At 64.9% G+C, this 115,343-nt stretch carries 93 protein-coding genes and 1 pseudogene (2 of these 94 running past the window's edge); 61 read left to right on the top strand and 33 right to left on the bottom strand.

Going from position 1 to position 115,343, the window contains the following annotated elements; all coding sequences use genetic code 11:
* Both CA260_RS15725 and CA260_RS15720 read right to left on the bottom strand, forming a co-directional pair.
* Window positions 1–4 carry the beginning of a lamin tail domain-containing protein gene (locus CA260_RS15725; RefSeq protein ID WP_111983978.1) on the bottom strand. The gene continues 2,813 nt to the left of window position 1, outside the view, so only the first 4 of its 2,817 coding nucleotides appear in the window; it begins with the start codon at window positions 2–4; its stop codon lies off the left edge, out of view.
* Between the two features lie 247 nt (window positions 5–251).
* Window positions 252–1,748, bottom strand: coding sequence for an aminotransferase class III-fold pyridoxal phosphate-dependent enzyme (locus CA260_RS15720; protein WP_111983977.1), 1,497 nt, complete (start codon window positions 1,746–1,748; stop codon window positions 252–254).
* Between the two features lie 283 nt (window positions 1,749–2,031).
* Here CA260_RS15720 and CA260_RS15715 point away from each other — a divergent pair, with 283 nt between their 5' ends.
* The 14 genes from CA260_RS15715 (at window position 2,032) to CA260_RS15650 (ending at window position 24,649) form a co-directional block, all read left to right on the top strand.
* Entirely contained in the window at window positions 2,032–2,946 is a 915-nt protein-coding gene (locus CA260_RS15715) for an ABC transporter ATP-binding protein (protein ID WP_111983976.1), read from the top strand.
* Window positions 2,946–3,740: an ABC transporter permease gene (locus tag CA260_RS15710; protein ID WP_238149786.1), complete on the top strand. Its 795-nt coding sequence runs from the start codon at window positions 2,946–2,948 to the stop codon at window positions 3,738–3,740. The genes CA260_RS15715 and CA260_RS15710 overlap by 1 nt, the downstream gene beginning before the upstream one ends.
* 44 nt (window positions 3,741–3,784) lie before the next feature.
* Window positions 3,785–4,987, top strand: coding sequence for a sensor histidine kinase (locus CA260_RS15705; protein WP_111983975.1), 1,203 nt, complete (start codon window positions 3,785–3,787; stop codon window positions 4,985–4,987).
* Window positions 4,984–6,162, top strand: coding sequence for a sensor histidine kinase (locus tag CA260_RS15700; protein ID WP_111983974.1), 1,179 nt, complete (start codon window positions 4,984–4,986; stop codon window positions 6,160–6,162). Before CA260_RS15705 ends, CA260_RS15700 begins: the two co-directional genes overlap by 4 nt.
* A complete protein-coding gene (locus CA260_RS15695) occupies window positions 6,159–6,761 on the top strand; it encodes a response regulator transcription factor (RefSeq protein ID WP_111983973.1) in 603 nt (200 codons plus the stop codon). The genes CA260_RS15700 and CA260_RS15695 overlap by 4 nt, the downstream gene beginning before the upstream one ends.
* A gap of 70 nt (window positions 6,762–6,831) precedes the next feature.
* Window positions 6,832–8,058 (top strand): DUF3142 domain-containing protein, encoded by a 1,227-nt coding sequence (locus tag CA260_RS15690; protein WP_238149785.1) that lies wholly within the window; start codon window positions 6,832–6,834, stop codon window positions 8,056–8,058.
* A gap of 101 nt (window positions 8,059–8,159) precedes the next feature.
* Window positions 8,160–10,535 carry a hypothetical protein gene (locus CA260_RS15685; protein WP_111983971.1) on the top strand — a complete coding sequence of 792 codons (2,376 nt, stop codon included), beginning with the start codon at window positions 8,160–8,162 and terminating at the stop codon, window positions 10,533–10,535.
* A gap of 129 nt (window positions 10,536–10,664) precedes the next feature.
* Window positions 10,665–11,693 (top strand): tRNA preQ1(34) S-adenosylmethionine ribosyltransferase-isomerase QueA, encoded by a 1,029-nt coding sequence (queA, locus tag CA260_RS15680; RefSeq protein ID WP_111984421.1) that lies wholly within the window; start codon window positions 10,665–10,667, stop codon window positions 11,691–11,693.
* 751 nt (window positions 11,694–12,444) lie between these two features.
* Window positions 12,445–13,572 carry a tRNA guanosine(34) transglycosylase Tgt gene (gene tgt, locus CA260_RS15675; RefSeq protein WP_111983970.1) on the top strand — a complete coding sequence of 376 codons (1,128 nt, stop codon included), beginning with the start codon at window positions 12,445–12,447 and terminating at the stop codon, window positions 13,570–13,572.
* A 792-nt stretch (window positions 13,573–14,364) separates the two neighbouring features.
* Window positions 14,365–14,697 (top strand): preprotein translocase subunit YajC, encoded by a 333-nt coding sequence (gene yajC, locus CA260_RS15670; RefSeq protein WP_038615786.1) that lies wholly within the window; start codon window positions 14,365–14,367, stop codon window positions 14,695–14,697.
* 92 nt (window positions 14,698–14,789) lie between these two features.
* The gene (secD, locus tag CA260_RS15665; RefSeq protein WP_111983969.1) at window positions 14,790–16,661 is read left to right on the top strand and encodes a protein translocase subunit SecD; all 1,872 of its coding nucleotides are present in this window, start codon (window positions 14,790–14,792) and stop codon (window positions 16,659–16,661) included.
* A 17-nt stretch (window positions 16,662–16,678) separates the two neighbouring features.
* Window positions 16,679–17,635, top strand: coding sequence for a protein translocase subunit SecF (gene secF / locus CA260_RS15660; protein WP_111983968.1), 957 nt, complete (start codon window positions 16,679–16,681; stop codon window positions 17,633–17,635).
* Window positions 17,636–18,124: 489 nt separating this feature from the next.
* Complete coding sequence (locus tag CA260_RS15655; protein ID WP_238149784.1) at window positions 18,125–21,169, top strand: TonB-dependent receptor; 3,045 nt, start codon at window positions 18,125–18,127, stop codon at window positions 21,167–21,169.
* 489 nt (window positions 21,170–21,658) lie between these two features.
* Window positions 21,659–24,649: a TonB-dependent receptor gene (locus CA260_RS15650; protein WP_111983967.1), complete on the top strand. Its 2,991-nt coding sequence runs from the start codon at window positions 21,659–21,661 to the stop codon at window positions 24,647–24,649.
* Between the two features lie 445 nt (window positions 24,650–25,094).
* Here the strand turns inward: CA260_RS15650 and motB are convergent, their stop codons facing one another.
* The 7 genes from motB to CA260_RS15615 form a co-directional block, all read right to left on the bottom strand.
* A complete protein-coding gene (gene motB, locus CA260_RS15645) occupies window positions 25,095–26,126 on the bottom strand; it encodes a flagellar motor protein MotB (protein ID WP_111983966.1) in 1,032 nt (343 codons plus the stop codon).
* The gene (gene motA / locus CA260_RS15640) at window positions 26,123–26,995 is read right to left on the bottom strand and encodes a flagellar motor stator protein MotA (protein ID WP_111983965.1); all 873 of its coding nucleotides are present in this window, start codon (window positions 26,993–26,995) and stop codon (window positions 26,123–26,125) included. The genes motB and motA overlap by 4 nt, the downstream gene beginning before the upstream one ends.
* Window positions 26,996–27,274: 279 nt before the next feature.
* Entirely contained in the window at window positions 27,275–28,390 is a 1,116-nt protein-coding gene (locus CA260_RS15635) for a sterol desaturase family protein (RefSeq protein WP_111983964.1), read from the bottom strand.
* Between the two features lie 264 nt (window positions 28,391–28,654).
* Entirely contained in the window at window positions 28,655–29,362 is a 708-nt protein-coding gene (murU, locus tag CA260_RS15630) for an N-acetylmuramate alpha-1-phosphate uridylyltransferase MurU (protein ID WP_111983963.1), read from the bottom strand.
* Window positions 29,359–30,372 carry an aminoglycoside phosphotransferase family protein gene (locus tag CA260_RS15625; RefSeq protein ID WP_111983962.1) on the bottom strand — a complete coding sequence of 338 codons (1,014 nt, stop codon included), beginning with the start codon at window positions 30,370–30,372 and terminating at the stop codon, window positions 29,359–29,361. Before CA260_RS15625 ends, murU begins: the two co-directional genes overlap by 4 nt.
* Before the next feature lie 208 nt (window positions 30,373–30,580).
* Window positions 30,581–31,918 (bottom strand): ammonium transporter, encoded by a 1,338-nt coding sequence (locus CA260_RS15620; protein WP_202864099.1) that lies wholly within the window; start codon window positions 31,916–31,918, stop codon window positions 30,581–30,583.
* On the bottom strand, window positions 31,908–32,246 hold the full coding sequence (locus CA260_RS15615; RefSeq protein ID WP_111983961.1) for a P-II family nitrogen regulator: 339 nt from the start codon (window positions 32,244–32,246) through the stop codon (window positions 31,908–31,910). Before CA260_RS15615 ends, CA260_RS15620 begins: the two co-directional genes overlap by 11 nt.
* A gap of 334 nt (window positions 32,247–32,580) precedes the next feature.
* Here CA260_RS15615 and CA260_RS15610 point away from each other — a divergent pair, with 334 nt between their 5' ends.
* Genes CA260_RS15610 through CA260_RS15585 form a run of 6 tightly spaced genes read left to right on the top strand, consistent with a single transcriptional unit; the run spans window position 32,581 to window position 38,549 of the window.
* Window positions 32,581–33,015 (top strand): SUF system Fe-S cluster assembly regulator, encoded by a 435-nt coding sequence (locus CA260_RS15610; RefSeq protein ID WP_111983960.1) that lies wholly within the window; start codon window positions 32,581–32,583, stop codon window positions 33,013–33,015.
* 43 nt (window positions 33,016–33,058) lie between these two features.
* Window positions 33,059–34,537, top strand: coding sequence for a Fe-S cluster assembly protein SufB (gene sufB / locus CA260_RS15605; protein WP_111983959.1), 1,479 nt, complete (start codon window positions 33,059–33,061; stop codon window positions 34,535–34,537).
* On the top strand, window positions 34,534–35,163 hold the full coding sequence (locus tag CA260_RS15600; protein ID WP_111983958.1) for a class I SAM-dependent methyltransferase: 630 nt from the start codon (window positions 34,534–34,536) through the stop codon (window positions 35,161–35,163). The genes sufB and CA260_RS15600 overlap by 4 nt, the downstream gene beginning before the upstream one ends.
* A gap of 12 nt (window positions 35,164–35,175) precedes the next feature.
* A complete protein-coding gene (gene sufC, locus CA260_RS15595; protein WP_425479750.1) occupies window positions 35,176–35,952 on the top strand; it encodes a Fe-S cluster assembly ATPase SufC in 777 nt (258 codons plus the stop codon).
* Window positions 35,949–37,268, top strand: coding sequence for a Fe-S cluster assembly protein SufD (gene sufD, locus CA260_RS15590; protein ID WP_111983956.1), 1,320 nt, complete (start codon window positions 35,949–35,951; stop codon window positions 37,266–37,268). The genes sufC and sufD overlap by 4 nt, the downstream gene beginning before the upstream one ends.
* A 33-nt stretch (window positions 37,269–37,301) precedes the next feature.
* The gene (locus CA260_RS15585; protein ID WP_111983955.1) at window positions 37,302–38,549 is read left to right on the top strand and encodes an aminotransferase class V-fold PLP-dependent enzyme; all 1,248 of its coding nucleotides are present in this window, start codon (window positions 37,302–37,304) and stop codon (window positions 38,547–38,549) included.
* 33 nt (window positions 38,550–38,582) lie between these two features.
* On the opposite strand, the gene CA260_RS15580 is transcribed toward CA260_RS15585, so the two are convergent.
* Entirely contained in the window at window positions 38,583–39,332 is a 750-nt protein-coding gene (locus CA260_RS15580; RefSeq protein WP_146745361.1) for a tetratricopeptide repeat protein, read from the bottom strand.
* A gap of 127 nt (window positions 39,333–39,459) precedes the next feature.
* Here CA260_RS15580 and CA260_RS15575 point away from each other — a divergent pair, with 127 nt between their 5' ends.
* Entirely contained in the window at window positions 39,460–39,948 is a 489-nt protein-coding gene (locus tag CA260_RS15575; protein ID WP_111983953.1) for a DUF3291 domain-containing protein, read from the top strand.
* A 194-nt stretch (window positions 39,949–40,142) separates the two neighbouring features.
* Here CA260_RS15575 and CA260_RS15570 read toward each other — a convergent pair whose 3' ends face one another.
* On the bottom strand, window positions 40,143–42,176 hold the full coding sequence (locus CA260_RS15570; RefSeq protein ID WP_111983952.1) for a M13 family metallopeptidase: 2,034 nt from the start codon (window positions 42,174–42,176) through the stop codon (window positions 40,143–40,145).
* A gap of 164 nt (window positions 42,177–42,340) precedes the next feature.
* Between CA260_RS15570 and CA260_RS15565 the strand changes: the two genes are divergently transcribed.
* The 3 genes from CA260_RS15565 to CA260_RS15555 are packed head-to-tail and all read left to right on the top strand — an operon-like array spanning window position 42,341 to window position 43,991.
* Window positions 42,341–42,889: a GNAT family N-acetyltransferase gene (locus tag CA260_RS15565; RefSeq protein WP_111983951.1), complete on the top strand. Its 549-nt coding sequence runs from the start codon at window positions 42,341–42,343 to the stop codon at window positions 42,887–42,889.
* Window positions 42,886–43,206, top strand: a complete 321-nt coding sequence (locus CA260_RS15560; RefSeq protein ID WP_111983950.1) for a non-heme iron oxygenase ferredoxin subunit — start codon at window positions 42,886–42,888, stop codon at window positions 43,204–43,206. Before CA260_RS15565 ends, CA260_RS15560 begins: the two co-directional genes overlap by 4 nt.
* Window positions 43,207–43,259: 53 nt before the next feature.
* Window positions 43,260–43,991: a hypothetical protein gene (locus CA260_RS15555; protein WP_238149783.1), complete on the top strand. Its 732-nt coding sequence runs from the start codon at window positions 43,260–43,262 to the stop codon at window positions 43,989–43,991.
* A 12-nt stretch (window positions 43,992–44,003) separates the two neighbouring features.
* On the opposite strand, the gene CA260_RS15550 is transcribed toward CA260_RS15555, so the two are convergent.
* Genes CA260_RS15550 through CA260_RS15530 form a run of 5 tightly spaced genes read right to left on the bottom strand, consistent with a single transcriptional unit; the run spans window position 44,004 to window position 49,077 of the window.
* Window positions 44,004–44,801 carry a MipA/OmpV family protein gene (locus tag CA260_RS15550; RefSeq protein ID WP_111983949.1) on the bottom strand — a complete coding sequence of 266 codons (798 nt, stop codon included), beginning with the start codon at window positions 44,799–44,801 and terminating at the stop codon, window positions 44,004–44,006.
* A gap of 10 nt (window positions 44,802–44,811) precedes the next feature.
* Window positions 44,812–45,756, bottom strand: coding sequence for an efflux RND transporter periplasmic adaptor subunit (locus tag CA260_RS15545; protein WP_111983948.1), 945 nt, complete (start codon window positions 45,754–45,756; stop codon window positions 44,812–44,814).
* Window positions 45,753–46,487 (bottom strand): ABC transporter ATP-binding protein, encoded by a 735-nt coding sequence (locus CA260_RS15540; RefSeq protein WP_111983947.1) that lies wholly within the window; start codon window positions 46,485–46,487, stop codon window positions 45,753–45,755. Before CA260_RS15540 ends, CA260_RS15545 begins: the two co-directional genes overlap by 4 nt.
* Window positions 46,488–46,498: 11 nt before the next feature.
* Window positions 46,499–47,632 (bottom strand): ABC transporter permease, encoded by a 1,134-nt coding sequence (locus tag CA260_RS15535; protein ID WP_111983946.1) that lies wholly within the window; start codon window positions 47,630–47,632, stop codon window positions 46,499–46,501.
* The gene (locus CA260_RS15530; protein ID WP_111983945.1) at window positions 47,632–49,077 is read right to left on the bottom strand and encodes a TolC family protein; all 1,446 of its coding nucleotides are present in this window, start codon (window positions 49,075–49,077) and stop codon (window positions 47,632–47,634) included. Before CA260_RS15530 ends, CA260_RS15535 begins: the two co-directional genes overlap by 1 nt.
* A 209-nt stretch (window positions 49,078–49,286) precedes the next feature.
* On the opposite strand from CA260_RS15530, the gene CA260_RS15525 reads away from it, so the two are divergent.
* Complete coding sequence (locus CA260_RS15525) at window positions 49,287–49,988, top strand: MtnX-like HAD-IB family phosphatase (RefSeq protein ID WP_238149782.1); 702 nt, start codon at window positions 49,287–49,289, stop codon at window positions 49,986–49,988.
* A 36-nt stretch (window positions 49,989–50,024) separates the two neighbouring features.
* Window positions 50,025–51,434, top strand: a complete 1,410-nt coding sequence (locus CA260_RS15520; RefSeq protein ID WP_111983943.1) for an aspartate aminotransferase family protein — start codon at window positions 50,025–50,027, stop codon at window positions 51,432–51,434.
* A 136-nt stretch (window positions 51,435–51,570) separates the two neighbouring features.
* On the opposite strand, the gene CA260_RS15515 is transcribed toward CA260_RS15520, so the two are convergent.
* Window positions 51,571–52,476: a LysR family transcriptional regulator gene (locus CA260_RS15515; protein ID WP_111983942.1), complete on the bottom strand. Its 906-nt coding sequence runs from the start codon at window positions 52,474–52,476 to the stop codon at window positions 51,571–51,573.
* Between the two features lie 105 nt (window positions 52,477–52,581).
* Between CA260_RS15515 and CA260_RS15510 the strand changes: the two genes are divergently transcribed.
* On the top strand, window positions 52,582–54,108 hold the full coding sequence (locus tag CA260_RS15510; RefSeq protein ID WP_111983941.1) for an MFS transporter: 1,527 nt from the start codon (window positions 52,582–52,584) through the stop codon (window positions 54,106–54,108).
* A 4-nt stretch (window positions 54,109–54,112) separates the two neighbouring features.
* On the opposite strand, the gene CA260_RS15505 is transcribed toward CA260_RS15510, so the two are convergent.
* A complete protein-coding gene (locus CA260_RS15505; protein WP_111983940.1) occupies window positions 54,113–55,564 on the bottom strand; it encodes a sensor histidine kinase in 1,452 nt (483 codons plus the stop codon).
* Entirely contained in the window at window positions 55,561–56,250 is a 690-nt protein-coding gene (locus CA260_RS15500) for a response regulator (RefSeq protein WP_111983939.1), read from the bottom strand. The genes CA260_RS15505 and CA260_RS15500 overlap by 4 nt, the downstream gene beginning before the upstream one ends.
* A gap of 226 nt (window positions 56,251–56,476) precedes the next feature.
* On the opposite strand from CA260_RS15500, the gene CA260_RS15495 reads away from it, so the two are divergent.
* The 7 genes from CA260_RS15495 to CA260_RS15465 all read left to right on the top strand — a co-directional run bounded on the left by CA260_RS15495 (window position 56,477) and on the right by CA260_RS15465 (window position 64,365).
* On the top strand, window positions 56,477–57,118 hold the full coding sequence (locus CA260_RS15495) for a PepSY-associated TM helix domain-containing protein (protein WP_111983938.1): 642 nt from the start codon (window positions 56,477–56,479) through the stop codon (window positions 57,116–57,118).
* A gap of 12 nt (window positions 57,119–57,130) precedes the next feature.
* A complete protein-coding gene (locus tag CA260_RS15490) occupies window positions 57,131–57,646 on the top strand; it encodes a DUF2271 domain-containing protein (protein WP_111983937.1) in 516 nt (171 codons plus the stop codon).
* 19 nt (window positions 57,647–57,665) lie between these two features.
* The gene (locus tag CA260_RS15485) at window positions 57,666–58,475 is read left to right on the top strand and encodes a DUF4198 domain-containing protein (RefSeq protein WP_202864107.1); all 810 of its coding nucleotides are present in this window, start codon (window positions 57,666–57,668) and stop codon (window positions 58,473–58,475) included.
* 46 nt (window positions 58,476–58,521) lie between these two features.
* Window positions 58,522–59,490: an FAD:protein FMN transferase gene (locus CA260_RS15480; RefSeq protein ID WP_238149817.1), complete on the top strand. Its 969-nt coding sequence runs from the start codon at window positions 58,522–58,524 to the stop codon at window positions 59,488–59,490.
* Window positions 59,487–61,121: a sulfite reductase subunit alpha gene (locus tag CA260_RS15475; RefSeq protein WP_111983935.1), complete on the top strand. Its 1,635-nt coding sequence runs from the start codon at window positions 59,487–59,489 to the stop codon at window positions 61,119–61,121. Before CA260_RS15480 ends, CA260_RS15475 begins: the two co-directional genes overlap by 4 nt.
* Before the next feature lie 131 nt (window positions 61,122–61,252).
* On the top strand, window positions 61,253–63,463 hold the full coding sequence (locus CA260_RS15470; protein WP_338065739.1) for a M1 family metallopeptidase: 2,211 nt from the start codon (window positions 61,253–61,255) through the stop codon (window positions 63,461–63,463).
* The gene (locus tag CA260_RS15465; RefSeq protein WP_338065738.1) at window positions 63,463–64,365 is read left to right on the top strand and encodes a hypothetical protein; all 903 of its coding nucleotides are present in this window, start codon (window positions 63,463–63,465) and stop codon (window positions 64,363–64,365) included. Before CA260_RS15470 ends, CA260_RS15465 begins: the two co-directional genes overlap by 1 nt.
* A gap of 29 nt (window positions 64,366–64,394) precedes the next feature.
* Here the strand turns inward: CA260_RS15465 and CA260_RS15460 are convergent, their stop codons facing one another.
* From CA260_RS15460 to CA260_RS15445, 4 genes are all read right to left on the bottom strand, one after another.
* Window positions 64,395–64,964 carry a HutD family protein gene (locus tag CA260_RS15460; protein ID WP_111983933.1) on the bottom strand — a complete coding sequence of 190 codons (570 nt, stop codon included), beginning with the start codon at window positions 64,962–64,964 and terminating at the stop codon, window positions 64,395–64,397.
* Window positions 64,961–65,500, bottom strand: coding sequence for a GNAT family N-acetyltransferase (locus CA260_RS15455; RefSeq protein WP_111983932.1), 540 nt, complete (start codon window positions 65,498–65,500; stop codon window positions 64,961–64,963). The genes CA260_RS15460 and CA260_RS15455 overlap by 4 nt, the downstream gene beginning before the upstream one ends.
* Window positions 65,501–65,505: 5 nt before the next feature.
* Entirely contained in the window at window positions 65,506–65,985 is a 480-nt protein-coding gene (locus tag CA260_RS15450; protein WP_111983931.1) for an SET domain-containing protein-lysine N-methyltransferase, read from the bottom strand.
* 105 nt (window positions 65,986–66,090) lie between these two features.
* Window positions 66,091–66,429 (bottom strand): ComEA family DNA-binding protein, encoded by a 339-nt coding sequence (locus tag CA260_RS15445; RefSeq protein ID WP_238149781.1) that lies wholly within the window; start codon window positions 66,427–66,429, stop codon window positions 66,091–66,093.
* Between the two features lie 214 nt (window positions 66,430–66,643).
* Between CA260_RS15445 and CA260_RS15440 the strand changes: the two genes are divergently transcribed.
* The 3 genes from CA260_RS15440 to CA260_RS15430 all read left to right on the top strand — a co-directional run bounded on the left by CA260_RS15440 (window position 66,644) and on the right by CA260_RS15430 (window position 69,843).
* Entirely contained in the window at window positions 66,644–68,068 is a 1,425-nt protein-coding gene (locus tag CA260_RS15440; RefSeq protein ID WP_111983929.1) for a M20 family metallopeptidase, read from the top strand.
* A 92-nt stretch (window positions 68,069–68,160) separates the two neighbouring features.
* Window positions 68,161–68,877, top strand: coding sequence for a YggS family pyridoxal phosphate-dependent enzyme (locus CA260_RS15435; protein ID WP_111983928.1), 717 nt, complete (start codon window positions 68,161–68,163; stop codon window positions 68,875–68,877).
* A 249-nt stretch (window positions 68,878–69,126) separates the two neighbouring features.
* Window positions 69,127–69,843, top strand: coding sequence for a C40 family peptidase (locus CA260_RS15430; protein WP_111983927.1), 717 nt, complete (start codon window positions 69,127–69,129; stop codon window positions 69,841–69,843).
* Between the two features lie 59 nt (window positions 69,844–69,902).
* Here CA260_RS15430 and CA260_RS15425 read toward each other — a convergent pair whose 3' ends face one another.
* A complete protein-coding gene (locus CA260_RS15425) occupies window positions 69,903–70,544 on the bottom strand; it encodes an oxidoreductase (protein WP_111983926.1) in 642 nt (213 codons plus the stop codon).
* A gap of 48 nt (window positions 70,545–70,592) precedes the next feature.
* Window positions 70,593–72,224, bottom strand: coding sequence for a M28 family peptidase (locus CA260_RS15420; RefSeq protein ID WP_111983925.1), 1,632 nt, complete (start codon window positions 72,222–72,224; stop codon window positions 70,593–70,595).
* Between the two features lie 416 nt (window positions 72,225–72,640).
* Here CA260_RS15420 and CA260_RS15415 point away from each other — a divergent pair, with 416 nt between their 5' ends.
* Both CA260_RS15415 and CA260_RS15410 read left to right on the top strand, forming a co-directional pair.
* The gene (locus CA260_RS15415; protein WP_111983924.1) at window positions 72,641–73,291 is read left to right on the top strand and encodes a rhomboid family intramembrane serine protease; all 651 of its coding nucleotides are present in this window, start codon (window positions 72,641–72,643) and stop codon (window positions 73,289–73,291) included.
* Between the two features lie 25 nt (window positions 73,292–73,316).
* Complete coding sequence (locus CA260_RS15410; RefSeq protein WP_111983923.1) at window positions 73,317–74,690, top strand: amino acid permease; 1,374 nt, start codon at window positions 73,317–73,319, stop codon at window positions 74,688–74,690.
* A 55-nt stretch (window positions 74,691–74,745) separates the two neighbouring features.
* Here the strand turns inward: CA260_RS15410 and rapA are convergent, their stop codons facing one another.
* A complete protein-coding gene (gene rapA / locus CA260_RS15405) occupies window positions 74,746–77,586 on the bottom strand; it encodes an RNA polymerase-associated protein RapA (RefSeq protein WP_111983922.1) in 2,841 nt (946 codons plus the stop codon).
* Window positions 77,587–77,913: 327 nt separating this feature from the next.
* On the opposite strand from rapA, the gene CA260_RS15400 reads away from it, so the two are divergent.
* From CA260_RS15400 to panE, 7 genes are all read left to right on the top strand, one after another.
* Complete coding sequence (locus CA260_RS15400) at window positions 77,914–78,555, top strand: GspH/FimT family pseudopilin (RefSeq protein ID WP_111983921.1); 642 nt, start codon at window positions 77,914–77,916, stop codon at window positions 78,553–78,555.
* Window positions 78,552–79,082: a type IV pilus modification protein PilV gene (gene pilV / locus CA260_RS15395; protein ID WP_238149780.1), complete on the top strand. Its 531-nt coding sequence runs from the start codon at window positions 78,552–78,554 to the stop codon at window positions 79,080–79,082. Before CA260_RS15400 ends, pilV begins: the two co-directional genes overlap by 4 nt.
* A complete protein-coding gene (locus tag CA260_RS15390) occupies window positions 79,079–80,137 on the top strand; it encodes a PilW family protein (protein ID WP_111983920.1) in 1,059 nt (352 codons plus the stop codon). Before pilV ends, CA260_RS15390 begins: the two co-directional genes overlap by 4 nt.
* Before the next feature lies 1 nt (window position 80,138).
* Entirely contained in the window at window positions 80,139–80,717 is a 579-nt protein-coding gene (locus CA260_RS15385; RefSeq protein WP_238149778.1) for a pilus assembly PilX family protein, read from the top strand.
* Window positions 80,718–80,771: 54 nt separating this feature from the next.
* Window positions 80,772–84,146 (top strand): PilC/PilY family type IV pilus protein, encoded by a 3,375-nt coding sequence (locus CA260_RS15380; RefSeq protein ID WP_111983919.1) that lies wholly within the window; start codon window positions 80,772–80,774, stop codon window positions 84,144–84,146.
* 115 nt (window positions 84,147–84,261) lie between these two features.
* Window positions 84,262–84,723, top strand: coding sequence for a type IV pilin protein (locus CA260_RS15375; RefSeq protein WP_111983918.1), 462 nt, complete (start codon window positions 84,262–84,264; stop codon window positions 84,721–84,723).
* Between the two features lie 113 nt (window positions 84,724–84,836).
* Window positions 84,837–85,766 (top strand): 2-dehydropantoate 2-reductase, encoded by a 930-nt coding sequence (gene panE, locus CA260_RS15370; RefSeq protein WP_111984413.1) that lies wholly within the window; start codon window positions 84,837–84,839, stop codon window positions 85,764–85,766.
* Window positions 85,767–86,024: 258 nt separating this feature from the next.
* Here panE and CA260_RS15365 read toward each other — a convergent pair whose 3' ends face one another.
* On the bottom strand, window positions 86,025–88,136 hold the full coding sequence (locus CA260_RS15365; RefSeq protein ID WP_111983917.1) for a M13 family metallopeptidase: 2,112 nt from the start codon (window positions 88,134–88,136) through the stop codon (window positions 86,025–86,027).
* Window positions 88,137–88,961: 825 nt separating this feature from the next.
* Between CA260_RS15365 and CA260_RS15355 the strand changes: the two genes are divergently transcribed.
* A complete protein-coding gene (locus CA260_RS15355; RefSeq protein ID WP_111983915.1) occupies window positions 88,962–90,647 on the top strand; it encodes a phospholipase C in 1,686 nt (561 codons plus the stop codon).
* 79 nt (window positions 90,648–90,726) lie between these two features.
* Window positions 90,727–92,334 carry a multicopper oxidase family protein gene (locus tag CA260_RS15350; RefSeq protein WP_238149777.1) on the top strand — a complete coding sequence of 536 codons (1,608 nt, stop codon included), beginning with the start codon at window positions 90,727–90,729 and terminating at the stop codon, window positions 92,332–92,334.
* A gap of 114 nt (window positions 92,335–92,448) precedes the next feature.
* Here the strand turns inward: CA260_RS15350 and CA260_RS15345 are convergent, their stop codons facing one another.
* Together CA260_RS15345 and CA260_RS15340 are read right to left on the bottom strand one after the other, a co-directional pair.
* A complete protein-coding gene (locus tag CA260_RS15345; RefSeq protein ID WP_111983914.1) occupies window positions 92,449–93,123 on the bottom strand; it encodes a DUF502 domain-containing protein in 675 nt (224 codons plus the stop codon).
* 99 nt (window positions 93,124–93,222) lie between these two features.
* Window positions 93,223–93,696, bottom strand: a complete 474-nt coding sequence (locus CA260_RS15340; RefSeq protein ID WP_111983913.1) for a DUF4442 domain-containing protein — start codon at window positions 93,694–93,696, stop codon at window positions 93,223–93,225.
* Window positions 93,697–94,318: 622 nt separating this feature from the next.
* Here CA260_RS15340 and acnD point away from each other — a divergent pair.
* The 3 genes and pseudogenes from acnD (at window position 94,319) to CA260_RS15325 (ending at window position 100,527) form a co-directional block, all read left to right on the top strand.
* Window positions 94,319–96,913 (top strand): Fe/S-dependent 2-methylisocitrate dehydratase AcnD, encoded by a 2,595-nt coding sequence (acnD, locus tag CA260_RS15335; RefSeq protein ID WP_111983912.1) that lies wholly within the window; start codon window positions 94,319–94,321, stop codon window positions 96,911–96,913.
* 89 nt (window positions 96,914–97,002) lie between these two features.
* A pseudogene (gene prpF / locus CA260_RS15330) lies at window positions 97,003–98,192 on the top strand (2-methylaconitate cis-trans isomerase PrpF).
* Between the two features lie 343 nt (window positions 98,193–98,535).
* Window positions 98,536–100,527 (top strand): alpha/beta hydrolase family protein, encoded by a 1,992-nt coding sequence (locus CA260_RS15325; protein WP_172461867.1) that lies wholly within the window; start codon window positions 98,536–98,538, stop codon window positions 100,525–100,527.
* Window positions 100,528–100,612: 85 nt separating this feature from the next.
* On the opposite strand, the gene trxA is transcribed toward CA260_RS15325, so the two are convergent.
* The gene (trxA, locus tag CA260_RS15320) at window positions 100,613–101,482 is read right to left on the bottom strand and encodes a thioredoxin (protein WP_111983911.1); all 870 of its coding nucleotides are present in this window, start codon (window positions 101,480–101,482) and stop codon (window positions 100,613–100,615) included.
* 213 nt (window positions 101,483–101,695) lie between these two features.
* Between trxA and CA260_RS15315 the strand changes: the two genes are divergently transcribed.
* The 8 genes from CA260_RS15315 to nadD all read left to right on the top strand — a co-directional run bounded on the left by CA260_RS15315 (window position 101,696) and on the right by nadD (window position 110,570).
* On the top strand, window positions 101,696–102,337 hold the full coding sequence (locus CA260_RS15315) for a paraquat-inducible protein A (RefSeq protein ID WP_111983910.1): 642 nt from the start codon (window positions 101,696–101,698) through the stop codon (window positions 102,335–102,337).
* The gene (locus CA260_RS15310; RefSeq protein WP_111983909.1) at window positions 102,334–102,957 is read left to right on the top strand and encodes a paraquat-inducible protein A; all 624 of its coding nucleotides are present in this window, start codon (window positions 102,334–102,336) and stop codon (window positions 102,955–102,957) included. The genes CA260_RS15315 and CA260_RS15310 overlap by 4 nt, the downstream gene beginning before the upstream one ends.
* Window positions 102,950–104,623 (top strand): intermembrane transport protein PqiB, encoded by a 1,674-nt coding sequence (locus tag CA260_RS15305; protein WP_111983908.1) that lies wholly within the window; start codon window positions 102,950–102,952, stop codon window positions 104,621–104,623. The genes CA260_RS15310 and CA260_RS15305 overlap by 8 nt, the downstream gene beginning before the upstream one ends.
* Entirely contained in the window at window positions 104,620–105,234 is a 615-nt protein-coding gene (locus CA260_RS15300; RefSeq protein WP_111983907.1) for a PqiC family protein, read from the top strand. The genes CA260_RS15305 and CA260_RS15300 overlap by 4 nt, the downstream gene beginning before the upstream one ends.
* A gap of 173 nt (window positions 105,235–105,407) precedes the next feature.
* A complete protein-coding gene (gene leuS, locus CA260_RS15295) occupies window positions 105,408–108,164 on the top strand; it encodes a leucine--tRNA ligase (RefSeq protein WP_111983906.1) in 2,757 nt (918 codons plus the stop codon).
* A gap of 5 nt (window positions 108,165–108,169) precedes the next feature.
* Window positions 108,170–108,736 (top strand): LPS assembly lipoprotein LptE, encoded by a 567-nt coding sequence (gene lptE, locus CA260_RS15290; RefSeq protein WP_111983905.1) that lies wholly within the window; start codon window positions 108,170–108,172, stop codon window positions 108,734–108,736.
* Window positions 108,737–108,742: 6 nt separating this feature from the next.
* Window positions 108,743–109,753, top strand: coding sequence for a DNA polymerase III subunit delta (gene holA, locus CA260_RS15285; RefSeq protein WP_111983904.1), 1,011 nt, complete (start codon window positions 108,743–108,745; stop codon window positions 109,751–109,753).
* Between the two features lie 178 nt (window positions 109,754–109,931).
* On the top strand, window positions 109,932–110,570 hold the full coding sequence (gene nadD, locus CA260_RS15280; protein WP_111983903.1) for a nicotinate-nucleotide adenylyltransferase: 639 nt from the start codon (window positions 109,932–109,934) through the stop codon (window positions 110,568–110,570).
* Between the two features lie 112 nt (window positions 110,571–110,682).
* On the opposite strand, the gene msrB is transcribed toward nadD, so the two are convergent.
* From msrB to CA260_RS15265, 3 genes are all read right to left on the bottom strand, one after another.
* A complete protein-coding gene (gene msrB / locus CA260_RS15275) occupies window positions 110,683–111,303 on the bottom strand; it encodes a peptide-methionine (R)-S-oxide reductase MsrB (protein ID WP_111983902.1) in 621 nt (206 codons plus the stop codon).
* A 28-nt stretch (window positions 111,304–111,331) separates the two neighbouring features.
* Window positions 111,332–113,053, bottom strand: coding sequence for a cytochrome c biogenesis protein DipZ (locus CA260_RS15270; protein WP_111983901.1), 1,722 nt, complete (start codon window positions 113,051–113,053; stop codon window positions 111,332–111,334).
* A 187-nt stretch (window positions 113,054–113,240) separates the two neighbouring features.
* Complete coding sequence (locus CA260_RS15265; RefSeq protein WP_111983900.1) at window positions 113,241–113,891, bottom strand: hypothetical protein; 651 nt, start codon at window positions 113,889–113,891, stop codon at window positions 113,241–113,243.
* 310 nt (window positions 113,892–114,201) lie between these two features.
* Between CA260_RS15265 and CA260_RS15260 the strand changes: the two genes are divergently transcribed.
* Window positions 114,202–114,726 (top strand): RNA polymerase sigma factor, encoded by a 525-nt coding sequence (locus tag CA260_RS15260; RefSeq protein WP_238149816.1) that lies wholly within the window; start codon window positions 114,202–114,204, stop codon window positions 114,724–114,726.
* Window positions 114,727–114,730: 4 nt separating this feature from the next.
* A protein-coding gene (locus CA260_RS15255) for an NrsF family protein (protein WP_111983898.1) crosses the window boundary here: on the top strand, window positions 114,731–115,343 show its 5' portion. Its footprint extends 47 nt past the window's final position; only the first 613 of its 660 coding nucleotides appear in the window; its start codon is at window positions 114,731–114,733; the stop codon falls past the right edge of the window.

The following is a 115,343-nucleotide window of genomic DNA, read 5'->3' as shown; positions in this document are numbered from 1 at the left end:
TCATGGACCACTCCCTATCCGGGTCCGCGGTGGACCCATCAGGGTGAGGCTAATCAGCCATTGCGACAGTTTTGCGAAGGATTTTGCGCGGCCGTTCGAATTTGCGAAGCAGCCTACGTTTTTGCTGCGGACGCAAACTAAGGTTCAATGGATCGCAGAGAGCAGGCAAGAGAAAGGGCGCAGGTCATGCGCCCCTCCTGTCGATCATGTGGGCGTCGCTGCCACGCATGGCAACAACGTCTTCGCTCCGATCAGGCCGCTTCGGCCTTGAGCTTGCGCGGACCGTTGAGCAGCGCCTGGCGCACGTGCGACACCACCAGGTCCACCTCATCGCTGCTCACCAGGAAGTGCGGCGTGAAGCGGAGCGAGTTGGTGCCGCCATGGATTACGCCCACGCCACGCTCGCGCATGTACTCCTCGATGGAGTTCGCGCCGTAGCACTTGAACTCCGGCGCGAGTTCGCACGAGAACAACAGGCCGGTACCCTGCACCTTGGTGATCAGTCCGCCCAGCTCGTTCTTCAGCACGTTGAGCTTGTCGACGAATTCCTTGCCGCGCTCGCGGATGTTGTTGCGCACCTCGTCGGTGAGCTCGTTGAGCGTGGCCAGGGCCACGTCCAGCGCACGCGGGTTGGCCGTCATGGTGTTGCCGTAGATGCCCTTGCGATAGAGCCCTGCGGTGCGCTCGCTCACGGCGAGCACCGACAGCGGATACTGGCCCGCGTTGAGCGCTTTGGAGAAGGTCTCCATGTCCGGCGGCGCCAGCTTCTCGAAGCCGGGATAGTCGGTGACCGACAGCACGCCATGCGCGCGCAGGCCAGCCTGGATCGAATCCACCATCAGCAAAGTGCCGTGCGCTTCGGTGAGCGCGCGTGCCTTCTGGTAGAACTCCGGCGTCACCGCGCGACCCGGATCGCCTTCGCCCATCACGGGTTCGAGGAACATCGCCTCGATGAACCAGCCATGCTTCTCCGCGTCGGCAAACACCGCTTCCAGCTGCGCCACGTCGTAGGGCTGCACGGTAAGCAGCGTGTCCTCATGGCGATAGCTCGCCAGATGCTGCAGGTAGGTCTTGCGCGTGGAGTCGGAATACAGCGCGGGGCGATCGGTGCGGCCGTGGAACGCACCTTTCACCGCGACGCGCTTGATGGTGCGGCCGGCGTGGCGCGCACCCGCGTCGGTCATCAGCTTGGCGTTGACGTCGGCGATGCGGCAGGCAAGGCCCACGGCTTCGGAACCGGAGTTGAGGCACAGATAGCGCGCATACGGATTGCTGCCGCGGTGGATGCCCAGCTCGCGATCCATCGCCTGCGTGAACCGCATCTGCGAAATGCTCGGCGTCATCACGTTGGCCATCACCTGCGGACGCGCCAGCGCGGCGTCGATGGCCGCATGGTTGTGACCGAAGCCCAGCATGCCGTAGCCGCCGTTGTCGTGGATCACCGCGCCCTTGAAGCTCACGACCCACGGGCCGCGCGCCGCTGCCGGCAGGTACGGATTGATGGCGTCGTCCGGATAGAAATTGACGAATTCCGTCTGCGCCTTCGTCAACTGCTCGCTTTCGTCGAGCTTGAGGAAGTCGCCCAGTTCGCTGCGCAGCTCGCGATGGCGCGCGACGGCTTCGCCGATCGCCTGCGCCAGCTCAGGATGGCTGGCCGCGAAACGCTCGATGGTGGCGTCGTCGAGTCCGGTGGTCAGCGGAGCACCGCCGAATTCGCGCAGTTCGCGCAACTGTTGAATCACGCCCATGGGTTCCTCCTTCAAGGTCGACTGGCCTGCCTCCCAGTGGCGGGCGCGCCGACGTTTCAACGAATGCAGGGTGGAAACGCATGGTCGACCCGCGTTTCCCGGCCTGTGGGGGCCATGTCGCACTGCGATCCGCCGCGGATGTGCAATGCAACGACCACCCGAGCATAGCGCGGCGGTTTCGCGGCCGGTACCCCGGGTGACGGCTGTCACCCGCGTCTGCTGACGCCGGCGACTGCCGGCAAACCCTTGCGGTGCCTAGCATGGCGAGCAAGGAGGAGGAGCCATGGAACAAGCAGTCGCGGAGGTCGCCAGCCTGGCTGGCGCAGTGAAACGTTATGGTGATTTAACGGCCCTCGACGGCCTTGATCTCATGCTGCAGCGCGGCGAACTGCTGGCGCTGCTGGGCCCCAATGGCGCCGGCAAAAGCACGGCCATCAGCTTGTTGCTGGGGCTGGTGCGCGCCGATGCTGGTCGGGTGCAGCTGTTCGGGAAGGATCCACAGGACATCGATGCGCGCCGCCGGATAGGTGTAATGCTGCAATCGGCCGTATTGCCGCCGACGCTCAGCGTGGCGGAGTTGCTGCGCCTCACCATGAGCTACTACCCGGCGCCGCGCACGCTGGCTGAAACGGCCGAGCTGGCGGGTATCGGCGATCTGCTGGCGCGGCGCTATGCCGGACTGTCCGGTGGTCAGCAGCGACGCGTGCAGTTCGCCCTGGCCTTGTGCGGCCGGCCCGAGTTGCTGTTCCTCGACGAGCCCACGGTCGGCATGGATATCGAGGCGCGCCAGAAACTGTGGGCGGCGATCCGCCAACTGGTGGCCGAGGGCTGCGCCATCGTGCTCACCACGCACTACCTGGAAGAAGCCGAAGCGCTGGCGCAACGCGTGGTGGTACTCGCCAAGGGGCGGGTGCTGAGCGACGGAAGCGTGCAGGCGTTGCGCGCCCGCGTGGCGCGGGCTCGCATTCGCTGCCTCAGCGATCTCGATGCGCATGCCATTGCCCAGTGGTCGCATGTGACGTCGGCGACGCGCGAGGGGGCGCGATTGGCCATCCAAACCGATGCCGCCGAGCACGTGGTGCGGCGGCTGCTCGATGCGGACCCGGCGCTGAGCGAACTCGAAGTCTTGCGTGCGGGGCTGGCCGAAGCGTTCACCGAGCTCACCCGCGAAACGTCCACGGAACAGGAGGCTGCGTAATGCCATCGATCGATCTGGCCCTTGCTGCCGCACCGACGCACCAGGCCATGCCCTTGCGCCGCGTGCTTGGCGCCTACCTCGCCGAAATGCGCAGCGAATGCCTGCGCTACCTGCGCGCTCCCAGCTTCCTGCTGCCGGTGATGTTGTTCCCGACGATGTTCTACCTGTTGTTCGGCATCGTGATGAATCACTCGGCGGACCATCACGCACTGACCTACCTGCTGGCGAGCTATGGCGTATTCGGCGTGATGAGTCCGGGCCTGTTCGGCTTTGGTGTCTCGCTGGCGATGGAGCGCGACAACGGCCTGCTGACGCTCAAGCGTGCCTTGCCGATGCCGCCGGGTGCCTATCTGCTGGGCAAGATGCTGATGGCGATGCTGGCGGCCGGCGTGGTCATCGTGTTGTTGCTCCCGCTGGCGCTCGGCCTGGGGCATGTGCAGCTCGCCGCCGGCCAGGCGGGGCTGCTGTTGCTCACCGGCATGCTGGGCGTGTTGCCGTTCTGCGCGATGGGCATGTTCGTCGGCACGCTGGTGAAAGGGCAGGGCGCCCCTGGCGTGCTCAACCTGATCTATCTGCCGATGTCCTTCATGTCCGGCCTGTGGATTCCGCTGTCGATGCTGCCGTCCGCGCTGCAGCGCCTGTCGCCGTTCTGGCCGAGCACCCATCTGCACCGGATCGCGCTGCAGGCGGTAGGACTGGAGCAGGGGCCGGCGTGGCCGCACGTGCTGGTCTTGCTCGCCTTCGGCGTGGGTTTCTCCCTGCTGGCGGCTCGACGCCTGCGTCGCATCGGTTGAAGTACGATGCACGTCGCTGATCAACCCATGGGGAGGTGGGAACGATGCGCCAACTGATACGTGCATGGTTCACCCCTGCGCCCGATTCGCTGGCGGCGCACAGCGCACGCAAGGGCAAGTCGCCCTGGATCGATGCGGTGCACCTGCTGTGGTCGATCTGGGTATTCATCACGCCGGTGTTCGATCGCTTCACCCTGCGCTGGGTGCTGCTCACGGCGATCAGCTATCCGATCTTTCTCACGTTGTATGCGCTCTGCTGCGTGACGTCGCGGCGTGTCTCCTACCGCTATTCGCTGCTGCTGGTGTTGATGGCGTACCTGCTGATGCCCTGGTACCCCAGCGGGCTCACCTATTTCATGTATGGCTGCGTGATGCTGTGCACACGTCGCATGAGCCTGCGTGCGTATATGGGCGTGCTGGCGGCGCTCAACAGCGTGGTGCTGGTGGAGGCATGGCTGCTGCACTATCCGTGGCAGGCGGTGATCTGGATGCCGCTGTGCAGCTTCATCGTCGGCATCGCCGTCAACGCGGAGCGGATGAGCGAAGAGAAGGATGTCGAGCTGCGGTTGTCGCACGATGAGGTCCGCCGACTCGCCGCCACCGCGGAACGCGAGCGCATCGGTCGCGACCTGCACGACCTGCTGGGCCACACGCTGTCGCTCATCACACTGAAGCTCGAACTGTCGCGCAAGCTGTTCGATCGCGACAGCGAGGCCGCGCGGCGCGAGCTGGAGGAAGCCGAGCGTGTGGCCCGCCATGCCTTGGCCGAGGTTCGCGCCGCCGTCACCGGCATTCGCGCCACCGACCTCGCCGCGGAGCTGGCGGCAGCGAAGCTGTTGCTTGAATCTTCCGACGTGATGCTGGAGTACGGTGAACTGCCGGATTCGCTGCCGGTGCAGATCGAACGCTGCCTCGCATTGGTACTGCGCGAAGCGGTGACCAATATCGCGCGGCATGCCCGGGCCAACCGCGCCAGCGTGGCGCTGAAGATCGTCGGCGACACGTTGCAGCTGCGCGTGGAAGACAACGGGCGCGGCGGTATCGGCGAGCATGGCAATGGACTGTGCGGCATGCGCGAGCGCGTGCATGCGCTGGGCGGCGTGCTTGAGGTCGAGTCGCCATCGGGACAGGGCACGCGTCTGCGTATCAACGTGCCGCTGCGCGTCCGCAGCCGACTGTTCGAGCTGCCCGACGCCACCGCTCCAACGGCGGGTGAGTGGCCGGCGAGGGAGCGCCAGGCCACATGAAGCTCTGGCCTCGCACGCGACCGGATTCCCTGCTCGGCCAGCTGCGCTCCCCACCCTATCTGCGCTGGGAAGCCGCGGCCGGCAAGCTGTGGATGGTGGCCCTGGTGTTGGGTCCGCTGGCGGACAAGCAGGCCGTCTGGACGCGGTGGCTGCCCATCACCCTGTTGTCGGCGCCGCTGTACCTCTACCTGCACGGCATGATCTATCGCGGACCTTATCGCTACCTGCCGTGGTACGCCGCCGGCATGGTGGCGATCGGACTGATCGCTTGGCCTTTCAACGGCGTGGCGCTGGGCTACGTGGTGTCGGCCATCATGTGCCTGGCGTACCTGCCCACGATCCGCCAATGGTTGGCTACGGTGGCGCTGCTGTACGTGCCGGTGGCGCTGGTGTCGATGCGCATGCATGTATCGCCGTGGCTGATGATCCTCGTGCTGTTTGCCTCTCTGCTGTCCGGCGCGGGCCATTTCCTGCGCATGAGCAACCTGCGCAAGGAATCGCAGCTGCGTCTTTCCCAGGATGAAGTGCGGCGCCTGGCTACCCTGGCCGAACGCGAGCGCATCGGCCGCGACCTGCATGATCTCCTCGGCCATACGCTTTCCCTGGTTGCATTGAAATCCGAGCTCGCGCGAAAACTCGCGCAGGTCGATCCGCCGCGTGCACAACGCGAGATGGAAGAAGTGGAGCGGGTCGCGCGTCACGCCTTGGGCGAAGTACGCGCCGCCGTCACCGGCATGCGCCGCAGCGATATCGCCGCGGAACTTGTCTCCGCGCGCCTGATGCTCGAGGCGTCGGGCCTGGTGTTCGAAGGCGAATGGCCCGAAGGCATCGAACTGCCGCCGGCGCTTGAGGCGCCCTTGGCGCTGGTGCTGCGAGAAGCCATCACCAACATCCATCGCCATGCGCGCGCCAGGGTGGCAAGCGTGCGGTTCCAGTTCGAGGCGGGGAGATTCCAGATGTGCATCAGCGACAACGGTTGCGGTGGCCTTGCGGCCCACGGCAACGGTGTCAGCGGCATGCGTGAACGCATCCGCGCGCTTGGTGGCAGCCTGCAGATCGACTCGCCCGCACGCAAGGGCACCACGCTGAAAGTGATGGTGCCACTCTCGACCCAGGTTGCTGCAACGGAAGACCACCGCATGTTGCAGGCCGTCACCACAGGAAAGGTTGCATGATCCGTGTATTGCTGGCCGAAGATCAGGCCATGGTGCGTGGCGCGTTGTCGGCGCTGCTCAATCTCGAATCGGATATCGAAGTGCTCGGCTCGGCCGCCGACGGCGAGGCGGCATGGCGCGAGCTGCAGCGGCTCAAGCCCGACGTGTTGGTGACCGACATCGAGATGCCCGGCCTGACCGGGTTGGAACTCGCGCAACGCATCCAGCGCCACGAGATGCCGGTGAAGACGATCATCGTCACTACCTTCGCGCGACCGGGCTTCCTGCGCCGCGCGCTGGACGCCGGCGTTTCCGGCTATCTGCTGAAGGATGCGCCGGCGGAGAATCTCGCCGAGGCGCTTCGCATGGTCCATCGCGGCGGCCGCGCCATCGATCCGCAACTGGCGCTCGAGGCCTGGTCCGAAGCCGATCCGCTCAACGACCGCGAGCGCCAGGTACTGCGCCTTGCGGGCGAAGGACAATCGGCCAGCGATATCGCCAGCCAGCTCAACCTCTCGCATGGCACGGTGCGCAACTACCTCTCCGAAGCCATCGGCAAGCTCGGTGCCGCCAATCGCATCGAGGCGTATCGATTGGCGAGGCAGAAAGGTTGGCTTTGAGCGTTGCCGGGCGGTAGCCGCGCGCCGTCCGATGGAGTGCAATAGGCGTTCGTCATTCCGGAATTGCCGCGTGCCGCCTTCGTCGAATGTCTTGCTTCGCCTGTTGTCCTGCTTGGCGCTGGGGTTGTTCGTGCTTGCGACGGCAGCGTGTTCCGGGCGGCCCGTAGCGCTCGGCAACGAAGCGTACATATGGCAACGCCAGTGGACGCCGGCACTCGGCGATGCAGTGCGCACCAGCAGCGACGTGGTGCAGGGCTGGCGCGTGCTGGCCGCGGAACTGGACGGCCGCGGGCAATGGCATCTCGTCGAGCCCGACGCGGCGGTGCTGCTCGCCACCGGCAAGCCGGTAACGGTGGTGGTGCGCATCGAAGGCCAGTTGGCGCAGTGGGATGCGGCCGACGTGATCGATCACATCCAATCCGTGCTGGCGCAATGGCGCGGCCGCGGGCTGCGCATAGCCGGCGTGGAAATCGATCACGACTGCGCCACCTCACGACTGCCGGTGTACGCGCGTTTCCTGTCGCTGCTTCGCACTTCGCTGGGCGAACCGCTGCGTCTTTCCATCACGGTGTTGCCCACCTGGCTCGACAGCGCCAGCCTCGATGCGCTGCTGGCCAGGGTGGATGAATCGGTATTGCAGGTGCACGCGGTGCAATCGCCGCGTGCCGGTCTGTTCGATCCACGCCAGGCGCATGCCTGGATGGATGCATTTGCGCGCCACGCACGCGGCCCATGGCGCGTGGCCCTGCCGGCCTATGGCACGCGCGTGAGCTGGGATGGTCAGGGTCGCGTGGCGTCCATCGAAAGCGAGCGGCCGACGCTGGTGGCGGGCGACGAAGCCAGCGAGCTGTTCGCCGATCCGCTGGCCATGCAGGGCTTCGTCAGCGCGCTGGAGGCGGATGCGCCGCAGCGGCTGGCAGGCATCGTGTGGTTTCGCGTGCCGACCGAAGACGACGCACGCGCCTGGAGCCTGGCCACGTGGCGTGCCGTGCTGTCGCGGCAGCCGCTCGTGGTATCGCTGCTGGCACAGGTGCGTTCGGCGCCCGACATCGCGTTGCGCGACCTGGTGCTGATCAACGCCGGCAATGCCGACCTGCCGTTGCCCTCGCTGCTGCGCCTGGACGCCACCTGTGGCAACGCCGACGGCATTCACGGTTACGCGCTGCAACGCACGCCACACGGCTTGTTCCTGCAGCGCGCTCAGCGAGGCGTGTTGCGTGCCGGGCGGCAACTGTCCGTCGGCTGGTTGCGTTGCGATGGGGGTGCGGCATTGCGAGTGGAGAGCAGCGAACCCTAGCCGCGCCGCGAGTGAGGCCTCGCGCCGCGCGCAGCGGGTTCGCCGGTATCGCATACTTGCAGCGCCGGACGCGGAGCGTCCGCAGCCTCCACAGGAATCACATGCACAAGCGCTCATGGATCGTCGCTTCCCTGGTTGCCGGCCTCGCCGGTGCCGTCGCCTGGGCCTGCGGCCCGATGTTCCCCAACCAGTTGCTGGATCATCGCGCAGCCACGCTCAAATCCACGCCCCAAAACAGTTTCGCCTTCGAGGCGATGCATCTGCTGGAACCCACCGACAAGCTGCAGCCCGATCCCACGCAGCCCATCGAAGGCGCGGATCGCGACGCGCAGGCCGGGTTGCTCGGGCTCACGTCCGCACAGGCTGACGAGGTCGCGGCCTTGCGGCAGGGCGAAGACGCCGCCGCGGCGTTCGAGCAAGGCAAGGATCTGCCTGCCGACCTCCGTGCCTATACCGCCGGCGCCATGGCGTTCGCCAAGGGCGACATGGACACGGCCGGAGACTATTTCGGCCGGGTGCTGGCGCTGCCCGAGGAGCAGGCCAGGTTGCGCTCCGTGTGGGCCGCCTACATGCTCGGCCGCATCCATGCTGGAAAGGCGCAGGCCGCCGCCGAGGATGACACTGCGTTCCGGCGCGAGCGGGATGCGGCGGCCAAGTCATTCCAGCTGGCACGCAACCGGGCCGTTGCCGGCGCGTCCGACACCCAGGCGCTGGCCGTCGCCAGCTTCGGCGAGGAAGCGCGTCTGTATCTCTACAGCCACGGCACACAGTGCAGCTGGGGCAACCTCTACGACGACGCGAACCACTGCGGCGACGGTATTTCAGCGGTTGACCTCAAGCGCGCCATCACGCTCTATGCCGCGCAGGCCGGCCACGGATCGGACAGCGGCGTGCAGTCGCTGGTGGCCATCGCCGGCAGCGTGATGGGCAATCCCTCGCAGATGGCGGCGGTGCTGGACAACCCGGTGGTCCAGCGTTTGCTGGTGACCTACGCATTGGCGCGCATGGGCAGCGGCAGCATCGACGAGGCGAGCGGCGCCGATACCAGCAAGCCCGATCCGCGATTGCTCGCGCTGGTGGAAGCAGTGGAGCAACGCGGGCTCGACCAGGTGATCGGCCTTGACCGACTCGCCGCGCTCGCCTACCAGACCGGGCGCTACGACGTGGCGGCGCGCCTGGTGGACAAATCCGCCGGGCCGCTGGCCGACTGGGTGCGGGCAAAGTTGGCCTTGCAGAAGGGCGACCTGGCGGCGGCCAGCGCAGCCTATGCCGCTGCGGCCAAGGCATTTCCTAAAACCGGGCAAGCACAGCCTGCGCTGGAGCCGGCGAACGTCAACTTGCTGATCGGCGAGCGCGGCGTGTTGTCGCTCGCGCGCGGTGAGTACGTCGAAGCGCTGGGCCATCTCTACGATGCCGCTCTGAGCGCGGGCGGCGACGGCAACCTCTACGACCAGGACGGGGAGACCGCGGGCTATGGTTACGGCAACGATGCCGCGTACCTCGCCGAGCGCGTGCTCACCGTGGATGAACTCAAGGCCTTCGTCGATGCCCGCGCGCCGGCGACGCCCGTGCCGCCGAAGAAGGCCGGCACCAACGACTGCTGCGAGGCGCGCCCACTGGGCGACAACCTGCGTTGGCTGCTCGCGCGCCGGCTGATGCGAGCGGGGCGCTATGACGAAGCGCAGGCTTATTTTCCTGCCGACGATGACCCGCGCTTCAGCAGCTACGACAACGACGGCAAGACGCACCCGTTGAGCCTGCGCCGCCAGGCGCGCGCCTACGTGCAGGCCATGCACGACAGTGAACATGCGTGGACCGACATCGGCAAGGCGCAGGCGCTGTATGCCGCGGCGGTAATCGCGCGCGAGCAGGGCATGGAGATCCTCGGTTTCGAGCAAGGCCCCGACTACAACGACAACGGCGGCAGCTTCCAGGGCGGCAGCGGACAGGATCGCAAGTCGCTGGAGCAGGCCTTCGTCACCGACGGCGAGCGCCAGCGCTACGCCGATAGCGAAGCCAAGCCTGATCGCCGCTTCCACTACCGTTACGTCGCCGCCGACGAGGCGTCGCATGCCGCCGACCTGCTGCCGCCACGCTCACAGGCGTTCGCCGCCGTGCTTTGCAAGGCCACGGGCTGGATGCTGGAAGGCCCGCCGGACTATGAGGACAACTATGCGTTCTACGGCGACCCCACTCCGGCTCAGCCGTCTGAACGCATGCGCCGCGCCACCGTGCTCTACCAACGCTATGTCAAGCAAGGCCCCTACGTGGACTGGGCCGAGGATTTTGGCCGCAACTGCGAGGAGCCCGACTTCGACCGCGCACGCACGCTCAAGCGCGCGCAACAGGTGGCCGCGGTCAAGCATGCGATACGGCGCTACTTCCCCTATGAGGTGGGCGCCCTGGTGCTCGTGGTGGCGGGTTTCGCCTTGTGGTTGTGGCGCCGTCGTCGCCGGAGGGGTAGTGAAGCGGCGTGATTCGATGCCCCACGGCACGCATTGCGCACGCGCTGAAGGTCGTTCTCCGGGAAGTCGCCCTCGGACGGCTTCCCGGCCCTGGCGGACGCTTTGCGCGATAATGGCGCATTCGACGCCATTGTTCCCGCCGTGAAGAAGACCGATTTCGACTTTGAACTTCCGCCCGAATTGATCGCCCAGGCGCCGCTGGCCGAGCGCTCGGCCAGCCGCTTGCTGGTGCTCGATGTGGAAGCGCAGGCCCGCCAGGACCGCATGTTCCGCGATCTGCCGGATTTCCTGCGCAAGGGCGATTTGCTCGTGTTCAACGACACGCGCGTGCTGCCGGCTCGACTCTACGGACGCAAGGATACGGGTGGACAGGTCGAGATCCTGATCGAGCGCGTCACCGGTGCCCACGAGGCGACGGTCCAGCTCGGCGTGAGCAAGAAGCCGAAGGAGGGTGGTCGCATCGAGCTGGCCGATGGCAGCCACGCGGTGGTGCTGGGGCGCGATGGGCCGTTCTTCCGCTTGCGTTTCGAATCCACCGATCCGCTGGAGCGCTTGCTGCTGCGTCTGGGCGAGATGCCATTGCCGCCCTACATCACGCGTCATGCCGACCAGGGCGACATGGAGCGCTATCAGACGGTGTTCGCGCGTGAGCCCGGTGCCGTCGCGGCGCCGACGGCTGGCCTGCATTTCGACGAGACGACGTTGGCGACGCTGCGCGAGCGTGGCGTGCAGTTCGGTTACGTGACCTTGCATGTCGGTGCGGGTACGTTCCAGCCCGTGCGTGCCGATGACATCAAGGATCACCAGATGCATCGCGAGTGGCTCAATGTCGGCGCGAGCCTGGTGGAGCAGATCCGCCGTACGCGCGCAGCCGGCGGTCGCGTGATCGCCGTGGGTACGACGGTGGTGCGTGCGCTGGAGAGTGCGGTGCGTGATGGCGAACTGCAGCCGTTTGCCGGCGAGACGCAGATCTTCATCTTCCCGGGCTACAGGTTCAGCAGCATCGACGGGCTGCTGACCAATTTCCATCTGCCGCAATCGACGTTGTTGATGCTCGTGTCGGCATTGGCGGGCAGGGATTTCATGCTGGCTTCGTATCGGCATGCGGTTGAGCAGAAGTACCGCTTTTTCTCGTATGGCGATGCGATGTTGATCCTGCCGAAGGGCTGAGGCGAACCTCACCGTGTTTCTGTAGGAGCGCACCCTGCGCGCGATAGCCCTTCGCGTCTGTCTTCATTCCTCGTCGTCCCGGCGTAGGCCGGGACCCAGCAGCGACAGTCTTCGGTTGTCGCGATATCACCAGATTGCTCGCCTGCAGCGGGCTTCCGGACCGCTGCCGCGGCCCGGGTCACTTCTCTTTGCGTGGCCACGCACGCGCAGGAGCGCGTGCGAACGGCGAAGCCGGCCCGCACGCGGGGAGGCGCCATGGATGGCGCCTGCTTTGAGGAGCGAGGAAGGGCGGAGGGCAGGACGCCCGGAGTAAAGAGAAGTAACCACAGTAAAGGTGGCAATGCCAAGAGAAAGGCCACCCCGATGCCGCGCCCCTGCGGGGTCGCAGGCGGGAGGCGGGGTGGATCGACAGGGCATCCTGCCCTGACGATCCACTGGCCGGCGTCCATGCCGGCCACCCTGCGGGCTGCTCCGCCTCCCCGCCTGCTCGCGGCATAGGGGATTGACCGTCAAAGGCCGGAGCTGAAAGAGCGGGGCTTCTCCCTGTAGGAGCGCACCCAGTGCGCGACCGCAGCGTATCTATTGCCATTGCGGTCGCGCACTGGGTGCGCTCCTACAGGAGAGCGCGGACGAAGCAATGAGCGGTGAGGCCAGATTCAACCCTCTCCCCAGAGGGAAGAATGAGCACGCTGAGTGCCGCCCGCCACAGCGTCAAAAAGCACCCAACCCCAGAAAACGCGATAATCCCCCGATGACTTCCCTGACTTTCGAACTCCAGGCCACCGACGGCGCGGCCCGTCGTGGCCGTCTCATGTTTGACCGCGGCACGGTGGAAACGCCCGCGTTCATGCCCGTGGGCACCTATGGCTCGGTGAAGGCGATGACCCCGCGGGACATCCGCGAGATCGGCGCCGAGATCATTTTGGGCAACACTTTCCATCTGTTCCTGCGGCCCGGCCTGGAGGTGGTGGAGCAGTTCGGTGGGCTGCACAAGTTCATCGGCTGGGACAAGCCGATCCTCACCGATTCCGGCGGTTTCCAGGTGTTCTCGCTGGCGCACAAGCGCAAGATCACCGAAGAGGGTGTGGCGTTCGCATCGCCCGTCGATGGTTCGAAGGTGTTCCTGTCGCCGGAGGAATCGATGCGCATCCAGAAGGTGCTCGACTCGGACATCGCGATGATCTTCGACGAGTGCACGCCGTACCCGGCCACTGAAAAGGTCGCCTCCACCTCGATGGAGTTGAGCCTGCGTTGGGCCGAGCGTTCACGCCGTGCCTTCGACGACCTGAAGAATCCCAATGCGCTGTTCGGCATCGTGCAGGGCAGTGTGTACGAGAACCTGCGCCGTCGCTCGGCGGAAGGCCTGGTCAACATCGGTTTCGACGGCTATGCCGTGGGTGGCCTCGCCGTGGGCGAGCCGGAAGCCGAGCGCAACCACACGCTGGATTTCACCGTGCCGCTGCTGCCCGCCGACAAGCCGCGCTACCTGATGGGCGTGGGCAGGCCGGAGGACATCGTGGAGGCCGTGCGCCGCGGCATCGACATGTTCGACTGCGTGATGCCCACGCGCAACGCACGCAACGGCTTCCTGTTCACCGCCGAGGGCACGCTGCGCATCCGCAATGCGAAGTTCGCGCTGGATACCCGGGTGATCGAGGAAGGTTGTGACTGCTATGCGTGCAGCAACGGCTTCAGCCGCGCCTACCTGCGGCATCTGGATCGCTGCAACGAGATCCTCGGCAGCCAGCTCGCCACCATGCATAACCTGCGTCACTACCAGCGGCTGATGGCGGGCCTGCGTGAGGCGATCGCCGCAGGCAAGCTGGATGATTTCGTGGCGGAGTTCTATGCGCGCAGGCAGGGTGGTCTAGCGGCTTAACGGCGCTTTGGCAGCCAGCCCCGGTTCTGCAAGGTGCCACCCTCTCCCCACGGCGCCCGAAGGTAGTCCTGGTGGGAGAGGGGAGAGGGGTGCAGTGCTTGCGCAACCTTTCACCTTTCGCTCCGTTCGCACCCTCATCCGCCTGCCGGCACCTTCTCCCAAGGGGAGAAGGATTCACGCGTGAAGGGATTGGGATGCTTCCAAAACCGCAGTTACTACATCGCAGATAGCTCAGTCCATCTCCCTACGGGAGAGGGGAGGGGCGTGTGGGTACGGGGCTTGCGTAGCCTTCACCTTTCGCTCCACTCAAATCCTCATCCGCCTGCGATCGAACGAGTCCCGTGGGACCGGCACCTTCTTCCAAGGGGAGAAGGGCTCACGCGTGAAAAGGTTGGTGTGCTTTGTAAGCGCCAGTCACGACATTGCAGCCGCTTTAGCCCCTCTCCCAATGGGAGAGGGGTTGGGGAGAGGGTGCGGGGCCCGCGTAGCCTTTCACCTCTCGCTCCGACCGAACCCTCACCGCCTGCGATCGAAGGAGTCCCGTGGGAGCGGTACCTTCTTCCAAGGGGAGAAGGGAACGCTTCGTTGAGCCGATGGAAAGAAGCGGGGCCCGGGAACCATCACGATCCCGCGCCGGTCTTGCCCTTGGAATCTGTCTTCCCCGCCGCCAGAACCCTCGACGGGCGGGCCTTGTGACGCATGCAGGGCCCGGGGGCGCGTGGCATAATCCACGATCTTTTATCAGGTTCCAGCGGAAATCCCTGTTGGAACCATAACTTGCGAGACAAGCTGATGACTTTTCCGACGTCCTTCGTGATCGCCCAGGCCGCTCCGGCTGCCGGCGCACCGAACCCGATCATGACGTTCCTGCCGTTGATCCTGCTGTTCGTGGTCTTCTATTTCCTGATGATCCGCCCGCAGATGAAGCGCCAGAAGGAGCACCGCAACATGGTCGCCGCGCTGTCCAAGGGCGACGAAGTGGTCACCAACGGCGGCATCGCCGGCAAGGTGGACGAAGTGGGCGAGAGCTTCATCACGGTCGAGATCGCACCGAACGTGAAGATCAAGCTGCAGAAGGGCGCCGTGCAGCAGGTGCTGCCCAAGGGCACGCTGAAGTCGTCCTGAGGGCGGCTTGCCGGAGTGGAGGGGCTCCGGCTTCAACGACGCATTGCTTGCCGCGGCCTGCCTCGTGCCGCGGCGTTTGACGGATTCAAGGCATGAGTGATTTTCCACGCTGGAAATACGCGCTGGTCGCCATCGTACTGGTGCTCGGCATTGTCTATGCGCTGCCCAATGTGTTCCTGCCGGTGCCTGCCGTGCAGATCACGGCGAACCGCAATGGCACGGTCGACCAGGCGCTCGAGCAGAAGGTGTCCGATGCCCTGAAGAAGGCGAACGTCGCCAGCACGGGCATCGAGATCAAGGGCGACCACCTGCTCGCCAGTTTCGCCAACGCCGACGTGCAGAAGAGCGCTGCGGACGCGATCAAGGCGTCCCTGGGCGATGACTACACGGTCGCGTTCAACCTCAAGTCCACCGTGCCGAACTGGCTCAGCGCGATTGGCGCCAAGTCGATGCCGCTGGGCCTGGACCTGCAGGGTGGCGTGCACTTCCTGATGCAGGTCGATCAGAACGACGTGATCGACAAGCAGGAAACGCGCTATGCCGACGACATCCGCAGCCTGCTGCGCGAAAAGAACATCCGCTATGAGTCCGTGACGCGCGCCAGCCAGCGCGGCCAGGGCGTGCTGGTGGTGTTGAAGTCCAATGAGGACCGCGTGGCCGCCGCCACTTTCATTGGCACCGAATATCCCGATCTCAGCGTGCAGGACGGCAACGCCACCGGCGACCGCTATCCGCTCAACGCCACGGTACGTCCGGACAAATTGCGCGAGCTGTCGCTCAACACCATCCGCCAGAACCTGGGCACGCTGCGCAACCGTATCAACGCGCTGGGCGTGTCCGAGCCGATCATCCAGCAGCAGGGTGACAGCCGCATCGTGGTCGAGCTGGCCGGCGTGCAGGACACGGCAGAGGCGAAGAAGCTGATCGGCGCCACCGCCACGCTGGAATACCGCGCGGGTTACGGCACGCCGCAGCAGGCCATCGAGGCGCAGCGCTCGGGCATCGTTCCGCCGGATGCGCGCCTGTACAAGGGGCGCGAAGGCCAGCCGTACCTCTTGAGCAAGAACATCATCGTCACCGGCGACCAGCTGGTCGATGCGTCCTCCACCTTCGACCAGCAGAGCGGCTCGCCCGCCGTGTCGGTGACGCTGAACTCGGCCGGCGCGAAGAAGATGCTGGACTTCACCACCGGCAACGTCGGCAAGCCGATGGGCGTGGTGTACGTGGAGCGCGTGGTCGAGACCAAGATCGTCGACGGCAAGGAAGTGCGCACGCCGAAGATCACCGAAGAGGTGATCAACTACGCCACCATCAACGGCGTGTTCGGCAAGAACTTCCAGACCACCGGCCTGCGCAGCCCGAAGGAAGCCTCCGAGCTGGCGCTGCTGCTCAAGGGCGGCTCGCTGGCGGCGCCGATCGACATCGTCGAAGAGCGCGTGATTGGTCCCAGCCTCGGCCAGGACAACATCGAGAAGGGCCTGCACGCGGTGATGATCGGCCTGGCGCTGGTGCTGCTGGCCGCGGCGCTCTACTACAAGCTCTTCGGCCTCGTCGCCGACGTTGCGCTGTTTTTCAACCTGGTGATCCTGGTGGCCGTGATGTCGGCCGTGGGCGTGACGCTGACCATGCCGGGTATCGCCGGTATCGTGCTCACGCTGGGCATGGCGATCGACGCCAACGTGCTGATCTGCGAGCGCGTGCGAGAGGAACTGCGCAACGGCTCCACGCCGCTGGCGGCGATCCGCGCCGGCTACGACAAGGCATGGGCGACCATTCTCGACGCCAACGTCACCCACCTGATCGCCGCGCTGGCGCTGACCACGATGGGCTCGGGCCCGATCAAGGGCTTCGGCATCACGCTGCTGATCGGCATCCTCACCTCGATGTTCACCTCGGTCACTGTGACGCATGCGATCACGGCGCTGATCCACGGTCATCGCAAGCTCAAGACGCTGAGCGTTTGAGGTAAAGAGAACACAACATGGAAATCTTCAACCACAACGCGAACGTCAACTTCCTCGGCATGAGGAAGATCAGCGTGGGCATCGCCATCCTGCTGATGGCGGTGTCCTTCGGGCTCATCGCGATCAAGGGCCTGAACTACGGCCTGGACTTCACCGGCGGCGTGTCGCTGGTGGTGGACTATGAAAATCCGGTAACCACGGCCGAAGTGCAGGAAGCACTGGAAAAGGGCGGCATCGAGCATTCGCTGGTCGCCAGCCTGGGTGGCACGCGCGAAGTGTCGGTGCGCTTCCAGCCCACGGCGGTGATGAAGGACGAAGCCGGCAAGATCAACCTCGACAAGGTCTCCGCGGTGACCACCGGCGTGCTCAAGGCGAGCCGCCCGGACGTGAGCATCAAGAGCCGCGACTACGTGAGCTCGACCGTGGGTGACGAGCTGCGCAGCGACGGCATCATGGCCGCGCTGGTGGTGATGCTCGGCATCGGCCTGTACCTGGGCATCCGCTTCGAATGGCGCTTCGCCGTGGCGGCCATCGTCACCGAACTGCACGATGCGCTGATCACGGTCGGTGTGTTCGCGCTGGTGCAGCGCGAGTTCGACCTCACCGTGCTCGCCTCGGTGCTGGCGGTGATCGGTTACTCGATCAACGACAAGGTCGTGGTGTTCGACCGCGTGCGCGAACTGTTCCGCCTGGCCCGCAAGGCCGAGCCGGAAGAGATCCTCAACCGCTCGATCAACAACACGCTGTCGCGAACCATCATCACCGCGCTGTTCACGGCGATCACCATGGCCGCGCTGTACTTCTTCGGCGGTCCGGTGGTGCACGGCTTCGCCATCACCATGCTGATCGGCATCCTGGTCGGCACGCTGTCCTCGATCTTCGTGGCCAGCCCGATCCTGCTTTGGCTCGGCGTGTCCAAGCAGGACCTGATGCCCAAGACCAAGGAAAACCCGGAGCTGGCGCGCCGGCCCTGAGGTTTGCTCCATTACGTGCTGGACGAAACGGCCCGGGATCACCGGGCCGTTTTTTTTTGGTGCCGTCGTCATCGCGGCGCGCACTTAGCGAGGCGTTGCCCTTTGCCAGTGGCCGACGGCAGGGCCTTGAGAACGTCGTGAGAGTGGCGACGCCGCGGCACGGATAGGCACATCGGCTCCTGTGGTGCTCAGTCGGTCAGAAATCCCTGACGGCATGAATCGCAAGAAATTGCCAAATACTGTTACAAAAAGTTGACATTTCGTAAGAAAACGCTCTACCTTCACGATTCCCTCATCCGGACGACAGTCTTGAGTCAGGCTAAGAACGGCTTGGCGCAAGGAACTGCTCGCCGCACAAGGGGGAAACGGGGGTGGTTCTGCAGGGGGAGCCTGCCAGATCCGCACTGGAAGCTAGCTGACTCCGGTCGTCCCGAGGACGAGCGGCAGGTTTCTTTTGCCCAAATTTATGGGCTGCTTGGGGAGATCCAGATGAGTTTTAGTTCGTTGAACAGGGCCGTCCTGCTGCGTCGTTCGACGCTTGCTGCTGCGCTGACCATGAGCCTGGCGGGCGTGGCGTTCGCCCAGTCCACCACCGGCACCATCTTTGGCCAGGCGGAAGCCGGCGAGACGGTGACGGTCTCCGGTTCCACCGGTATCACCCGCTCGGCCACGGTCGACCAGTCGGGTCGCTACCGCATCAGCAACCTGCCGCTCGGCACCTATTCGGTCACGCTGCAGAAGGACGGTGCCACGGTCGATAGCCGCAAGGACGTCGCCATCACGGTGAACGCCGGTACGGAAGTGTCGTTTGCCTCGGCCGCCAATGCCCAGGCGCTTTCCTCGGTGACCGTGACGGCCAATGCGCTGCCGGCCATCGACGTCTCGTCGGTGGACTCGCGCACGGTGATCACCTCGCAGGACCTCGAGCGCCTGCCGCTCGGCCGCAGCGCCGAAGCGATCGCGCTGCTCGCCCCGGGCGTGGTCCAGGGCAGCAGCTATTTCAGCGGCCAGACCGCGGGTTCGTCGGTGGTGTCCTTCGGCGGTTCGTCGGTCAGCGAGAACGCGTATTACGTCAACGGCTACAACTCCAGTGATCCGCTGAAGAACCTCGGCGGCGTCGGCATGCCATACGGCGCGATCGACCAGCAGGAAATCTACACCGGCGGCTACAGCGCCATGTACGGCCGTTCCGACGGCGGTGTGATCAGCCAGGTCGGCAAGCGCGGCACCAACGAATGGCACTTCGGTGGCCAGGTGTTGTGGGCGCCCAAGTTCCTCGCGGAAGACCCCAAGAGCATCTACTACCCGAACGAGCAGCTGCCGGCAGGCTACGGCTACACCAACAAGAACCTGCCGGGCACGCTGTACCGCTCGCGCAAGGACAACGTGAAGTGGAATCGCACCTATGACGCCTACGTGGGCGGTCCGCTGATCAAGGACAAGCTGTACTTCTTCGTGGCGGCGGAAGCCGAGCGCCAGGAAGGCAAGTCGACCTCCACGTCGGCGGCGGCCGTGCCTGCGAACACCTACTACAAGTACGACATTCCCAAGTACTACGCCAAGCTCGACTGGAACATCAACGACAGCAACATCCTCGAGCTGACCGGTATCTCCAACAAGACCGAATACAGCGGCTCGCTGTACAAGTACGACTACAAGACCGGCGTGGAAGGCGGCTTTGCCGGCTATGACACGTCGACCAAGACGGGTTCGGACATCTACGTCGGCAAGTACACCAGCTACATCACCGACAACCTGACGTTCACCGCGACCTACGGCCAGAACCGCGCGATCGACTACTCGAACACGCCGGGCCTGACCACCACGCAGAACTACCTCAGCGGCGTGACCAACCAGGATCCGCTCATCACCGGCGGCACCCCGATCCGCAACTCGAACTCGGTGCTGTACGTGAAGGACCCGGGTGCGAAGAACAAGACCCACGGCCTGCGCCTCGACCTGGAGTACAAGCTCGGCGATCACCTGTTGTCCGGCGGTATCGACAACATGCACTACAAGGCGATCAACGAAGGCCAGCAGGTGAGCGGCCCGGGTTACGCCTGGATCTACTACAAGGCCGCTGCAGGCAAGGAAAACGTGCCGATCCAGCCGGCGTTCGACGTGGGTGCTCCGGGCGGCCGCGGCTATTACGCCGCGCGCTACATCTTCCAGACCACCACCAGCATGGCGGTGGACCAGAAGGCCCAGTACCTCGAAGACACCTGGCAGATCAACGACCGCTGGATGGTGAAGCTGGGTCTGCGCAACGACCAGTTCACCAACTACAACAGCGCCGCGCAGAAATACGTCGACCAGAAGGACCAGTGGGCACCGCGTCTGGGCTTCAGCTGGGACGTGTTCGGTGACTCTACCTTCAAGGTGTTCGGCAACCTCGGCCGCTACTACCTCGCGCTGCCCAACAGCGTGGCGATCCGCGGCGCTTCGGCGTCGACCTTCACCTATGAGTACTTCACCTACAGCGGCATCGACGCCAATGGTGCGCCTACCGGCCTGAAGGCCATGGGCCCCGGTCCGGTGTCGACCAATGGCGAGTACGGCGTTGCGCCGGATCCGAAGTCGGTCGCTGCGTCGAACCTGAAATCGCAGTATCAGGACGAAGCCATCCTGGGCTTCAACAAGATGCTGGGCACGAGCTGGGTGGCCGGCGCCAAGGTGACCTTGCGCAAGCTGCAGACCTCGATCGACGACGTGTGCGATCCGGATGCGCTGGCGGCGAAGGTGGAAAAGAGCGGCATCGACCCGGACAGCGTCGTCATTCCCGACGGCTGCCTGATCTTCAACCCGGGCGAGAACAACACCTTCCTGCTGAAGAACGCCAACGGCAGCGGCTACTCCAAGGTCAGCATGTCGACCAGCGACTGGGGCTTCTCCACCGGCGCCAAGCGCAAGTACTACGCGCTGGATCTGTTCCTGGAGCATCCGTTCGACGGCAAGTGGATGGGTCGCGTCGACTACACGTTCTCGCGCAGCTACGGCAACACGGAAGGCCAGGTGCTCTCCACCATCGGCCAGGACGACGTGTCCAAGACGCAGGACTGGGATACCCCGGCCCTGATGGTCAACAGCAACGGCCTGCTTTCGAACGATCGCACGCACCAGCTGAAGGCCTACGGCTCGTACCAGATCTCGCCGGAGTGGATGGTGTCCGGTGCGATCCGCATGATGTCCGGTGCGCCGAAGGCCTGTCTGGGCTACTACGGCACCAATGAAAGCGATCCGTCGGGTTACAAGTCCAAGTACCGCTGGTGCGGCGGCGAGCCGAGCACGCTGGGCACGAACGGCCGCCTGCCCTGGACCAAGTTCCTGGATCTGGGCGTGACCTACCGTCCGTCCTTCGCCGACCAGAAGCTGGCGTTCAACTTCAACATGTTCAATGTGTTGAACGAGCGCAAGCCGACCGTGCTCGATGCGACGTATGAGAGCGGCCGCTACACGGTGTCCAACACCTACGGCGCCGCGCTGTACCAGACCACGCCGCGTTACGGTCGTTTCTCGGTCACGTACGACTTCTAAGACAGCAAGCAGAACGACACGCCTGACCACGCGGTTGCCCTTCGGGGCAACCGCATGCAGCGTCGAGCCACAGAAAGACGCGCATGGATCCTCTTCCCGGGCCGCCAGTCATCGCTGGCGGCTTTTTTTTGTGCGTGTGCCTTAGCGAGCCGGTCGGGCCAATTTCTTTCCGAAGAACCGATAGTTACAGCCGAAACGGCAGCGTACGAAATAGCGCAAAGAGCAAGTTTTCGTTAATCGATCCTTGCGGCAAGTTGACATTCCGTAAGAAAACACTCTACCTTCGTCGCCAAGCTCTGTTGTCGACAGCTTGAGTACAGGTTTTTCAAAACTGTTCGCAAGCAACTACGTCGCACCAGGGGGGGAGGGTGGTTTCTGCAGGGGGGCCTGACAGAACCGCACCAGACGGCAACTTGAACCGATCGCCAGTCAGGCGAACGGCAGGCATCTTTTGCCCTTTTATCGGGCTAAAACGGGGAGATCCAACTGATGTTCCATTTCCAGAATCGCGGCGCTGCACTCCGCCGCTCGTCGCTGGCCATAGCGCTCACCATGGGGCTGACGGGCGTCGCTTTTGCTCAGTCGACCACCGGTAGCATCTTCGGCCAGGCGGAAGCCGGCCAAACGGTAACGGTGGCCAACGACACGGGTATGACCCGCCAAGTGGCGGTCGATAGCTCGGGTCGCTATCGCATCACGAACCTTCCGCTCGGCAACTACACGGTCACCCTTCAGAAGGATGGCGCAGTCGTAGACACCCGTAAGAATGTCGGTCTGACGGTGAACGCGGGTACCGAGGTATCGTTTGCCTCTGCCGCTAACGCGCAGGCACTGTCCTCTGTCACGGTGACGGCCAACGCGCTGCCGGCTATCGACGTGTCGTCGGTCGACTCGCGTACGGTCATCACCTCAGCCGAACTGGACAGGCTGCCGATAGCCCGCACCGCTGAAGCCATCGCGCTGTTGGCGCCGGGTGTGGTACAGGGCAGCAGCTTCTTTACCGGCCCGACTGGAAATCCACTGGTCTCGATCGGTGGGTCTGGTGTCAGCGAGAACGCGTACTACATCAACGGCATGAACGTGACCGACCCGCTTAACGGCCTGGGTGGTCTCTCACTCCCTTATGGTGCCATCGAGCAGCAGGAAATGCTCAACGGTGGCTACAGCGCGATGTACGGCCGTTCCGACGGTGGCGTGCTCAACCAGATCGGCAAGCGTGGTACCAATGAGTGGCACTTTGGTGGTCAGGTGCTGTGGACGCCCGAGTCTCTCAAGGGTGATCCGCACAATATTTCCAACTCGGCTGGTGCGCTGTATCAATATCGCAATGCCAACAAGGGCTGGAACACTACGGCTGACGCCTATGTCGGTGGTCCGCTGATCAAGGATAAGCTGTTCTTCTTCGCTGCAGCAGAAGCGAGCAAGTCCCAGGATACTTATGTCGATCCCAAGTCGTCGGGTACGTCGCGCGAGCGCACCTACCACGACCCGAGCTGGTACACCAAGCTCGACTGGAACATCAACGACACCAACATCCTGGAACTCACCGGCGCTTCGACCAAGCACAGCTACAACGGCGAGATCTACGACTACGACAGCACCAGCCACTCGCAGGGTGATCACCTCTTTGGTGATACGCACACCAAGACTTCTGCGATGATGTGGATCGCCAAGTACACCAGCTACATCACCGACAACCTCACGTTGTCGGCGCAGTACGGCAAGCAGAAGACTGACCTGTACTCGGAGCTGTCGTCCAGCTTTGATCCGAACCTGATCTATATCTATGGACCGAGCAGCCAGAACCCTGCGATCTCCGGCAGCACCACGGGTATCGGCAACACCCAGGCAGTGGATACCACTACGGACCCGGCCCACCAGACCAAGGGTGCCAACTACCGCCTCGACCTGAGCTATGTGCTGGGCGACCACACCATTACGGTGGGTATCGACAACCAGCGCACGCAGGACCTGAACGACGGCGACTACGTCCCGACGAACGCGGGTTACATGTGGGAATACGGCCAGATGACGAACCCGAGTTCGGAAATCATCTCGGGCCAGGTGGATGCACCAGGGGCTTACCCGGGCGGTGCCGAGGGTTACTACGTCGACCAGTACTTCTACAAGACCGCTGCCTCGGTTCGCGTGGAGCAGCGCGCGCAGTACATTGAAGACAGCTGGCAGGTCAGCGACCGCTGGCTGGTGAAGCTGGGTCTGCGTAACGACCAGTTCACCAACTACAACAGCGATGGCGCACCTTACATCCGCCAGACCAAGCCGCAGTGGGCTCCCCGCCTTGGCTTCAGCTGGGACGTGAATGGCGACTCCAGCTTCAAGGTCTACGGTAATGCCGGTCGCTACTACCTCGCGCTGCCGACCAGCGTGGCGTTGCGTGGTGCTTCTGGTTCGCTTTATACCCGTGTGTACTACACCTACACCGGAATCGACCCGGCAACCGGCTACCCGACGGGTCTGACCCCGATCGATACGATCAAGGGACCGGGTGCGCAGATCTCGGCGAACAACGAGTATGGCCAGGCTCCGGATCCGAATACGGTGACCGCCCGCTCGCTGACAGCGCAGTATCAGGACGAGTACATCCTCGGTTTCGACAAGCAGTTCAACGACAAGTGGAGCTACGGTGCCAAGGCGACCTACCGCAGCCTCAAGAACGCCATCGACGACACTTGTAACTACCAGCTGTTCTTCGACAAGGCCGAAGCCGCTGGCCTCGATACCGACCAACTGCGTGGCTGCTACTTCTTCAACCCTGGCCGTGGTGCGACGTTCCAGCTGCCCGACGGCAATGGTGGTTATGGGCAGTTCACGCTTAGCGCCAAGGAGCTTGGTTTCGCGCACGCCAAGCGCGACTACTACGCCTTGGATCTGTACGTCGAGCATCCGTTCGACGGCAAGTGGCAGGGTCGCTTCATGTACACCTTCTCGCGCAGCTACGGCAACACGGAAGGCCAGGTGAAGTCTGACATCGGCCAGCAGGACATCGCTGCCACGCAGGACTGGGACTATCCGGTGCTTATGGAGTACGCAGGTGGTCGCCAGCACAATGACCACACCCACCAGTTCAAGGCTTACGGTACCTACCAGTTCTCGAAGGAATGGAACTTGTCAGGTCTCGTGTCGCTGATCTCGGGTGCGCCGACCAACTGCTCGGGCTACTACGGCCCGGACGAGACGGCTCCTGCCTACAACGGCCCGTACTATCACTGGTGCGGCGGCAAACCGGCTCCGGCAGGTACCGCGGGTGATCTGCCATGGCAGAAGAACGTATCGCTCAACCTGGAATATCGTCCGAATTTCGCGGACAACAAGTTGGCGTTTAGCGTGTACGCGAACAACGTCTTCAACTGGCAGGAACCAACCTACGTCTACGAGTACTACCTGCAGCCGAACTACCGTCGCCCGCGTGGTTACAACAACCCGCGTTCGATCCGCTTCGGTGTGACCTACGACTTCTAAGCTTCAGACGGAAATCGCGCCCTGCGGTACAACTCCCGCCGTACCGCAGGGCAGATCTGGCTGGCAAGGTTGTATGCTTGCTTGCCCTCCCTTGGCCGCCGGCTTTGCCGGCGGCTTTTTTGCGCTTGGGAGATAGATGAGGCGGGGACTATTACTCGATCTCGCATCGACGCGTGTTTGTCGTTCTGGGTATGCGGGCTCAGCGGCGAGGTAGGAGGTGACGAGATCGCGCTTCGCACTTTGTTCATGGACCGAACTGCATACGGACTGTCTGCTCATGCAGGGCATCATGGGCTGTCGTGCCGTGATCACGACAGCTCACTTCGTTTCGAAGTGGACAAGCCACCTCATGATCGAAGCTGCGCCCGCTTTCGAGTGGTTTGCGCCGGCTTGGAAGTGGCCGGTAGTGGACGCGCATCAGCGCGCCATGGCCCGTAAACGGCTTTCAGGGCGAATCGGGAGATTGCCTGGCAGCGTCCATCGCAGGATTGCTGGCAGCCTCAAGTGCGGGCCCATCAATGGTCGGTGACGTTGCGGGCGCGATGGCTGCGACTGGTGGAAGCAACGTGCCAGTAGCCTTCGCGTCGATCGGGCCGGCTTCCTGCGAGAGCGAATTCGCTTCGGTCTGCTTGTTCATCACGATGATGCTGATGCGGCGGTTGATCGGGTCGCCGGGATTGGCGCGGTCGAACGGCACCGAGGCGGCGAGGCCGACGACGCGGGCGATCTTTTCCTCTGGCAGTCCGCCGGCCAGCAAAGAGCGCCGTGCGGCGTTGGCGCGGTCGGCGGACAGTTCCCAATTGCTGTAATGATGATCGCTGCTGTACGGCGCGTCGTCGGTGTGGCCCGAGATGCTGATGCGGTTGGGTACGCGATTGATGAAGCCTGCCAGCTCCTGCAGGATCGTCTCGGTATATGGCCGCAGTTGCGCGCTGCCAAGGTCGAACATCGGGCGGTTCTGCTTGTCGACGATCTGGATGCGCAGACCCTCGGGCGTGATGTCCAGCAATAGTTGGTCCTTGAACGGAGCGAGCGCCTGGCTGCTCTGGATCGCGGCCTGCAATTGCTGCATCAGTTCTTCCAGGCGCGCGCGTTCCTGCTTGCGCGCTTCCTTCTCGATGTCCTTCGGATCGACACTCGCGGCGGCGGCGCCTTGTTTGTCGTGGCCCGGGCCATGCGGGAGATCCATCGCGCCGCCGAGCTTGATCATGCTGTTGCTGGCACCGCCGGGACCCGACTGGCCAGACGGAGCCATCGTCGCCGTGCCCTGCGTCATGCTGGGATTCTTGAAGTATTCGGAGATGGCGGCGCGTTGCTGCCGCGTGCCTGCGCCGATCAGCCACATCACCAGGAAGAAGGCCATCATGGCCGTTACGAAGTCGGCATAGGCCACTTTCCACGCGCCGCCATGGTGGCCGTGTCCACGCCGCTTCACCCGGCGAACGATGATGGGTGTTAGGTCGCCTTGGTCGCTCATGCCGCGGCCTTGGCGCGCGGCGAAGCCTTGAGGTGGTCTTCCAGATCCTGGAAGCCGGGCCGGGTGTTGGAGGAAAGCGATTTGCGCGCGAATTCCACCGCGACCTTCGGGTTGTAACCGCGAAGGTTGGCCAGCAGCGCGATCTTCACGCACTCGAACGCCCGGCCGTCTTCCTGCACGCGGTTTTCCATGGCGGCGCCCAGCGGTCCGATGAAGCCATAGCAAAGCAGGATGCCGAGGAAGGTGCCGACCAGTGCGCCCGCGATGTGCATGCCGATGCGCGAGGTATCGTCGCCGAGCTGTGACATGGTGGTGACGATGCCCAGCACGGCCGCGACGATGCCGAAGCCAGGCAGCGCATCTGCCATCTTCGTCATGGCGAGCGCGGGCGCGATCGCTTCGTGATGATGCGTTTCCAGCTCCACTTCCAGCAGCTGTTCCAGCTCGTGTGGATTCATGCTGCCGCCAACGATCAGGCGCAGGCAGTCGGTGGTGAATTCGATCAGGTGATGTTCGCGCAGCAGGCGCGGATAGGCCGAAAACAGCGAGCTCGACTGCGGGTCTTCGATGTGTTCCTCGATGCCGAGCAGGCCTTCCTTGCGCATCAGGCTGAACAGGTCATAGAGCATCGACAACAGGTCGATGTAATCCTGCTTCTGGTACTTCGCGCCTTTCAGCAGGCCCATCGCATCGCGCAGCGCCGCCTTCACCACCTTGGGAGGGTTGGCGGAAATGAAGGCGCCCATCGCGCCGCCGCCGATGATCAGCAGCTCATACGGTTGCCACAACGCCAGAATCTGCCCATGGGACAGCACGAAACCACCAAGCACGCAGGCAAGGACCACGAAGGCGCCGACCAGGACCAACATATTCGCTCCGGAATACGGAGCCCATCACTCCGCGCACAGGTCTTATCGGCGCGGGTGCGGAAAAATTGAGAAGACGTTCAGGCGGCTGGGATGACCCTAGCCGTCACGACGCGATGAAATGCTTTCGTAAGGTTTACGCGGAAGCACGGTGATCGCCTCGATATGCACGAGGGTGATGCGGACCCATGCGGCATGCGACGAAGCGATGCCGCTTGATGGCGTCGATCGCGCGACGGGCACCTCCGCTGTCACGCAAGCTCACGCCCGCAGGCGGCTGGGTCAGGCGGTCGAGGCGCTTTCCTGCGCGACCTTGTTCGCCAGCGTCGGCTCTGCGTGCGACGGTGACGGCTGCGTGACGTGATGTCCCAACGCATGCAGATCGAGCTGGTCGACGGGGATCGGCTCGTAGTTCGGGCTGAAGGCCACTTCACCGAACTTCCATCCGGCCGGCCGACGCACCGCCCCCCAGAAGCGCTTGCAGGCGTTCCAGTGCAGTCCGACCAGGCCGTGGTTGTTGTCGTCGTCCACCATCGGATCGCCTACGCCGGTGGGGCGCAGCGGTTCGCCGTACAGCGCCGTGCCGAACAGTACGTCCCAGATCGAAAAGACCTGGCCGAAGTTGCAGTTGTGCAGGTTGGGTCGCGCCGGATCCACCAGCATGTGGTGCAGTCGATGGAACTTCGGTGCCACGAACACGCGGTTGAACAGCGGGCCGAAGCCGATGCGCACATTCGCATGCGAGAAGTTCTGCACCAGTTCGCCGACCAGCACGAGCCAGGCAAATTGGTCAGGTTCCACGCCCATCACGATGCCCACGGTCGCCAGGATCATCGATTGGATGAAACCGTCGATGAGGCTGCCGCGATCGTTTGTCCAGCAGCTCATCTGTCGTGTGCTGTGATGCATGCTGTGCAACGCCCACCACCACGGCAATGCGTGCTGCAGGCGATGCATCCAGTAATAGGTGAAGTCGTAGACGATGTAGTAGCAGCCGAACAGCAGCCACGGATGTTCTTTCAGCGCGGGAAACCAGTGCGTGATCGCCAAGGGCGATGCGCTTGCGTCACTGGGGCCGGTATCGGGGCCGCCGAAATAATTGGCGATCGGCGTGAGCACCAGATAGCTGAAGATCGGGAAGATGCCCACGAGCATCAGCAGGGTGTACTGGAAATCGACCTTGGTCAGCTTGCGGTCGGTCCACTTCTCCGCCGGCACGAGGCTCTCCAGCGGGCGGAAGATGAAGCCGATGATGCACAGCTGCAGCGTGGCGATGAGCAGCGACTCGGCGATGTCGTTGGGATCACCGGCCAGGTTCTGCAGATGCAGGAACTGCAGCACCGGCTGCACGCCATGCGTGCTGAACCCGTTGACCAGGAGGGACCACAGTTCGGACATCGTCGATACCTAGCGATGAAAACGGACGGTCCTGCAGGGAGATACATCGGACAGGCGCGCCACGTGTGGCGGCCCTACGGGCTACAGAACCGGGCGGTTTAGGATACCTCCGTGCATGGCAAAGCCTCAAACCGGCAGGATTTTGCGGTGTGCCGCCCGTGGCGCGGGCCAGCCCTGTAGGAGCGCACCCAGTGCGCGAAAAGCCTACGGAGCGGCAATGCCGAACCTCTGCGGTCGCGCACTGGGTGCGCTCCTACAGCGACGTTACGGTCGACTCAGCCTCTCGTCGAGTTCGGCGAGCCTTTGCGGCGTACCCACGTCCGTCCAGTTGCCGCGATGGTGGCTGCCATGCAGCTGAGCGAGTGACATCGCACGTTCCAGCAGCGGTCTCAGCTTGAAGCGCGGGGGCGTTTCCGTGGCGCCCGCATCGTCGACTACGGCGCGCCAGTCATGCAGAAGCTCGCGCCGGAACATGCCGATGCCGCTGTAGGTGAGTCGAGGCAACGCATCGCCATCGTGCAGCACGCCCTTCGCGTCCAGCGAAAAGTCGCCGCGTGGATGATGCGCGGGATTGTCGACCATCAGCAGGTGTCCCATGCCCGCAGGCTCGGCGGGCAGGGTACGGAAATCCGCATCGGTCCAGATATCGCCGCTGATGACCAGGAACGGTTCGGGGCCGAGCAGGTCCAGTGCATTGAGCATGCCGCCGCCGGTTTCCAGTGGCGTGGGGCCTTCATACGCATAGCGGATGCGCAGCCCCCAGCGCGAACCGTCGCCGAGCGCGTCGGGGAACTGCTCCGCCAGATGCGAGGTGTTGATCACCACGTAGCGCACGTCGATCGCGGCGAGTTTCTCCAGGTGCCATTCGATCAGCGGCTTGCCGCCGACGGGCAGCAGCGGCTTGGGCGTGTGGTTGGTGAGTGGGCGCATGCGTTCGCCCAGGCCTGCGGCAAAGATCAATGCATGCCTCATGCGGCGGCCACCTGCGTGAGGTCGCGGCCTTCCGCGTGACGCTCGAGCAAAGCGACGAAGTCGGCGAGTTCGGGGTAGTGGCGCGCCACCGTGACCACGTAGTGATAGACGGTCGGTACGTTGGCGAGATACCCCGGCTTTCCGTCGCGATACCACAGGCGATAGAACTGGCCGAGCACGCGCACGTGGCGATGCATGCCGGTGAGGTCGAACCAGCGCAGGAAGCGCGCGCGCGTTACCTTGTCGTTGATCATGCCGGCGTCGAGCAGACGCTGGCGATACGACTCGACCCAGCCTTCGATGCGTTCGCGCGGCCACACGATGTAGGCATCGCGCAGCAAGGATGCGAGGTCGTAGGTGATCGGGCCGGCCAGTGCGCCCTGGAAATCGATCACGCCCGGGTTGTTCTCGTCGACGACGAGCAGGTTGCGGCTGTGATAGTCGCGATGCACGAAGCAGCGAGGCTGCTCCTGCGCGTTGCGGATGATCACGTCGAAGGCCGCCTCAAGCACATCCCACTCGTCGCAACTCGGCGTGTGGCCGAGGTGGCGATCAAGGAACCATTCCGGCATCACTTCCAGGCCGGTCACCAGCACCTGATGGCTGAACGGCGGCAGGTCGCGATGATCCATGCGGCTCTGCATGAGCAGCAGGGCATCCATGGCATCGCTGTAGAGCGCATCGGCCGTGCGGGCGTTGAGTTCGGACAGATAAAGGCGATTGCCGAAATCCTCGATCAGCAGAAAACCCTGTTCCAGGTCCTTCGCATGCACCGCTGGCACGTGCACGCCGGTGGCGGCGAGGCGTTCGCCGATGGCCAGCCAAGGGCGTGGATCCTCCTTCTCGGGCGGCGAATCCATCACGATCCAGCTGCGGCCGTGGTGATGCGTGCGCCAGTAACTGCGAAAGCTGGCGTCGGAAGAGGCGGGCTCGAGGGTAAGCGTGGCGTCGCCGAGGGCGGAGCGTGTCCAGTCCAGGCGGGCGGCGGCGCGGTCGTGAACGTTAGCCATAACATGCTGCGTATGGAATTGCATGCAGCTTAGCGGGTGGAGTGGGCGAACTGTACCGGCGCCCCGGGACATTCATCGAAGATTCCTTCTCCCTCCGGGAGAAGGTGCCGGCAGGCGGATGAGGGTGCGGGCGGAGCGAAGGGTGAAAGGCTACGCGAGCCCCGCACCCTCTACCCAACCCCTCTCCCACAGGGAGAGGGGCTCTAGCTCAAGACAGGTTGTAAGCCTTCTCTTCATGCAGCGCGATATCGAGGCCGATCAGCTCCTGCTCGTCGTCCACGCGCAAACCCAATGTCCAGTCGATCAGCTTGAGGATCACAAGGCTGAGTACGGCGCTCCAGATCACCGTGAAACCCACGCCCTTGGTCTGGATCCACAGCTGCCCCCACACCGATTCCACCGCACCAAAGCCGCCCAGTTTGGGCGAGGCGAGTGGGCCGGTGAGCAGCGCGCCGACGATGCCTGCGATCGCATGCACGCCGAACACGTCGAGCGAGTCGTCGTAGCCCAGCTTGTGCTTCAGTCGCGTGGCGCTGAAGAAACAGATCACGCCGGCCACGAGGCCGAGCACCAGCGCACCACCTGGGCCTGCCGTGCCTGCGGCCGGCGTCACGGCGACCAGGCCGGCCACGGCTCCGGAAACGATGCCGAGTACGCTGGGCCGTCCGTGCACGATCCACTCGGCGGCGAGCCAGCCCAGCGCGGCGGCGGCGGTGGCGATTTGCGTCACCAGCATCGCCATGCCCGCGCTGCCGTTGGCGGCCACGGCCGATCCCGCGTTGAAGCCGAACCAGCCCAGCCACAGGAGGCTCGCACCCATGACGGTGTAGCCAAGGTTGTGCGGTGGCATTGGTACGTTCGGATAACCACGACGCTTGCCGATCACCAGGCAGGCGATCAGGCCGGCGATGCCCGCGTTTATATGCACCACCGTGCCGCCGGCGAAATCGATCACGCCGAGATCGCCGAGGAACGAGCCCGGACCGCTCCACACCATGTGCGCCACCGGCAGGTAGACGATGGTGAGCCACAGGCCGCTGAACCACAGCAGTGCACTGAATTTCATGCGTTCGGCAAAGGCGCCGATGATCAGCGCGGGCGTGATGATGGCGAAGGTCATCTGGAACATCACGAACACGCTTTCCGGCACGGTCTGGTAGCGCGAATCGGGCGTGAGCCCGGCGAGCAGCACGCGGTCCAGTCCGCCGATGAAGGAGTGCAGGTTGGTCATTCCCGCATGCATGCCTTCCGTGCTGAACGCCAGCGAGAAGCCGTAGAGCAGCCACAGCACCGTCACCAGCGCAGTGATGGCAAAGCACTGCATCAGGACCGAGAGCAGGTTCTTCGCGCGCACCATGCCGCCGTAGAACAGCGCCAGGCCCGGAATGGTCATCAGCAGCACGAAGGCGGTGGCGGTGAGCATCCAGGCGGTGTCGCCGCTGTCGATATGTGTGGGCGCGGCGGCGGCCTGTGCCCAGGCAGGCGACGTACCGACCAGCGCGGCGAGCGCGAGCGCAGGGCGGGCGGACCGGGCGTCAAAGCGCATCGACGTCCACCTCCTGCGTGCGGATGCGGATGGCCTGTTCCAGCTCGCTGACGAAGATCTTGCCGTCGCCGATCTTGCCGGTACGCGCGGCGCCCATGATGGCCTCCACCGCCTGGTCGAGCTGCTCGTCGGCTATCGCGACCTCGAGCTTCAGCTTGGGCAGGAAGTCGACGACGTACTCAGCGCCGCGGTACAGCTCGGTATGCCCGTGCTGGCGGCCAAAACCCTTCACCTCCGTGACGGTCATGCCCGTCACGCCCACCTCGGTCAGCGCCTGCCGGACGTCGTCCAGCGTGAACGGCTTGATGATCGCCGTGATCCATTTCATCCCCGAACGCTCCCCGTGACATGGATATGTCGCGGTGCAGCAGGATGCGTGCCATGGCGCCGGGTCATGCTGTGGAGTCTTGGCTGCCGTCATTCCGGCGCAGGCTGGAATCCAGTGGTCTCAGTGGGTTAGCCGGCAGCGGCGCGTCGGGCGAGGTCGAGCATGGCGGCTGTCGGGTCGGCAGGCCGAGACGCCACGAGCCTCGCTTGCCCGAAATCAGTGCATCCGGAGTCTGGGATCGCCCGATCTTGGTGCACCACTGCGGTTTGACCCACAAGGCATTAATCAGTACCATTTTGGTACCGATTCCCGCAGTCCCTTCCGGCCGCTCCCCATGCTTCGCGTCAGCCGCCTCACCGACTACGCCACGGTGGTGATGACCTGTATCGCCGCCCATCCCGACGACGTGCTCAGCACGGCGCAGATCGCCGATGAGATGCACCTGGAACTGCCCACCGTGAGCAAGCTGCTCAAGTCGCTGGGCCATGCGGGGCTGGTGGAGTCTTTTCGCGGCGTCAACGGCGGCTACCGCCTGGCGCGTCCGGCCGGGGAGATCACCCTGGCGCAGATCGTCGAAGCGCTGGAAGGCCCCATCGGGATGACCGAGTGCAGCGTCGCCGAAGGCCAGTGCGACCGCGAGTCGCAGTGCGGCGTGCGATCCAACTGGCAGCGCGTCAACAGCGTCGTGGACAACGCCCTGCGCGCGGTCAGCCTGTCCGACATGCTCAAACCTCCCAGTCGCCGCATCGATGCGACCCTGATCGGTTGACCGATCCGCAACCACCGACCGCGACGACGACACGAAGATCGATATGACTACCGAAACCACCGACCGCAGCGATACCTCCGCCACGCTTCGCGACAACGCCGAAGTGGCCGCCGCGCTGGGCCGCCGCTACGAAGCCGGTTTCGTCACCGACATCGAAACCGACAGCCTGCCGCCCGGCCTGTCCGAGGACATCATCCGCCAGCTCTCGGCGCTCAAGCACGAGCCGGAGTGGATGACCGAGTGGCGCCTGAAGGCCTATCGCCACTGGCTCACCATGCCCGAGCCGCACTGGGCCAAGCTCAAGATCGGCGCCATCGATTTCCAGGCGATCAGCTACTACGCCTCGCCGAAGAACAAGCCCAAGTCGCTGGACGAGGTCGATCCGAAGCTGTTGGAAACCTACGACAAGCTCGGCGTGCCGCTGCACGAGCGCGCCAAGCTCGCCGGCGTCGCCGTGGATGCGGTGTTCGACTCGGTGTCGGTGGGCACCACCTTCCGCAAGGAGCTGGCCGAGGCGGGCGTGATCTTCTGCTCGATGAGCGAAGCGATCCGCGAACATCCCGAGCTGGTCCAGAAGTACCTGGGCAGCGTGGTGCCGACCGGCGACAACTACTTCGCCGCGCTCAACTCCGCCGTGTTCTCCGACGGCTCATTCGTGTTCATTCCCAAGGGCGTGCGCTGCCCGATGGAGCTGTCCACCTACTTTCGCATCAACGCCGGCCACACCGGGCAGTTCGAGCGCACGCTGATCATCGCGGAAGAGGGCGCCTACGTGTCCTACCTCGAAGGCTGCACCGCGCCGATGCGCGACGAGAACCAGCTGCACGCCGCCGTGGTGGAACTGGTGGCGCTGGAAAAGGCGCAGATCAAGTATTCGACCGTGCAGAACTGGTACCCCGGCGACGAGAACGGCGTCGGCGGCATCTACAACTTCGTGACCAAGCGCGGCGACTGCCGCGGCGATGATTCGAAGATCTCGTGGACCCAGGTGGAAACCGGTTCGGCCATCACCTGGAAATACCCCAGCTGCGTACTGCGCGGCGACCGTTCGGTGGGCGAGTTCTATTCGGTGGCGCTCACGCACCATCGCCAGCAGGCCGATACCGGCACCAAGATGATCCACATCGGCAAGGGCACCAAGTCCAAGATCGTGTCCAAGGGCATCAGCGCCGGCCGCAGCAACAACAGCTATCGCGGCCTGGTGAAGGTGGAAAAGGGTGCCGAAGGCGCGCGCAACTACACGCAGTGCGACAGCCTGCTGATCGGCAAGAAGTGCGGCGCGCACACCTTCCCCTATATGGAAGTGAAGAATCCCACCGCCATCGTCGAGCACGAGGCCACCACCTCGAAGATCTCCGACGACCAGATGTTCTACTGCCGCAGCCGCGGCATCGGCGAGGAAGATGCCGTGTCGATGATCGTCGACGGTTTCTGCAAGCAGGTATTCCGCGAGCTGCCGATGGAATTCGCCGTCGAAGCGAAGAAGCTGCTGGAAGTCTCGCTGGAAGGTGCGGTGGGATGAGCGTCGTCCGGTCATCGCACTGGGATTCGGTGTATGCCGAGAAGGGCGAGGCGCAGACCAGTTGGTTCAGCCCGCGCCTCGACGAGTCGTTACGCCTTATCGACGCGTTGGACCTCCCGCGCGACGTGCCCGTGCTGGACGTGGGCGGTGGTCGTTCCACGTTGGCTGACGACTTGCTGCTGGATGGTTACAGCGACGTGAGCGTGCTGGACCTGTCCAGTGTGGCGCTCAACGAAACCCGTCAACGCCTCGGCGCGAAAGCCGAGGCCGTGCACTGGATCGTCGGCGATGTCGTCACAGCCGACTTGCCGTCCGTCGGGCTATGGCACGACCGCGCGGTATTGCATTTCCTGGTCGATGCGGGTGATCGCGTGCGTTATGTCGCCGCTGCGTCGCGCGTCGTGAAGCCGGGCGGTTATCTCGTCGTGGGTGTCTTCGCGGCGGACGGCCCGGAGCGCTGCAGTGGCCTCCCCGTCGCGCGCTATGACGCGCCCGCGTTGGCCGGGCTATTCAAGGATTCCTTCGAACTGATCGCCGACAGTCGCGACGTGCACCGCACGCCGTCGGGCGGTTCCCAAGCTTTCACCTATGTCGTGCTTCGTCGCCACGGTGGCGAGAACGCCTGATTCCATCGAGTAATCACCATGCTGAAGATCGAAAACCTGCACGCCCGCGTCGAGGGCAAGGACATCCTCAAGGGCCTCACGCTCACCGTGAACCCGGGCGAGGTGCACGCGATCATGGGGCCCAACGGCGCCGGCAAGTCCACGCTGGGCAACGTGCTGTCCGGTCGTGATGGTTACGAGGTGACCGGAGGTTCCGTGACGTTCAACGGCGTCGACCTGCTGGCGCTGGAGCCGGAAGAGCGCGCCGCGGCCGGCGTGTTCCTGGCCTTCCAGTATCCGGTGGAAATCCCCGGGGTGAACAACACCTACTTCCTTCGCGCCGCGCTCAATGCGCAGCGCAAGCAGCGCGGCGAGAAAGAGCTGGATTCCATGCAGTTCCTGAAGCTGGTGCGCGAGAAGCTCAAGATCATGCAGATCTCCGACGAGCTGCTGCACCGCGCGGTGAACGAAGGTTTCTCGGGTGGCGAAAAGAAGCGCAACGAGATCTTCCAGATGGCGGTGCTGGAGCCGAAGCTCGCTATCCTCGACGAGACCGACTCTGGCCTGGACATCGATGCGCTCAAGCAGGTGGCGCAGGGCGTGAATGCGCTGCGCTCGACCGAGCGTGGCTTCCTGGTGATCACCCATTACCAGCGCCTGCTGGACTACATCGAGCCCGATTTCGTGCACGTGCTGGCCGATGGCCGCATCGTGGAAAGCGGCGACAAGACGCTGGCACTCAAGCTCGAAGCCCACGGCTACGCCTGGGTGGCGGACAAGGATCCAGCGCTTAGCGGGGCCTCGGCATGAGCGAAGCGCAACGCACGCCCTTCGTCGAGTCGCTGGCTGACGCGGCGACGCAGGCCCACTTGCCGGGTGCCGGCATCGGCTGGCTGGACGCCGCGCGCCGCGAGAATCTCGAGGCGCTTCTCTCCGCCGGCCTGCCCGATACGCGCGTGGAGGCCTGGAAGTACACCGCGCTGCGAGCCCTGGGCCAGCGGCGCTTCGCGCAGGGCGACACACAGGCGTTGACGCGTGAGGTCGATGGCGCAGCGTTTGCGCTGCCAGGCGTCGACGGTCCTGCGCTGGTCTTCGTCAACGGCGTCTTCCGCGCCGATCTCTCGCGCATCGATGCCTTGCCCGCGGGCCTGCAGTTGCAGCCGCTCTCGCAGGCGCTCCAGGGTGATGCCGAGCCGCTGCGGTTCGCGCTGTCGCGCCATTACCGCGAAGGCGGCGATGCGTTCGCGCGTCTCAATGCCGCGTTCGCGGGCGACGGCGTGGTGCTGCGCGTGGCGGCGGGCGCCAAGGTGGCGCAACCGGTGCATCTGGTCTTCGTCGGTGCGGCGGCGGAAAGCGATCTCGCCTGGCACGTACGCCACGTCATCGAGCTGGGCGAGGGCGCGGAACTGTCGGTGGCGGAACATCACGTCGCCAGCGGCGAGCAGCAGCACCTGGGCACGCAGGTCACCGACATCGTGCTGCGCAAGGGTGCGCAGCTGCGCCACGTCACGCTGCAGAACGCGGCATCCGGCGGCACGCTGATCCGTCATGACAGCGTGCAGCTGGACGAAGACGCGCAGGCTACGCTGTACGTGCTGGAACTCGGCGGCGGACTCGTGCGCCACGACCTGCACGCCACGCTGGCCGGCGATCGTTCCCGACTGGAAACCCGCGGCGTGTTCGTGCTCAACGGTCGCCAGCATGTCGACACGCAGATGGCCATCCGCCATCAGGCGCTCAACACGGCTTCGGATTCGGTCTGGCGCGGTGTCGCCGACCAGCGTTCGCGTGGCGTGTTCCGCGGCGCCATCGTGGTGGCCGAAGGCGCCGACGGGAGCGATGCCAGCCTGAGCAGCAAGAACCTGTTGCTCTCTGGCCAGGCCGAGATCGACACCAAGCCGGAACTCGAGATCTATGCGGACGAAGTGAAGGCCGCCCACGGCGCCACCGTGGGACAGCTGGATGAGCGTTCTCTGTTCTACCTGTGCTCGCGTGGCATCCCGCTCGCCGAGGCGCGCGCGATGCTGACGGCGGCATTCTGTCGTGCGGTGTTTGCATCGCTGGACGAAGACGCGCTGCGCGAGCACCTCGACCAGCAGCTCATGGCGCACCTGCCTTCCGCGTGAAGGCAGTCCACCGGCTACCAGGCGAATGATCCGATGAACGCACAGACCAAACCGAGCCCCACCGTTTTCGACGTGCAGCGCATCCGCGCCGACTTTCCCTTGCTGTCGCGCACCGTGCACGACAAGCCACTGATCTATTTCGACAACGCCAACACCAGCCAGAAGCCGGCGAGCGTGATCGAGGCAGTGGACGACCACTACCGCCGCCACAACGCCAATGTTTCGCGCGCCGTGCATCAGATCGGCGAGGAAGCCACCGCCGCCTATGAAGGCGCACGCGACAAGCTGGCGCGTTTCATCAACGCCACCTCGCGCAACGAGCTGGTGCTGACCTCGGGCACCACGCAGTCGATCAACCTCGTTGCCTACAGCTATGCATTGCCGCGCCTGAAGCCGGGTGACGCCATCCTCACTACGGTGATGGAGCACCACGCGAACATCGTTCCGTGGCAGCTGATGGCCGCACGCACCGGCGCCACCGTGAAGGCGGCGCCGATCGACGAGCGTGGCGAGCTGATTGTCGAGAAGTACATCGAGATGCTCACGCCGGAAGTGAAGCTGGCCTGCGTCACGCACGTGTCGAACGTGCTCGGCACGGTCAACCCGGTGCGCGAGATCGCCAGGGAGTGCCGCAAGCGTGGCATTCCGCTGCTGGTGGATGGCTCGCAGGCGGTACCGCATCGCCCGGTCGACGTGCAGGCGCTGGGCTGCGACTTCTACGCGCTGACCGGCCACAAGATGCTGTCGCCTACCGGCACCGGTGCGTTGTGGGCGCGCAAAGAACACCTGGAAGCGATGCCGCCATTCTTCGGTGGCGGCGAGATGATCCGCGAGGTGCGTTTCGATGGCACCACGTTCGCCGAGCCGCCGCACAAGTTCGAGGCGGGTACGCCGAACATTGCCGGCTTCGTCGGACTGAGTGCGGCCATCGATTACTACCATTCCGTGGGTTTCGACGCGATCCATTCGTGGGAGCAGCAGCTGCTGGCCTATGCGACCGAGCGGCTGCGTGAAATCCCGGGTCTGCGCCTGGTTGGCGAGGCCAAGGAAAAGGAACCGGTGATCTCGTTCCTGATCGAAGGCGCGCAGGCCACCGACCTCGCCACGCTGCTCGACCTGCAGGGCGTCGCCGTGCGCTCGGGCCACCACTGCGCCCATCCGCTGATGCAGTTCTTCAAGGTGCCCGCCACGCTGCGCGCCTCGCTGGCGTTCTACAACACGCGCGAGGAAGTCGATGCATTCATCACGGCGTTGCTGAAAGTACGCAAGCTGCTGATGTGACGGCGCTGGCTCGCCTGCGCGTGCCGGCGCTGGTCAGTGCGGTTTTTTCCTCAGATCTTCGATGTAGCCGATTTCACCGAGCGATTTCGGCTCGTTCGGCGTGATCTTCAGGCACGCTCGATACTTCGCTTCGGCTTCGTCGAGCCGGTGCAACTCCACTAATACATAGCCCTGGCCACGGAAGGATGTGCACTTCATGCTTTGGGCATTGGTCGGGTTGAAGTCGGCGAACTCCCCGGCTTTCTCGTAGTACTCGAGTGCATTCTGCCAGTCGCGCTTTTGTACGTAGACATAGGCGAGCTCGTTGCTGTACTGCGCGTCCATGGGTGCCAGAGCCAACGCCTTTTCCAGTTCCAGGCGCTCGTCGTCATAGCGCGCCATCTCGCCGTACGCATAGCCACGTGCCCAATAAGCCATGGCCCAGGCCGGGCCAAGCACTTCGACCTTCTGGCCTGGCGCAACGCTCGTGACGAGGGCTGCATAGATCAGTGCGTCGGTGGTACCGCGGGCGCTGTAGACCTTCACGTCACTGTGGGCATATTGGGTTTCGAACTTGCTGATCACGGCATTCAAGGGCCCATCGATGGCCGCCATGATCTTGCCGTCTTGGATCATGCGCACGGCCGACAGCACCTGCTCCTCGTCACTGCTGATCGCGGGGTTGCCCGATTTGTCGAGATGAAGCGTGACCTGGGTGCCCGCCGGGTTTACCTGCTGTGCGGGTTGCGCCGCGCAGGCGGTGAGCAGGCCAACGACCAGTACTCCGAAAGCCATCCGCTTCATCGGTTTCCCCCGCTGGAAGTTGCGGACAGCTTAGTGGCCCTGGATTCCGCCAGGAAGCGTTTGCCGGACGGTTGAGAGTCCGACTGGCCGCCCCAAAAGCAGGTGAACCCGTCACGGAGGCAAACCGATGGCACGTTGGCATCTTGCGCAGATGAACGTAGGCACGTTGTTGGGCGACATGGGTGACCCCGCGGTACAGCCATTCTTCGATGCCCTGGCCGGCATCAATGCGCTCGCCGAATCCAGTGAGGGCTTTGTCTGGCGATTGAAGGACGATGGCTCCGGCAACGCCACCAGCATCGCCGTGGCGAGCGATCCGCGCTTCATCGTGAACATGTCGGTGTGGGAGAGCGCTGAAGCGTTGTTCGACTTCGTCTACCGCAGTGCACACACGGCCATCATGGCGCAGCGCCGACAGTTCTTCGCGAAGGCACCGGAGGGCACGGCGTATCAGGTGTTGTGGTGGGTGCCGGAAGGGAGCGAGCCATCGATCAACGATGGGCTGGCCAAGCTTTGGCATCTGGATCGCTACGGCCCAACGCCGCTGGCGTTTACCTTCAAGCAGCGCTTCCCCGCACCCGACGTCGAAGAGCAAGCAGCCGTCGCCCTGTTGTAGGAGCGCACCCAGTGCGCGATCGCGGCGCAGGGTGCTGCAGCGAGGTCAATCGTCGTTACCCCTTGGTAGTCGCGACAACCCAGGGCGACCGTGCGCGGGCAGTCTGCGGTCGCGCACTGGGTGCGCTCCTACAACGGGCAAAAAAACGCCGCGACGGAGCGCGGCGTTTTCGGTCTTACCAAGGCCAGTGAGCCTTACCAGATTTTCACCTGCTTCTCCCCATCACGAACCATCTTGTCACCTGCTTTGCACTGGAATGCCTGGGCGAACGCGGGCATGTTGGATGGCGCGCCGATGGCGCGGAACTGCGCGGGGGCGTGAGGGTCGGTGTTGAGCTGGGTGAGCTGCGCCTCGGGACGGATGTTGCCGCGCCACACGCGGGCCCAGTTGAGGAAGAAGCGCTGGTCCTGGGTGTAGCCGTCGATCTTGCTGTTGGCTTCCTTCGGATTCTTTGCCAGCGCCATCTGCAACGCATCGTAGGCCGCGTTGAGGCCGCCCAGGTCGCCGATGTTCTCGCCCATGGTCAGCTTGCCGTTGACGTACTTGCCGGGCAGCGCTTCGTAGTGGTTGAACTGGTCGGCCAGCTTGTCGGTGCGCGATTCGAAGGCCTTGCGGTCGTCGTCGGTCCACCAGTTGGCGTTGTTGCCCTGGGCGTCGAACTTGCTGCCCTGGTCGTCGTAGCCATGGCCCATTTCGTGGCCGATCACGGCGCCGATGCCGCCGTAGTTGAGCGCATCGTCGGCCTTTGCGTCGAAGAACGGCGGCTGCAGGATGGCGGCAGGGAACACGATCTCGTTCTTCTGCGGGCTGTAGTAGGCGTTCACCGTCTGCGGGGTCATGCCCCACTCGGTACGGTCCACCGGCTTGCCGATCTTGGCGACCATGTAGTCGTAGTTGAACTTGGCAGCCGACTCGACGTTGCCGAAATAGTCGCCCTGGTGGACCTGCAGGCCCGTCCAGTCACGCCACTTGTCGGGGTAGCCGATCTTCGGCGTGAAGCTGGCCCACTTTTCCAGCGCCTTCTGCTTGGTGGCTTCGCTCATCCACGGCAGGTTCTCGATGCGCGCCTTGTAGGCGGCGCGCAGGTTGTTCACCAGCTCCTGCGCGCGGGCCTTGGACTGCGGGGAGAAGGTCTGCGCCACGTACAGCTGGCCCAGCGCCATGCCCATGCCGCCTTCGACGGCGTCGAGCGTGCGCTTCCAGCGGGACTTCATTTCCTTCTGGCCGTTCAGCGTCTTCGCGTTGAAGGCGAAGTCTTCCTGCTGGAACGCCTTGGAGAGGTACGGCGCCGCCTCGTCGATGGCGTGGAAGCGCAGGTAGGCCTGCCACTCGGATACCGGCACGTCGGCCAGCATCTTGTCGAACTCGGCGAAGAACTTCGGCTGCGACAACGAGAAGCCCTGCTGGACGTCGGCGCCCTGCGCCTTGAAGAAGGCCGCCCAGTCGAAGTGCGGCGTCACCTTGTCGGCATCGGCGATGCTGACGTAGTGGTAGCGGTTTTCCGGCTGGCGAAGTTCGGTGGGCACCAGCGAGGCGGAGGCGAGGCGGGTTTCGAACGCCATCACGGCCTTGGCCTGCGCCTGCGCGTCGGCCTCGTTCACGCCCACCAGCTGAAGCGTGCGTGCGATGTGCGCGACGTACTCGGTGCGGATCTTCTCGAAGTCGGGCTTGCTGTAGTAATCGGCGGTGGGCAGCCCCAGGCCGCCCTGGCCGGCGTAGGCGATCTGCGTGCTGGAATCCTTGAAGTCCGGGCTGCCGTAGAAACGGAAGGCCACCGGATTGCCGTGTGCGTAGCTGTCGGTGATGTAGCTGACGATGTCGCTGCTGTTCTTCAGGCCGTCGATGCGGGCCAGCTCCGGCTTGATCGGGGCGTAGCCGGCCTTCTCGATCGCGGCTTCGTCCATGCCCGAGGCGTAGAAGGCGCCGATCTTCTGCTCGATGGAGCCGGGCTTGGCCTTGGTCGCGCCCTTGGCGGCCTTCTCCACGATGGCGTGCTGCACATTGAGGCTGTCTTCGCGCAGCGCGTCGAACGAACCCCAACGCGTGCGGTCATCCGGAATCGGGTTGGCGGCAATCCACTTGGCATTGACGAAGCCGTTGAAGTCGTTGCACACGTCCTTGCCGGTGTCCAACTCCTTGATGTCGAACGCGGCGGGGGCGGCCAGTGCACCCGTGCACACAGCCAGGCCCACCGCCAGCGCGAGCGGTTTCACAATGCGGTTTTTCATGGATTCTCCCTTGGTGGAATGCGTCAGGCGCACCCGGACTGCCGATAGTGCGTAGGCGGGACGCTGCGGTCCCGCCGCACAGGCTAGGCAGCCATCGCGAGGGGCGCACAGTGTCGAAGGTCATTGTGCGGTGCGATCACGATGCCGCGGGCTTATCATGGGGAATGCCTACGACTTTCTCGCCCGTATATCGAGCGGCCAGCGCCGCCGACGTTCCCGCCATTGTTGCCCTGGTCGAATCCGCGTATCGCGGTGAATCCGGCCAACGTGGATGGACCACCGAGACCCATCTCCTCGACGGCCAGCGTACCGACGCGGCGAACGTCGAGGAGCTGATCGCACGCGCCGGCAGCCTGGTGCTGCTGGCGGAGCGCGATGGCGTATTGGTCGGCTGTTGCCATGTGGAGCAGCAGGGCGATCACGGCTATTTCGGCATGTTCGCGGTCAGCCCCGAGCTGCAGATGGCTGGCCTCGGCCGCGCGTTGCTGGCCGAAGCGGAACGCATCGCGCGCGAGCAGTGGCAGTTGGCGGCGATGCGCATGTCGGTGATCGAGCAGCGCGCCGAACTCATCGCCTGGTATGAGCGGCGCGGCTATCGGCTTACTGGCGAGACCGGCGCGTTTCCCTATGGCCAGCCGCGTTTCGGCATTCCAAGGCGCGATGACCTGCGCTTTGTCTACATGAGCAAGCCGCTGCAGGAGGTGGCTGCATGAATCTCGCCGACTGGATCTTCGTGGGCACCCGTAGCGAACTGCTGCCCGGCGAGTTCAAGGTGGTATGGGACGGCGACACGGCCATTGCCGTCTACAACATCGATGGTGACCTGTATGCCATCGAGGACGTATGCAGCCACGATGGCGGTGAACTCGCCGGTGGCGACGTGCATGGGTTCGAGGTCGAGTGTCCGCGCCATGGCGCGCGCTTCGACCTGCGCACCGGCGCCGTCACTTGCCCGCCGGCGTACGAGCCGATTGCGAGCTTTCCCGTCCATGAAGTGGACGGACAGATCTGGACACGCGACGACCGCTGAGGCGTTGCACCGGGCGCAATGACGGCGCCCGGGCACCATTCAAGGAGGAATACATGATGATGCGATGGGGTTGGCTGCTCGGCAGCGCGTTCGTTCTTGCCGCGCCGTCCGCATGGGCGGAGCTGCGCATTCCCGCCGTCCGCTATCCCGGCTTGCCTGCGCAGGCGGCGAGTGCTGAAGGCTTCGTGCCGGCAGGATGGCGGCTTGAATCGCAGGTGGCCGATGATCTCAATGGCGATGGCCGGCCGGATCTCGTGCTCGTGCTGCGGCAACAGGATCCGGCGAACGTGATACGCAACGACGACGGGCTCGGCGAAAACCCGCTGGACACCAATCCGCGCATGCTCGCCGTGGCGTTTGCGCGCGATGGCGGTGGTTACGCGCTGGTGTTGCAGAACCACAGCCTGATACCGCGCCACGACATTCCCACCATCGATGACATGCTGGAGGAGGGCGGCGTATCGGTTCAGCGGGGCGCATTGCGCGTCACGCTGCATTTCTGGGCCAACGCGGGCAGCTGGTCCATGGGCAATACGACTTACACGTTCCGCTGGCAGAACGGCCGCTTCGAGCTGATCGGTTTCGACAGCGATTCGGTGATGCGCAATTCGGGCGCCAGCGAAAGCCTCAGCATCAACTACTCTACCGGCAAGGTGAAGCGCACCGTCGGCAACATGCAGGACGACAAGGAAACCGTGACGTGGGAGAAGCTCCCTTCACCGCGTCGTTGGACACTCGATGAAGTGGCCGACGGTTCGGCCTTCGATCCGCTGCAGGCGCGCTGAGGCGGGGGGCGATCAGAGCCGATAGACGAAAGCCAGCGTGGTGGTCAACTGGTTCGGCGTGCCGAAGCTCCTGACCAGCGGACTGTCGGCGGCGGCACCAAGCAGGCGCGTGTAGTTCACGGCCAACGCAAAGCCGGTGTGCACGCTGGTGGGAATATAGGCGTCGTATTCGAGCGAGACCTGCTGGCTTCCCGCGCCCGGCGACCACGGCACGACGCCGAGCTTCGCGGCCTGCCCGGGCGTGACGCCGAAGAAGCGCCGCATCGCCGGACCATTCATGCCTTGCCACTGCAATTGCAGGCTGTGCTCGATGTAGCCGAGGGCGGGCAGGTCGTAGTCGGCGTAGACATTGAGATAGGCGCCTGCACCCTGCGTATCGTGGCTCAACGTGGCGCCGAGATTGAGCTGCACCGTCGCCTGGTATTCCAGGTAACCGCCGCCGTTGAGGCGAGGCGCAAGCGAATCGACAACGCCGGCCAGCGGCGCGCCGAGTTCGTCATGGTCGCGTCCCCACAGGTAGTTGCCGTAGAGGCCGCCATGCCATTGCTGCCCATGGATGAGATCGACCGTGAGGCCATCGAGCGTGGAGAGCGTGACGTGCCACGGCAGCTCGGCCTGGATGTACGGAACCGCCTGGTTGCGATGCTCGCTCGATCCCATCCACGCCGGCATGCGTTCCACGCCGCCGCCCAGCAGCACGTTCGGTCCATCGGTGACGTTGTCCGCCCTGGCATGGAACGCAGCCAGCAGGCACAGCAGTCCGGCAGCGGCGCGCAGCGTCAGCGCGGAAGGGGAACGACGAGGGAACATGCGATACGGATCAGGAGCCTGGCTTTGCCGGTGGGCGGTGGTCGTCGGCGCTGTTGCCGAACTGCACGATCACGCGCTGGCCAATGCGCAACGACGCCGGCGGCGGCTGGTCGAAGGCAAGCACGCATTCCACCGTGCGGGTGTTGGCGCGGATCATGGGGTCTTCTTCGAGCGCGCTGGGCCCGAACACGGTGCCGATGCGCTGCACATGTGCACTGAGCGTCGGCGCGCCGCTGCCGCTGTCGTCGACCACCGTGGCATGCATGCCTTCACTCACCGCGCCCACGAACGATTCGTTGAGTTCGGCGCGCACGATGCGCGCACCTTCCGGCAGCAGCACGAAGGCCGCGCCACCCTGCGGCGACACCGCAGCGCCGGGCTGGATGTCGCGTTCGACGATCTGTGCATCGATCGGCGCGAGCAGGCTGCGTTGGGCAAGCTCGTAGCGGGCGGCGTCAAGCTTCTGCGCGGCCATGGCTTCGGCGGCGCGGGCATTGTCCAGTTCGCCTTGCAACTGCTGGGCGGCATCGCGTGCATCGTCCGCGCTCTGCCCATCGCCGGCACCGGCGGATGCCGCCTGGGCGAGGCGGCTGGCGCGTTGCTGCGCGGCCTTGAGGCGAACCTCGAGCAGCCGGCCTTGTGCCTGCGCCTGCTTCTGCTCGGCCTCGGCGGCATTCACCGCGAGTTGCGTCGGCTTGGTGTCGAGCACCGCCAGCACCTGGCCTTTGTGTACGTGGTCGCCCTCGTGCACCTTGATCTCGGCCACGACGCCGTCGCGGGGCATGCTCAGCTTGAGCAGGCCGCCTTCGACATCGACGCGCCCGCGGGCCACGGCCGCATAGCTGACCGAGGCGGGCGCCGGCGCGTTGCCCTTGCCGGCGTCATCGTGCGAGCAGGCCGCGAGCAGCGAGACGGTAAGGGCCAGGGAAAGCGGGAAGAGCGGACGCAGGGTCATGCAGAAGGTTCCTCGAGTCCCGACGTCGGCGTCGAAGTGGGGGACGGCACACGGTCGCTAAGGATACGTCCATCCTCCATGGCGAGCACGCGGTCGGCGTGGCCGACCAGGCGTGGATCATGGCTCACGCACAGCACGGTGGTGCCGTGGGTGCGCGCGATGCGGTGCAGGATGTCGATGATGATTTGGCCGTTCGCCGCATCCAGCGCGCTGGTGGGTTCGTCGGCGAACAGCAGGCCCGGCTCCTTGGCCAGCGCGCGCGCGATCGCCACGCGCTGCTTTTCACCGCCGGACAGCTCCGACGGACGCAGGCCCATGCGCGGCCCAAGGCCTACTTCCTCCAGCGAAGCCATGGCGCGGCGACGTGCTTCACCCGCTGGCAGCCCGAGATAGCTGAGCGGCAACTCCACCTGCTCCAGCGCATTGAGCGCCGGGAACAGGTTGAAGCCCTGGAACACGAAACCCGTGTGCTGCAGGCGGAAGCGCTCCAGCGCATGCGTGTTGAGTTCGGCCAGATCCTGGCCGAGCGCGAGCACCTGGCCGGCATCGGGACGCTGCAATCCGCTGAGGATGGCGAGCAGGGTGCTCTTGCCGCAGCCCGACGGGCCGGATATCAGGGTGAGCTCGCCCGCGCGGATATCCAGCGTGAGGTTGTGCAGCACCGTGTTGTGGATGGGGCCGGACGTGAACGACTTGGTCACGTTGCGGGCCTGCAACGAAATGGAAGACATGGCGCGGGCCCTCACCTCAACAACGTCGCCGGGTCGGCGCGGCGCAGGCTGCGCATCGCCGCCAGGCCGGACACGATCGCCAGGCCCATGCACAGCGCCAGGCACGCCACCGTGGTCCAGGGTCCAAGTGCCACCGGCACGCTGCGGCTGCGCGCGAGCGCCAGGGCGATGCCGCCGAGCACCGTACTTCCCAGCAGGCCCAATGCGCCCACCCAGAACGCCTGTTCCATCACCACCTTGCGCAGCGCACCCACACCGACGCCGAGTGCGTTGAGCGTGGCGTACTCGCGCACCGAGCCGATCACCGCCGCCACCAGCGTCTGGCTGGTGATCACGGCGCCGACCAGGAACACCACGCCGGCGAGGAACAGCACGCCGGCACCCGCGCCGGTATCGAACATCCAGTAGAGCTGCGAACGACGGGCGAAATTTTCGGCCGTCCAGACGTCGTAGCTGCCGAACGCGCGGTTGCCGCGCAGACGCGCGGCAACGTCGTCGGCGTCGGCGGGGTTGCGCAGCTTGGCCACGAAATAGGTCATGCGGCTGGCATTGGAAGGATCGGTGTCCAGTTCGGCCGCGGTGGCGAGCGACGCGACCACGTTCACGCCGCCCAGCGCGCGCAGGCCGTTGCTCACACCGACCACGCGCACGCGATGGCCGTTGATCACGGCGGTGTCACCGATGGCCACGCCCAGGCTGTCCAGGTCGGCGCGGTCGACGATCACGGCGTCGGGCTCATTGAGCCTTGCACGCAGGGCAGGGGAGAGTGCATGCGCGAACAGCATGCCGTCCGGTCGCGCGTTGATACCGGAAACGAACACCGAGACGCCGCCGGTGTCGCTGGGGCCACGCCAGTCGGCATCGACCCAGTGGAAGGGTTCGACGGCGGTGACGGCGGGATCCATGCGCAGGCGCATCTCCACGCCCGAATCGATCGAGCGTCCGAGATTCACGCTCTGCGTGCCGGGATAGCCGGCCCACAGGTCCGCCGACGAGCCCGTGATGTACACGCTGGCGCTGCCGAAGATGCCCAGCACCAGCGCCGCCTGCAGCAGCTGCAGCAGGCCGGCGAAGCCCACGGCGAGGATGGCAGGCAGGAAGCGGCGCCATTCGTAGATGAGGGTCTTGCGCGCCAACGCCACCATTATTCGGTGCTCCGCGGCGAGGCATTCGCCGGCATCGGCGCGCCGCCCAGGGCCTTGTACAGCGATACATAGGCCAGGTCGCGCGCCGCGATGGCGCTGATCACCTCAAGCTGCGCACGATGGTTTTCGACCAGGCCGTCCTGGACGTCCAGATGGCTGCTGAGGTTGAGCTCGGCGCGTTTGTTCAAGGCATCCATCGTCGTCTGCACCGCCTGTGCGGCCTGCACGGTGGCTTGCTCGCGACCGCGCAGCTGTTCCAGGTCGCCCATGGCGACCTCCGCCTCGGCGACGCCTTGCAGCACGGCCTGGCGATAGGCGAGCACGGCCGCCTTCAGTTCGTGGTCCTTCGCATGCGCCGCGGCCAGGCGCTGGCCCCAATCGAACAACGGAATGTCCAGCAGCGGGCCGTACGAGAAGATCGCTTCCCCGGTGTGCACGCGATAGTTGCTCACGAGGTTGGCCGACCACTGCAGCGAAGCACCCAGCCCCACATGCGGCCAGATGTCGGCGCGGCTGAGGCCCAGTTCGCCTGCAGCGCGCAGCACCTCGGCTTCGGCGCTGGCGATTTCCGGGCGCGCGCGCAGCATGTCCGCCGGCGCCGTGGTGAGCTGCCAGCTGCCCAGCTTCGGTTGCGCGCCCGGCTGCAGCCAGGCGGGATCGGGTTCGTTCTGGCCCAGCAGCACGGCCAGCTGCTGCGCGCTGCTGTTGATGGTCTGGCGCGGCTCGGCGAGCGCCGCCTCGGCGCGGGCAAGCTCAGCCTGCGCCTTGGCCACTTCCAGCGGCGGCGAAAGCTTGAGTCCCTCGCGCACCTGCACCAGCCGCACCTTTTCCTGCAGCGCATCGCGGATGCCGGCGAGCAGCAACTCCTGCTGCTGCGCCGAGCGGAGCTCGACCCAGCGCCGCGTGACTTCCGCTACCAGCGTCACCTGGGCGCCACGCAGCGCGGCGTCGGCACCATTGAGCTGGCCCTGGGCTACACGCTTGCTGCTTTGCCACGCGCCGAACAAGGGCAGTTCCCACAAGGCGTCGAAGCCGGCGACGAAGTACGACGCCGTAGTATCCGGGTCGATCTGGTCGTTGGTGCGCCCGTGCAACGAAGGCAGATAGGGATCGTGCGCGTGCCGGTTGAGGATGCGCGCTGCCTGCACGCGTTCGGCCGCCTGCGCCACATCGAGGTTGGCCTGCAGCGCACGGTCGACCAGTGCGTCGAGGTCCGGATCGCCCAGTGCCTGCCACCATCCACGCAGGTCGGCGCTGGGTGGCGCCACGCCCGCCGGCGCATTGCGCCAGGCGTCGGGTACCGGCGGCTTCAGCTCGGGAAGCGGCGCGACCGAGCAACCAGCCAGCGTCGCCAGTCCCCATCCCAGCAGCATGCTGGCGAGCAGGGGACGACGGGGCCGAGCATCCATGACCGACAGACCCGGGTTGGTTCGACTCTGGAACACGAAAATCCTGCATGTTCAGGTGGGGAATGGCTGAACGCTTGACCAGCATCACGCCGACAAGTGTCCAAGCATACCGGAGCCGGCTGCCGGCTGGCTTATCCGGCCCTTACGGGGCGACGCCGGGCGGCCACCATTCTGGCGCAAGAAAGGAGCCCGAAAGGGGCAGGAACCTAAGGTGTCACCATCTCGCGATGCGGAGTTGTACCTCAGTGACCGGTTGGACCATTCTCTGCGACTTCGACGGCACCATTTCCGTCGAAGACGTCATCGACTCGCTGCTCGACCGTTTCGGCCGCCCCGGCTGGGAAACGCTTGAGCAGGATTGGCGCGCCGGCCGCATCGGCTCGCGCGAATGCATGACCGGCCAGGTCGCCTTGCTGGACATGAACCGCGAGGAGCTTGACCGCCATCTGTCCTCGCTGTGGATCGACCACGCCTTCCCTGCGTTCGTGAAGCAGGCGCGAGAGCTCGCTACGCCAATCCATATCGTCAGCGACGGCCTGGACTACGCGATCAAGCAGATCCTCTCCCGCTACGGCCTTAACGACCTGCCGCTGGCCGCCAATCACCTGGCGCCGGCGACGCCGCCGCAGAAGTGGCAGCTCACCTCGCCGTTCCAGGCCGATGGTTGCCGCAGCGGTACCTGCAAGTGCGCCGTGGCCGCGCAAGCCAGCCGCGGCGGTGCCAAGACCCTGCTCATCGGCGACGGCGCGTCCGATTTCTGCGCCGCCGACCGCGTCGATTTCGTATTCGCCAAGCATCGCCTGATCGAGCACTGCCGCGCCGCCGGCATTCCCTATGTGCCGATCACGGGTTTCGAAGACGCGCTGGAACTGCTGCCGCGCCTGCTCGACGGCAGCCTGCTGGCCGAGCACGAGACCGCCATCCCCGCAGATCGGGCCGTGGCCTGATCGCATTCCCCATCTGAACGTTTCCGGATTTTCCTGATGAATGCTTACGACAAGAACGCCGCTGGCGTCGTGATTCCCGACGCGCAGCTGCTCGCCGACGAGGCCGAGTGGAGCTCGTTCGGCGATACCGTGCACTACGTCGATCCGCCGAAGATCTTCCGCCACGGCGAAGGCAGCTGGATGATCGATACCGCCGGCACGCGCTTCCTCGATCTGCAGATGTGGTACTCGGCGGTCAACTTCGGTTACGGCAACAAGCGCCTCAACGACACGCTGAAGAACCAGATCGACGTGCTGCCGCAGGTCGCCAGCCAGTACCTGCACCAGACCCGCATCGAGCTGGCCAAGACCATCGCGGTCGATGCGCAGCAGAAGTTCGGCTTGAAGGGCCGCGTGCACTTCAACGTCGGCGGCGCGCAGGCGGTGGAGGACTCGCTGAAGCTGGTGCGCAACTACAAGAATGGCAAGAGCCTGATGTTCGCCTTCGAAGGCGGCTATCACGGCCGTACGCTGGGCGCCTCGTCGATCACGTCGAGCTACCGCTACCGTCGCCGCTTCGGCCACTTCGGCGAGCGCGCGATGTTCATCCCGTTCCCGTATCCGTTCCGTCGCCCGAAGGGCATGACGCCGGAAGAGTATTCCGATGCGTGCGTGCGCCAGTTCGCGCGCCTGTTCGAGACCGAATACAACGGCGTGTGGGATCCCAAGGTCAACCAGGCCGAATACGCCGCCTTCTACGTCGAGCCGATCCAGGGCACCGGTGGCTACGTCATCCCGCCGATGAACTTCTTCAAGGACCTGAAGAAGGTGCTGGACCAGTACGGCATCCTGATGGTGGTCGATGAAATCCAGATGGGTTTCTGGCGCACCGGCAAGCTGTGGTCGATCGAGCACTTCGGCGTGACGCCGGACGTGATCGTGTTCGGCAAGGCGCTGACCAACGGCCTGAACCCGCTGTCCGGCCTGTGGGCGCGCGAAGAGATGATCAACCCGACCATCTTCCCGCCGGGCTCCACGCACAGCACGTTCAATTCCAACCCGCTGGGCACCTCGCTGGGTCTGGAAGTGATCAAGATGGGCTACGAGCTGGACTACGAGACCAACGTCGCGAAGAAGGGCGCGCACTTCCTCGAAGGCCTCAAGGACCTGCAGAAGCGCCACAAGGAAATCGGCGACGTCGACGGCCTCGGCCTCGCGCTGCGCGCCGAAATCTGCACTGACGATGGCTTCACGCCGAACAAGGCACTGTTGGACAAGATGGTGGACATCGGTCTGGCGGGCGATCTCGAGCACAACGGCAAGAAGATCGGCCTCGTGCTCGACGTGGGCGGTTGGTACAAGAACGTCATCACGTTCGCGCCTTCGCTGGACATCACCCACGAGGAAATCGACTTGGCCATCGCGCTGCTCGACCAGCTGCTGACCAAGGCGAAGAAGGCCATGTAATGCGACGCCGCGGGAGTGCATCCCGCGGCGTTCTGCCAAAAGTTTGTCTCAGGTAGTTCCCATGCAGGGGATGTGTGACAGCGGCGACACGCGTGTGTCGCCGTTTTTTTTTGCTGGCACAAGGGCGCAGCGGCGTCTATCTGTCCAGCATCTGAGGAATGCCTGCGACCAGTGCATCGATGGCACTGCGCGTCTTCGGCGGCATGTAACGCGTTTTTGGCCACACGGCGTGAATGTCCTGCGGCGCGAGGTTGCACCGATCCTTTACTTGCACGAGCTCGCCCGTTTTGACATGGCGCGCCAGCAGCCACGACGGGATGCGCGCGAGGCCGAAGCCGGCAATGGCCGCCGCTGCAATGGCCTGGACATCATCCATGCTCAGCTGTGCCTGCACGTGCAGGCGTCGGATATGTCCGGATGGTTCGCGCAAGTCCCACGGTGGCGTCACGCCGGCGCGGGAGTAGGCAACGATGGCATGCGCTTCCAGCTCGTCCAGTTCGACGGGCATGCCGTGACGGGCCACGTAGGCGGGTGATGCCCCGATGCTCAGGTACTGCATGCCGAGCTTGCGTGCGGCGAGACTGGTGCTGTCGCGCAGGTCGCCGATGCGCACGGCGAGGTCGACGCCTTCTTCGATCAGATCGACCACGCGATCGGTAAAGGAGATGTCGATGCGCAGCGCTGGATTGCGGGCCGCAAGTTCCATCAACACCGGGGCCACGCAGAGGTGTCCAAATGCGATGGGTACGCTGACGCGGAGGCGGCCCTGCGGCTGTTGGCGCCCGCCTTCCAGCATCGTTTCGGCGGCTTCCAGTTCCGCGAGCGCGCGGACACAGCTGTCGTAATAAGACTTTCCGTCTTCGGTAAGGCTTTGGCTGCGCGTGGTCCGCTGGATCAGGCGCACGCCGAGCCGCTTTTCCAGTCGCGCGATGACCTTGCCTACGGCCGAGCGCGTGAGGTTCAGGCGTTCGGCCGCTACGGCAAAACTGCCAGCCTCCACGACCTGTACGAAGGTGGCGATGCCATCCAGCCGGTCATCCACGACGAGGCTCCATTGGAGCTGTGAAGGCTACATTCACGGGAGAATATTGAGTCAATGGCGCTTTCATGGCGCCATATAGTAGCGGCTCCCCGCATGGAGCCGCCCATGACTTCCCTTCGCGTTTCAAAGAACGGCCTCGCGTTGGCGGCCGTATGCCTTTCTTCGCTGATGTTCGGGCTGGAGATTTCCAGTGTCCCGGCGATCCTGCCCACCCTGCAGCATGCATTGCGTGGCGACTTCAAGGACATGCAGTGGGTCATGAACGCGTACACCATCGCTTGCACCACCGTGCTGATGGCAACGGGAACACTGGCCGACCGGTTTGGCAGAAAGCGGCTGTTCCTCATCAACATCGCGCTGTTCGGCGTGGCCTCGATGGTATGCGGGTGGGCCCCGAACATGGCGGTGATGATCGGTGCTCGCTTCCTGCAGGGCGCTACCGGTGGGGCGATGCTGATCTGCCAGGTGGCCGTGTTGTCCCAGCAGTTTCCCGCGCGCGCGGAACGCGTGAGGGCGTTTGCAGCGTGGGGCGTGATCTTCGGCATCGGGCTGGGTTTTGGTCCCATCATCGGCGGCGCCATCGTCGCGTGGGCGAGCTGGCCGTGGGTCTTTCTCGCGCACGGTCCAATCGCGCTGGCGACGCTCATGCTGGGCTGGCGCGGCGCGCGTGAGTCGCGAGATCCGAACGCACGGCGACTGGACGTGGCCGGCATGCTTGCGTTGTCGCTCGCCGTGTTCGGCACCGCATACTTCATTACGCAGGGGCCAGATCTGGGTTACGGCAATCCACGCGTCATGGGCATCGCCTTTGTCAGCGCGCTATGCCTGCTGGCGTTCGTCATGATCGAAACGCGGGTTGCCCATCCGATGTTCGATTTCTCGGTGTTCCGCATTCGTGCCTTCTCGGGAGCGCTGCTGGGATCGGCGGGCATGAACATCAGCTTCTGGCCCTTCATGATTTATCTGCCGCTGTATTTCCATGGCGTCCTGGGCTATGGCGATGCCGCCGCGGGATGCGCCTTGCTGGCCTATACGCTGCCGACGCTGGTGGTGCCTCCCTTGGCAGAACGGCTTGCTGTTCGCTATCGACCAGGCTGGGTCATACCCGCTGGCTTGTTCACCATCGGTGCGGGCTTCTTCCTGATGAAGTGGGGCAGTGGCGTCGCACATCCCGGCTGGCCGAGCATGTTGCCCGGCTGCGTTTGCGCGGGCGTCGGCCTGGGCATGACCAACACGACGGTCACCAATACGACGACGGGCGTCGTGACGAGCGAACGGGCTGGCATGGCCTCCGGCATCGACATGAGTGCGCGCATGATCACGTTGGCCATCAACATCGCGCTGATGGGGTTGATCCTGGTGTCGGGCGTGGCGGCTGGGCTGCGATACGCCGCGGCGACCAGCGGCATGCCTGTACCGGACGACATCACATTGCGTGCGCTGGCTGAGTCGATCGCTGGCGGGCTGCCTACGGGCATTGCGCCCGAGCTGGCCCGCACGGCCTTGTCGCACGGGTTTCAGCGGGTGTTGTTGTACGGTGGCATCGGCGTGTGGATGCTTGGCGCAGCAAGCTTCCTGGTATTCGGTGCGAAGCCTGCGCGCGACGGTGCCTGTGCGCAGGCCCTCACCTGATGCATCAGGACAGTGACTTCGAGGTGCGTGCCGGCGGAAACACGATCTCCACTCGCAGGCCGCCATTGCTGCCGTTGAGGTAGCGCACGTGTGCGCGATGGCGTTCGGCGATGCGTTGCACGATCGCCAGGCCAAGCCCGGTGCCTTCTTCGACGACGCCGGGTACGCGGAAGAAGCGCTCGCCGAGCCGTTCCAGGAAGGCCGGAGGAACGCCGGGGCCGTTGTCTTCCACGCTCAGGCTCGCTCCGTGTGGCATCGCGGACACGCCTACCGTGAGGATGCTGCGGCGTCCTGCGTAGCGCAGGCTGTTGTCGATGAGGTTGTCGAGCATCTCCTGCAGCGAGATGCGGTCGCCATCGATCCAGACCGGACCGGACGGGCCCTCGTAGCCCAGGTCGACGCCTGCGGCGATGGCGTCGTGCACGCGTACGCTCAGCATTTCGGGCACGAGTTGCGCCAGGTCGAGCAGGCACAGTGGGGCAGCGTCGGCGGATTCGGTCGATTGCACGCGCGTAAGTGCGAGCAGCTGGCTGGAAGCGCGGCTCGCGCGTTGAGTGAGCCGCAGGATGTGTTGCAGGGCGTCGTGGACGGTTTCCTTGCTCGGATCGGCCTGCGCCCGTTCGACGTGCACGCGCAGCCCCGCCAGCGGCGTCTTCAGCTGGTGCGCCGCGTCGGCGATGAAGCGTTCCTGCAGCGAGAGCATGCCGCGCTGGCGCGCGAACAGGCCGTCGATGGTGCGCGTGAGCGGCAGGATTTCCACTGGCACGTCGGCGTCGCCGATGGGCGCAAGGTCGTGCTCGCGCGAAGCGAGTCGCGCGGTGAGCGGATCGAGCTGACGCAGGCCTACGCGCACGCCATACAGCACGAGAATGAACACGCTGGCGATCAGGATCGCCTGCGCGGGAATGCTCAGCAGCAGGATTTCCCGCGCGCGCTGATGGCGGTCGCGGAAGGTTTCCGCCATGGTCACGGTGAGCTGGTCGCTCGGATCGTGCAGGTTGGGAATGCGCACCGTCGCCGCGCGCACCTGGCGGCGTCCCAGCATGGTGGTGTAGAGCGCGGGCTCGCCGTCCTGCGCGGCGCCTTTCAGCGATGCGGGTCGCAGCTCCGGTGCCCCTGCGAGCAAGCCGTGATTGAGGCTGCTGACGTTGAAGTAGTTGTGTCCCTCGGGGGCGTATTCGAGCAGGAAGCGCGCCTGCGGCGAGACCTTTCCGCCCAGGTCTTCCTGGCTCAGCATCTGCGCCAGCGTCATCGCATCGTCGGCGAGGTCGCGATCGTGCACGTGGTTGGAGTAGATCAACGCGCCGCCGTAGGTGACGAGGCTCTCGACCACCAGCAGCATCATCAGCGGCACCAGCAGCGAAGAAAGCAGATGGCGCCGCAGGCTGGGGCGGCCCGCCGGCTCGATGAGGCCGTGCAGCCAGGAACGCCCCGGCTTGGCCGCCACCTCGATCATGCCTTGTGTTCCTTGTCTTCCTTCACTTCCTCGAGCAGATAGCCCAGCCCGCGGATGGTGCGGACCTGCGTGCCCGAGTCGGCGAGCTTGCGGCGCAGGCGATAGATCGCGATATCCAGGCCGTTGTCGGTGAGTTCCTCGTCCCAGCTGCACAGCGCCTCGACCAGTTGCGCGCGGCTGGTGACCCGATCGGGGCGGGCGGCCAGTGCTTCAAGCAGGCCGAACTCGCGCGCGGTGAGTTCCAGCGGTGTTTCGCCGATCCAGGCGCGGTGGCCGGGCAGGTCCAGGCGCAGCTTGCCAAGCGTCATCTCCGGCGCGCCCTGTGAGGTGTAACGCCGCAGCAGGGCACGTACGCGCGCTTCGAATTCGGCCAGCGCGAACGGCTTCACCAGATAATCGTCGGCGCCCAGATCGAGCACGCGCACGCGCTCGCGCAGGCCCTCGCGCGCCGTGATCACCAGTACCGGCAGGCCGGTGCCGCGCTTGCGCAGGCGTTGCAGCACGTCGGCACCGTCGAGGTTGGGCAGGCCGAGGTCGAGGATGAGCAGGTCGTAGGGCGTATCGCGCAACGCCGCATCGGCCTTGGTGCCGTCGGACACGCAGTCGACCGCGTGGCCGCCTTGTCGCAGCGACGCGCTGACGCCCGCGGCAATGGAAGGATCATCCTCGGCAATCAAAATGCGCATGACGGGTTCCAGATAAGGTAGGCGGCCGGATGGCGAGATGGGCGGATGCGCATGCCGGCTGAATTGCGAGTGATTCTCATTTGTGGCAAAATCCCGGCTGGTTGTCAGGGAAGGGCTGCCCGAAGAAAGGAGCTTAGCGCCCTGGCGCCGCAATGAGACAGCTGGCGCGCGACTCGGTTGCATGGCCCGTCATGCATCGGCGCGAACGTGAGGCAATAAGGCGGGCATGAAACCAGTGGCGCGGTCGCACAACAAGGTCGGTTCGAGCCGGGCGTTCTGGCTCAAGCAACTGCACCAGTGGCACTGGATCAGCGCGGCGTTGTGCCTGGTCGGCATGCTGCTTTTCGCGGTCACGGGTTTCACGCTCAACCACGCCGGACAGATCGAAGCGAAGGCACAGACCGTGCACCGCACTGCGCAATTGCCCGCCACGCTGCTCAAGGCCGTCGCCGGCGACGACGAACGCAAGGGCGTGTCCGTGCCGGCGATGGTCGCCGACTGGATCGGCGCGCAGCTCGATATCGACGTCGCGGGGCGTGCCGCCGATTGGTCCTCCGACGAAATCTATGTCTCGATGCCGCGCCCCGGCGGCGACGCATGGCTGAGCATCGATCGCGAGAGCGGCAAGGTCGAAGCCGAGCGCAGCACGCGCGGCGTCATCGCCTATCTCAACGACCTGCACAAAGGACGCCATGCGGGAGCCGCGTGGGGCTGGTTCATCGATGTATTCGCGCTCGCCTGCGTGATCTTCTCGGTCACCGGATTGCTGCTTTTGAAAATGCACGCTGCACAGCGCGGCGCGACCTGGCCGCTGGTGGCCTTCGGTCTGCTGCTGCCGTTGGTGCTGGCACTGATCTTCATCCATTGACGGGACTTACCCATGCGTCGACTGCTGTTCTCCATGCCCGCCTTGCTGCTCGCCGCGCCCGCGATGGCGGCCGATCTCAATGTCACCGTGCAGATCCCGCAGCTGGACGTGGCGGAATACCACCGACCGTATACGGCCGTGTGGATCGAGCGCGAGGATCACACCGTGGCCGCGCAACTGGCCGTCTGGTACGCGCAGAAGGAATCGAAGGAGGGCGCCGGTACCAAATGGCTGCCCGAGCTTCGCCAATGGTGGCGTCGTGGTGGCCGCGACCTGCAGATGCCGGTGGATGGCGTCTCCGGCGCGACGCGCCCCGCGGGCGACCAGAAGCTGAGCTTCCATGAAGGCAGGGCGCCGCTGGGCGCGCTGCCGGCAGGCAAGTACGAACTGGTCGTCGAGGCCGCACGCGAAGTGGGCGGGCGCGAAGTCGTGCGCGTGCCGTTCACCTGGCCGGCCAGCGCGCCACAGCAGCTGGACGCCAAGGGCAGCAGCGAACTCGGCGCGGTCAAGCTCGACCTCGCACCCTGATTCCGACGGAGATTCCATGATGAAGCGATCGTTGAAGTGGAGCGCGCTGGCGCTGGCGATGACCCTGCCGTTGGCCGCGCAGGCGCACAAGATGTGGATGGTGCCTTCGGCCACCAACGTATCCGGTGCCGATCCGTGGGTGACGGTGGATGCCGCCGTCTCCAACGACCTGTTCTACGCCGACCATATGCCGGTGCAGACCGATCGTGTGATCGTCACCGCGCCGGACGGCCAGACGGCCAAAGTGGAAAACGCCTTCACCGGCCAGTACCGCAGCGTGTTCGACGTGCACCTGACCCAGCCGGGCACGTACAAGATCGCCGCGGTCAACGGCGGCCTGTTCGCCAGCTATGAAGTGGACGGGCAGAAGCGTCGCTGGCGCGGCGAGCCGGCCAACTTCGCCAAGGACATTCCGGCCGGTGCGAAGAACGTCGAAGTGTCCGAATCGATCAGCCGCGTGGAGACCTTCGTCACCAATGGCAAGCCCAGCGATGCAGCGCTCAAGCCCAGTGGCAAGGGCCTGGAACTGGTGCCGGTCACGGCGTTTACCGATCTGGCCGCGGGCGAGCCGGCCACCTTCCAGTTGCTGCTCGACGGCAAACCCGCCGCGGGCCTGAAGGTATCGGCGATTGCCGGCGAAACGCGCTATCGAAACGCGCAGGAAGAAATCGACGTCACCACCGGCAAGGACGGCAAGTTCAGCCTGAACTGGCCGCACGCCGGCATGTATTGGGTCAACACGAGCACGCAGGACGACAAGACCAGCCTCAAGCCCGCCAAGCAGCGCCGCCTGTCGTACTCCGCCACGTTGGAAGTGCTGCCGCAGTGATGCAACAGCAGGCTCGCGCCGGTCGATGCGGAGCATCACGCCGTTGATGGATCTCGTCGTGCAATCCACGCAAGGCGAGACCATGGGCACGACATGGTCGGTGCGCGCCGTGCTTCCGGTCGAGCTGTCGTTGCAGACGTGGCATGACGGCATCCAGGCCGCGCTCGATCTGGTCGACGGCCAGATGAGCACGTACAAGCCGCAGTCGGACCTGTCGCGGTTCAACAGCGCGCCCGCCGGCACCTGGCATGTGCTTCCGACCGAATGCTTCCATGTGGTGAAGCATGCGCTGTCGGTGGCACGCGACAGCGGCGGCGCGTATGACCCGACGGTCGGCCCGTTGGTGAACCTGTGGGGTTTCGGTCCCGACGCATCGCGTTACGAACCGCCGTCATCCGAGGCGATGGCCGCGGCCAGCGAGCGCGTCGGCTGGTGGAAGCTCAGGCTCGATGAAGCCACCCACAGCCTCTATCAGCCGGGCGGCATCTATCTCGATCTGTCGTCGGTGGCGAAGGGCTACAGCGTCGACCTGGTGGGCCAGTACCTGGACGGGCTCGGCATGGGCGCCTGGCTGGTGGAAGTGGGCGGTGAGCTCAAGGGCAAGGGCACCAAGCCGGATCGATCGTCGTGGCGCATTGGCGTCGAACGTCCGGGCGCCGCGAGGGGCGCGGTCGAACATGCCGACCAGCTCAGCCAGGTGCTCACGTTGAGCGGTCGCGCCATCGCCACGTCCGGTGACTATCGTCGCCACTTCACCGCAGACGACGTGCGCTATTCGCATCACATCGATCCGCGCACCGGCCGACCGGTGGCGCACAAGGTGGCTTCGGTCAGCGTGCTTGCGAGTGACGCCATGCACGCGGATCCGATCGGCACGTTGATGACCGTGCTCGGTCCCGAGCAAGGGCTGCCTTGGGCGAGCGAGCGCGGGCTCGCGGTGATGTTCATCCTGCATGGCGCGAACGGCCTCGAAGAACGGCTGTCGCCTGCGTTCGCCGCCGCGTTGGCGTCATGAGTGCATCAACGACGACATCGGTCGATCGCTTCGGCTGGGGCAACATCGCGCTGTGCGGATTGCTCGCCGTCCTGGCGGCCTGCTTGCTGCGCATGCAGGCAGGCGAGTGGGAATGGCACGCGCCGGGCATCACACGCTGGTTGGCGGCCACCGCAGCGTTGCTGGTATGGAGCGGTTTGACCGCACGGGTGGCTTGGTCGCGTCGTTCGGCACGCAGCGCGCAGGCGCATGCGCCCATCCCGCAGCCGGATGACACCCTGGTGGTGTTCGCCAGCCAGACCGGCACCGCGGAGCAACTGGCGCAACAGACGATGCAAAGCCTGCGGCAGGCAGGCAAGCGCGCGCGCCTGCTGGAGCTTGGTGCGCTGGATGACGACATGCTCCAGCACGCCCGTCACATGTTGTTCGTGGTGAGCACCACCGGTGAAGGCGACGCGCCCGACGGTGCGGCACGTTTCGTCACGCACAGGATGCGCGAGCCCATGGCGCTCGCGCAGTTGCATTATGGGTTGCTGTCGTTGGGCGACAGCGATTACGACGATTTCTGTGGCTTCGGGCGGCAATTGCAGCATTGGCTGCAGCGCAGTGGTGCTACGCCGATGTTCGACGCCGTGGAAGTGGACAACGGTGATGCCGCCGCACTCCGTCATTGGCAACACCATCTTGCGCTGTTCACCGGCGTGGCGGAATTGCCGGACTGGCAGCGGCCCGATTATCAGCGCTGGCAGCTGGTCGAGCGGCGCCTGCTCAACCCGGAGAGTCTTGGCGGTCCGTGTTTTCATCTCGCGCTTCGACCGCTGCAGAGCCAGATGACCTGGCAGGCGGGAGACCTGGTGGAGATCGGGCCGCGCCACGCCGATGCCGAGGTGGACCGGTGGCTGGCAGCGGAAGGGCTCGACGGCGGTTCCGTTGTTGCGCATCACGATCGTCGCGCGACGCTGCGCGAGTGGTTGGCGGGCAGCCACCTGCCGCCGGATGCCGAGATCTCGGGGCAGGCACCCGGGACGATCGTCGCCGGCCTGCAGCCGTTGCCGCATCGCGAATATTCCATCGCATCGCTGCCTTCCGATGGCGCGCTCCATTTGCTGGTGCGGCGCATGCAGCGCGATGACGGCGCCGTGGGCATCGGTTCGGGTTGGCTCACGCAACACGCGGCAGTGGGCGGCGAGATCGCCTTGCGCATACGCGCCAATGCCGGTTTCCACGTGCCGGAAGATGGGCGTCCACTGATCCTGATCGGCAACGGCACAGGCCTCGCCGGCTTGCGCGCCCTGCTCAAGTCGCGCATCGCGCGAGGGCATCTGCGCAACTGGTTGCTGTTCGGCGAGAGGCAGCAGGCCCGCGATTTCTATCACCGCGACGAGATCGAACAGTGGCGGCGGCAAGGCGCTGTCGAACGCCTCGACCTGGCCTGGTCGCGCGATGGCGGGCAGCGCGTATACGTGCAGGATCGCTTGCGCGAAGCCGCCGACGTGCTGCGCACATGGATGGAGGACGGTGCCGCCATCTATGTATGCGGCAGCCTGGCGGGCATGGCGCCGGGCGTCGATGCCGCGCTGCGCGAAGCGCTGGGGGACGAAACCGTGGAAGCGCTTCGCGAGCAGGGACGTTACCGTCGTGACGTGTACTGATCGTCAGCGGGGCCCACGGCCGGAACAGCGCCTCACGCTTGCCTCGACGCGTACGCCAACCATGACCTTTGGCCTATAGGAGCGCTGCGCGCCGATGCCTCACGCTGCGCGTTCCTTCGGGGGAGGGCAGCATGGTGATGTTGAGGGGAAGCAGGCGCGGCCGCTGGCTGGCGGTGGCGTGGTGTCTGGCATGGCCCCTGGCGGTCCATGCGCAACAAGAAACGCCGGCAGCGGCGCACACGCCACCACCGTTGATTCCTCTCGCCAAGGCGCATGCCGCTGCACCGCGCGAACCCAGCGCCGACGATGCATGGGGCGGTATCCGCAACGGCAGCGAACCGACGCTTTCCGATCGTGTGGTCGGCTATCGCATCGACGCGGAACTCGATGCAGCCAGGCACCGCGTGAGCGGCACCGAGCAGCTCACCTGGCGCAACCGCAGTGGCCAGCCGGTCAACCGCATTTATCTGCATCTTTACCTCAATGCCTTCCAGAACGAAGGCAGCACCTTCTTTACCGAGCGCAGCGTGCTCACCGCGCATGGGCATTCGCGTGGCGCGGCGGCGCTGAAAAAAGGCGAATGGGGCTGGATCGACCTCAAGAGCGTGCAGCAGGGCAGCGCCGCCTTGAAGTGGAGCTTCGTGCATCCCGACGACGGCCCGGCGACCGACCAGACCGTGGCATGCATCGACCTCGCCGAGCCGGTGCCCGCCGGCGGCACGCTCACGCTCGATATCGATTTCACCAGCCAGTTGCCGCGCGTGGTGGAGCGCACGGGCTGGTGGGGCGACTTCAATCTCGTCGGGCAGTGGTTTCCCAAGATCGGCGTGCTGGAATTGCCCGGTGAACGCGGCGCCACGCAGGTGCAGTGGAACGTGCACGAGTTCCATTTCAACAGCGAGTTCTACGCCGACTTCGGCAACTTCGACGTGCGCCTCACCGTGCCTTCGGACTACACCGTCGGCGCCGTCGGTGAGTTGCAGGGCCAGCCCGAGCGGGCCGGTGACAAGACCACTTATCACTTCATGCAGGGCGACGTGCACGACTTCGCATGGGTGGCGGCCAAGGGTTACCGGACGCTGGATACGACCTGGCAAGGACCGGGCAGCCCGAAGGTCGCCGTGCGGGTGATTTATCCGCCCGAATACATCGCCAGCGCACAACCGGTGCTCAAGGCGACCACCGATTCGCTCAGCTATTTTTCCGAAACGCTGGGCGCGTATCCGTATCGCACGGCGACGGCGGTGGTGCCGCCGTACAACGCGGACGAAGCGGGCGGCATGGAGTACCCGACCTTCTTCACCGCCGAAGGCTACAAGGAGATCGACAGCCGGACCTCCGACCAGTGGAACATCGATTTCGTCACCATCCACGAGTTCGGTCACGGTTATTTCTACGGCCTGCTCGCCTCGAACGAATTCGAGGAGCCGATGCTCGACGAAGGCATGAACGAGTATTGGGACAACCGCATGTTGCGGGAGCGCAACCAGCGCATCCTCACGCCCAGTTCGTGGCTGCGTCGCGCCGACATCACGCCGTCGGCGGACGTGTTCAGCGTGGAGCGTCTCTACGCCGGTCTCGCCAGGCCTTACGACCCGCTGGGAGAGAACAGCTGGGATCGTTACTCCAGCACCAGCTATGGCACGGTCTACTCGCGCACCGCGACGGCCATGCATGATCTGGAAGAGCGCCTCGGCAAGAGCGTGATGGAGCATGGCTTCAAGGAGTACTACCGGCGCTGGCACTTCCGACATCCGTCGGTGGCGGATCTGCGCAAGACGCTGATCGACGTGTCGGGCAACGCACGCGCCGTGAATGAAGTGTTCGACCAGTTCGTCTATGGCACGGCACACATCGATGATCGCGTCGATGCCATCGACAACCAGGAAGTGACGCCGCAAGCCGGCAGCTGGGTGAAACAGGGGCAGCGCAGCGAACTGTCGAGCGACGACCGCGATGCACAGGTCGACAAGCAGCACGATGCATGGAAAAAGGCGCACCCCGATGCGAAGGAAAACGGACCGGGTCCTTACCTGTGGCGCGGCACGGTGACGGTCGTGCGGGAAGGCGCACCGGTGCCGCAGGTGCTGCGCGTGTCCTTTGCCGATGGCAGCCACGAGGATGTGCGGTGGGACGATGCCCGCCGCTGGGCGCGCTTCGTATTCACCCGGCCTACCAAGGTGGTTTCGGCCGAACTCGATCGCGAGCAGAACATCCTGCTTGATGCGAACAAGCTCAACGACAGCCGCACGGTGAAATCCGATGCTTCCGCCTCGCGGCGCTGGACGGCCGATGTCGCCGCCGCGCTGCAGGCTTTCTACGCATTCCTGGTGACGCTGTGATGGCCTACAAGAGTTCCCGCCGTGTGGATCTCGGCGACGTGTTCGGCGCATTGTTCTCGGCGCTGCAGTGGCGGCTACTGCTGTTGTGGGTATTGCTCCTGCTCTTGCCGGTGGCGGTGGCTGCGCTGCCCTTGCTGCAATCGCTGGGGGCGCTGTTGAACCACTCCACGCATGCCCGTGCGTGGGCGCAGCAGTTCGACGTGCTGATGTTTGGCGACGTGCTGCGTGCGCTGGTGCCCCAGCATGCGACCTTGCACGGCGCGCTGGCTGCGAGCCTGCTGCTTGCGTTGCTGTTGCTGCCCTGGCTCAACGGCATGGTGGTGGCCAGTGGCCGCGCCGGTCGCGCCCTGGGTTTTGGTCCGCTCTTGCAGGGCGGACTGGCGGAATACGGGCGGATGTTCCGGCTGCTGCTGTGGTCGGTCTTGCCCTATGTCGCTGCCGGCTATCTGGTCCAGCTCGGGCTTGACCGGGCGGACGATGCATCCGATGCTGCCGTGCTCGAATCCCGCGCGATCGCCGCGCAACACATGGCGTGGTGGTGGGCCGGTGCGGTGATCGCGCTGGCACAGGCCTGGATGGAATCGGCGCGCGCGGCCTTCATCGCCGATGCCTCGCTGCGCTCGGCTTCCCTGGCCATGGTGCGCGGGCTCGTGCAATTGCTGCGTCGTCCCTTCTCGACCTTGTTCGTCTACCTGCTGGTGACGGCAATCGGTTTCGCGCTGGCGTTTTCGCTCGGACTGGCGCGCGCGCATACGTTGTCCGTGGGCACGCAGGGTCTGCTGCTGGGATTCGCGCTCAGTGCGCTGGTGGTCGTCGCGCTGGGATGGACGCGCATCGCGCGCCTGCTCGCACTCGCGGAAGTGGCCCGTTCACTCGGCGGCGCACGACGCTCCAGTTTCTGACCACGCGCGCTCGTCTAGCAGCGGTCGCGTCAGAGGATCGGCAGCCGCGCGAGCACGATTTCCCCGCCGCCCTCGATCCGCACCGGGTGGCCAGGGATCGGGTCGATCCACAGCATGTCGTTCTGGAGCAGGTCATGCGTGCGATGGTCGGCCACGACCTTGGCCTGGCCGGAAAGCAGCAGGACGAACCAGCGCCAGCCGCCGGGCGCCAGCAGCACCATCGTGCCGTTCAGCGGACGCACGATCAGCTCGCCCTGGGTATCGTTGCGCAGCTTGAGGCTGAAGGCGCGGGTAGGCGATTCGGGGTGGCAGCCCTCGGGGGCGTTCGTGCGGTCGAAATGCGCCACGTCGAACCGCTTCAGGTGCAGGGTGCGGCCGTCCGGAAAGGTGGCCGAGACGGCGGCGTCCAGCGGCACAAACTGCCTGCGGATGTCCGTATGCGACGGAAATTCCACGTCCCGGCCGATGTCGACCAGGGTCAGCTGCCACTGCCAGTCGTCGCCTGGGGAACTGCTGGCCACCTCCGTGATCGTCACGCCGCCGTCGGCACACGGCCGTGCCTGCAGCGTTTCCGACGGGAGGCGGTTGAGCTGGCTCATGCCCAGGCGCGTCGCTTCTCGGGAAGCGGCGGGTAGTACGCGAACACGTGGTTGTTGGCGCCGAAGAAGTCCATGTCCTCGATGTGCTCGCCGCCCAGCCGTTCGGCGACGCGGTCGGAGGCTTCGTTGCCGATCCTCACCAGGCTGATCACGCGCTGGACGCTCAACGCATGCCAGGCGAAGTCCAGGATGGCGTTGCCGGCTTCGGTGGCGTAGCCGTGGTGGCGGAACTGCGGCTTGAGCATCCAGCCCAGTTCGAGGTCCGGCCAGCCCTCCGGGCGCATCAGGCCGGCGCGGCCGATGAACTCACCGGTGTCTTTCAGCTCCAGCGCCCACATGCCGTAGCCGCGAAGCTGCCAATGGCCGATCAGCATGGCGAGCGAACGCCAGGCATTGGTGCGGTCCAGCGGCTGGCCGTCGCCGATCCAGCGGGTGCTGGCCGGGTCCGCGAGCATGCAGGCGTAATCCTCGAAATGCCGCTCGGCGAGAGCGGTAAGGCGCAGGCGCGCCGTTTCGATGACGGGTATATCGATCATGGTCTTCAACAAGCAAGTCGGGTGCCAGACAGCAGCGCAGCGAGGGCATGCGTACTGGTGGCGAGGCTTTCGATCCAGGGCAGGCCGACAATCCTGCGTCCGGTCGCGGTATCGACAAAGGCTTCTTCTTCGCCGGGCGGCAACAGGTGGCGGTAATCCACCGTGATCTCGGTGCCCGCAGGCAAGTCGCGCGTGGCAAACACGAAACCGAGATGCCACAGCCCCGTCGGTTCGAAGCTGTGGTTGATGTAGCACTCGTCGGGCCAGTCGGGAGACACCGTGTAGCGGTCTTCGAACCAGCGCGCGCTGGCGTACAGCTGTGCCGAAAGCTCCGGCGAGCCGACGAGGTCCTGATAGCGGTAGGTGCGGTCAATGGCGTCCGGCGCCGTGACAATCTGCCCCGTCGCAACGTCTTCTTCCAGGAACAACCCCTGTCCCGCCCCGACGATTTCCGACGCGGCAATGCGGTAACGCGGAAGGATCATGTCGCCCCTAACCTACATCAAGGCGGCCGAGTGTAGGCCCATCCGGTCGGGTGTGCCAGACCCGACCGGAAAGGTTTCCTAAACGCAAGTGGCTGATAGGTTTGATTATTCGCCGGTGGCTTTGGCTGCCGCCTTGGCTTTGGCGGGCGCCGCCGGCTTGGCAGCCTTGCTGGTGCCCGCTGCATCGTCCAGCAGGATGGCGCTACGGTTGCGCTCCAGCGTGGCGGGACCGATGCCCTTCACTTGCCCGAGGTCGTCCACGTTTTTGAAGGGGCCGTGTTCCTCGCGCCAGGCCACGATGGCCTCGGCCTTGCTGTGGCCGATGCCGTCGAGCGACTTGGCCAAGGTGGCCGCATCGGCCTTGTTGACGTTGACCGGCGTGGCCGCGAAGGCGGGAAGGGCCATGGCCAGGCTGACGAGCATGGCGACGATCTTGTTGCGCATGTGATTCTCCCTGTGGAATGAAGCGGCCTCCGTTTTGGACCGCGCAGCGACTCTGCCCGGGTATGGGCCATCCGGCAGTAGGCCGACGGCCATGGCTATATGAGGGATGACGCGGCAAGCGTGTGCGCCTGGGGAGCATGGCGTGTGGGGCCCGGCGGGCTTCTCGGCTGCGCTGATACAATGGCGACTTTCCTTTCGCTGCAGGAGTCGCCCCATGGATACCGCTCGCCTCAACCGTTTCATCAGCGGACTGTGGGATGACGAGATCGTGCCGCAGCTGGTGGAGTACATCCGCATCCCCAACAAGTCGCCGATGTTCGATCCCAAGTGGGTGGAACACGGCTACATGGACGCCGCGGTGAAGCTGATGGAGACCTGGGCGCGCAGCAAGCTGCCGTCGCTGCCCGGCGCGACGCTCGAAGTCGTGCGCCTGGAAGGCCGCACGCCGCTCATCTACATCGAAGTGCCAGGCACGGGCGACGACACCGTCGTGCTGTATGGCCACCTCGACAAGCAGCCGGAAATGACCGGCTGGGCCGAAGGCCTCGGCCCGTGGACGCCGGTGCTGAAGGGCGACAAGCTCTACGGCCGCGGCGGTGCCGACGACGGCTACGCCATTTTCGGTTCGCTGGCCGCGCTGCTGGCGCTCCACGAGCAGGGTATTCCGCACGCGCGCTGCGTGGTGCTGATCGAAACCTGCGAGGAATCGGGCAGCTATGACCTGCCGTTCTACGTCGATCACCTGGCCGACCGCATCGGCAATCCGTCGCTGGTGGTGTGCCTCGATTCCGGCTGCGGCAACTACGACCAGCTGTGGCTCACCACCTCGCTGCGTGGCATGACCGGCGGCGAACTCACCGTGCAGGTATTGGAGGAGGGCGTGCATTCGGGCGACGCCTCCGGTGTGGTGCCCTCGAGCTTCCGCATCCTGCGCGAGCTGCTGAGCCGCCTGGAAGACCCACAGACCGGCACGATCAAGCCCAAGGAGCTCTACGTCGATATTCCGACGCAGCGCATCGAGCAGGCGAAGAAGTCGGCCGACGTGCTGGGCACGGCGGTGTACGACAAGTTTCCGTTCGTCGAGGGCATGAAGCCGGTCACCGAAGACCTCACCGAGCTGGTGCTCAACCGCACCTGGCGTCCGCAGCTCGCCGTGACCGGCGCCGATGGCCTGCCGCCGCTGGAAAGCGCCGGCAACGTATTGCGCCCCAAGACCGCGGTGAAGCTCAGCCTGCGCGTACCGCCGACGCTGTCGGGCGCCAAGGCTGGCCAGTTCGTCAAGCAACTGCTGGAGAAGGATCCGCCGTACGGCGCCAAGGTCACCTTCAAGCTGGAGAAGGATGGCAGCGGCTGGAACGCGCCGCAGCTCTCGCCGTGGCTTGAGGATGCCGTGGCCAGCGCGTCGCAGACCTACTTCGGGGCGCCGGCGGCGTACATGGGCGAAGGTGGCAGCATTCCGTTCATGGGCATGTTGGGCGAGAAGTTCCCGAAGGCGCAGTTCCTCATCACCGGTGTGCTCGGCCCGCACTCGAACGCGCATGGTCCGAACGAATTCCTGCACATTCCGACCGGCAAGAAGGTGTCGATGGTGGTGGCGGACGTGGTGGCGCGCCACTACGCGCAGGGCGCCAAGGGCTGAGTTCCACGCGGCCCCGGGCGTTCCGGGGCCGCCGCTTCCTTCGCCGCGTAGTGCCGCCGATGCCTGCGCAGCCACCTGCCGGGCGATCCGCGATGACGACTGCTTCCACTGACCACGCTTACCTTGCCGCCAACTGGGCGTCTGTACGCGGGCGCGTCGATGCCGCCTGTCGCGATGCCGGCCGCGATCCCTCGGACGTGTCGATCCTGCCCGTCAGCAAGACCTTCGGGCCGGAAGTCGTGCGCGCCGCGATGGCGCTGGGCTTGAAGCGCTTTGGCGAGAACAAGGTGCAGGAAATCCGCGCCAAGGCCGAAGCACTCGCCGGTGAAGACATCGAATGGGTGGTGATCGGCCACCTGCAGACGAACAAGGCCAAGGATGTCGCGCGGCTCGCCAGCGAAGTGCAATCGCTCGACCGCATCGACCTGGCCGAAGCGTTGCACAAGCGCCTCATGATCGAAGGCCGCGCGATCGACGTGCTGATCGAAGTGAAGACCTCGCCGGAGGAGAGCAAGCAGGGCCTGTCGCCGGCTGATCTGCCGGCCTTCCTGGAGGCCTTGCGTGCCTATGACACGCTGCGCGTGCGTGGGTTGATGACCATGGCCGTGCAGTCCGATGACCCCGAGGCGGTACGTGCCTGTTTCCGCCGGCTGCGCGAGCTACGCGATGCGGCCGAAATGCAAGGCCATGAATTGCCTCGGCTTTCGATGGGGATGAGCGGGGACTTTTCGCTCGCCATCGCCGAAGGCGCCACCGAGGTCCGCATCGGCACTGCGATCTTTGGCCGCCGGGATGTGACGCACGTCTGAAACATACGGAACTGAACTGAATAATTAGTTCACTAATTGGTCAAAAAGTAGTCACATTTTGACCCTTTATGCTTATGGATCAGTCTGTTATGTATGAAGCATGGGCCGTGCCAAGTTTCGAAACGACAGAGTTCAGTTAACCTCGATCGAACATACGGCCTATATCCCTTTGCTAAGTTCACATGGCCATCACGTCGGCGGCACCTGCCAACGACATAACTCCACGAACTGCAAAGGGATTTGTCCCACATGCCAACGAAGCGATTGTTTGCTGCCGCTGCGCTTGCTGGTGCACTGCTCACGTCCCTTCCGCTTTTCGCCGAGCCGCTCAATGGCCAGGCCAACGCCCCGATCGCCACCCTCGCTCCCAACCTGATGGGTACGCTTGCCGTGTTTGCCCCGGCGGCCAGCCTCACGCAGGCGGCGCTTCCGGCCCAGCCGGCTCTCGCGCAGTCCAAGTCCAAGCCCTCGGGCTGGGCCATCGAAGAAGACGATCTGGATGCCGACGGCATGCCGGGCAATGGCGTGGACAACGTCGCCTCGCTCGCCAACGACACCTCCGATCTGCGCAAGACCCTGATCAGCCTGGCCATGAAGCTGCGCGACATTCGTTACGTGCGCGGCGGCCGCGATCCTTCCACCGGTTTCGATTGCAGCGGCTTCGTCCGCTACGTGTTCGCCCACGCCGTGGGCCTGGACCTGCCGACCAATTCCGCTTCGCAGTTCCTCGCTGGCCTGAAGGTCAATCGCGACGACATGAAGCCGGGCGACCTGGTGTTCTTCCGCACCGCAGGCAAGCGTGGCCAGGGTCGCATCTCGCACGTGGGCATCTATATCGCCAACGGCCAGTTCATCCACTCGCCCTCGCGCGGCAAGACCGTGCGCGTGGACAGCCTCGACGAGTCCTACTGGGCCAAGCGTTTCGCCGGTGCCAAGCGTCCCGACGCGCTTGCCCGCAGCAGCTGAGTTCCCGTATCTCCGTCAGTCAAAGGCCGCCCGATGGGCGGCCTTTTTTTGATACCGGTTCAGTGGCCGAGAACCTGGAGCTCGTCCGATTCCACGATGCGTACGCCTTCGCCTGGCGTCTTCGCGAGCCTCACCATGGCGCAGGCCACGGTCGACGCCTCGATGCCCCGCCAGCGCCCGGGCAGGATGCGCGAGAACGGTGCGGCGAACACTTCGCCCAGGCGCGGCTTGTGTCGTGCGCCAAGCAGCAGCGAGGGACGCACGATGGTCAGCTGCGGCCAACCCTGTTTTTGCAGGGCCAGTTCCAGCTCGCCCTTGGTGCGGTTGTAGAACAGGCGAGAGGCCGGGTCCGCGCCCAGCGCGCTGATCACGATGTAATGGCGTGCACCGAGTGCGAGAGCGTGCTTTCCAAGCATCAGCGGCAAGTCGTAGTCCACCATGCGGAAGGCTTCGCGCGATCCGGCTTGCCGGATGGTGGTGCCCAGGCAGCAGAACACGGTGTCTACGGGCCCCTGCAGCTGGCAGATCAAGTGGCTGACCATGCCTACCGGATTCCCCAGTTTGGGGTGCGGGCTCAGGGGATGGCGGGTGGGAGCGACCACGCGCTCCACGCCAGGATCATCGAGCAGGAGCGCAAGCACCCACTGGCCGGTAAGGCCGGTCGCGCCCGCTAGGTGCACCTGGCGTGGTGAAACGCTCATGGCGGCATTCTACGGCGCGGAAAGTTGTGCTGCCGTTGGAACGCGTGTTCAGAGCCCGCGCATGCTCTGCGGACGCTGGTAATCGCTGCCCGGCTTCCACTGCGGATAGCTGTCCTCCATCGAGAGGCGACTTCCCACCATGAACAGCGCGCGGACGTCTTCCACCGTGCCCGACAGGTCCCAGCGCGGGTTGTAGCGGTCGAGCGCGGCGGGCACGCCGTCGTCGGTGCCGGCATCGGGTTGCGACGCGGCGGAACGTACGTACAGCACGGGAACGCCAGCACGGGCGAAGCTGAGCTGGTCGGAGCGGAAGAACAAGCCCTTTTCCGGCTCGACGTCGGGCATGACCTTGCGTCGTTGGGTGTGCGCCGCATCGGCCAGGTAGTCGTCGAGTTGCGACTGGCCGAAGCCAATCACCGCCAGCGCACTGGCCGGGCCATCCGTGGGCAGCAGGTCGAGATTGATGTCGGCCACCGTATTGGAGAGCGGCACCAGCGGATGACCGACGTAGTAGCGCGCGCCGATCAAACCGGTTTCGTCGAGCGTGGTCGCGATGAAAAGCACCGAGCGATGAGGCTTGGGTGCGCGATGCGCGAACGCCTCGGCAATTTCCAGCAAGCCCGCGACACCGGTGGCGTTGTCGATCGTGCCGTGCGGGCCTTCGCCAGCTGCCGCCACATGATCCCAATGGGCGGAGTAGACGATGGCTTCGCCCGGACGCTTGCTGCCGTCGAGGCGAGCCACGACGTTGTGCGACTCGCCGCGGCGGATGGTGCTGTCAAAGGCGACGCTGAGCGTGGCATGCAAGGGCACCGGCCTGAAGCCTCGCTGCGATGCCTGCTTCTTCAAGGCATCGAAATCCGCACCGGACAGGCCGAACAGCTTTTGCGCCGCGGCGGTGGTGATCCATCCGGCCACAGGCAGGCGCTGTCGTCCCGCATCATCGGCCATGGGAAGATCCGGCCTCGCCATCGACCATCCATCCCGCACGACGGACCACGGATACCCGGCGCCGTCCATGTCGTGCACGATGAAGGCCGCGGCTGCGCCCCGGCGCGCGGCTTCCTCGAACTTGTAGGTCCAGCGGCCGAAATACGTGTATTCGCGGCCCCTGAACAGGCGGGGATCCTGGTTCGCCCAGCCCGGATCGTTGACGAGGATGATGACGGTCTTGCCCTTGAGGTCGACGTCGGCGTAATCGTTCCATTGCTCGCCCGGCGCGTTGATGCCGTAGCCCACGAACACCAGCGGCGATGCGTCCAGCGCGGAGTGCGGTTGCTCCGCCAGCGTGCCGACCACCATGTCCTTGCCGAAGGCGAACTCGTCGCTGCCGGTTTCGCCGTGGATCGAAAGCTTGACCTGCTCAGGTTGCTGCAGCGTCGCCGCCACGTAGGGCACCGTTTGCAGCCAGCTGCCGTTGTTGCCCGGAGCCAGTCCGATGCGCGTGAACTGCTGGACGAGATACGCGGTCGTGCGCTGCTCCGCCTCGCCGCCCACCGTGCGGCCTAGCAGTTCGTCCGACGACAGCGCCTTCATGTGCTGCCTGACGTCGTCCAGGACGATGCCCGGCGAAAAGCTCGCCGCCGAAGACAGCGCATCGGCCGTGCCGTTGTTTGTCTGATGGCGTTGGCATGCGGTTAGCGCGATGCACAGCAGCAACATCATCCCTGCGCGACGCATAAGGATTCCAGGTGGTGCGGAACGCACAATCTAGCGTGTCGCACGGCCGCTTCAAGCGTACCGAAAGGCACGCCTCCATCTTGCGACATTCGCAAGAATTTGCCGTTCTTTCCGAGGCTTGCATGCGGCTTACAGCAGGGGCGAGATGCGGCTGCCGCGACGATATCCCGTCATGGGACGAGGCTGGGGGCTGCTGACGTTTCGCCTGACGGAATTTTCAAATGGACGTCCATTTGCTTTTCGCTGCGATGGAAACGGCCGTGTTGCCGCCGGCAACCGGCATCTCGTCTCTTGCTGGAATCGAGAGCAGGCGGGGCGCAGGCGCGGCCATGCCGGCGCGATTCCATGGAGTCACGAGCGTGACGGCTGCGCCCCGCGCGGTTACGCTTGTGGGAACCGTCCCCCGAAGTGTTCCCATGCCGTTCGACCTGCCTGTCGTCACCCGCAACCTCCTGATCGCCAATGTCGCGGTCTTCCTGTTGCAGCAGGTGATGGGTTACACCCTGATCCTGCATTTCGCCTTGTGGCCCTGGGGGCCTGATAGGGTAGAGCAGCTGCCGGAAGGGCTGATATCGATCGGTTTTCGCCCGTGGCAGCTGGTGTCCTACGCCTTCATGCACGGCAACACCTTGCACCTGCTGTCCAACATGCTGGCGCTGTTCATGTTCGGCGGGCAGATCGAGCGGGTGTTCGGGCCACGCAATTTCGTCGTGTATTACTTCGTCTGCCTGTTGATGGCGGCGCTGGCGCAACTGATGGTGGTGCAGTGGTTCACCGGCGGGTTCTATCCGACGCTGGGAGCCTCGGGAGCGATCTTCGGCATCCTGCTCGCGTTCGGCATGCTGTTTCCGCACGAGAAGATGATGCTGATCTTCCTGCCCATTCCGATTTCCGCCTGGTTGTTCGTTACCCTGTATGCGCTGTTCGAGCTGGTGCTGGGTGTTACCGGCACCCAATCCGGCATCGCGCATTTCGCCCACCTCGGCGGCATGCTGGGCGGCTTCCTGCTGATCCAGTACTGGCGCGGCAAGTTGCCGATCAAGCCGAGTCGCCAGCTCTGGCGTTGACCTTCACGTATTCCGTTCGATCGACATGACCCAGCATCTGCAGCGCCGCCTCACGCCGCGCCACATCACGTTCATGGCGCTTGGCATGGCCATCGGCGCAGGCCTGTTCCTCGGCTCCGCCGACGCCATCAAGCTCGCGGGCCCGTCGGTGCTCTTCGCCTACATGGTCGGCGGCGTGATGATCTTCATCATCATGCGCGCGCTGGGCGAGATGACGGTGCACGATCCGGTCGCCGGGTCGTTCAGCGTGTATGCGCAGCGTTACCTTGGATCGTTCGCCGGCTATCTCACCGGTTGGAACTACTGGCTGCTGATGGTCGGCGTCGGCATGGCCGAAGCCACTGCCGTCGGCGCGTATATGCAGGCGTGGTTTCCCGATTGGCCGCGTTGGATCTGGGTGCTCGGCAGCGTGCTGATGATCGGTGGACTCAATCTGTTGAGCGTGCGGATCTACGGCGAGATGGAATTCTGGTTCACCCTCGTGAAGGTCGTGACCGTGCTGGCGATGATCGTCGGCGGGCTGGCCATCATCTTCCTTGGCTGGGGCAACGGAGGGCAACCCACCGGGCTTTCCAACCTCTGGTCACACGGAGGGTGGTTTCCACACGGGGTGATGGGCATGGTGCTCGCCTTGCCGGTGGTGGTGTTCTCCTTTGGCGGCGTGGAAACCGTGGGTATCGCGGCGGGCGAGGCCGCGCAGCCGGAGCGCACCATTCCGCGCGCGGTGAATTCGGTGCTGTGGCGCATCCTCATCTTTTACGTGGGAGCGCTGTTCGTGATCATGGCGATCTATCCGTGGACAGGCCTCGGCGAACACGGCAGCCCGTTCGTCACGACATTCGCGAAGCTCGGCATTCCGCAGGCGGCTGGCCTGATCAATTTCGTGGTGATCACGGCGGCCTTGTCGGGTTTCAACAGCACCACGTTCAGCGGCAGCCGCATGCTGTACAGCCTCGCCAGCAAGGGCCAGGCGCCATCGGCACTGGGCAGGGTCAATGCGCACGGCGTGCCGCTGCGCGCCATCCTGGCGACGCTGGCGGTCTTGCTGCTGGCCGTGCTGCTCAACTACCTGCTGCCGGCCAAGGTGTTCGGCATGATGATGTCGATCCTGTCGTTCAACACGGTGTGGACGTGGACGATGGTGCTGCTGGCGCATTACAGCTTTCGTCGCCGCATGCGGCTGGGCGGCGAAGTGCCTTCGGGCTTCCGACTTCGCTGGTGGCCGTTCACTGGCGTGTTGTGCCTGGCCTTTTTCGCGTTCGTGCTGGTTATGCTGGGCGTCAGCCCGGATACGCGCGTGGCGCTTTATGTCGGCGTGGCGTGGATCGCGCTGCTCAGCGTGGCCTACAGGCTGTTCGGCGTGGATGGCCGCATGGCGGCGGTGCCAGCGACGGCGTGAGGCCTGCGAGAGCGGAAGCGCACCGCGTGCGCTTCCGCCAGGCACATGCAGCGGATCAGCGCAGGGCCAGGAAGTCCGGGCTCACCACGAAGCGCACGGCGTCCAGTCGCAGTCGCGATTCCGGCAACGCCTTCAGCAAGGCGGTGCGCTCGTCGGCGATGGCGGCGATTTCCGATTCGCTGATCGCCGGGTTGACGGCACGCAGGCCGATCAGGCGCGACAGCTCGGCATCGAGCGTCTCGGTGGCCTGGGTCACGGCCTCCGTGACATGGGCCTGCGAACGCTCCTGCGCGATGGTTTCGGCCTTCTCCAGCATCGGCGGCACGAGCTTGGCGAGGAACTTGCGGTAGCGGGGCACTTCGATCGTGCGGTCGGCGGCCTTGCGCAGCGCGACTTCGCTCGGGCGGAAGTCCGCGCGCTCGGCGAGGCGCGTGTCGACGGTCACCATGACTGGCTGCGTGGGCAGGAAGCGCTCCGCATCCAGACGACGATCCGCCACGCATTCGAGCAGGAACACCGCCTGCAGCAGCGCGCTGCGCGGCGGCAGCGCGTCATCCACCAGGAACGCGGCGTTGCCTTGTTCGTTGGACAGCGTGAGGTCGAGCGCACCTTGCACCATCGGGTGATCGAGGCGCAGCAGCGGCAGTTCCTCACGCGCCAGCGCCACGTCGCGTGCGAACGTGACGGCTTGCGGACCCTCGGCGAAACCGGGCAGGGCATCGGTGGAGAGATACTGCGGATCGAGCAGCAACACCTTGCCGCCCAGCTCTTCGGTGTGGATGCCGAAGCGTTCCAGCAATGCCTGGATGAAACCGTCGCGGCCCGGATCGTGGTCTTCGCGGGTGAAAGCCTGCTGCAGTTCGTCCGCGTGCAAGTCGCGGCTGGCGGCCAGTTCGAGCAGATGGTCGCGGCCGTCACGGATCAGGGCGGCCATTTCCTCGTGTGCGCCGCGTGTTTCCGCGAGCAGCACGTCGAGCTCCTGGTCGCGGTTGTCGTCGTCGCGTGCATGCTCGTCGGCGAGGCGGGCGAGCGATTCGCCGAAACGGCGCAGCAGTTCGCGGCCATCGGCGGGGCTGGAGCGGAACGCGTCCACGCCCTCGTCGTACCAGCGCGCCAGCACGTGCTGCGCGCTGTCGGCCACGGCGAGGATATGGATGCTGATGTCGTGCTTCTGGCCGATGCGATCGAGGCGACCGATGCGCTGTTCCAGCAGATCCGGATCCAGCGGGAGATCCCACAGCACCAGGCGATGCGCGAACTGGAAGTTGCGGCCTTCCGAACCGATTTCCGAACACAGCAGCAGGCGCGCGCCGTCGGGCTGGGCGAAGTACGCCGCGTTGCGATCGCGCTGCACGATGCCCAGGCCTTCATGGAAGCGCGCCACGCCCACGCCGCTGCGCGTGCGCAGGGCTTCCTCGAGCGCGAGCACCTTGGCCTGGCTGCGGCAGATCAGCAGGAACTTGTCCTGCGGGTGCGCATCGAGCAGGTTGACCAGCGCGTCGAGACGCGGGTCGCTGGCGTAATCAACTTCGATGGCCGGCGGCGGTTGCTGGATGTCCGCATGGAATTCGGCCAGCAGCGTCTGTCGGCGATCTTCGCTGAGCGAATCGGCGTCGAGCAGATGCCACACCGGCAGGCGCTTGGGAAAGCCGCCGATGCTCGCGCGGCGATTGCGGAACATCGCACGGCCGGTGCCGTGGCGATCGATCAGCGCCGCGAGGATCTCGCGCATGTTCTCCGGCTTGGTCGCATCGGCGAGCCGCGCCAGCAGGCTTTCATCACCGGCAAACGCCTCCTGCAGGATGGCGCGCTGCGGACCGTCCAGCGACTGGTTTTCCAGCAACCGGTCGGCGATGCGGGAGAGGTTGTGGAATTTGTCCGACTCGGACAGGTAGATGTCCAGGTCGTGATAGCGCTGCGGGTCGAGCAGGCGCAGTCGGGCGAAGTGGCCGCTGCGGCCCAGCTGTTCCGGCGTGGCCGTGAGCAGGATGACGCCCGGCGTGGCCGCGGCGAGCTTCTCCACCAGCGTGTAGCGCGGGCTCGCGGCTTCGGGCGTCCAGGCCAGATGATGCGCCTCGTCGACCACCAGCAGGTCCCAGGAGGCTTCGAGCAACTGCTGCGCGCGTCGCGGCGACTGTTCCAGGAAGCTGAAGTCGGCGATGACCAGCTGTTCGTCCTCGAACGGGTTGCGGCCGTCGCCGGACTGCTCCAGCGCCTCGCAGCGCTCTTCGTCGTAGATGGCGAAGCTGAGGTTGAAGCGGCGCAGCAACTCGACGAACCACTGGTAGACCAGGGTGTCGGGCAGCAGGATCAGGGCGCGCTCGGCGCGGCCGGTGGCGAGCTGGCGGGCCATGATCATGCCCGCCTCGATGGTCTTGCCCAGGCCCACCTCGTCGGCCAGCAACACGCGAGGAGGGCGGCGCGCGGAGGCGATGCCGGCCACGCGCAACTGATGCGGCACCAGGCCGATGCGGGAGGCGCCCAAGCCCCAGGCCGGCGAACGGCGGGCATCGGCACGGCGGCGCAGGCCTTCCAGGCGCAGTTCGAAATGGGACGGCGGGTCGGTGCGGCCGCCGATCAGGCGGTCATCGGCCTGGCTGACGCTCTGCTCGTCGTCGAGCTGCCCTTCCTCCAGTTCGCGCCCCTCGCCGCGGTAGACCAGCAGGCTTTCCCGCACTTCCACGCGCTCGACCAGGAAAGCGATGCCCTTGCCGGCCACGCGCTGGCCGGGACGAAACTCCGCGCGCACCAGCGGCGCCGAATCGACGGCATACGGGCGCAGCACCCCCGCCTTCGCAAACAGCACCTGCACCCCGCGTCCTTCGACGCGCAGCACGGTGCCAAGGCCGAGCTCTGGCTCGGCGGTGGAGATCCATCGTTGACCGGGAACGAACATCAGTGGGGCAGCCGCCAGTTGCAAGGGCCGCCAATTATCCGCCCAGTGGCAAGCCGTGCCTAGGCTTGTGGATGGCGATGAGGCCCGTGGCACGGCGAGCAGAGGACATGGAAACGTGCACATTCCGTTCACGGAGGTGGGGTCGACCGAGGGGTGCCGAGGCCACACGGAATCGATCGTCAGCCAGAGCTCTAGTGTGTGATTGCCGTCCAATTTTGTGAGGCGGCATGAACCACTCGTCAGGAAAAACCTACTCTTTGTCGGATAGTTACTTGGCTAATCGGGGTTGCTGGGTACAGTGCCGGCCAGGGAAACAGGGGAAATGCCATGCAGGTCTTTTCGCGCCAGCGAAGCGTTGTGCTGGCCCTGGTAGGGGACGGGCTTGCCGCGCCGGCAGACGCTACGGAGCATGCCGCGGCGACGCGTGGACGCCACCTTGGATTCACCATTATTGAGCTGATGGTCGCGCTTACCGTGGCAGGCATACTGCTGGTCATTGCCATCCCCAGCTTTCGCCAGCTGACGCTGTCCAGTCGCCTTACCACGGCCACCAACGACGTGGTCGCCGCCATCAACGTGGCGCGCATGGAAGCGGTGAAGCGCAATGCTGGTTCGCAGTTCTGCAGCGACGTGTCGGCGAACAACCAGACCGATACGCTGGGCGCCGCATGCAGCACGGAAGTCCAACCAGGGGCTGTCTATGTCATGAAAGCCGATGGCACGGCCACCAGAGTGCTGGGTGCCGTGAGCAGTATCACGACGCCGCTGCAGTTCAAGGGCAGTGTGACCGCTTTGCGCTTTACCAGCCAGGGGGTGGGCCAGAAGGCGGGGCAAACGACCCCTTCGGGCGACACCATTGCGATCATTTGTACGAGCTCGTTGAACGGCACCTTCCAGAACATCCGCACCATCACGATCACCAGTGGCTCGATCATTCAGGTAACACCGTCAAATGGGGCCTGCCCATGAGCAGCATCGGTACCTCGGCCCCGATGTCGGCGTTTGAGCGCAACGAGGGCATCAAGAGCCGCCTGTCTTCAACCCGGGCACGCCAGGCCGGCGTGGGCCTGATCGAAGTGATGATCGCCGTCCTGGTCCTTTCGATCGCGTTCCTCGGCATGGCAGCGCTGCAGGCGCGCTCGCTATCCACCAATAACAGTTCCATGGCGCGCACTATGGCGACGATTGCCGCGCACTCGATCCAGGATGCGATGCGCGCTGATATCGTCAATGCGACAGGTGGCGTCTACAACCGGACCATCACCGCGGACAAATGCCCTGCAACAGATGGCACGTTGGCTGGCTACCAGCTCAATCAATGGTGCACCACTCAGCTCGCCATCCCCGCGTTGGGCGGTGCGGTATCGACCACCAGCGGCGTGATCGACTGCAAGAGCAGCGGCCTGTGCACGATCACGGTCTCCTTCGACGATACCAAGGCGGGTGCGATCAACAACAACACCAGCCAGAGCGTCATCACCAAGGGGATTCTATGAGCGTCCGCGACGTCAACCATGATGGCGGCCGCCGGCGCGTCTCGACCAGGGAAGGCCATCGGGGCTTTACGCTGATCGAGCTGATGGTGGCGATGCTGCTTGGCCTCATCGTCATCGGTGGCGTGACCAGCGTGTTTCTCGCCAACCAGCAGACCTATCGCACCAACAATGCATTGGGCGATGTGCAGGAAAGCACGCGGCTGGCCGTCGAACTGCTGGCGCATGACATCCGCAATGCGCAGCTCACCGGCTGTAACAACAATGCGCGTTTCACCAGCGTGCTCAAGAACGGTCCCGCCAACGGCGGCACCGACTGGTGGGCCAACTGGGGCAATGCCATCGTCGGTTATGCGCGTGGCACCACAGATCCGGCCGTCGCCAGCGGAACGGCGGAAACCAACCGGGTGAGTACGACCGATTCCATCGAGCTCCTGGGTGCGGCCGACACCACCATGAGCGTGAACGTTCATTCGCCGTCTGCAGCAACGCCCAATTTCACGATCAACGGGTCGGCAGGCGATCTGCAGGGCGGCGATATCATCGTCGTGTGCGATCCCGATCACGCGACCATCCTCAAGACCACTACGTACACCGATTCCACCAAGACCATCACCTACGACGCGACAAACAACTGCTCCACGGGCCTCGGCTATCCGGGCGTCTGCGTGGCCAGCGGCAATCCCTATACGTTCGGGCAAAGCGCCTTGATCGCCAAGCTATCCGCGGTCGATTGGTATATCGGCGTCAATCCTGCGGGTGGCAAATCGCTCTATCGCGTTTCACTGAGCAACGACGGTGCTGGGGCGGTGAAGGCAAACAGTTTCCAGGAGATGGTACGCAATGTGACGGATATGAAGATCACGTATTTGCAGTCTGGTACGACCTCGTTCGTTGCACCAGCATCCGTCACCAGCTGGGCGGGTGTGACGGCTGTCCAGGTTCAGCTGACGGTGCAAAGCGATGATGCGCGCGCCGGTACGGATGTGCAGGGCCAGGCGCAGGCGCTGATGCGAAACGTCGCCATCACCGCAACCTTGCGCAACCGGGTGAACTGAGATGAACCAGCATTCGATTTCTGTCTCCAGTGGTCCCGCCCATCGCCATTCATCTGGTCGTGACCAGCGAGGCGTGGCACTTATCGTGGCCCTGGTGCTGCTGGTCGTGATTACGCTTGTTGGCCTGGCTGCCGTGCGTGGCACGATCATGCAGCAGAAGATGACGGGCAACTTTTACGATCGCGAAGTCGCGTTCCAGGCAGCGGAAGCGGCGTTGCGTCAGGGTGAGGCAGACGTCCAGAGCGCCGCGTCGCCCTCCGTGTTCCGCGATTGCTCACCAAGTAGCACCACCAAATGCGTCCCCAATCCGTTTACCGACTCGACCGCCGTCATTAAGCCGGTCCAGAAGACGGGTTTCGATCCAGGCGCGTTGGCAGCCAGTCCCCCACAGTACGTGGTCGAGTACCTGGGTAACTTCACGATACCGCCGCCGAGCGTGCACCAGCTCTCCAACTGTTCGGGCTATTCGCCGTGCGGCGCCCTCAATACCGCCGATTTCTATCGCATCACCGCCCGCAGCGGCGATACGACCGTGGGTGACCGCGCCACCGTGGTGCTGCAGACCGTCTATCGCCGCTAATCGACCAGGATCGCCGAGTCCGTATCGGCGCCAGCCAACATGATGGAAAGAATCATGTCTACGAAAAACATGAAGCTGACGTGCGTTCTTGCGGGCTTGCTGGCATCCAGTGCAGCAAGTGCGGTGACCTACACGGATAACTTCTCTGGAAAGACATCGACCCTGAAATGGGTCGCGTTGAACGATGCGTGCCTTACCGCGGGCGATGGCACCGGCAGCATTCCCAAATGCAGTTCGTCCATGATCGCCAACGCGGACGCCGCGGGCTACGGCGCGTTGCGACTCACCCCCGCGCAGAACAACCAGACGGGCGCCATCCTTTCCAATTTCACCTTTCCCAGCAACCAAGGTCTGCAGGTGACATTTACCACCTACACCTATGGTGGCAGCGCGGACGGTTCGGCCAAGAACGGTGCGGACGGTATTTCCTTCCTGCTGACGGACGGCGGCGCGACGATGCCGACGGTCGCCGGTGGCCTGGGCGGCAGCATGGGCTATAGCTGCTCGAACGGCAACGACACCTACGATGGTCTTGCGAATGCCTACCTGGGTTTGGGTGTCGACGAGTTCGGCAACTTTCTCAACTCGGGCGACAACACCAGCAGCGGCATCTACAACACGAACAACACGACGTCCGGAACAACGACGAACGGGTCGAATACGTTCGCGCAATCCACGGCTAACAACAGCATTGGCGCAGGCACCGGCGCGCAGTACCAGCCCGAGCGCATCGGTCTTCGCGGTGCCGGCAATACGAACTTCGCCTGGTTGAACAGCCAGAATTCCAGCTACTACACGACCAGCGACAGCAGCAGCAACCGGAAGACCAAGGTCCAAGCCGCTTGCAAGAGCGGGCAGTACGTGTCGAGCGGTACGAACGCGTCGAAGAACCTCAAGAACATTACCTATAACTACAACGTGATTCCTGGCGGCTATGCCGTGCTTCCGGGCGGGTTCGACAAGAATGGCAATTACCTGAGCGGCACCCAGCTCATCGCCTCCAACTCGGCCAAGACACGACTCAATTCGGACTACTCGCAGAACGCATGGCCGATTACGTACAAGTTGGTGATTTCAGCATCGGGTCTGCTGAACTTCTCCTATAGCTACAACAACGGCGTGTACAAGCCCGTTCTCACCAATGCGGACATCACCAAGAGCAATGGCGCGATTCCTTCGCTGTTCCGCTTCGGCTTTTCCGCGGGTACGGGCGGCAGCAACAATGTCCATGAAATCACCTGCTTCTCGGCTGTGCCCCTGCAGTCCAACAGCAGTGCCGGCGCCAACACGGTGCAGTCGGGTCAGGTGAGGATTGGCACGCAGATCTACCTCGCCTCTTACTCGTCGGACAACTGGTGGGGCTCGTTGGTCTCCGCGCCGGTGGTGACAACCAATGGCGTGGTCAGCGTATCGTCGAACGCCAACTGGGATGCCAAGTGCGTCCTGACCGGCGGTGGCTGTCCCTCCATGGGCACCAAGGCCGATGGCACGCCCATAAATACCATCACGGCCGAATCGCCGAGCAATCGCGTACTGATGAGCTGGGATGACAGCGCCAACAAGGGCGAAGCTTTCCAGTGGAGTTCTCTCAACACCAGTCAGACGACGGCGCTCAACGGCACGGATAGCGCCGGCTCGACGCGTGTTGCCTGGTTGCGTGGCGACCGTTCGACGGAGCAGTTGCAGAGTCCGCCGGGAACGCTGCGCGCGCGCAATGGCGTGCTTGGCGACATCATCAATTCCAGCCCGACCTGGGTGGGTTCGCCGACGCCCGGCAACTACCCGGATGCGTTCAACGACTTCCTGTATGGCAACCCATCAAGTGCGCCGGAGAATGCATCGGGAGCGCAGAGCTATAGCAGTTTCGCCACGACCTACGCATCGCGCCTCAACGTCGTGTACGTGGGCGCGAACGATGGGTTCCTGCATGGCTTCAGTGCGGGCTCCTACAAGACGGTCAGTGGCACGACGACCTATGACTCGACCACCAACAATGGCAATGAGGTCCTGGGCTTCATGCCCTCCGGACAGCTGGCGAAGTATGCGGCCGACTTGACCAGTCCCACCTATGCCCACGACTACGTGGTGGATGCCACGCCGGCGGTGGGTGACCTGTTCTACAACGGCAAGTGGCACACGTGGCTGGTGGGTGGCGTGGGCTCCGCAGGCTCCGAGATCTATGCACTCGATATCACGGACCCTTCAACTTTCAAGGAAACCAATGCCGCGGCGGTCGTTGTCGGGGACTGGACCAGCTCCACGCTCACGCACCTGGGCAACACGGTGGGTACGCCGACCATTGCGCGGCTGCATAACGGTCAGTGGGCCATCATCTTCGGCAACGGTCTGGGCGGATCCTCGACAGCCGGCATCTACATCGGCTTGGTGGATTCGAAGACGGGCAAAGTCACCTACCAGTTCCTCGACACGGGCGTGGGATCGAGCTCTAGCCCCAATGGCATTGCCTATGTGAGTACGGTTGATCTCGATGGGGATCACGTAACCGACTACGTATACGCTGGCGACGTGCAAGGTAACGTCTGGCGTTTCGATCTCACGGACAGTTCAAGTGCAAACTGGAGCGTCTCCAACTTCGGCAACAAGACAGCTACGCCACTCTTTGTTGCCAAGGACGCGGCCACCACGCCGAACCGGCAGCCCATTACGACAGCGCCGGTGATTGCATCCGTGCAGACGGGCAGTACGAGCCGCGTGATGGTGTTGTTCGGCACAGGCCAGAAGACGCCGGCCACGACCAGTGGCGGTGATACGTACGCGTCGGGCACGCAGACCTTCTACGGCATCTGGGATTGGGACATGACGGCGTGGAACAAGGCGTCGACTATCCAGTACGCCAGCCTGGCACCCACGCAGAGCATTGCGCGCTCGGTCCTTCTCTCGCAGACGTCTACGCAGACGGCATCCGGAGCGAGTGGCCAAGTGTTGGGCTATCGTTCGCTGCCCACCGGCAGCCAGGTGTGCTGGAGCGGGAGCACGACCTGTGCGAAGAACAATACCCAATTCGGCTGGTACTACGACCTCCCCGATACCCAGGAGCAGATCATCTATAACCCGGTCATGGTGGACGGCTCGGTGGTGGTCAGCACGGCAGAGCCGCCGACCATCTCCGCCGTGTCTTGCAACCCGGGTCTGCAGACGGGCTGGACCATGGCTTTTGATCCCGCGTCGGGCGGTGGCCTGAAGCAAGGTTTCTTCCCGGATGCGAACGGCAGCTACGGTTCGGGCTCGGCCTCAACGTCGGTTTCCGGCATCCGTATGGATGCGGTGGGTAGCCCGACCACGATCCGTTACGGCGGCCAGACCTATATCGTCACCCAGACCGTGAAGGGCACGGCCGCACTCAGCAAGGTGAATCCGCAGAGCGGCGCCAGCCCGTCGCGAGTGTCTTGGCGCGAGGTCAAGCTCTGATTGCGGTGCTGAAACGAATGAGGCGGTCGGCCGATGCTTTGGCCGACCGTATGGGAAACGACACCACCGAAGCGTTGGCAAGCCGGTCTTCAGTGGAATGGAATCAGAGGAAGCCATGAATAGACGCCAGAACGCTCGACAATCACGGCCCCGGTCGCACTGGGGTTTTACGCTGATCGAACTGCTGATCACGGTGGCAATCGTGGCGATCCTCGCGGCCATCGCCGTTCCCTCGTATTCGAGCTACGTCACCAAGACCCGACGCGTGGCAGGCGAGGGCTGCATGTCGGAGTACTCCAATTACATGGAGCGGTTCTATACGACGAACCTGCGATATGACCAGGATGCGGCAGGCAATAAATTGGCTGCACTTCCCGCGCTGGATTGCTCGAGTGCGCAGCGGACTGGTAGAGATTACAGCTATACGCTGGCGAATCTCGGTACCTCGACCTACACCATTACGGCGACGCCGATCGGGGCCCAGTTGAGTCGCGACACCAAGTGCGGGACGTTGACACTGGACCAGACCGGCGCCCGCACGAAGAGCGGTACCGGTGCGCTAAGCGATTGCTGGTAAAGGCATCAATTGTCAGGAAGCCGCTTTCCGCAAGTCGCCACCACCTTCATGGCAACACCCATCACGGGGCATGAGCTAGTCTCGGCCCCGTGATCTTTTTTGAGGGCGGCGACATGCGCATCTTGATCGTGGGAGCCGGCGCGACCGGTGGCTATTTTGGCGGGCGTCTGCTGCAGGCCGGCCAGGACGTTACCTTTCTGGTGCGGGCGCATCGCTCTGCGCAGTTGGCGGAGCATGGGCTGGTGATCCGCAGCGCACTCGGCAATGTCGAGCTGCCCGCGCCGCGGACGGTGCAGGCCGGCGGGCTGCGCGAACCTTTCGATCTCATTGTCGTGAGCTGCAAGGCCTATCACCTGCCGCAGGTGATCGAAGACATGGCGCCTGCGGTCGGGCCCGACACGATGATCGTTCCGTTGCTCAACGGCATGCGGCATCTCGATGTGCTGGACGGGCGTTTCGGTGCAGGGCACGTGCTGGGCGGGCAGTGCGTCATCGCGGCGACGCTCGACAAGCAGGGTGTCGTGCATCATCTCAACCAATCGCATTCGCTCACGTTCGGTGAGCGCGATGGTTCGCGTTCGGGGCGTGTGGAGCGCGTGCTCGCAGCCATGTCGCAGGCGAAGTTCGAGCCGAGGCTCAGCACGACGATCCTGCAGGACATGTGGGACAAGTGGGTGTTTCTCGCCTCGCTCGCGGGCATCACCTGCCTGATGCGTGCGCCGGTAGGCGACATCATGGCGGCGGCCGGCGGCGAAGCGGCGGCGCTGCAACTGCTGGAAGACTGCCGGCGCGTTGCGGCGCGCAATCAGCATGCACCCTCCGACGCGGTGCTCGCGCGAGCCTGCAGCGTGCTTACGGAAAAGGGCTCGAAGCTGAGCGCGTCGATGATGCGCGACCTTGAACAGGGCGGACAGATCGAAGCCGACCATGTGATCGGCGACATGCTGGCCCGTGCAGGCGAGGAGGCGGAGTCGCTGGCGATGCTGCGTACGGCCTATACGCACCTGAAGGCGTACGAAGCGAGGCGTGACGGTAGCGGCTGAAGTCGCGCGGTGTGCGGCGACTTTGTCGGCATGCCGTATGCCGGCCGTGGTGTTGTCGCGAAGGAAATCCAGGCGTCGGGCCCGCGATATCTGTTGTAGGAGCCCACCAAGTGGGCGACCGCGGCGTTACGGCGTCACCGCTCCGTTGGCTTTTCGCGCACTGGGTGCGCTCCTACAAGGAAGCGCATGGTCTCCAACGAAAAAGGCGCCGCGTTTGCGCGCGGCGCCTTCGGGTAGGTCACGCGGACCGGCCGGGAATTACCAGATCTTCACTTGCTTGTCGGACGGACGCACCATCGGGTCGGTCGGCTTGCACTGGAACGCGGTGGCGAAGGCTTCCATGTTGGATGGAGCGCCGATCGCACGCAGCGAAGCGGGAGCGTGCGGGTCGGTGTTCAGACGCAGCAGCGCTTCCTTCTCGCGGATGTTGCCGCGCCACACACGGGCCCAGTTGAGGAAGAAGCGCTGGTCCTGCGTGTAGCCGTCGATCTTTTCGCCGGCTTCCTGCGGGTTCTTCTTCAGCGCCATCTGCAGCGCGTCATAGGCCGAGTTCAGGCCGCCGAGGTCGCCGATGTTCTCGCCCAGGGTCAGCTTGCCGTTGACGTGTGCATCCGGCTTGTCCTTGATCGGGGTGTAGTCGTCGAACTGGGCGACCAGCTTGCCGCTGCGCTCATCGAACTTCTCGCGATCGGCCTTGGTCCACCAGTTGGCGTTGTTGCCTTCGCCGTCGAACTGGCTGCCTTCGTCATCGAAGCCGTGGCTGGCTTCGTGGCCGATGACGGCACCAATACCACCGTAGTTGATCGCGTCGTCGCCGTTGGCGTAGAAGAACGGCGGCTGCAGGATCGCGGCCGGGAAGTTGATGGTGTTGTCGGTCGGGTTGTAATAGGCGTTGACCGTCTGCGGGGTCATGCCCCATTCCAGGCGGTCGGTCGGCTTGCCGATCTTGCTGAGGTCGTACTGGTAGTTGAACTTGGCGGCGGACATGACGTTGCCGTAGTAGTCGCCCTGCTTGATGTCCAGGCCCGACCAGTCACGCCACTTGTCCGGGTAGCCGATCTTCGGCAGGAAGGTGTTCCACTTGGCGATGGCCTTCTGCTTGGTCTCGTCACTCATCCAGTCGAGGTTCTCGATGCGCGCCTTGAGGGCGTTGCGCACGTTGTCGACCAGCACCTGTGCGCGCTCCTTGGCTTCCGGCGTGAACATCTTGGCCACGTACAGCTGGCCGAGTGCTTCACCCATGGAACTGTTGACGCCGCCCAATACGCGCTTCCAGCGCGGCTTCTGTTCCGGCTGGCCGGCGAGGGTCTTGCCGTAGAAGTCGAACTTGTTGTCCTGGAACGCCTTGCTGAGGTACGGCGAGGCATCGCTGATGGTGTGGAAGCGCAGGTAGGCCTGCCACTGGTCGATCGGCGCGCTGGCGAGCAGCTTGTCGAACTCGGCCATGAACTTCGGCTGCGACAGCGAGAAGCCCTTGTCGACGGTCACGCCCTGGGCCTTGAAGAAATCTTCCCAGCTGAAGTGCGGGGTGATCTTGTCCGCTTCCTTCACGGTGACGAAGTGGTACTGGTTTTCCGGGGTGCGCATTTCCACCGGGGCCAGCGAGGCCTTGGCCAGCTCGGTTTCGAAGGCGAGCACCTGGGCGGCCTGCTTCTTGGCATCGGCTTCGGACACGCCGGTCAGCTGCAGCGCCTGGGCCACGTGGGCCACATAGGCGTCTCGGATGTCCTTGTACTTGTCGTTGAGGTAGTAGTCCTTGGTCGGCAGACCCTGGCCCGCCTGCTGCGTGTAGGCGATCTGCATCTTGGCGTTCTTGAAGTCGGCGCCCGAGCCGAACTCGAACACCTGCATGTCGCCGTCAGCGAAGTTCTGCACGAGGTAGTTGGCCACGTCCTTGCTGTTCTTCAGCGCGGCGATGGCGTCGAGCTTGGGCTTGATCGGCTCGTAGCCAGCCTTCTCGATGGCGTCGTCGTCCATGCCCGAGGCGTACAGGTAGCCGATCTTCTGCTCGATCGACCCGGCCTTGGCGTTGGCGGCGTCCTTGGCGGCGGCGTCGACGATCTCGTGCTGGGTGTTGAGGCTGTCCTCAGCCAGTTTGTCGAACGCGCCCCAGCGGGTGCGGTCGTTCGGGATCGGGTTGGCGGCCACCCACTTCGCGTTGACGAAACCGTTGAAGTCCTGGCAGGCCTCGGCGTTGTCGCCCAGCTCGGCCACGTCGAACACTTTCGGCGCGGGAGCCGCGGCGGGTGCGGTCGAGGCGGGGGCAGGGGCCTGGGCGGTCTGCTCGGCCTGCTCATGCTTGCCGCAGGCGGTGAGCGACAGGGCCAGACTGACGGCGAGCGCCAGGGGCTTCAGATACGGTTTGGTCATGGGATTCCCTCTCGTGGTTCGCCCAGCGGGCGCTAAGTGATGCCGGCGGCCACGTGCTGCGCAGCGACCGAATTGGCAATAGTGACTGATCAGGCTAGGCCGGAGGTCACGGTGCAGACAGTGTCAAAGGTCAGGGGCGGGGGCCGCAAGCCGGCGACAGAGCCGGTTGGGACGTACTCGTTGAGGGCGTCGAGTCCACACCCCGGGCCAGCCGACTCCCGATCAGGAATCGGGCGACTCCGGGCAGGCCATCAGCTGCCCGCAGGGAGATCACGTGCTCCTGAGTCTGTGCGTCGACGCCCGCTGCCACGAAAGCAACCATCCTCGCGGAAGCAGAGTGCCTTTTTCGCTCCGCCCGCACCCTCATCCGCCTGCCGGCACCTTCTCCCGGAGGGAGAAGGATTTCTCCGCCAGGCACTTAAGCCCCTCTCCCCTCGGCGACCCGAAGGTAGTCCCGTGGGAGAGAGGGGCTGGGGAGAGGGTGCGGCGCTTGCGTAACCCTTCATCTCGCGCTCCGCCAGCACGCTCATCCGCGGGTTCTTCATGGCAGCTGCACGGACATCCTGATGTCCGGCATCACATGAACCACTGCGGCGCAATGGTTCGCGATGCGAGGAGTCTAGCGTCGCCTGCCCCCTAAACATGATGCGGACCGCGGCTGCGCTTCAACCAGTGCTGTGGAAGGAATCGCAGGAAAACGCGTCGTTTTCCTGTTATTCGCCTGTCACCTTCGACGCCTATCGTTCGCGAATCCGGCGCTTGGGATGACCTGCAACTGGGACATTCCACAGGGGGGCGCTTCATCGCGACCGTAGGGAGCCTTCCATGCGAAATCACCTCGCCGTCTGCATTGCCGCGTGTGTTCTCAGCCTGTCCGCCGTATCGCTTGCCCAGATTCCCGTGCATGCCGAAGAAGCGTCGAACGCTTCCTGGCATCGCGACAAGGACGACCACACGTCCACGCCCATCAAGCATCTCGTGGTGATCTTCCAGGAGAACGTTTCCTATGATCACTACTTCGGCGCCTATCCGTATGCCGCCAATGCGCCGGGTGAGCCGACGTTCTACGCGCGGCCGTTCACGCCGAAGGCCAATGGCCTGACCGCCAGCCTGCTCAACCACAATCCGAACCAGCAGAACAGTGCGAATGGCGCGGGTGCGATCAATCCGTTCCGTCTCTCGCGTGCGCAGTCGGCCACCGCCGATCAGGATCACGATTACGGTCCGGAGCAGCAGGCGTTCAATGGCGGCGCGATGGATCTTTTTCCCAAGTACACCGGCACGGGCGAAACGCTGCCCGGTGCGCCTGCCGATGAAAACGGCATCGGCCAGGTCATGGGCTATTACGACGGCAACACGGTCACCGCGCTGTGGAACTACGCGCAATGGTTCGCCATGAGCGACAACAGCTACAACACCACGTTTGGCCCGTCCACGCCGGGTGCGCTCAACCTGATCTCGGGTCAGACCAACGGCATCACGCAGACGCTCAACGGCACCGGCGAAGAGATCGATGACGGGCAGGGTGGACTTACCCTGATCGGCGATGCCGATCCGATCGGCGACGTGTGTTCCTCGCCGACCGGCAACCAGGTGCAGATGAGCGGCCGCAACGTCGGCGACATGCTCAACGATGCGCACGTGAGCTGGGGCTTCTTCGAGGGTGGTTTCGACCTGTCGCAGGTGAACGCCAACGGCACCACGGGTTGCAAGCGCTCCACGGTTTCCGCCGTCACCAACGTCAAGAAGGCGGATTACATCCCCCATCACCAGCCGTTCCAGTACTACGCCTCGACTGCCAACCCGACGCATGCGCGTCCCACGTCGGTGTCGATGATCGGTCGCCAGGGCGATGCGGCGAACCATCAGTACGACATGGCGGACTTCTATGCCGCAGTCGAGGCGGGCAATTTCCCGGCGGTGAGCTTCCTCAAGGCGCCGGGCTACCAGGATGGCCACGCGGGTTACTCCGATCCGCTCGACGAGCAGCAGTTCATCGTGCACGTGATCAACTTCCTGCAGCAGCAGCCGGAGTGGCGTGATACCGCCGTGGTCATCGCTTATGACGACTCCGACGGTTGGTACGACCATCAGGCGGCGCCGCGCGTGAATGCGTCGACGTCGGAAGCGGATGCCCTGGATGGCGCCGGCGTGTGCAAGGCGCGCGGCACGCTGGCGGGCACGGACAGCAAGGGCAAGCCGGTACAGGGTCGTTGCGGCTATGGCCCTCGCTTGCCGTTGCTGGTGATCTCGCCCTGGGCGCGCAGCAACCATGTGGACCACACGGTGACGGACCAGTCCTCGATCACGCGCTTCATTGAGGACAACTGGTTGCACGGCAAGCGCCTCGGTGGCGGTTCGTTCGACGCGCAAGCCGGCTCGCTGGAGCATATGTTCGACTTCTTCCAGCCGTTCACCGTGCATCGCAAGTTGCTGCTGGACGAGCAGACCGGCCAGCCGGTGAAGCCGTCCTTGCCGTGGGCCAGCACGTCCGATGGCCATCGCGGTTGATCGACTGATCAGCGCGTGATCAAGCGCCCCGGCCGTGCCGGGGCGCTTTCGTCATTTCCGCAAGAGGAGTCGTTCGATCGTGCCAGCATCGCGTCGTCGTTTTCTCCAGAGCATCGGTCTGATGGCCGGCACGGGCATGTTGCGCGCGTGGGGCGCGCCCATGCACATGGCCATGCCGAGAAAAAGCAGCGGCCTGTGCCGGCACGACATTGCCGATCAGACGGCCGTGCCTCGCCTGCTCGACCCTTCGCGACTTACACCTTTTGTCGATCCTCTGCCTTTGCCGCCGAGTCTGCGCGCCTCACACGGCGAGGTGCTGCGCATCGCGATGCGTGAAACCACGCAGCGCCTGCACCGCGACTTACCTCCCACGCGCCTGTGGACGTACGGCGGCAGCTTTCCCGGCCCGACCATCGAAGCCCGAAGCGGCAGCGCGTTGAAAGTGGAGTGGATCAGTCACTTGCCGGCCAAGCATTTTCTGCCGATCGATCATCACGTCTGCGGCGCCGAGGCCGACATACCGGAAGTGCGCAGTGTCGTACACGTGCATGGCGCCCGTGTGCCCGCATCAGCAGATGGCTACCCCACCGATTGGTTCGTGCCTGGCCAATCGCGCCGGCAGGATTATCCGAATGGACAGGACGCCGCCACGCTCTGGTACCACGACCACACCATGGGTATCGAACGCCTGAATCTGTATGCCGGCATGCTCGGCATGTATCTGTTGCGCGATGAGCATGAGGCATCGCTGGGCTTGCCAGCTGGCGAATTCGAATGGCCGCTGATGCTGAGCGATCGCCTGCTCACGGAAGATGGCCAGTTGTATTACCCGGTCTCGGGTGTCAGCGATGCGCCGTGGGTGCCCGAGGTGTTCGGCAACGTCATGCTGGTGAACGGCGCGGTGCTGCCCAAGCTCGACGTGCGTGCGCGACGCTATCGATTCCGCGTGCTCAATGCGGCCAATGGCCGTTTCTTCCGGCTGAGCCTGCGCGGACAACGGCCCTTCCTGCAGATCGGCAGCGACCAGGGGTTGCTGTCGTCACCTGTCACGCAGACCAGCCTGTTCCTTGCGCCAGGCGAGCGTGCGGACCTGGTGGTCGACTTTGCGAACTTGGCCGGTAGCCAGGTCGAACTGATGAACGACAGCCTGCCGCTGATGCGTTTCGACATCGCCGCCGCCAAGGAGGACGACGTCAGCCGCGTGCCCGCCGTGTTGCGCGATGTGCCACGCGTGGCGGAAAGCACGGCGAACATGACGCGCGTGCTGAGCATCGACGAATATTCCGATTGCGTGGCGGAGCCGATGCTGATGCTGCTCGACGGCAAGCGTTGGCAAGATCCGGTAAGCGAGAAACCCAGGCTGGGCAGCACGGAAATCTGGAGCCTGGTGAACCTCACCGGCGACACGCACCCGATCCACCTGCATCTGGTGCGCTTCCAGATTCTCGATCGGCGTCCGTTCGACGTGAACGCCTACCTCGAATCAAAAACCTTGCGCTATACCGGGCCCGCGCAACCACCGCCGACGCACGAAGCGGGCTGGAAGGATACCGCGCAGGTCTATCCCGGCATGGTCACGCGCTACATCATCACCTTCGACGGTTATACCGGCCGTTACGTGTGGCATTGCCATCTGCTGGAACACGCATCCAACGAAATGATGCGGCCATTCGAAGTCCTGGCCTGACACTCGACAAGGCACATACCCTTAATGTGGGAGCGCACCCTGTGCGCGACTGCTACGCGTCAGATCACTGCCGTCTGCGCTCGAGCGCCGCCATGGTCCGATCTAGCCGTGGCCTTACGCATTGCCCTGGTGTTCGTCACGCAGCGACGAAGGCGGCGCCGGCAACGTATCCGGAGCCACGGCGCCACCGGAGATGATGAACGCCATGGCCTGGTCCATGGTCCAGTCCGTCGGTGTCAGTTCGTCCACGGCCACCACTTCGAGATAGCCGCCCGTCGGGTTGGGCGTGGTCGGGATATAGACGGCCGCCATCTCGCGACCGGTGCCTTCTTCGGTCATCAGGCGCGTCACGAAGCCGACCACCTTCATGCCCTTGCGGGGAAAATCGATCAGCACCACGCGCTGCACGCCTGACGGCTTCTGCTGAAGCACGGCCATCAATTTCTTGGTGCCGCCATAGATGGTCTGCACCAACGGAATGCGCGCCAGCAGTGCATCGAACCCATCGATCAGGCGCTGGCCGATCACGCGATTGGCGAGCCAGCCGATCACGTAGAGCACGAGCAGCGTCAGCAACAGCGCCAGTACGAAGAGAGCGGCATCGCTGTTGAGCGCGGCCTCTGCCTTGGGCGAGCGCGGCGAAAACGATCCGAGCAAGGTCGTGACCAATGGCGCGCCAATGCCTGCAAGCAGGCTCAGCACGAACTTGAACACCACCCACGTCACCCACAGCGGAATGACGGTGAGCAAGCCGGTGATCAGATAGCGTTTGACGCGAAAGCGCTTCATGGGCAAATGCCGAGAGCCAAAGGGGACCCCGCATTCTCCCACGGAGACTAGCTTTGCGTCGTAGGGAAGACGTCCGCTAAGCCAGTGTTGCCTGGATGGTCAGGGGCTGGCCGGGCTTTCCGCGCGCGCCTTGGGCTTCAGCCTGACGTACAACTGCTTGCTTACGCGAGCCACGACCTCGCCGCTCGCGGTCGTCACATCGACCTCGAACCAGCGCAGCACTTTCTGGCCGTTGGCGGCCGCGGTGCGCAATTCATCGACAGTGGCCGCATCGAGCTTGAAGTGCGCATAGACGTCTTCGCGTCCCGGCGCCACGAATTCGATGGCGCCGGCCTTGTCCCACACGTAGTAGTCGTTGCCCAGCTGGTGCATCGCCAGCAGCATCCAGAAGGGATCGGTCATCGCGAACAGGTTGCCGCCGAATTGCGTGCGCACGTAGTTGCGGTTCCACGGCCGCAGCCGCAGCACCACCTTCACCTCCGACCAGTCTTCGGCCACGTGCTGCACCCGGATGCTGTTGAAGAAGAACGGCGGCCACAGGTTCATCAGGCGACGGAAAGTGGAGGCGCGCATGGACAGAAGATCGGGAAAGGGACGCCTAAGATACCTCAAACATACGGATGCGTATGTTTTCCGGGCTACCACCCGATCAGAGGGGGGTGAAAGCCAATCCGGGCGCTATCGTCCCCATGCGCCCGTAGCTCACGAAGGGAGAGGAGGGGCTGTGCCATACCAGGCAGCGGCGGTGATGTCGGCGAAACGGGAGCGATCCATTGCCGGTGTCGGCCTCGAAGGAGCAGGACGACTCATACCTTGGTCGAAACTAACGTGGACGGATTCGAGCGGGTTGCCCGTGACGCCTGCGATGGCGCGATTCCAGTGCCATCATCGAGTGGCGAACGCGCTGGCCTCGTTTGGGAACCGCTGGGGTGGGGCATTACAATGTTGGGCTGAAGACGCGGATCGGTCATCGCGTCTTCGTCGCGGGTGAGGTCTCGCCGTGATCGCCGATGCATGGGGTTGCCCTGCTCGTCGGGTATCGAGCGGCGGCATGTTTACCCGTCCCGGCGTGCGCGGCCAAGGCCAACGAGGCGAGCCGCACGTGCCGATCGAGCAGCGGCGCGCGCAGTCGGCGGGTGCGTGCCGTGTGTCGTGAGCTGCGGTCCGCCGAACGTCATTCCAGGGTTCCCACATCATGAACAACACCTACCGCCAATCCCTTCCCGGCACGTCGCTGGATTATTTCGATGCGCGCGCCGCCGTGGAGGCGATCCAGCCGGGTGCCTATGACGCGCTGCCGTACACCTCGCGCGTGCTCGCCGAGAACCTCGTGCGCCGCTGCGATCCGGCGATGCTCGCCGATTCGCTGAAGCAGATCGTCGAGCGCAAGCGCGAGCGCGATTTTCCGTGGTTCCCGGCGCGCGTCGTGTGTCACGACATCCTCGGCCAGACCGCGCTCGTCGACCTCGCCGGCCTGCGCGACGCAATCGCGGAGCGCGGCGGCGATCCGGCCAAGGTGAACCCGGTCGTGCCGGTGCAGCTGATCGTCGATCACTCGCTCGCGGTGGAGTGCGGCGGCTTCGATCCGGATGCGTTCGCGAAGAACCGCGCGATCGAAGATCGCCGCAACGAAGACCGCTTCCACTTCATCAACTGGACGAAGAAGGCGTTCGAGAACGTCGACGTGATTCCGCCGGGCAACGGCATCATGCATCAGATCAATCTGGAGAAGATGTCGCCGGTGATCCAGGTGCAGGACGGCGTCGCCTATCCGGACACCTGCGTCGGCACCGACAGCCACACGCCGCACGTCGATGCGCTCGGCGTGATCGCGATCGGCGTCGGCGGCCTGGAGGCGGAGAACGTGATGCTCGGCCGCGCATCGTGGATGCGCCTGCCCGACATCGTCGGCGTCGAGCTGACCGGCAAGCGCCAGCCCGGCATCACCGCGACCGACATCGTGCTCGCGCTGACCGAATTCCTGCGCAAGGAGAAGGTGGTCGGCGCGTATCTGGAATTCCGCGGCGCAGGCGCGTCGAGCCTCACGCTCGGCGATCGCGCGACCATCTCGAACATGGCGCCCGAATACGGCGCCACGGCCGCGATGTTCTTCATCGACGGCCAGACGCTCGACTATCTGCGCCTCACCGGCCGCAGCGATGAGCAGGTGAAGCTGGTCGAAACCTATGCCAAGGCTGCCGGCCTGTGGGCCGACACGCTGGACGCGGCGCAGTACGAGCGCACGCTGACGTTCGACCTGTCGAGCGTCGTGCGTAACATGGCCGGCCCGTCGAATCCGCACAAGCGGCTGCCGACGTCCGACCTCGCCGCGCGCGGTATCGCGGGCGAATGGAAGGAGCAGCCGGGCCAGATGCCCGACGGCGCGGTGATCATCGCCGCCATCACGAGCTGCACGAACACCAGCAACCCGCGCAACGTGATCGCGGCGGCGCTGCTCGCGCGCAATGCGAACGCGCGCGGCCTCACGCGCAAGCCGTGGGTGAAGAGCTCGCTCGCGCCGGGCTCGAAGGCCGTGGAGCTGTACCTGGAGGAAGCGAACCTGCTGCCCGAGCTCGAGAAACTCGGCTTCGGCATCGTCGCGTTCGCGTGCACGACCTGCAACGGGATGTCCGGTGCGCTCGATCCGAAGATCCAGCAGGAAATCGTCGAGCGCGACCTCTACGCGACGGCCGTGCTGTCCGGCAACCGCAACTTCGACGGCCGCATCCATCCGTATGCGAAGCAGGCGTTCCTCGCCTCGCCGCCGCTCGTCGTCGCATATGCGATCGCCGGCACGATCCGCTTCGACATCGAGCAGGACGTGCTCGGCCACGACCCGGACGGCAAGCCGGTGACCTTGAAGGACATCTGGCCGAGCGACGAGGAAATCGACGCGATCGTCGCGTCGAGCGTGAAGCCCGAGCAGTTCCGCAAGGTCTACGAGCCGATGTTCGCGCGTGCCGGCCACACCGGCAACCGCGCCGCGCCGCTCTACGACTGGCGCGCGCAGAGCACCTACATCCGCCGTCCGCCGTACTGGGAAGGCGCGCTGGCGGGCGAGCGCACGCTGAAGGGCATGCGTCCGCTCGCGGTGCTCGGCGACAACATCACGACCGACCACCTGTCGCCGTCGAACGCGATCCTGCCGGACAGCGCGGCGGGCGAATACCTCGCGAAGATGGGCCTGCCGGAAGAGGACTTCAACTCGTACGCGACGCACCGCGGCGACCACCTCACCGCGCAGCGCGCCACCTTCGCCAATCCCACGCTCATCAACGAAATGGCGGTGGTCGATGGCGAAGTGAAGAAGGGTTCGTTGGCCCGCGTGGAGCCGGAAGGCAAGGTCATGCGCATGTGGGAGGCGATCGAGACGTACATGGACCGCAAGCAGCCGCTGATCGTGATCGCGGGCGCCGACTACGGCCAGGGTTCGTCGCGCGACTGGGCGGCGAAGGGCGTGCGTCTTGCTGGCGTGGAGGCGATCGTGGCCGAAGGCTTCGAGCGCATCCACCGCACCAACCTGATCGGCATGGGCGTGCTGCCGCTGGAATTCAAGCCCGGCACCAACCGCAAGACGCTGGGCATCGATGGCACGGAGACCTTCGACGTGATTGGCGAGCGCACGCCGCGCGCAGACCTCACGCTGGTCATCCATCGCAGGAACGGCGAACGCGTCGAGGTACCGGTGACGTGTCGCCTGGATACCGCGGAAGAAGTGTCGATCTACGAAGCAGGCGGTGTGTTGCAGCGTTTTGCGCAGGACTTCATCGAGGCGTCACAGGCAGCGTGAACCAAAGCCCCTCTCTCCCGCGGGACTAGCTTCGCGTCGCCACAAGGGGAGAGGGGAGATGATCGCATCGCATGAATACAGGATTGCCCATGAGCCACCAACCCCAGATCCGGATTCCCGCCACCTACATGCGCGGCGGCACCAGCAAGGGCGTGTTCTTCCGGCTGCAGGATCTGCCGGATCCGCGCAGGCGCCCGGCGCCGCGCGCGACGCGCTGCTGCTGCGCGTGATCGGCAGCCCCGATCCGTACGGCAAGCAGATCGACGGGATGGGCGGCGCCACGTCCAGTACGAGCAAGACGGTGATCGTCTCGAAGAGCAGTCGCCCGGATCACGACGTGGATTACCTGTTCGGCCAGGTCGCGATCGACAAGGCCTTCGTCGACTGGAGCGGCAACTGCGGCAACCTCTCGGCGGCGGTCGGCCCGTTCGCGATCGCCGGCGGCCTCGTCGATCCGGCGCGCGTGCCGCACGACGGCATCGCCACCGTGCGCATCTGGCAGGCCAATATCGGCAAGACCATCATCGCGCACGTGCCGATGACGAACGGTGAGGTGCAGGAAACCGGTGACTTCGAACTCGACGGCGTGACCTTCCCGGCGGCCGAAGTGCAGCTGGAATTCATGGATCCGGCGGCCGAAGAAGAGGGTGCCGGCGGCGCGATGTTCCCGACGGGACATCTTGTCGACGACCTGGAGGTCCCGGGCATCGGCACGCTCAAGGCCACCATGATCAACGCCGGCATCCCGACGATCTTCGTGGAGGCTTCCGCGATCGGCTACAGCGGCACCGAGCTGCAGGATGCGATCAATAGCGACGCCAGGGCGCTGGCGATGTTCGAGACCATCCGCGCGCACGGCGCCTTGCGCATGGGCCTGATCAAGTCGCTCGACGAGATCGCCACGCGCCAGCACACGCCGAAGATCGCGTTCGTCGCCAAGCCGGCCGACTACGTCGCGTCGAGCGGCAAGCCGGTGGACGCCGGCGACGTCGACCTGCTGGTGCGCGCGATGTCGATGGGCAAGCTGCATCACGCCATGATGGGCACTGCCGCAGTGGCCATCGGTACGGCGGCTGCGATTCCGGGCACCCTGGTGAACCTTGCCGCTGGCGGCGGCGAGCGTCAGGCCGTGCGTTTCGGGCATCCCTCGGGCACGCTGCGCGTGGGTGCAGAGGCGCAGCTGGTGGACGGTACATGGACCGTCACCAAGGCCATCATGAGCCGCAGCGCACGCGTACTGATGGAAGGCTGGGTGCGTGTGCCGGGCGGTTCGTTCTGAGCTGAGCCTGGTCTCGGACGAGTGGGTGGTCGAGCTGCCCACCGTTGGCAAGGACCAACAGGTTGATCCTGCCTTCCGCTGCATAGCGTAAAGCGGTTGTGCGGCCATTCGCCGGCTCCCGTGGCCGATGGGCTTCGCCTCGTCTGCCGCCTGAAGGTGGCCGACTGGCGTCTCTTCTCCCATGGAGGAAACTGGCGCCGTTGGATGGCTGTGCCGGCATGCGCTGGCATTGCCCAGGCCTACGCCGTCCAGGGCGTCCATCCCCTTATGAACTTGCGATCCGCTACTTATACTGCGGGTTCAACGCGACCGTCTGGGGGCGGGGCGTCACAGGGGAGAACGTATGAAGAAGCTGCTCAGGCGCGCAGTGGTCTGCGCGCTTTGTCTGTTGTCGGGCCAGGCGCTCGCGGGAAGCGTGCCGTTCGCCGATCTCGCGCGTCACATGCAGTACGACAAGGTAAAGATCTCGCCCGATGGGCGTTACCTTGCCGCCACCACGGTGGTCAACGGCAAGCCCATGCTGGCGCTGGTGGACCTGGTCAAGCAGAAAGGCAACATGGTCCGGCCGCGCGAAGGCAACCAGGTGGTTGATCTGTGGTGGGCCAACGATCATCGCGTGCTCTACACCGAAGGCACCAAGGTGGCTGGCTGGGATCGCCCGTTCTCCACAGGCGAAATCTTCGCGATCAACGGCGACGGCTCGGGGTCGGAACTGTTGTTCGGCTACCGCGCAGGCGGTCCGGTCAAGGCGACGCATATCCAGCAGCGCGAACCGGAGCGAGCTACCGGTGAAATCATCGATACCCTGCGCAACGACGAAGATCACGTGCTGATCGGTGTCACGCCGTGGAACAGTGGTGCGGACGGCGATTTCACCAAGGTCTACATGATGGACGTGCGCGACGGCAGCAAGCATCCGATTGCGACCGCTCCCGTGCGCAACGCGGAGTTTGTCACCGACAACAAGGGCGTGGTGCGGTTTGCTTTTGGTTGGGACAGCCGCGCCCACTTGCAGGTGTTTTACCGCGATGGCGATGGCAAGCCGTGGACGCTGCTGTTCCAGGGCACCGATGAAAAAGACGTGCCGGTGCCCTATACGTTCAGCCGGGACGACAGCCACGTATACATGTCCTGCACCGTGCCCGGTGCGGCCAGCGCCTTGTGCCAGTGGGACGTGGCGACGCAGGCCATGCTGGAAAAACCCGTTTGGAGCAGTGCCGTTGCGGGGTTGGACGGCCTCGTCTACAGCCTGGATGGGCTGGACGTCGTCGGCGTGAACTCGATGCCGGCGATGCCGACCACCGAGGCGATCGTCGCCGGGTCTGACACGATGAAGGCAATCGTTGGCATGTCCAAGCAGTTTCCGGGCGAGAGCGTGCGCATCGTTTCGAGCACGGACGACGGCAGCAAAGCGGTGGCGTTGGCATCGTCGGACATGGATCCCGGTACGTTCTACCTGTGGGACGCGGCAACAGGCAACGCGTCGGTATTGCTGCAGCGAGCGCCATGGATCAAGCCGGACCTGATGGCCTCCATGGAGCCCGTGGAGTTCAAGGCGCGCGATGGCCTTACGCTGCATGGCTACCTGAGCACGCCACCGGGCAAGGAGAAGTCCAAGCATCAGCCACTGGTGGTCTATGTGCACGGCGGTCCCTTCGGCGTGCGCGATGAATGGGCTTACGACCCCTATGTCCAGGCGCTCGCCACGCATGGCTACGCCGTGCTGCAAGTGAACTATCGTGGCTCCAGCGGCTACGGTCGCGCATTCGTGAAAGCAGGTTATGGCGAATGGGGTGGCAAGATGCAGGATGACCTGACCGACGCCACGCATTGGGCCATCCAGCAGGGCATCACGGATGCGGGGCGCATCTGCATCTACGGCGGCAGCTATGGTGGCTATGCTGCGCTCGAAGGAGCCGTGAAGGAACCGGACCTCTATCGCTGCGCCATCGGCTATGTCGGCGTCTACGACCTGCCCCTGATGTATTCCAAGGGTGACATTTCGGATCAGGTTGCGGGCAAGAGCTTTCTGCGCTACTCACTGGGCAGCGACGCGACCACGCTGGCTGCGCGTTCGCCCGTCAACCAGCTCGACAGCCTCAAGGCCAACGTGATGCTGATTGTAGGTGGCCAGGACACCCGCGTGCCGCCGCAGCATGGCGAGAGCCTGCACGCGGCGCTGCAGAAGCGCGGCATTGCCCACGAGTGGCTGTACAAGTCAGACGAAGGCCATGGCTTCTATGACGAGAAGAACCAGGCCGAACTGTTCGAACGGGTGACCCAGTTCCTCGATCGCAACCTGGGCGGCCAGTCTGCGGGTGCGGGCTCGCCTTGAGCGAACGCCTCATGACGCTCCTGCGTGCCGGAGCGTCATGAGGCGGTTAGCGGAATGGGATCACAGGCGAAGCGAACGGCTTCGCTCAGAACAGCAACGACGCCATCCGCCGGCGGTAGCGGCCGACGAGTTCCGCGTCATCCAGCGTGGAGAAGGCGGCCAGCAGGCGCTTCTTCGCCTGGCCGTCGTTCCAGTCGCGGGCCTTTTCCAGCGTGGCGAGGAACTGGTCCAGTCCGGCCTCGGCATCGCCGTCCAGCAACAGGCGCACACCGAGCAGGTCGCGTGCTTCCCAGTCGGCCGCGTTGGCCTGGATGCGCTGCTGCAGTTCGGCCATGGATGGCGCTCCCTTGAGCGCACGCGCCAGGTCGAGCTGGCTGCGCAGGCGCACGGCGCGCGGGTCGGTGGCCAGGTTGGCGGGAAGGGCGGCGAGCTCGGCTTCCGCCGACTCCACATTGCCGGCCCACATCAGCGCCAGGGCGAGATCGAGCTTCAGCTCGGTCCGCTCGGGCTCTGCGGCGATTGCCTGCTGGATGCGGCTGATGGCTTCCTCGGGCGTCTCCTGCACGGCCGTTTCGCCGTCGTCGTTGGCGGCTTCACCGTCCTGGGGCTGCACATGGCGCAGCAGGAACTCGCGGAGCTGGCCCTCGGGCAGGGCGCCGGCGAAGCCGTCGACGATCTGACCGTCCTTCACCAGCATCACGGTGGGAATGCTGCGGATGCCGAACATGCCGGCCAGTTGCTGGGACTTGTCCACGTCGACCTTGGCCAGGCGGAAGGCGCCGTTGAATTCGCCAGCCAGCTTTTCGAGCATCGGGCCGAGGGTCTTGCACGGGCCACACCAGGTCGCCCAGAAGTCCACCAGGATGGGCGTGGTCAGCGAGGCCTGCAGCACCTCGGCTTCGAAGTTGTCCTCGCGCACGTCGAAGACATGCGTATCGGCGGTCGTGGCACTCACTGGAAACTCCCGTTGACGAATGGCCCACACATCAGGGCAAAGCCCAGCATATCAAGGGTTAAGCCTGTTCCGGCCCCTTTCACGGCGGCATGACGCGATGGCGATCGACATCCGTGCAGTCCCTGGCCACTTACGATCGCTTCAGGCGGGCGCATGTAAAGGGTGCCCAAGGTCCTATCGGCGTTGGCCCGCAATATTTGCGAAAATCCCCGCATGACCATGCCCGCGCAAGGCGTCAAAACCGGCATCGCCCCACCCACGCTGTGGATCTGCGAGCACTGCGATACCGTCTACCGCAGGCGCGAACTCGCGTGCGGCGAGGTGGCGCGCTGCGTGCGTTGCGACGCCATCCTGGCGCGCCATCACAGCCTGTCGGTCAACGCCATCCTGGCGCTGGTGGTGACGGCCATGATCGCCTTCATCCAGGCCAACATCTGGCCCATCGTCACTCTGGGCCTCAACGGGACGCTGATCAGCACCACCTTGTGGGGCTGCATCGTGATGATGTGGCGCGAACATGCGCAGGTGGTGGCCGTGCTGGCGGCCGCCACGCTGTTCTTCTTCCCCATCGTCAAGATGGTGCTGTTGGGTTGGGTGTCGCTGTACGCGCGATCCGGGCGGCGCGCACCTGGATTCCGCTGGGCCATGGTGACGCTGTATCGCATCGGGCCGTGGACCATGAGCGAGGTGTTCGTGCTCGGCGCATTGGTGGCCATCGTCAAGGCCCACATGTATTTCGATGTGATCCCGAATCCGGGCATCTTCGCCTATGGCGTGCTGATGCTGATCATTACCGCCTTCTCGAGCATCGACGTGCGACGCCTGTGGGACGTCACCGAGGAAACTCCAGCGTGAGCGGGCTGCCTCGCGCCAGCGACCTGGGCCTGGTCGGCTGCCACGTGTGCGGCATGGTCTGCCGTGATGTCGAGGCGCCCGATGCTGCCTGCCCACGCTGCGGGTCTTCGTTGCACAAGCGCAAGACCGCGAGCTACAGCCGCACCTGGGCACTGCTGATCGCCGCCTTCATCTTCTACATTCCGGCCAACGTGCTGCCGATCATGCGCACGGTGAGCGTGGGTGACGTGGACGACAACACCATTCTCAGCGGCATCATCGAGCTGTGGGTGAAGGGTTCGCCCGACCTGGCCGTCATCGTGTTCACCGCCAGCATCGTGGTACCGGTGCTGAAATTCTTCGCCCTCAGCCTGCTGCTGATCAGCGCGCAGAGGGGCAGCCGGTGGGCCCAGCGACAGCGTTCCAAGCTGTACCGGCTGGTGGAGTTCATCGGCTATTGGTCGATGCTGGACGTCTTCGTGGTGGCCTTGCTCACGGCGTTGGTCCAGTTCGGTTTCTTCAGCCAGGTGGAGCCTTTGCCTGGCGTGGTGTACTTCGGCCTCACGGTAGTCATTACCATGCTGGCCTCGATGACGTTCGACCCCCGACTGATCTGGGATGGCAGGGACTTCGATGACTGACGACAAAAAGCCGATCACCGACGACTTGCCAGAACCCGTCGTCCGCCGACCACGCGTCAACGCGTCGATCGTGTGGCTGGTGCCGATCATCGCGGCGCTGGTCGGCCTTTCGCTGGTGATCCATGCATGGATCGAGGCGGGCCCCACGGTGAGTATCAGTTTCCTCAGCGCCGAAGGGCTCGATCCTGGCAAGACGGTCGTGAAGTACAAGAACGTGACCATTGGCCGCGTGACCGCCGTGCGGCTCAGCGAGGACCGTTCGCGCGTCATCGCCAAGGTCGCGCTGGAGAAGAGCGCGCAGGGTTTCGCCACGGCGGACACGCGCTTCTGGGTGGTGCGTCCGCGCATCGGCCTGGGTGGCGTGTCCGGCATCGATACGCTGCTTTCCGGCGCCTTCATCGGTGCGGACGTCGGCGAGTCGAGCGAGCCCAAGAGCGAGTTCACCGGCCTGGAGAATCCGCCGCCGGTCACCCATGGTGCACCGGGCAAGACCTTCGACCTGCATTCGGATGACCTGGGGTCGTTGGACATCGGTTCGCCCGTGTACTACAGGCGCATCCAGGTCGGCCGCGTGTCGACCTATCACCTGGACAAGGACGGCAAGGGCGTCACCCTGCAGATCTTCGTGGACGCGCCGAACGATCAGTTCGTCACCACCTCGTCGCGCTTCTGGAACGCCAGCGGCGTGGATGTGTCGCTGGGCGCGGACGGCCTGAAGGTGAACACGCAGTCGCTGGCCACGGTGCTGGCGGGTGGCGTGGCGTTCCAGGACCCGCCCGGGCCGCACGACGCCACGCCTGCGCAGGAAGATGCCGCCTATCGCCTGTTCAACGATCGCGCCACCGCGATGGCGCCACCGGACGGCGAGCCCAAGTACATCCGCATGCGCTTCGAGCAATCACTGCGCGGGCTAGCGGTGGATGCGCCGGTCGAGTTCCTCGGCGTGCCGTTCGGACGCGTGGTGTCGATCAACCTCGATTTCGACGAGAAGACCCAGACCTTCCCGACCATCGTCGGTGCCGTGGTCTATCCGGCCCGACTGGGCAAGGCCCACGACAAGCTGGTGGCGCTGGCGAGGGAGCGTGGCGATGACGAGCAGATGTCCCAGATGATGGGCCGCCTGGTCGAACACGGCTTGCGTGCGCAGGCGCGCACCGGCAACCTGCTGACCGGCCAGCTCTACATCGCGATGGACTTCCTGCCGAAGGCGCCGAAGGTGGCCTTCGACGGCACCGCCAAGCCGCTGGAAATTCCCACCGCACCGGGTGACCTGGACAAGATCCAACAGCAGATCGCCGATATCGTGGGCAAGCTGCAGAAGGTGCCGTTCGACAGCATCGGCAAGAACCTCGACCAGTCGCTGGGCGAACTCAATCGCACGCTCAAGCAGGTCAACGGCAACGTATTGCCGGAAGTGACCAACACGCTCAAGGGCGCGCAGCAGACGCTGGGCACGGCCAACAGCGCCTTCGCGCCGGATGCGCCATTGCAGCAGAACCTCGGCGGCAGCCTGCAGGAACTGCAGCGCGCCGCGCGTTCGCTGCGCGTGCTTACCGATTACCTCGGCGATCATCCGGACGCGCTGCTGCGCGGACGCCGCGCCGACGACAAGCTGCAGCCCGCGCCGCCACCGCCGGCCGCGCCGACACAAGGGAGCAAGCCATGATCCGTGCCCGAACCCTGAACCTGGGCGTGGCCCTGCTTGCACTGGCCGTGGGTGCGTGCAGCTCGGCCCCGCCCATCCGCTACTTCACCCTGGTGCCGGCCCCCGGCACCGAGGCGACCGTCGCGCCCACGGCGCAGCCCTTCCAGTTCGAACTGCTGCCTGTGACCGTGCCGGCCCAGGTCGACCTGCCGCAACTGGTGGTGCGCCAGGGCGGGCAAGGCGTGGCGGTGCTGCAGGGCCAACGCTGGATCGCACCGCTGGGCGATGAAGTGCGCGGCGCGCTGTCGGCCGACCTGACGCGCGATTTCCACGCGCAGGACATCACTGGCCTGCCTGCCCAGGGCAAGGCCACCGTACGCATCAAGGTCGATGTGCGGCGCTTCGATTCCGTGCCCGGCAGTTACGCCTACCTCGATGCCGCATGGAGCGTGCGTCCGCTGAAAGGTGGCGAGCCGCTGGCCTGCACGAGTCGCATCAGCGAAACCGTGGGCGAGGGCTACGACACGCTGGTGCAGGGCCACCAGCAGGCCATCGACCGTCTGGCCGGCGAGATCGGTGCGGCCGCCGGCGCCCTCGCCAACGGCCAATCCGCCCGTTGCCCCGGCGCCTGACAGCACCGGCGTCTCTGTAGGAGCGCACCCCGTGCGCGACCGCAGCTTCGGCCCAGCTCCGTTCCGCATCGGTGCAAACCGCCTCTGCGGGACGATTTGACGCCATTTCTGCTAGTCTGCCGCGTTCACCATCAGTCATTGCCGACTGAGAAAAACATCACGGCGCCGGACACATGCAGGACATTCAGGATCAGGGTTCCAACGAGGCCAGCGAACACGGCTACCAGCCGCAGGCGGTGGAAACCGCCGCCCAGGCTTTCTGGCGCGACCACCGCGCCTACGAAGTGAAGGAAGACGCCGCGCGGCCCAAGTTCTACTGCCTCTCCATGCTGCCGTACCCGTCCGGCGCGCTGCACATGGGCCATGTGCGCAACTACACCATCGGCGACGTGATCAGCCGCTACCAGCGCATGCAGGGCAAGAACGTGCTGCAGCCGATGGGCTGGGACGCATTCGGCCTGCCCGCCGAAAACGCCGCCATCAAGAACAAGACCGCGCCGGCCAAGTGGACCTACCAGAACATCGAGCACATGCGTGGCCAGCTGCAGCGCATGGGCTTTGCCTACGACTGGACCCGCGAATTCGCCACCTGTCGCCCGGAGTACTACCGCTGGGAACAGCTGATGTTCACGCGGTTGATGAAGAAGGGCATGGCCTACCGCAAGAACGCGGTGGTGAACTGGGATCCGGTCGACCAGACCGTGCTGGCCAACGAGCAGGTGATCGACGGCCGCGGCTGGCGCTCTGGTGCGCTGGTGGAAAAGCGCGAGATCCCGCAGTGGTTCCTGAAGATCACCGACTACGCGCAGGAGCTGCTGGACGGCCTGGACACGCTGCCGGGCTGGCCCGATGCGGTCAAGACCATGCAGCGCAACTGGATCGGCCGCTCCGAGGGTCTGGAAATCCACTTCGAGGTGGGAGGCGAGAGCGAGCCGCTCACCGTCTTCACCACGCGTCCCGACACGCTGATGGGCGTCACCTTCGTCTCGATCGCAGGCGAGCATCCGCTGGCGATCAAGGCCGCACAGAACAATCCGAAGCTGGCTGAATTCCTCGAAGAGCTCAAGCACGGCGGTGTATCCGAAGCCGAGCTGGAGACCCAGGAAAAGCGCGGTATGGACACGGGCATCGAAGCTATCCATCCACTCACCGGCGAGAAGATCCCGGTGTTCGTCGCCAACTTCGTGCTGTGGGGCTACGGCACCGGCGCCGTGATGGCCGTGCCCGGCCATGATCAGCGCGACTGGGAATTCGCCCAGAAGTACAGCCTGCCGATCAAGATGGTGGTGGTGAATCGCGCCGTGCTCGATGCGGTGGCCGAGATCCATCACGACCTCTCCAAGGGCGTGGGTTCCGATCCGCTGCGCGCCGCCCTCGGCGTCGGCAGCGTCGATGTGTATGACGTGCCGGCAGCGGTGCAGCTGATCGAAGACTTCGAAAAGAGCGTCCAGGAAGATAGCGCCTACACCGAGCGCGGCTACCTGGTGAACTCCGGCGAGTTCGATGGCATGGACTACGGCCAGGCCTTCGAAGCCATGGCCGCGCGCTTCGAGCGCGAGAACAAGGGCGTGCGCCGCGTGAACTGGCGCCTGCGCGACTGGGGTGTGAGCCGCCAGCGCTACTGGGGCTGCCCAATCCCGGTGATCTATTGCCCGACTTGTGACGCCGTGCCGGTGCCGGAAGACCAGCTGCCGGTGGTGCTGCCCGAGGATGTCGCGTTCTCCGGCGTGCAGTCGCCGATCAAGGCCGACCCCGAATGGCGCAAGACCACCTGCCCGCAGTGCGGCGGCGCGGCCGAGCGCGAGACCGACACCTTCGACACCTTCATGGAATCGAGCTGGTATTACGCGCGCTACACCAGCCCGGGCGCCAGAGACCAGGTCGACGAGCGCGCGAATTATTGGCTGCCTGTAGACCAGTACATCGGCGGCATCGAGCACGCGATCCTGCATCTGCTGTACTTCCGCTTCTATCACAAGCTGATGCGCGACGCGGGCCTGGTGAAGAGCGACGAGCCGGCCACCAACCTGCTGTGCCAGGGCATGGTGATCGCCGAAACGTTCTATCGCGACAACTCAGACGGTTCGAAGGACTGGATAAACCCTGCCGATGTCGAGATCGAGCGCGACGAGAAGGCGCGCGTGATCGGTGCGCGTTCGAAGAAGGACGGCGAGCCGGTGAAGATCGGCGGTACCGAGAAGATGTCCAAGTCCAAGAACAACGGCATCGATCCGCAGGCGATGGTGGACAAGTACGGCGCTGACACGGTGCGCCTGTTCTCCATGTTCGCCGCGCCGCCGGAGCAGTCGCTGGAGTGGAGCGAGGCCGGCGTGGAAGGCATGGCCCGCTTCCTGCGCCGCTTCTGGCGCGAAGTGACCACGCATGCCGCGCAGCCGGATCATCCGGTGGTCGATGTGACGGCACTCGACGCCGGCCAGAAGACGTTGCGCCGCCAGGTGCACGAAACCATCCAGAAGGTCAGCGACGACTTCGGTCGCCGCCACTCCTTCAACACCGCCATCGCCTCGCTGATGGAGCTGCTCAACGCGCTCAACAAGTTCAACGACATGAGCGACCAGGGCCGCGCCGTGCGCCACGAGGCGCTGGAAGCCATGGTGCTGCTGCTGAATCCTGTGGTGCCGCATGTGAGCCATACGCTGTGGCAGGTGCTGGGCCATGCGCCGTCCGTGCTGGAAGACCAGCCGTGGCCGCGGGTGGACAGCGCCGCGCTGGTGCGCGATTCGCTCACGCTGGCGGTGCAGGTCAACGGCAAGTTGCGCGGTACCATCGAGGTCGCCGCCAACGCCTCGAAGGAAGAGGCCGAGGCGCTTGCCCTGGAGCAGCCGAACGTGAAAGCCTTCCTGGAAGGCCAGGCCGTGCGCAAGGTGATCGTGGTCCCGGGCAAGATCGTCAACATCGTCGCAGGATGAAATCCATGAGCCGTGCGTTGAAAGCTTCGCTGCTGTTGATGTCCACCCTGGCCCTCGCGGCATGTGGCTTCCACCTGCGCCAGAGCGTGGCGCTGCCGCCGTCGATGCAGCATGTGCACGTCACGGTCAACGGTGACCCCAACCTGCAGCGTGGCCTGGCCCGTGCGCTGGCGAGTTCCGGTGTGACGGTGGAAGAGCACACCGGCGCCGACATCGCGGAACTCAACGTACCGGTGGCGAGCTTCAGCACCGATACCTTGACGGTGAGCGGCCAGGCTCGCGTCACCGAATACACGGTGCGCTACCAGGTGCAGTTCGAAGTGCATGACGGCGCCGGCCAGCCGCTGGTGCAGCGCCAGCGCATCGACATGTCGCGCGAGTTCAGCTACGACGCGACCAACACCATCGGCACGTCGGCGCAGGTCGATGCGATTCACAGCAGCCTCAACGACGACATGGTCCAGGCCATCCTGTTCCGCCTGCAGGCTGCCGGCCGCCATCCGGAACAGACGGCTGCCCAGGCTGCCCAGGCGGCGGAGTCCGTGCCTGCGCCGGCCAGCAGCACGCACTGAGCCGCCATGCCGCTCAATGCCGCCCAATGGCAGAAGTCGCTGACGGCGGACCACCTGCAGCCGGTCTATCTGTTGGTCGGCGAGGAATTGCTGGTGCTGGAGGCCGCCGACGCCCTGCGAGCGCAGGCGCGGAAGCTCGGTTATGCCGAGCGCGAAGTGCTCGACGTCGGCAACCATTTCGACTGGGATGACCTGGCGCGTTCCGCCGCCGGGATGTCCCTGTTCGCGACACGCCGCCTGCTGGACCTTCGCCTTCCGACCGGTCGTCCCGGCACCGAGGGCGCCAAGGCCATCAACGAGTTCTGCGCCAATCCGCCGCCCGACGTTACCTTGCTGATCACCGCCACCGAGTGGAGCAACAAGCACGAAGGCGCGTGGACCAAAAACCTCGATGCCGCCGGCACGATGGTGGCCTTCAATGCGCCGCGCCCCAACGAATGGGCTGCATGGATCAGTGCGCGACTGGCTTCGCGCGGTCTCTCCGCCACGCCGGACGCCGCGGCGCTTCTGGCCGAGCGCGTCGAAGGCAACCTGCTCGCCGCCGCGCAGGAAATCGACAAGCTGGTCGTGCTGCACGGCCAGGGCAAGATCGACGCGGCGGAAATGGAAAACCTGGTCGCCGACAGTGCACGCTACGACGCCTTCAAGCTCACCGACGCCGCGTTTGCAGGCGAAGGCGGACGCGCCTTGCGCATCCTGCATGGCCTGCATGCGGAGGGCGATGAACTGATCGCGCTGATGGGCTGGCTGGTGAACCAGCTGCAGCTCGCCCTCCGTCTGGCGAATGCGCGCGACTTCGCCGCGCAGGCGCGCGCCGAACGCCTGTGGCCCGCGCGCGAACAACTGTTCCGCAAGGCGCTGCGCCGCGCACCGCGCGAACACTGGCTGCAATGCCTTGCCCGCGCCGCCCGCATCGACCGCATGGCCAAAGGCCGCGAGCAGGGCGATGCGTGGCTCGAGGCGGAACGCCTGATCGCCGCGATCGCCGAGCCGCGCGCGGCACAGGCACTCGCGTGACGACGCACTTCTCTTCTCCCTCTCCCCTCCGGGGAGAGGGCTGGGGTGAGGGGCGGGTGCTCGCGTCGGTCCATCATCGCCTGCGCATGGTTTTGGCAATCAACTTCGACGCGAGGCGTCAAGTCACCTCGACCCTTTCTCCCCTGGGGCCAGCTTCGCATCACCCCAAGGAACGAGGATGAGCCGTCCTCTCGCCATCTTCGGCGGCACCTTCGACCCCATCCACCTGGGCCATCTCAGCGTGGCCTGGGAAGCTTCCGAGCTGCTCGATGCCGAAGTACGCCTGATGCCGGCCAGCGTGCCGCCGCACCGGCCGTCGCCACTGGCGAATGCGCAACAGCGTGTGGCGATGCTGAAAGCGGCTTTGCAGAAGCAGTCGCGTCTCACGCTCGACACGCGCGAACTCGAGCGAAGCGGCCCGTCCTACACGATCGACACGCTGGCAGAGCTGAGGAAGGAAGAGGGCGATCGCCCGCTGGTATTGCTGTTGGGCGCGGATGCCTTCGCTGGCCTGCCGTCATGGCATCGCTGGCGCGAGCTGTTCGATGTGGCTCATATCGGCGTGCTAAGCCGCCCCGGCGTGGACGTCGCCTGGTCCGACGAGCTGTTGACCGCCATCGGACCGCGACTCATCGATGATGCATCCGCTCTGCGTGTCCTGCCGACAGGCAAGGTGATGGAGCTCTCCGTCACGCCGCTGGAGATTTCGGCGACGCGCGTCCGCGAGCTCCTGGCCGAAGGCCGCGATCCGCGCTATCTGCTGCCATGCGGATTGTTCGACGATCCATCGATTCTCGCGCCTTACCGCAAGGCCTGAGCTCTTTCTTCGTCTGTAGGAGCGCACCCAGTGCGCGACCGCAGAACTGCAACGTCTCCGCTCCGTAGGCTTTTCGCGCACTGGGTGCGCTCCTACAAAAGCGCGCGCGGCCTCACGACGTGCGTGGCACGAACCGCAATGCCACCGAGTTCATGCAGTAACGCAACCCGGTCGGCGGCGGGCCATCATCGAACACATGCCCGAGATGGCTGTCACAACCGGCGCAGCTCACGGCCATGCGTTCCCAGCCAAAGCTGCGGTCGCGTTTTTCGATGACGTTCTTCTTGGCGATCGGCTGCCAGAAGCTCGGCCATCCCGTGCCGGAGTCGAACTGCGTGGCGGCGTCGAACAAGGCCGTGTCACAGGCAGGGCATCGATAGAGGCCGGGTACTGATGGCTTCTCGTGCTGCCCGCTGAAAGCGCGCTCGGTGCCTTCGCGACGCATCACGTAATACGCATCATCGGAAAGCCGCTGATGCCATTGTGCATCGTTGAGGACGAGCTTGCGCACATGGCAGGAGCCGAGATGCCGGCCATCGTCGGCAAAGCACTCGAGCAACATATCCTCGCCTGACGCCGCAGGCGTCGCGGCCATGGCCTCTCCCGATGACACGCCGCGCCTGAGAAAGCCGGGCAACAGCCATGTGCCCGCCGCGGCCATGACGCCGCCGGCGAGTGCCGCGCGCAGGAAGCGGCGGCGTTCCATCATCACGATGTCCTTGGTGCGAGACATGGTTGCCTCCATCACGCGGTGGCGTGGATCAGCCGAACGTAAAGGCGTAGGCCTGCACGCCCGGATCGAGGAAGGTGATTTCGAAGGTGCGTTCACCCGTACCGCCGGCCTGGCGCACCAGCTGGTACAGGCGTTGCGAGGTCACGGTGCCGTTGCCGTCGGCGTCGGTGTCCATGCCGTGGTCCGCAGACGGGGCCTTGCCGTCGATGGTCACGCGGAATCGCACGGGTTTTCCATCCGACGAGGGACCCAGCACCAGGTGCAGGTCGCGTCCGCGGAAGCGATAGACGATGCGGCCGTTGGCGCTGTCCAGCCGCGCGCTTTCTTCGCGCACGGTCCAATGACCGTCGAGCGCCCACTGGTTGGCCATGAGCGTGGCGGGTGCGTGGTAGTTCCACGCGTCATCGTGCGCCACCTGGCCACTGGCGAAGTTCTCGGCGCGCGCATAGCCGACGTAGGTTTCCGGCGAACGCTGCGCATCGCCCGAGCCGGCCGCTTCCGCGCCCTGCGCGCCGGCTTGCACGTAGCCTCCGGGGAGGTTTTTCTGGCCCGCTTCGGTGAGCAGTTGACGGATCACGTCCTCGCTCTGGTCGTACTCGCCTTCGCCAAAATGGTGATGACGGATGCGTCCCTGGGCGTCGATGAAGTAATGCGCGGGCCAGTATTCGTTGCTGAAGCCTTTCCATATCGCGTAGTCGTTGTCGAGCGCCACCGGGTAGTCGACACCGAGATCCTTCACCGCCTTGATGACGTTCTGCGGCTCCTTCTCGAAGGCGAACTCCGGCGCGTGCACGCCGATCACGACGAGGCCGTGGTCCTTGTACTTGTCGGCCCAGCCGCGCACGTAGGGCAACGAGCGGATGCAGTTGATGCAGGAATAGGTCCAGAAATCGACCAGCACCACCTTGCCGCGCAAGGACTGGGCGGTGAGCGGCACGCTGTTGATCCATTGCGTGGCGCCGGCCAGCGAAGGCAGCTCGCCTTCGACCGGCAGCGGTTCGCCCGCTTTCGCCACGGGTTGCGGTGCCGGTGCAGGGCGCACCGCATCGATCAGCTTCTGTTCGATGCCGCCGGTGCTCGCAAGCGACACGCGGGTCAGCAGGCCGGTATCGACGCCCAGCGCGATCGCCGCGACGCCGACGAGCACCAACGCGCCCAGCGCGCGTCGCACCCATTCACCCGCACCCAGCGAACGCTTCATCAATGCGAACACACGACCGCCGACGGCGAGTGCCAATGCCAACGATGTGGCCGCACCGGCCGCATAGGTGAGCAGCAGCAGCGTGGTCTGCACGCTGGCGCCGTTGAGCGCCGCACCCGTGAGCAACAGGCCGAGGATCGGACCCGCACATGGCGCCCAGAGCAGGCCGGTAGCCACACCCAGCCCGGCGGCGGACCATGCCGAATCGCCCTCGGCATCCGAGCGCTGGGTCAGCTTGTTGCCCAGCGCCACGAACGGCCGGCTGATCCATTCGGCCAGATGGCTCGACAGCAAGGTCAGGCCCAGCACCGCCAGCACGATCATGGCGACGATGCGGCCATATTGGTTGGCGCGGATCGCCCAGCCGCCGCCGACCGCCGCCAGCGTGGCCACCAGGGCGAAGGTGAGCGCCATGCCCAGCAACATCGGCAGGCCATTGCGCGCGAAGGGGCGATCGGCCCGGGCAAACACGAACGGCAGCACCGGCAGGATGCATGGGCTGAGAATGGTCAGCACACCACCTAGGTAAGCCAGGATCAGCACAAGCATGCGGGCAGCATCCGTCAGGGAGTCATGAACGTATTCGCCGGGCGTGGCCCGGCGGTTACAGGTCGCCACGCTGGCAAAACGGCGCCAGCCCTCTGCTGCAGCATCCTCCCGGTGTGGCCGCCTGTCATGCCCGCGCGAAAAAAAAGCCCGGCGTGTGCCGGGCTCGGTTTCGAATGCGCCAGGTGGATCAGAAGCTGGCGCGGACGCCCAGGGTGAAGGTTTCCGCGCTGTTGTTGTCCAGGCGCACGCCGCCTTCGACTGCCCAGGTCGTGTTGAAGGCATACATCAGGCCGAAATCGCCGAAGACGTTGCCCATCACGCCCTTGCCGCCATTGCTGTAGCCGATATAGGCATTGCCGATGAGCTTGTCGGTGATATGGCCCATCACGCCGGTATTGACCGACCACATGTTGAAGCGGTTGTGGAATCGGTCGCACCCGTAGTCGTCCAGGCACACGCGATGCGTGTAGCGGTCGCGCGTGTAGGACAGCTGGGTGACCCAGTCGGCGCGGTCGCTCAGGGCAGTGAAATAGCCGACGCCGAGCGTCCAGGGCTTGTCGGTGCTCTTCGTGGTGTAGGTGTAATTATCGAAGCCGAGCGGGTACCGATCGGTGTCCGAGCGCAGGTCGCTGTAGCTGCCGAACACCTGGTAGTGATCGGCGAAGCTGTAGGAGCCGGAAAGGATGCCGCCATCGGCGACGAAGTCATGGCCCGACTGGCTGATATTGGCGTAGTCGAGCTGCACGTAGTTGTAGCTGATGCCGTTGCTCTGGCTCGCCTGAGACGCGACCGGGATGGAGACCGCGGCGAATGCCAGGGCCAGCAGGATCTTTTTCATGGAGCGTTCCTTGCGGTGGGGTAGGCCCGCCGAAGCGGGCGCCGCATTAGGCCAATCGCGCTCCGTCCGTCCCATGAGACGTTTCTGAAACATCGTGGGGCAGCCGCGATAACCTGCGGTGGAGGTAACAAAAACGGCGAGGGCGCCGAATAACCCAGAGGCCACCCGACCCCTTTTCATGAGCGCCGCCTTGACCGCTACCCGTTCGATGGTTCTAGATAGCGTCCTTCCTGTCTGGGCTGGGACCGACTTTGCCGTGAGCGACGCTGAAAGCGCCACCGATGTGCCGGAGCGGCGGCGGGCGGCCTGGATGGCGGCGGCGCAGGGCGGCGACCGGCAGGCCTACGAGCGTGTGCTCGCCGAGTCGGTGCCGCTGATCCGTAGCGCGGCGCGGCGCCAGGGCGTCGATGCGGATCTGGCGGACGATGTGGTGCAGGAAACCCTGCTCACCGTGCATCGCGTGCGCCATACCTACGATCCGAGCCGTTCGTACGACGCATGGCTGTCGGCCATCGCCGCGCGCCGCGCCATCGACGCGCTGCGTAGCCAGGGACGACGGGGGCATCGCGAACTGCATGACGAGCGCGCCTACGACCTGCACCCCGACGAGCACGATGCCGCCGACGCCACTGAGCGCGCACAGGCGGTGCGCCGCCTGCACGAGGCCATCGCGACGTTGCCGCCGGGACAGCGTGAAGCCGTCGAGCAACTGGGCCTCAAGGAGCGCTCGCTGGCGGAAGCCTCCGCACAGACCGGGCGCCAGTCGGGGGCGCTGAAAGTGAACCTGCACCGCGCCATGAAGGCGCTGCGCAGCCGTTTCCACGGAGAATCCTGAGCACATGTCCGAGTCGCGACTCCCCGAGTCACTGATCCAGTCGCTGGGCGTGCAGCTGACCCCGGTGCGGCGCCTGCCGCCGCCCTGGCTGCGCACGGCCGGCTGGCTGCTGGCGGTGGCGGCGATCGCACTGGCGCTGCTGTGGCACTACGGTGCCGAGCACATGCTTCGTCGCTGGGTGGCGGAGCCCGACATCGCCGTGGCGGGCGTCGGTGCGCTGATCACTGCCGTGTCGGCGGCATGGGCAGCGTTCACGCTTGGCGTTCCCGGGCGGCCCGCCGGATGGGCGTGGCTGCCGTTGCCTGGCCTCCTGCTATGGGTGGGCGCCAGCGGTCTGGGGTGCCTGCGCGACATCGTCGTGCCGGGAGCGACGGTGGCGACCGCGCATCAGTCCGGCGACTGCCTGATGTTCATCATCAGCCTGTCACTGCCGCTCTCTGCGCTGCTGGTATGGCTGCTGCGCCGTGCCTGCCCGCTGCGGCCGGTGTTGACGGCGGTGATGATCGGGCTTGCCAGTGCGGCGGCGTCGGCGGCGCTGCTGGAAATCTGCCACGGCTTCGCCGTCGCGGCCACTGACCTCGTCACCCACGCCATCGCCGTCGGCATCGTGGTGCTGG

Source organism: Dyella jiangningensis (assembly GCF_003264855.1).
GTDB lineage: Bacteria > Pseudomonadota > Gammaproteobacteria > Xanthomonadales > Rhodanobacteraceae > Dyella > Dyella jiangningensis_C.
The sequence above is the reverse complement of the archived record's forward strand: the minus strand, read 5'-3'. Positions and strand labels throughout refer to the sequence as shown.

Excerpts from the sequence above, each read along its gene's own strand:
- CA260_RS15410 (WP_111983923.1), top strand. The coding sequence starts at position 73,317 with ATGACCCAGCATCTGCAGCGCCGCCTCACGCCGCGCCACATCACGTTC.
- CA260_RS15355 (WP_111983915.1), top strand. The coding sequence starts at position 88,962 with ATGCGAAATCACCTCGCCGTCTGCATTGCCGCGTGTGTTCTCAGCCTG.
- CA260_RS15315 (WP_111983910.1), top strand. The coding sequence starts at position 101,696 with ATGACCATGCCCGCGCAAGGCGTCAAAACCGGCATCGCCCCACCCACG.
- CA260_RS15480 (WP_238149817.1), top strand. The coding sequence starts at position 58,522 with ATGGATCTCGTCGTGCAATCCACGCAAGGCGAGACCATGGGCACGACA.
- CA260_RS15485 (WP_202864107.1), top strand. The coding sequence starts at position 57,666 with ATGAAGCGATCGTTGAAGTGGAGCGCGCTGGCGCTGGCGATGACCCTG.
- CA260_RS15520 (WP_111983943.1), top strand. The coding sequence starts at position 50,025 with ATGAATGCTTACGACAAGAACGCCGCTGGCGTCGTGATTCCCGACGCG.
- CA260_RS15610 (WP_111983960.1), top strand. The coding sequence starts at position 32,581 with ATGCTTCGCGTCAGCCGCCTCACCGACTACGCCACGGTGGTGATGACC.
- CA260_RS15270 (WP_111983901.1), bottom strand. The coding sequence starts at position 113,053 with ATGCTTGTGCTGATCCTGGCTTACCTAGGTGGTGTGCTGACCATTCTC.
- CA260_RS15505 (WP_111983940.1), bottom strand. The coding sequence starts at position 55,564 with ATGATCGAGGTGGCGGCCAAGCCGGGGCGTTCCTGGCTGCACGGCCTC.
- CA260_RS15555 (WP_238149783.1), top strand. The coding sequence starts at position 43,260 with ATGATGATGCGATGGGGTTGGCTGCTCGGCAGCGCGTTCGTTCTTGCC.
- CA260_RS15435 (WP_111983928.1), top strand. The coding sequence starts at position 68,161 with ATGACGACTGCTTCCACTGACCACGCTTACCTTGCCGCCAACTGGGCG.
- CA260_RS15720 (WP_111983977.1), bottom strand. The coding sequence starts at position 1,748 with ATGGGCGTGATTCAACAGTTGCGCGAACTGCGCGAATTCGGCGGTGCT.
- CA260_RS15440 (WP_111983929.1), top strand. The coding sequence starts at position 66,644 with ATGGATACCGCTCGCCTCAACCGTTTCATCAGCGGACTGTGGGATGAC.
- CA260_RS15495 (WP_111983938.1), top strand. The coding sequence starts at position 56,477 with ATGAAACCAGTGGCGCGGTCGCACAACAAGGTCGGTTCGAGCCGGGCG.
- CA260_RS15500 (WP_111983939.1), bottom strand. The coding sequence starts at position 56,250 with ATGCGCATTTTGATTGCCGAGGATGATCCTTCCATTGCCGCGGGCGTC.
- CA260_RS15470 (WP_338065739.1), top strand. The coding sequence starts at position 61,253 with ATGGTGATGTTGAGGGGAAGCAGGCGCGGCCGCTGGCTGGCGGTGGCG.
- CA260_RS15390 (WP_111983920.1), top strand. The coding sequence starts at position 79,079 with ATGAGCGTCCGCGACGTCAACCATGATGGCGGCCGCCGGCGCGTCTCG.
- CA260_RS15445 (WP_238149781.1), bottom strand. The coding sequence starts at position 66,429 with ATGCGCAACAAGATCGTCGCCATGCTCGTCAGCCTGGCCATGGCCCTT.
- CA260_RS15620 (WP_202864099.1), bottom strand. The coding sequence starts at position 31,918 with ATGCGCTTTGACGCCCGGTCCGCCCGCCCTGCGCTCGCGCTCGCCGCG.
- sufB (WP_111983959.1), top strand. The coding sequence starts at position 33,059 with ATGACTACCGAAACCACCGACCGCAGCGATACCTCCGCCACGCTTCGC.
- CA260_RS15475 (WP_111983935.1), top strand. The coding sequence starts at position 59,487 with ATGAGTGCATCAACGACGACATCGGTCGATCGCTTCGGCTGGGGCAAC.
- acnD (WP_111983912.1), top strand. The coding sequence starts at position 94,319 with ATGAACAACACCTACCGCCAATCCCTTCCCGGCACGTCGCTGGATTAT.
- CA260_RS15385 (WP_238149778.1), top strand. The coding sequence starts at position 80,139 with ATGAACCAGCATTCGATTTCTGTCTCCAGTGGTCCCGCCCATCGCCAT.
- secF (WP_111983968.1), top strand. The coding sequence starts at position 16,679 with ATGGAAATCTTCAACCACAACGCGAACGTCAACTTCCTCGGCATGAGG.
- secD (WP_111983969.1), top strand. The coding sequence starts at position 14,790 with ATGAGTGATTTTCCACGCTGGAAATACGCGCTGGTCGCCATCGTACTG.
- CA260_RS15535 (WP_111983946.1), bottom strand. The coding sequence starts at position 47,632 with ATGGTGGCGTTGGCGCGCAAGACCCTCATCTACGAATGGCGCCGCTTC.
- CA260_RS15400 (WP_111983921.1), top strand. The coding sequence starts at position 77,914 with ATGCAGGTCTTTTCGCGCCAGCGAAGCGTTGTGCTGGCCCTGGTAGGG.
- CA260_RS15540 (WP_111983947.1), bottom strand. The coding sequence starts at position 46,487 with ATGTCTTCCATTTCGTTGCAGGCCCGCAACGTGACCAAGTCGTTCACG.
- CA260_RS15345 (WP_111983914.1), bottom strand. The coding sequence starts at position 93,123 with ATGAAGCGCTTTCGCGTCAAACGCTATCTGATCACCGGCTTGCTCACC.
- CA260_RS15450 (WP_111983931.1), bottom strand. The coding sequence starts at position 65,985 with ATGATCCTTCCGCGTTACCGCATTGCCGCGTCGGAAATCGTCGGGGCG.
- CA260_RS15565 (WP_111983951.1), top strand. The coding sequence starts at position 42,341 with ATGCCTACGACTTTCTCGCCCGTATATCGAGCGGCCAGCGCCGCCGAC.
- CA260_RS15715 (WP_111983976.1), top strand. The coding sequence starts at position 2,032 with ATGGAACAAGCAGTCGCGGAGGTCGCCAGCCTGGCTGGCGCAGTGAAA.
- CA260_RS15695 (WP_111983973.1), top strand. The coding sequence starts at position 6,159 with ATGATCCGTGTATTGCTGGCCGAAGATCAGGCCATGGTGCGTGGCGCG.
- CA260_RS15575 (WP_111983953.1), top strand. The coding sequence starts at position 39,460 with ATGGCACGTTGGCATCTTGCGCAGATGAACGTAGGCACGTTGTTGGGC.
- CA260_RS15265 (WP_111983900.1), bottom strand. The coding sequence starts at position 113,891 with ATGAAAAAGATCCTGCTGGCCCTGGCATTCGCCGCGGTCTCCATCCCG.
- CA260_RS15375 (WP_111983918.1), top strand. The coding sequence starts at position 84,262 with ATGAATAGACGCCAGAACGCTCGACAATCACGGCCCCGGTCGCACTGG.
- lptE (WP_111983905.1), top strand. The coding sequence starts at position 108,170 with ATGAGCCGTGCGTTGAAAGCTTCGCTGCTGTTGATGTCCACCCTGGCC.
- CA260_RS15550 (WP_111983949.1), bottom strand. The coding sequence starts at position 44,801 with ATGTTCCCTCGTCGTTCCCCTTCCGCGCTGACGCTGCGCGCCGCTGCC.
- CA260_RS15655 (WP_238149784.1), top strand. The coding sequence starts at position 18,125 with ATGAGTTTTAGTTCGTTGAACAGGGCCGTCCTGCTGCGTCGTTCGACG.
- tgt (WP_111983970.1), top strand. The coding sequence starts at position 12,445 with ATGACTTCCCTGACTTTCGAACTCCAGGCCACCGACGGCGCGGCCCGT.
- CA260_RS15570 (WP_111983952.1), bottom strand. The coding sequence starts at position 42,176 with ATGAAAAACCGCATTGTGAAACCGCTCGCGCTGGCGGTGGGCCTGGCT.
- CA260_RS15420 (WP_111983925.1), bottom strand. The coding sequence starts at position 72,224 with ATGCGTCGCGCAGGGATGATGTTGCTGCTGTGCATCGCGCTAACCGCA.
- CA260_RS15415 (WP_111983924.1), top strand. The coding sequence starts at position 72,641 with ATGCCGTTCGACCTGCCTGTCGTCACCCGCAACCTCCTGATCGCCAAT.
- CA260_RS15455 (WP_111983932.1), bottom strand. The coding sequence starts at position 65,500 with ATGATCGATATACCCGTCATCGAAACGGCGCGCCTGCGCCTTACCGCT.
- yajC (WP_038615786.1), top strand. The coding sequence starts at position 14,365 with ATGACTTTTCCGACGTCCTTCGTGATCGCCCAGGCCGCTCCGGCTGCC.
- motA (WP_111983965.1), bottom strand. The coding sequence starts at position 26,995 with ATGTTGGTCCTGGTCGGCGCCTTCGTGGTCCTTGCCTGCGTGCTTGGT.
- CA260_RS15710 (WP_238149786.1), top strand. The coding sequence starts at position 2,946 with ATGCCATCGATCGATCTGGCCCTTGCTGCCGCACCGACGCACCAGGCC.
- CA260_RS15300 (WP_111983907.1), top strand. The coding sequence starts at position 104,620 with ATGATCCGTGCCCGAACCCTGAACCTGGGCGTGGCCCTGCTTGCACTG.
- motB (WP_111983966.1), bottom strand. The coding sequence starts at position 26,126 with ATGAGCGACCAAGGCGACCTAACACCCATCATCGTTCGCCGGGTGAAG.
- CA260_RS15365 (WP_111983917.1), bottom strand. The coding sequence starts at position 88,136 with ATGACCAAACCGTATCTGAAGCCCCTGGCGCTCGCCGTCAGTCTGGCC.
- CA260_RS15560 (WP_111983950.1), top strand. The coding sequence starts at position 42,886 with ATGAATCTCGCCGACTGGATCTTCGTGGGCACCCGTAGCGAACTGCTG.
- CA260_RS15425 (WP_111983926.1), bottom strand. The coding sequence starts at position 70,544 with ATGAGCGTTTCACCACGCCAGGTGCACCTAGCGGGCGCGACCGGCCTT.
- rapA (WP_111983922.1), bottom strand. The coding sequence starts at position 77,586 with ATGTTCGTTCCCGGTCAACGATGGATCTCCACCGCCGAGCCAGAGCTC.
- msrB (WP_111983902.1), bottom strand. The coding sequence starts at position 111,303 with ATGTCTCGCACCAAGGACATCGTGATGATGGAACGCCGCCGCTTCCTG.
- CA260_RS15340 (WP_111983913.1), bottom strand. The coding sequence starts at position 93,696 with ATGCGCGCCTCCACTTTCCGTCGCCTGATGAACCTGTGGCCGCCGTTC.
- sufD (WP_111983956.1), top strand. The coding sequence starts at position 35,949 with ATGAGCGAAGCGCAACGCACGCCCTTCGTCGAGTCGCTGGCTGACGCG.
- CA260_RS15465 (WP_338065738.1), top strand. The coding sequence starts at position 63,463 with ATGGCCTACAAGAGTTCCCGCCGTGTGGATCTCGGCGACGTGTTCGGC.
- CA260_RS15430 (WP_111983927.1), top strand. The coding sequence starts at position 69,127 with ATGCCAACGAAGCGATTGTTTGCTGCCGCTGCGCTTGCTGGTGCACTG.
- leuS (WP_111983906.1), top strand. The coding sequence starts at position 105,408 with ATGCAGGACATTCAGGATCAGGGTTCCAACGAGGCCAGCGAACACGGC.
- CA260_RS15325 (WP_172461867.1), top strand. The coding sequence starts at position 98,536 with ATGAAGAAGCTGCTCAGGCGCGCAGTGGTCTGCGCGCTTTGTCTGTTG.
- murU (WP_111983963.1), bottom strand. The coding sequence starts at position 29,362 with ATGAGGCATGCATTGATCTTTGCCGCAGGCCTGGGCGAACGCATGCGC.
- CA260_RS15705 (WP_111983975.1), top strand. The coding sequence starts at position 3,785 with ATGCGCCAACTGATACGTGCATGGTTCACCCCTGCGCCCGATTCGCTG.
- CA260_RS15685 (WP_111983971.1), top strand. The coding sequence starts at position 8,160 with ATGCACAAGCGCTCATGGATCGTCGCTTCCCTGGTTGCCGGCCTCGCC.
- CA260_RS15700 (WP_111983974.1), top strand. The coding sequence starts at position 4,984 with ATGAAGCTCTGGCCTCGCACGCGACCGGATTCCCTGCTCGGCCAGCTG.
- CA260_RS15305 (WP_111983908.1), top strand. The coding sequence starts at position 102,950 with ATGACTGACGACAAAAAGCCGATCACCGACGACTTGCCAGAACCCGTC.
- CA260_RS15510 (WP_111983941.1), top strand. The coding sequence starts at position 52,582 with ATGACTTCCCTTCGCGTTTCAAAGAACGGCCTCGCGTTGGCGGCCGTA.
- CA260_RS15580 (WP_146745361.1), bottom strand. The coding sequence starts at position 39,332 with ATGAAGCGGATGGCTTTCGGAGTACTGGTCGTTGGCCTGCTCACCGCC.
- CA260_RS15635 (WP_111983964.1), bottom strand. The coding sequence starts at position 28,390 with ATGTCCGAACTGTGGTCCCTCCTGGTCAACGGGTTCAGCACGCATGGC.
- CA260_RS15625 (WP_111983962.1), bottom strand. The coding sequence starts at position 30,372 with ATGGCTAACGTTCACGACCGCGCCGCCGCCCGCCTGGACTGGACACGC.
- CA260_RS15650 (WP_111983967.1), top strand. The coding sequence starts at position 21,659 with ATGTTCCATTTCCAGAATCGCGGCGCTGCACTCCGCCGCTCGTCGCTG.
- CA260_RS15490 (WP_111983937.1), top strand. The coding sequence starts at position 57,131 with ATGCGTCGACTGCTGTTCTCCATGCCCGCCTTGCTGCTCGCCGCGCCC.
- CA260_RS15260 (WP_238149816.1), top strand. The coding sequence starts at position 114,202 with ATGGCGGCGGCGCAGGGCGGCGACCGGCAGGCCTACGAGCGTGTGCTC.
- pilV (WP_238149780.1), top strand. The coding sequence starts at position 78,552 with ATGAGCAGCATCGGTACCTCGGCCCCGATGTCGGCGTTTGAGCGCAAC.
- CA260_RS15615 (WP_111983961.1), bottom strand. The coding sequence starts at position 32,246 with ATGAAATGGATCACGGCGATCATCAAGCCGTTCACGCTGGACGACGTC.
- panE (WP_111984413.1), top strand. The coding sequence starts at position 84,837 with ATGCGCATCTTGATCGTGGGAGCCGGCGCGACCGGTGGCTATTTTGGC.
- CA260_RS15600 (WP_111983958.1), top strand. The coding sequence starts at position 34,534 with ATGAGCGTCGTCCGGTCATCGCACTGGGATTCGGTGTATGCCGAGAAG.
- CA260_RS15585 (WP_111983955.1), top strand. The coding sequence starts at position 37,302 with ATGAACGCACAGACCAAACCGAGCCCCACCGTTTTCGACGTGCAGCGC.
- CA260_RS15380 (WP_111983919.1), top strand. The coding sequence starts at position 80,772 with ATGTCTACGAAAAACATGAAGCTGACGTGCGTTCTTGCGGGCTTGCTG.
- holA (WP_111983904.1), top strand. The coding sequence starts at position 108,743 with ATGCCGCTCAATGCCGCCCAATGGCAGAAGTCGCTGACGGCGGACCAC.
- CA260_RS15460 (WP_111983933.1), bottom strand. The coding sequence starts at position 64,964 with ATGAGCCAGCTCAACCGCCTCCCGTCGGAAACGCTGCAGGCACGGCCG.
- CA260_RS15545 (WP_111983948.1), bottom strand. The coding sequence starts at position 45,756 with ATGACCCTGCGTCCGCTCTTCCCGCTTTCCCTGGCCCTTACCGTCTCG.
- nadD (WP_111983903.1), top strand. The coding sequence starts at position 109,932 with ATGAGCCGTCCTCTCGCCATCTTCGGCGGCACCTTCGACCCCATCCAC.